This window comes from Clostridium sp. MB05 (assembly GCF_046581255.1).
GTDB lineage: Bacteria > Bacillota > Clostridia > Clostridiales > Clostridiaceae > Clostridium.
Genome location: NZ_CP174370.1, coordinates 202,501 through 317,843, shown reverse-complemented (window position 1 = coordinate 317,843; position 115,343 = coordinate 202,501). Strand labels below are relative to the sequence as shown.

The following is a 115,343-nucleotide window of genomic DNA, read 5'->3' as shown; positions in this document are numbered from 1 at the left end:
GATTTCACAAAATGTGAATAAGAGTAGCATTAAAGTTGAAAAGTCGCGAATAAAGGCTAAATTAACTGTTTTTACTGATAAGTTCAAATATATATTATAAATTCGATTAAAGAGTTAATGTTTCTAATGAAAGAAGCATTAACTCTTTTTTTAATTAAACAAGTGATTTTCTCTTGTAAAATCACTTGTTTTTTCAATCTTATGAAAACTTTCTAAAGGAGGTAATATTTAATGGGAATAGTAAAGGAGTTGGTGGAAAAGGAATGTATGAGTAGAAAGAGTGAAAGTTACAGAGGTATCTACAAAGATATGGTTGAGGTTTTAGGGCATGATATAACTTTAAAAGTATATGAAAATTATAAGGGTCAGCAGATAACATTTCCAATGAGATTGTACTCAGATAAATATATAATTGAATATTTAAAAAAACACTATGATGGAAAGAACCTAAAGCAAATATCAAGAAAGTTAGGATACACTTGTAATTGGCTACAAAAGGTAATAAATAAAAATGGAATTAAACAAAGCTTGAAAGTAAAAGAAGTGGAGGAATAGGGATATGGGGAATTTTATATGGATAGTTATTCTTATACTAGGGACCATAGTATCCATAGGAGTATACTCAAAATTAGATATACCATATATGGGATGTAGTGGAATGATTGCTATATGGGCGGGTTCTGTATTTGTAGTAGGTTCAATAGTAACAATATTAGGTGAGTTGATGGGAGGAGTATTTTCATTAATATGGTTTTTAATAAGACTAGCTTTGATAATAGGAGTAATTGGTTCTATAGGATACTATCTATATAATAAATTTAAAGCTAATAAGGAGTAGATGAAAAATTATGAAGGGAAAGATGTCAATAATAGCATCACTAATGATGGTATTATTGTTGGTTGGATGTGGAAATAGTATTATAAAAAAATCTATTGAACAAGCTAAGGTTGCAATAGAGAATAAAGAATACGCCAAGGCTTTAATATCATTAGAATTAGCTTTAGATGAGGATAAGGATAATAAAGAAGCTAAAAATTTATATTCAATAGTAGAAGGATACCAACAAGCTAAGAAATTAGTTGATGAGAATAAGATAGATGAAGCTAAGAAAATTGTAGACGATATAGATAGTGGTTATAGTAATTATGCTATAAAAGAAGATATAGATAAATTAAAGAGTCAAATTGATAGTCATTTAAAAGAGGTAGAAAATGTCTCATTAGTATTAAGTGAAGCAGAAAGTTTATTTAATAATAAAAAATATGCTGAATGTAAAGTATATTTATATAATAATATTCTAGGATCGAAAGGAGATAGTATTGAGCCTAATAAGTATGCAACAGAAGAACAGAAAGCAAAAGCAGAGGAACTAGCTAAGAGTAGTGAGGAAGCAATAGCAGAAATAGAAGCAAATAGAATTGCAGAAGAAAGTAAAAAACAAGAAGAAGCAAGAAAAGTAGAGGAAGAGAAAAGTAAACAGAATACTAATAACTTTACTAAAGAACAAGCAATATCATATGTAGTTAAAATATATGGTAATGCAGAAGCAGGACATGAATATAGGATATCATCTAATATGAAGAATAATGGTAAAAATTATTATGAAGTATATTATGGTGTGAAAAATAGTCCTAACTCTCCAGGAGCAGATTATTATGGATATTATGTATATGAAGATGGAACTGTTAAGAAGTTTTTAGATAATTTAAATTAAAGATAAATATAGTAAGTCTTAATCTATTTTAGAATAGATTAAGGCTTTATTTTTTTTTATAAGACAGTATAAAGTAAACGAATTAATAGAAAGAATAAAATTTAGTTAATATTTAATGAAAATTAATTGTAGCTTTTAAAAAAAGCTTAACCATCTTAAAAAAGTTGAATCATAAAATGAAACGAGGGTTATAATATAACTAGAGTTGTATAGAATAACCATAAATTGAAGTCTATTAAAATTGATTTATGGAGTTGATATATATGAGTGAAGAATTAATAAAGACATTAATAAATGAGTATAGGGAAATTGAAAAAGAATTATATGTAGGTATTGATTTATTATAAAATTTTTTGTAGTAAATAGTTTATAGGGATAGTAGTTAGTTTTGTGTGAAAACAAAACTAACTACTGCCCTCTTTTTTATTAAACCTTTTAATATTCTAAATTTTTTGACTGTGTCTGATAAGGAATTATTTCCTTTCAATATATACTTTATTACTTCAAATTTAATTTTTATTGAGAATTTAGTCATAAAAAATATATATCCAAATGTTAATTCTTTATTTCAATAGATAACGGCAAACTTCTTTCTTGATATTTTCTAATCAATAATGAAAAAAATACTACAATATAATTGGAAAATCCACAAAAACAAATATGATTTAAAGGTTAAAATTATTTAAATTTGTAGGATATTATTAAAAAATCTTATATACTAGCATTATTTAGAGTTAAACAAAAAATAACACATACATAGTATTACATTTTTTGCTTAGTTTATATGATAATATTATGTAGACAAGCTTGTTTGATAAAATAAAAAAATATTTAAAGGGAGATGAGTTTTTATGAAAAAAAAGTTAATTGCAGTTGTATGTTTAGTATGTCTTTCAATACCAGTAGTTGCAAGTGCAGGTACAACAGGAGACTCTAAAAAAATAGATGATTATCACCAAATTACGGGTCAATTAAGCACTGCTTCAGGAAGTGCATCCGCAGGAACTGCTTTTGAAGGAATAAGGGGTCACAATCCTTGTAATGATGGTCTATATGTATATGCAGAAGCTGTTGATAAAAACGGTAACAAACTTACTGGTAAAGAAAATTATAACTGGAATGCAGGTATAAATCTAACCACTGCAGATACATCTGTATATCATAATAGTGCATCTTATTTCAATAGTAGACACACAACAGCTACTAATAGTTCTAGTCTGTATTTGCGATTATCAAGAGATTAAATTAATAAATAAAATAATAGGAAGGATTCTTCCTATTATTTTGAAAGGTGAAAAATGAATAATAAAAGATTAGTTTTTTATAAGGAAACTTTTAATTTATCAGTAATTTTAGGATTTACTATTTCTTTAATTTCGTTTTTATTTGCATTAACTATATTTAAGAGTAATTTTGACTTTTATAATGACTCAAAGCTATATTCTCATGCCAAGACTAGCATAAACATAAATTTAAAGTCTGAGATAGATAGCAATGTCTTTTATAATAAATTAAACAACGCTGATGTTAAGTATTTAACCCAAGATGCAATTTATGATAGAAGTATAAAGAATATAAATTATGTAAAGGGTATTCATGATACATCGACATCTAATATTTTTCCTTTACATTCAGGTAGATTTTTAAGTGAAGAAGAAATTAACTCTGAATCAAAAGTAGTTGTTGTAGGAAAAAACCTACTAAACTTCACGTATAAAGTTGATAACAAAACTTTTATAGACATATTTGATGAAGCATATGAGGTTAAAGGGATTGTAGGTAGAGAGACCGCTAGTAAATATTCTATATATATATTAATGCCCCCTAAAGTTTACAGCAAATTATTTAACAACGAACCATCAAATAATTACACAATAGATGTAGATAAAGAAAATGTCCAAGATGTTGTTAATACAATTAATAATAGTTTTTCAGATGAAATATTGAATGTAGATGTCAATTCTGGAGAGCAAAATGAATCACCTATAGTTAATGCATTTGAATTTGAAAAAGCCATACTAACTAATTTAATTGTAGCTATAATTTTTTCAATATTGTGTAGTGTTACTTTTACTTTACTTTGGTTTGAAAAAATAAACAAAAATATATCAATAAGAAAAGCACTTGGAGCTAATAAAAAGGATATATTTTTATTTATTTTTAAAAATCTAATTAAGATGTTTATTATTTCTGTAATATTATCATTAATAGCATTTTATGGATTGGTGGATATTTTTAAACATCTAACTATTTTCGATATGATTATAAATATAGAAAGTTGCTTATATTCTATTATAACTTTATTTGTATTTATAATTATACTAAGTCTTGTATCTCTTAGAAAGTTTTCAAAAATTGAAATAACAAATTTACTAAGGAGTTAAAAGAATGAAAAATAGATATAAAGTTATAAAAATAAAACCGATAGAAATGCTATTAGTAACATTACTCGAAATTTGTACTGTATTTTTAATATTTTCAACTATAGCTCAATTTAACTTTAAAAATAATATAGTAGAAAATTATGAAAAAAACTATCCACTTGAAGATGGAATTTATACAAATTTAGCTAGAATAGTTGATTCAGAGAAATTAGATATTAAAGAAGTGGAAGATTTAAAGTTAGAAAGAAATTTATATAAATTTTTGACTACTGACAATGATATAATAGATAAAATATATTTTAATAGTATGAAATACTACCAAAAGAATATTTTAGATATAGAAAAGCCTAAGGAAAAAGATTTAAAAACAAAAATTAAGGATGATATTTTGTATGAATTTTCTATTAATAAAGCATATTATGATGATTATATAAAAGATTATATAGTCGGAGATGGTTTTCAAGATGAAGATTTTATTAATAAAGGCAAAAAAGTTCCTATAATAATGGGCAACTCTTTTAGGAAAACTTATGAAGTAGGTCAAATTATTAAAAGCGAAGCATTAGAAAAAGACTTTGAAGTAGTAGGTTTCTTGAAGAAAGATAGATTTATTTTTGCTAGCAATGGGACACCAGCAACTGGAGTAGAGAATTTAAATACTGCAATACTATCTCCATATAATGAAGAAGCATTAGAAATGGCAATTAAAATGAATTTATCAATGCAGAAAGAAGAAGATAGAAGTAATGAAGATAGTTTACTAATTTATGATTTAACTAGCGTAATACCAACTATGACTTTGAAAATAAATTCTAATTATTCCTTGACTGAAGCCATAGAAAAATTAAACAATCAACTTTTAGATAAGGGTCTAGAGGTTGAATTATTAACTATAAAAAGTGATATAGATAACTTATTAGATAGCTTTAATAATGAAATTTATTTTAATATGTTAATGCTTTCAGTTTTAGGAGTACTTTCTATAATGATACTTATTACAATAATTAATTATAAAATTATTGAATTTAAATATAACATAGGGATATTATATTCCATAGGTGCCACAACAAATGATGTATTCAAAATATTTTCTTATAAATTACTACAGAGTTCTGTTCTTGCACTTTTAATGGGAAGTATAACATATATATCAGTAAAAAAGAATGTATATAAATTCTTTGTAAATAATATAAATGTTCAAGATATACTAATAGGTTCTTTAATTTATATTAGTATTATAGCTTTTTCATTTATAGTTTCTATATTTAAAATGAAAAAAGTTACACCTGTAGAGTTACTAAGGGAGGGAAGAGAATGATTCAACTAAGAAATATTACGAAAACTTATGGTAGTAAAGATTCTAGTATCAATGCATTGAATAATATTAATTTACTGATAAATGAAGGTGATTTCATTAGTATAATGGGACCATCAGGGTGTGGCAAAAGCACTCTATTAAATATATTAGGATGCCTTGATACCCAAACTTCTGGTGACTATATGTTTAAAGGTAATAATATAAAAGATAAAACAGAAAAGCAAATAGCATTTATGAGAAATAGAGAATTTTCTTTTATATTTCAGAATTTTTCCTTGATAAAGGATTTGAATGTAATTGAAAATATTTTACTGCCTTTAGAATTTAGCGGAAGAAGAAAAGTTGATTTTAAGAAAGTCAATGAATATATAGATGACTTAGGTATATCAGATTTAAAAAAACGAAAAATTTTCACACTATCCGGTGGGCAACAACAAAGAGTTGCCATTGCAAGAGCTTTAGTACAAGAATCTAATCTTATATTAGCTGATGAGCCTACTGGTGCATTAGATCAATCAAATAGTCTTGTAATTATTAATATATTAAAGATGCTAAATAGAAAGTACAATAAAACTATAATTTTAGTTACTCATGATAAGGATATAGCTAATTATGCAAATAAAATAATTGATATGAAAGATGGTAAAATATTAATTTAATCATAAATAGTGTATTTAAAAGATCCACCAACTAAGTTGGTGGATTTTTATTAGATTATTTTATGATATGTTTTAAATAGTAATGATTTTAATGGCATATATTCAGATATGTATGAACAGTTAGGTGAGGAAATTGTGAGAGAAATATATAAACATTATAGAGGGCAACAAGTTACTTTTCCAATGAGAATATATTCAAAAGAATATATTATTAGATATATTTTAGAGAATTATGATGGGAATAATTTAAAAGAAGTTGCTAGAGAATTAGGTTATTCAGAAAGGTGGGTGAAGAGATTAATTGATAATAACCTTAAAAAATAATAAATTTACAAAGGGGGAAATGAAATAATGAACATTTTTGATGTGGGAGGATTAACAACTTTTATAGCAGTAATAATTACTTTAATAATAGGTACAGTAATATTTATAGCTCTACACAAGATTTTTGATATTATACATTTTGGACTTGGAGCTATTATAACTATGTGGGTTGTATGTTGTATAGTAGGAGCTTTCATAGTTAATTTTTTAGGTGGATTGGTAGGCGGATTTTTTACAGTGATATGTGTTCTAATTAAGTTGATAGCAGGACTTGCAATATTAGGTGCTGGTGGGATGTTTATTTATAATAAACTAAGTGGTAAACCAAAAGATGAATCGAGAGTAATTAGTAAATATGAATATAAAAGGTAGAGAGATTAAATTCAATAAAAAGATTTTGATAGTAGTAGGAACAATAGCAGTAATTGCTATTGGATTTATAGGAAAAAGTAATAATGAAGAAAAGAGAATTATAGAAAATAGTGTAAAAGCAATAGAAGATGGTGACTATGAGTATGCAAGAACGGCTTTAGCTAGTGTCGTTGATGGGAGCAATAGTAAAAAGATAGACAAGCTATGGAATATAGTAACTTGTTATCAAAATGCTAGTCAACAATTATATACATATAACAATATAGATAAAGCAAAAGAATATCTTGATAAGATGAATAATGAATATAAGAAATATGATAAGCTAAAATCTGATGTTGATAAAGTTAATGAAGAAATTAAATCAAGGGAAGACTATATAAAAGAATTTGATATAGTTTTAAAAGAAGCAGAGCAGTTAGCATTATCAGGTAAAGATAGAGATACATTGAACAAAGCAAGGGATATGATTAATGTAGATAAATTGAAATATTATTCAGAGTTACCATATAGGTAACAAGAGAAAATTGAAGAAATAAAACGTATAATTAATGATGGCTTTGATGTTATAGTTAAAGAAGAAAAATCTAAGGAGGATTCCTTAAGAGAAGAGAATAATAAGAAGGCAGATAAATTTGAGGAACAACAAGGAAATGAATCAAGATATTTTGTACCACATTTAAATAAATCATTAACTATGGATGAAATGTTTGATGAATACAATAAAACATTAATGCCGTTTGACTATATTGGAGATACTGGGATGACATATATGTTCAATCCAGGAAGCACAAAGGCAACTGAACCAAGTAATTAAAATAATAAAGTCTTAGCTTACTAAATATAAAGGTAAGTTAAGGCTTTATATCTTTAGATGCAATTTTATTATAGAATAATGGAGGATTATTATAAAGGTTTTAGAAAATAATTTTAATTAGCTTGGACATAGTATGAATCAGTTGATAAAATCAGAAAATAGAGTTAAAATTAATTAAAAATTTAACAAAAATTATTGAGAAATCTAATAGATAGATTAAGGTTTATTTATGTGTAGAAGGTGAGAGAACATAGTGAAGAAATATACATTAAAAGAATTGGTTACAGAAGTAACTGGTTTTAAAGAAGATGATTATAATTGGGACTCAGAATATGATTTTGTACGTAGAGTACAAGCTCTATTAAAAATATTATTTGGAGCTGAACCTATCACAGATATAAATAAAGATAAGTATTTTAGGGTATATAAATTAATTTATAATAATCAAGATATAAAACCAATAGTTAGTAAACATTGCAACATGGTAAAAAAAGTAAAGGTTAAAGAAGATAAAATAGATATACCATATTTAAAAAAAGATTTGACTAATGAAGAGTTTATTATAATTTTAAAAGTATTATTAGAATTCTATAAGGATGAAGAAATGAGTTATCTCATAAATGGAATGATAAATGAAATGATATCAGAGAGATATAATGAAATTTTAAATGAATTTGGATTAGAGGTTGAAAGAATAAAAATGTCCATACAAGGATATCCATATGAAGAAAAAGTAGAAAAAATGAATGAGATAAAAGAGTATTTAAAAAATCAAAGATTGGAAATTGATAAAAATATAAATGACAATCTTATTTTACCTTATTAATAAGGGGGGGGTAATTATATCATAATGACTTAGAAAAGTAAATGGTAACTTTTCTAGCATTATGATTTTTTTTTTGCCATATATAATATTGAATTAGCATAGTAACATAAATACATAGCCAGTAAATAATAAAGCTAAATTTTATAAGGAGTGAATGAGAAAGAAGTAAAAATACGCAAGGATAAGCAAACGATTACAAAACATTACCTTACTTAATTTAATTATAAGTAAGGAGGCGATTGCATGACTGAACAAGAACAATGGCAAGAAATTTTTAATATGGGATTTATCATTAATGAAAAGACAGGTAAAGTACTTGGGTTGAATGCGAATATTTTTGCATTCTATATATCTGAAAGGTTCAAATTCATTTATAACAAAAATGATTTTTACAATTATAAAGAAGACTTAGGAAAGTGGACTAAAGTTGAAGATATGAAAATGAAATCTAACCTAAGAAATATTCTTCTTGTGCATTGTGATTATATTTGGACAAGAAAGCTAGAGGATGAATACATTGAAGCACTAAAAAGAACTGTATTCTATGAAGGTGAGCTAAATAGTAATCATAGATACATCAATATGGTAAATGGCATGTACGATTTAGAAAAACATACTCTAGTGAAGCATAAGCCTGAATTCTATAGTACTATTCAAATCCCAATTGTGTATGACTCTAATGCAAAATGTCCTAATTTCGAAAAGTTCCTAGATGAATCTTTCTTAGGAGATGATGAATCAAAGATTCTAGCTCAAGAATGGGCTGGTTACTCAATGACAGCAGAAACAAAAGCACAGAAATTTTTACTATTATATGGTACTGGTGCTAATGGGAAGGGTGTTTATACTGATTTATTAAGTGAATGTATAGGGGAGGAGAATATATCAAATGTTTCTCTTACGGAACTTAACAAACCATTCATGAGAGTATGTTTACATAATAAACTTGCTAATATATGTTCTGAAAATGAAAGTAATGGAGCAAGTATAAATACTCAATACTTAAAAATGCTAACTGGTGAAGATAGAGTTAATGCTGAAGAAAAGTACAAGCCATCTTTCACATTTAAATCTACAGCAAAAATTATTCTCTCTACTAATAACCTTCCACACACAAAAGATGCAAGTAATGGTTATAGAAGAAGAATTAGTATTCTTCATTTCAGAAATACTGTTGATGAAAGTAAAAGAGATAGGAATTTGAAAGATAAATTAAAAAAAGAATTATCAGGAATTTTTAATTTTGCTATGGAAGGGTTGAAGAGATTAAGAGAAAATAATTTTCAATTCTCTGACTGTAGCGTTTCAAATGAAGTACTTAAAGAGTATGAAAAAGACATTAATCCTATGATATCTTTCTTTGAAGATTGTATTAGAAAAGATGATGAATCAAGCAGAGTTGATAAGAAGATAATCTATAATACTTTCAAGGTATGGGCAGAAGCTCATGGGATGAAGGGATATGCAGACATAAGTAGTAGAAGATTCTGGGCAAAGTTCGAAGAACAATGCAAGGCTTTAGGATATGAAGGTAAAGCTGGTAGGAGTAATACATTTAGATATTATACTGGAGTAAAAGTTGTTGGAGAATATAGGGTAAATGTAGATAATCCAGTTTTTACTGGTACATATGTATTAAAAGCTCCATTGGGTCGATAGGGGTTGCAATTAGGTCTAGATGAAGTTGAATAAAACCCAATAAAATCAATAGGTTGGTCATATGGTCATGTTGCTTTTCTAAAAAATAGATAGAAATAAAAAATAGATAAAAGTAAATAAAAAAATATATGTGCAAAAAAGCTACAATACGACCAAGAGCAATAAAATCAATAGTTTCAGGATAACTAAATCAATCCAAAATAGAACCACAATAAGACCAAAACAAAAAGTAAGGTAATGAATAAAGTAATCAAATAATAAATAAAAAGGAGAATGATAGAAATGGCAGTAGTAAGAAGAGGACCAGTACCATCAACTAAAGATAATAAGGAAGCTAAAACTAAACCAAAAGAAATAGAAAGAAAGCTTAGAAAAACAGCAATGCAAGTAATGAAAGAGGCGAGAGAAAAGATGGAACAAGAAAGACTAGAAAAAGAAAAATATAATCAAGAAGTGGAAGAAGAGCTAATGGAAGAAACGGAAGAAGAAAAATGTGAACCAGTAGCTCAAGAGGTTGAAATGGTGGAAGTAGGTGAGAGATTCAGTGAAATCAACATGGAAGATTTCAAAGCATCAGAAAGTGTAGTTATAAATAAAAAGATTACAGGAAAGGGTTGCTTAACAGTTATCAATTCTACCTGTGGAAGAAGAGTTGTAATTGCAAAAGATGTAATGAACAAGCTAAAACATCCTACTCAAATAGCAATGTCATTTTCAAATGATAGCATAGCCATAGGTGAGAAATTACCAAATAACAATAATCTTTTAACAGTAAAAGATTATAGGGGTAAGACAATTATATATTCAGCTTCACTAGTAAATGAGATCACAAATAACTACAACTTAGATTTTTCAGATAAGACCTCAATAACATTTTCAGAGGTTAAATATATAGAAAAGAACGGTTATCCAATAGCTCTTATAAGAGTTGCTTAAGGTGGTGATTACATGAAAGATAAAACCAATGTTGAGGAAATAATGAATCTGATATCTCAAGTAATAATAGAATACATATCCAAACAAAAAGTAAGTAAATAAAATAATCATTTTAGATTAGTATCAAGTTAATAAAATAAAGAATAAAAAGGGAGAGATTACAATGGCAACAGTAACTAAGAATAATAAATACAAGGAATTAGAACCAGGATTTTTGAAGGGAAAATTTTCGAATTTCAAATCAAGAGTTAAGAAGGTCACTCAGAGAGGTGATGTTTTTAATTGTGGAGATATTTTCATTGAATTATCTGATGGAACAATAATTAAGCAGTATATATTATTAACACCTTGGAAGAACTTCATGTTTTATAAATTGCTTAAAGCAACTAAGAAGAAATTTAATATAAATAATGAATGTAAGAACTTTTCATATATGGATATTTTAAATAAGGAATTAGTAATAGAAGTAGAATATGATTTTGATGGATTTAGTACATACTTAAATATAGTAAATATATATGGGATAGAGGAAGGAAGAAAAATAATAGAACATATAAAGCAATCAGAGAATGAAGCGTTAGATGAGGAAATAGAAGATGAAGATAGCATTGTTTCAAATAAGGAAGTTACATCAAGTACATTTGATATAGATTTTGGTGATATAGAAAATGATGAGATTAACTTCTAAGTAATAAAATACAGTACACTTGGTATTGTCAGATATCAGATGTAATGATAAAAATTTTAGATATATATTATAAATCTGATTAATTAAGAGTAATTATGCAAAAATGGAGGAAGAAGATATGTATAGTAATTATATAACAATGGATAGTTCAATACAGGAGTTAATAAAAGGAATCAACAGGGTTCCAAAAGTTGGGATATACTGTAGGGTAAGTACGTCAGAGCAGGCAGAAACTGGATATAGCATTGATGAGCAAGAAAGATTGCTCATCGATTGGTGTAACAAGAATAGATTAGAAGTTTTTAATTGTTATTCTGATAGAGGAATAAGTGGTAAAAGCATTAAGAATAGACCAGAATTAAAAGCATTATTAAAAGATGTAGAAGATAAGAAGGTAGATGTTGTAATTTCATGGAAGTTAAACCGTATCAGTAGAAAGCTTGAAGATATCCTTAAAATAATGAATTTACTAGAGAAAAATAATGTTACATTTAAGTCTTATTCAGAACCATTTCAGACTACTACACATGTAGGAAGAATGCAAATGCAGATGATGGCAATGATTGGGGAATTTGAGAGAGGGACAATCTCTCAAAATGTAAAGATTTCCATGTGTGCTAAGGCTAGAGCTGGAGAATGGTGTGGTAATCGTGTGTTAGGTTATGACTTAGTACCAATGGAAGGTACAGAAAATAATAAGAGAAGAAAGTCGAGACTAGAAATAAATAAGGAGGAAGCTGAAATAGTAAAGTTAATTTTTAATGAGTATGCTAGTGGTAAAGGATATAAATCAATTACTAATAAATTAAATAAGTTAGGATGTAAGACCAAGAAAGGCAATAATTTTTCAGTAGCTTCAATTAAAGATATTTTAATGAATCCAGTATATATAGGGAAAGTAAGGTACAATGTTAGACAAAATTGGAGTGAAAAGCATAGAAGGGCAATCAATCCACAACCAATAATATCAGATGGAATTCATAAGGCTATAATTGAGAAAGATACTTGGGATAAGGTTCAAGTAATGCTACAATCTAAAGATGGTAAGCCTTCAAGAATATATGATGGCTTTTATCCGTTAACAGGAATCCTAAGATGCCCAAAGTGTGGAGCTGGCATGGTGATTTCAAGAACTACTAATAAACTAGCAGATGGAACTAAGAAGAGAATAGTTTATTATTGTTGTGGAGCTTGGAAAAATCAAGGTACAAGTGTCTGCAATTCAAATTTAATAAGAGTTGAAAAGGCTAATGAGTATGTTTTTAATAAACTTTCAAGTGTATTATCTAATGATGATATGATTAGAGCAATAACTAATAATATTAATAAGGAAAGAGTAAAAAGAGTAGACCCAAATAAGAGTGAGTTAGAAAGAATAGATAGGGAGTTAAAAAACATAGATAGGAAAAAGAGAAAGATTTTTGATGCATATGAAGATGATATAATAACAAGAGAAGAATTTCTAACTAGAAAGGATGAGTTAAATCAAAGGGCTCAACTGTTGCAGAAATCAAAAGAGCCTTTATTAGTTATATTGGCAGATGATGCGAGTGAAGAAATATCTTATGAGTTTATTAAAAGTGTACTAGATAATTTCAGTAAGTTGTTAAATAGTAAAGAGTCAAGAGAGCAAAAGAAGAAATTGTTACATATGATAATATCAGAAATAACAATTAATGAGTTAAGAGAGATTGATTCAATAAAACTTAAAATAAATGATAGTCTAGTTGATTATCTAAGTAATGAAGAAGGAGTATCCATCAAGGGTACTCCTTCTTCTTTTATGTTAAGAAATATTGGAATAAAGACATTGAATTTAGATATTGCTATATAGAATATATTTAAATCTAATATAAAAGATAGTAAAAAGTGAAGATTAAATATAAAATATGGAAAATTTGAGGTGAATATTATAAAATAGTGATGAAAATAAAATAAATAACAATGGAGGATAATTATGAGAAGAAAATTAATACCAATGATTATTATGATAATAGCATTTACTTTAGGGCTTGTTGGATGTGGGAATAGTATTGTAAAGAATTCTATTGAACAAGCTAAGACTGAAATAGAAAGTAAAGAGTATGATAAAGCTTTAGCTTCATTACAACTAGCCCTTGATGAAGATAAAGATCATGAAGAAGCTAATAAATTATATTCAATAGTTGATGAATATCAAAAAGCTAAAAAGTTAGTTGATGAGAATAAGATTTATGAATCGAAAAAAGTATTAGATGAAATAGATACTGAATATGTGAATTATGGAATTAAAGAGGATATTGATTCATTAAAACAACAAATTGAAGATAAGATTAAAGAGATTGAATTAATTAATAGTAATTTAGCTAAACTATTAAATTTAGTTGATGAAAAAAATTATGATGAAGCGAATGCTTTATTTGAAGAGATAAATAAAAGTTCATTAAATGAAGAACAAAAAAGCAAAGCAAATGAATTAAAGGCGAGAATTGACTCTGAATTAGCTGAAGTTGAAGCTAAGAAAAGAGCAGAGGAAGAAAGAGTAAAATTAGAAGAGAGTCAAAAGTCAATTACAGAAGAGAAAGCAATAGAACTAGTTAGGAGTTATTTAATTAACAAGGGCTCATATGTTCCGGGAAGATTTATGATAGAGTCAGACACTGATACTGAGTATAATATACGAGTTTATGATGATATGGGAAACCATACTGCTACATCAGGATGGTATATAGTTAATAAAAGTACAGGAAATGTTAAGTCGATGTTTTAAATTGATAAAAAGTATATATTAGAAATTATATAAATTAATAAATTTTATTTAATATTAATACTTAAAGCTAATGGAGAGGATTAAAGTTTAGAAGCAGAGAAAGCTCCATTATTAGTAACACTTTTCGGATGGCGTTAATGAGGAATTACCATATGAATTTATTAAAAGTATCTTAGAGAACTTTAGTAAGATTTTGACTGAACGCTCAACTAGAGAGCAACAGAAGAAGTTATTACATATGATAATTTCTGAAATAAATATTAATTAACTAAGAAAGATTGATTCAATTAAGATTAAATTAGATGATAATTTAATAAATTATTTAAGTAATGAAGAAGGAGTATCTATGAAGGGTACTCCTTCTTCTTCTTGTGTTAAGAAATGTTGGGATAAAGACACTGAATTTAGACATTGCTATATAGAAGTTGTAATTATTACGGAAAAAAATATAAAAATGGAAAAATAATCAAAGGTAATATAAAATAATAGATAGGTGGTAAAGGAAGGTGATAAAAAGATGAAAAAGAAGAAAAATAAGAAAAGTAATAAGGATAAAAATGTAAACGCCAGAAAAGATAAAGCATTTGATTTAGACCCTATAAGTTCATTATTTTTAGTAATAAAAAAGAATAAACTAAAATTAATAGGGATGTCTATGAGTATATTTTTAGCTGTTTTCTTTGCGATTAGAATTATTACATTAAATTTATGGGGAGTAAAATCTGAGTTCATATTTACGATGATTCCTAACAGTTTTTTAGAGTGTTTTTCTGAAATGATAGCTTTAATATGTGTAACTATATTTACTATTTGTTTAGAATTTATTGCAAGAAAAAAAATAAGGAAAAATATAAAAATAATTAGTTATTTAATTTATATAATTATATGGTCTATTATTATGAACTTATTATTAATTAATAATTTATTTATCTTTTTTATGTTAATACTTTGGTTACTTACATATTCTTTATTATATTTAATATTAATTCGACCTTTTTATTTAATCAAAGATAGAAAGTTAGCACAAGGTGCTTTAAATTACCAGAATAAAAAATATAAAGTGACTGTAATAGTTATTGAATATTTAGGAGCTATACTACATTTTGGTGTTGTAATTGCGGTTGTAGGAAATATTTACAGCATGATTCCTTCAAATCACCTTATTGATAAGACTGGCGAATATATAGTTATTTCAAGTATTCAAGATAAGGCATTAATTAGCAAGTTTTCAATTGAAACTACTAAAAGTGGGACAAGTTATATTATGCTAGATAAAGAAACAATGCAAATATCAAGCCTTAGCAAAATTGAGTGTATATCTCAAAATAGAAAGCTTACAATATTTAAGGAATAGACAAAGTATATAATAAAAACCTCACTTACTACTGATACGGAGAGCCATATCATAAGTAAATGAAAAAATTAGCCTTAACCACTGAAACTAATTGGTTAAGGCTGTTTTTACAAGTTGAAACAATATATCATAAGTGAAAATATAATGTCAGTAAATGTTGTAGAATATAATGCCGGAATAGAATCATTAAATTCTTCAATTTAACTTATAGATTTAGCACATAGTTTGACTAATATAAAAAGCTTTCACAAAAATATGGGAGAATAATTTCTCTAAGAAAAAGTGCTAATCTTGCAAGGATGGAGCACTTTTTTTGTTTACTTTTAACCCTTATATCAATACCAATAAATTTTTCATTCTATATAATTTAATACAATATCTGTATAAAAACATACCACTCACAAAGAATAACTAACCACTTACTGTTGTTATATTTACAAGGGGAAAAACAGTTAATATAATAGAAAATGTGGGGAGTGGAAATATGAAAATACGAATTGAAGTAGATAATAAAATTAAAGAAAATGAAGTTATTATTAGATGCAGTGAACTAAGTGAAGATGTTAAAAATATTCAAATTATGCTTGACGATATGTTGTCATACAAAAAACAGATAACTTTTTACAGAGATGATACTGAGTATTACCTTTCCTTGGAAGAAGTCTTGTTTTTTGAAACTGAGGAAAATGGAATTTGTGCACATACCATTGAGAATATATATAATGTGAAGTATAAGCTTTATGAGCTTGAAGAATTTTTACCAGGGTACTTTATGAGAGTTTCAAAATCAACAATTCTAAATACAAATCATATTTACTCCATAACACGTAGCATATCATCATCAAGTAAGGTTGAATTTCAAAATACTCATAAACAGGTGTATGTTTCAAGATATTATTATAAACCATTAAAAATTAAATTATTAGAAAAGAGGAAATGAGATGAAAAAAGAGAGAATTTTTTGGGGACTCGCACTTATATTAGTAGGGGTTTTCTTGATTATAAGTAAGCTTGGATACTTTCCTGATGTAAATGTATTTAGTTTATTGTTAACAGTTTTTTTAGTAGTAGTTATTGTGAAAAGTTTTATTCGTATTAACTTTGCAGGTATTTTGTTCCCTATTGCATTTCTTTGTATAATATATGATAAACAGTTAGGGATTACAAATATTACACCTTGGACTGTATTGATTGCAGCACTACTTGGTAGTATTGGTCTTTCTATGATTTTTCATAAGCCTACTAAATGGATTAACACAAAATATAATTGTGAAGATTATAAATTTGAGAAGATTGATGTAGAAGACGAAAGTCATGTTAGATTTAAAAATTCATTTGGTGCTACTGTAAAATATATAAATACAGATAATTTTGAGCAAGCAGATTTTAATTGTTCTTTTGGAGGTATGAAATTGTATTTTGATAATGCAATTATGCGTAAGGGTAATGCTATAGTTAGAATTAATGCTTCTTTTTCAGGAATAGAATTATATGTACCAAAAGCTTGGAATATTGATGATAGAACTAATGTGTTTTTAGGAGGTATTAGTAAAAAAAATAAAAATGATAAAATAACAACCAATACTTTAACATTAGTTGGTGATATTAATTTTTCAGGAGTAGAAATAATTTATATATAATTAAAAATAAAGAAAAGAGAAAAATATCACTAGCAAGTGATATGGAGAATAGTATCATAAATAAATTAGAAAAGTAGCCTTAACCATTGATATTATTTGGTTAAGGCTATTTCTTATTATGAGGAACAAGGATTAATAAATTCTAAAAAGAATAGCGATGAATATAGGGGATAGAATTTATAATTAATTATGCAAATCATAGAATAAACTTAATAACAACATATCCTTTTAATTTATTGGAAGTTTAATTTTTAATTATTAACATAACTTTCTTCTTAATACTTAAATTAGAAATTTTAATATAATTCTATCCAATTAAAATACTAAATGTTGACAAGGAACCTGTTGTAAACGTATAATATTAATATAGAAGATTATAAACCGGTTTACTAAACTTAATTTCTTTAAATATTATAAGATAAGGTAGGTATTTTATGAAAAAGAGTAAAGAGTCAACAAAAAGATTAATTGCATTAGCTTTAGCAGGAATTGTAATTATTACTACAGCTTTAGGTACAACGGTAAATGCAGTAACGAATCCAATTAATACAAATAGTATAGTTTTTAATGCAAATGAAAATACGGACAAGTTAATAGAATCTCTTAGATTAAAATGGAAAGAAGATTTAACTGGAGGTGCATCAATTGATGTAAATAATCCAACTATAGCAAAGAAAATAGAAGGATATGTAAACCAAGCTAAAAAATATTCAGAATCTATGAATTTAGACGAAACTAAAGATTATCTATGGGCAGACTTACAAGATTATAAAGCTAACCCTGCAAGAATAACATCAATGTTTAATAACATTGTATCTATGACTATGGCTTATAGCTTACCTAATAATACTTACTACAAAAATGAAGACTTAAAAAACAAAATAATTTATGCATTAGAGTGGATAAATAAGAATGCTTATAATGAGAGTATAGAGCAATATGGTAACTGGTGGGATTGGATGATTGGAATACCAGCTAGATTAAACAATGTTGTTATATTAATGTATGATGACTTAACTCAAGAACAATTAACAAAATATATGAATGCAATACAAAAATTCTTACCAAGTATTGAGCCAGGAAGTAAATATCATACAGGAGCTAATTTAGCAGATGTATGTGTAAATAAACTACTTCAAGGTGTTAACTTAAAGGATGCAGATAAAATAAAAGAAGCATCAGAAGATATAGGGGATGTCTTTAAGTATGTAACTAGTGGAGATGGTTTCTATCCAGATGGATCTTATGTTCAACATGGAATAGTTGCTTATACTGGATCATACGGAAATGTGCTTATAGATAAAATTTCTAATATAATGTTCTTATTAGAAGGAACTCCATGGGAGCTTAGTTCAGATTACAAAAATAATGCATACAATTGGATATTTGAAAGCTTTGATCCTGTAATATATAAAGGATATGTTATGGATATGGTTAGAGGAAGATCTATATCTAGATTCGATGGAACCGGATACATGCAAGCGGCGGGTATAATAGAGGGAATGCTTAAAATATCTCTGATTTCAGATGAAGCTACAGCTAGTAAAATACAAGCGTTAGTAAAGCAATGGTCTACAGAAGCAAGTAGTGTACTAGACTTTGGAACAAAGTTTAAATCAATAAATGTAACAAACAAGTTCTATGCAATTATGAAAGACCCAACTATTGCTACAGCGGAGCAAGGAGATGCACATTATGCCTTAAATATGATGGATAAAACTATTCATCAAAGACAAGATTATGGACTAGCTATTGCAAGAAGCTCAAATAGAATAAGTAAATATGAATTCATGAATAAAGAAAACTTAAAGCCTTGGTTCCAAGGAGATGGTATGCTTTATCTTCATAATAGTGATTTAACTCAATTCTCAGATGATTTCTGGCCAACAATAGATCCATATAGAATGCCAGGAACAACTATAGATAAGAGATTAAGAAGCGATAAAGATATTCTTCCAGGAGTAGATCCAGGTTCTCCACTACAAGATGAAGTTTACTATGAATTAGGAAACAGCAACTGGTCTGGTGGAACTAAGCTAGGGGTATATGGTGCTGCAGGAATGCAAATAGACAACAAGTATGACTCTTTAAAGGCAAATAAATCATGGTTTATGTTTGATAATGAAATTATTGCTTTAGGTTCAGGCATCACTAATCCAGAAGATTTTAACACAGAAACAATAATTGAAAATAGAAAGATAAGAAAAGATGGTTCAAATAAATTTATTGTTGATGGAGCTGAAAAGGTACAAGCTTTAGGAGATAAAGATAGTGCTAATGAAGCTAAGTGGGCTTATTTAGAAGGAAATGTAGAGGGATCAAATATAGGATACTATTTTCCAAATGGAGCTAACATTAATCTATTAAGAGAAAATAGAGAAGGAAACTGGTTTGATATAAATGCTTCTAAACCAGCAGGAAATAAAATTATTACAAACAACTATTTAACTATGTATATAGATCATGGAAAAAATATAAAGGATCAATCATATAGCTATGTATTATTACCAAATAAATCTTCACAACAAGTAGCAGAATATGCTAATAATCCAAATATTGAAATTGTAAGAAATGATGAAATAGCTCATGGAGTTAAACACATAACCTTAAATATTGAGGGAGCTAACTTCTGGGTAGATGGAAAAAATACATCAGGAAGTATAACATCATCAGGAAAAGCATCAGTTATGATAAAGGAAAATGCTGATAATACATTAACAATATCTGTTTCTGATCCTACTTTCCAAGGAAAAAATATGTCAATAGAAGTTGCGAAATCAGCAACTAAATTAGTAAAAGCAGATAATCAAATTTCAAATGTGAACTTAAAAGATGGAAAGATAGCCTTTGATGTAAATACTGAAAATTCTATGGGAGCAAGCTTTGAATTAGTAGTTGAGTTAGGCAATGTAGAAGTTAAAAATGAAGCTCCAGTAATTAATGGAGAAGATGTAAAACTATATGTTGGTGATAAGTGGGATAAAGATATTCATAGATTAGTTGCATCAGATAAAGAAGATGGAGATTTAACTAACAATATAAATATAAAATCTAGCAATATTAAATTAGATTCTAATTCTGTTGTTGCTGAAAAGGGAGAATACAGTGTAATATTTGAAGTTTCTGATAGTAAGGGTGTTAAAACAGAGAAAGAGTTTAAGGTAGTAGTAGAAGAGAAAGCAACAGCTTCTAATGATAAAAATTCTAATGACAAAGAATCTATCAGTAAAGATAAGTTACCTAATACAGGAGCTGTAGTAGGAGGCACTGCTTTAGCTGGAATAGGTGGAGCATTAAGCTTATTAGGATTAAAAATGTTTAGAAGAAAGAAAAATTAATTATTAGTTTTATAGAAAAGTACAAACTAAGTATTTTATACTATACTTAGTTTGCTTTTTTATTTAATAATATATTGTTTTTATATATTGACATTAACGCAACGTAATCCTTTATTATAAAATTGTCAGGAGGTAATGCTATGGAATATACAATTAAAAAGCTAGCTGAATTGGCAGGAACAAGTTTAAGAACACTTAGATATTATGATGAAATAGGGTTATTAAAGCCTTGTAGAATTAACTCTTCTGGATATCGTATTTATGGAGAAAAAGAAGTAGATTTATTACAACAAATATTACTTTATAGATCAATGGATATGAAATTAGAAGATATACAAAATATAATATCTAAGCCTAATTTTGATATCTGCCAATCTTTAATTGAGCATCATCAAAGACTTATTTCTAGGAGAAATCAACTTGATCAATTGATTTTAACTGTTGAAAAAACATTGGAGCATAATAAAGGAGAGAGGGAAATGTCAAATAAAGAGAAGTTTGAAGGATTTAAAAAAGAAAAAATATCAGAAAATGAAGCTAAATACGGAAAAGAGATTAGAGAAAAGTATGGTAATGAAACAGTTGAAAAATCTAATAAAAAGTTTATGAGTATGAGTGAAGATGACTTTAATAAAATGCAAAATACTGAAAATGAAATGTTTGAAGCTTTAGCAGAAGTTATAAGAACAGGGGATTTAGAATCAGAAAGAGCAAAAAGTGTTTATGAAAAGCATAAAGCTTGGTTAAGTTTCTCGTGGCCAAGTTACTCAGCAGAAGCTCATATAGGATTAGCAGAAATGTATGTTGCAGATGAAAGATTTGCTAAGTATTACAATGATAGATTAGGACTAGAAACAGCTACAACACTAAGAGATATTGTTGTTAAATATGCAAAATAAAATATAAATTTATGTTAGTATATATAAAGAACTTAAAGCCGTAACTCTAGTAAGAGATATGGCTTTAAGTTCTTTATAGTTATTTTTAAACATAACGGTATCTTTTCAAGCCTAATATGTTTAGCGTTGTAAAAATAACTGAAAATATTAATAAAATGAATAAGTCAAATTGTATTTGACCAAAGGTATTACCCATAATTATAACCTTTTTTAATGCATCGCTTGCATAGTATAGAGGCATTAATTTAGCGATACCTTGAATCCAATTAGCCATTGATTCTAATGGAATAATACCTGAAAATAATATTTGAGGTAATACTATAATTGGAATGAACTGTATCATCTGAAATTCTGAATTTGCAAATGTTGAAAGAAATATTCCTAAGGATAAGGCAACGAAGGCCAACATAATGTTAGTTAATAATAAAAGGGATATGCTTCCGACTATTTCGATTTTTAATACATAAATTGAAAATAAAACTACTATAAAGGTTTGAATAACAGCAAATATTCCATATCCAATTAGATAACCAAATACTAAATGACTTCTTTTAATTGGTGTAGCTAATAACTTGTTTAATGTTCCGCTAGTCCTCTCTTTTAGTAATGATATTCCTGAAATCAAAAATACAAAGAAAAAAACAAAGAAGCCAATGAGTATTGGTGTTATACTATCAAATATATTAGTATCCTCATTCCCATATATATAATCACGTTCTATTTCATTTGGAATAGTACTAAGTGACTCATTTGGGATCATGTTATTGTTTATATTTTGATTAATAAATTGACTTTGAAAATTAATAATTTCTTGTTGCTTTTTAGTAATATCAAGGAGATTTTTAAGTTGAATTTTAGTGATAGATGATTGAATAATAGCACCTATTTGTTTAGTTTTATTTGGATCGCTATTTTCGTAAGTAATATATAGCTTATCATTATTTATAGAAATAAATGCATTTAACTTATTTTCTTTTATTTTATTAGATATATCATTATTATCACTAAATTCATATATATCTATATCACTTTCTTTAAGATTATCTATGATGTTAGTATTTATATTATAAGCACCAATTTTTATGTTGGATGCACTAGTTGTATTAAATAGTAATTTCATTAAAGTTAAAATTATTAAAGGCGCTATCATCATTAAGGCTAAGGTACGTTTATCATGAACCATTTGCAAAAGAATCCTTTTAACTAAGGCTATTATTCTCATAAATTTCACCTCCTGATAGCAGAAATACTTCTTCAATTGTTGAAACCTTAAATTCTTCTTTTAAGCTTAAGGGAGAACCACTTGCAATTATCTTTCCATCTCTAATTAATTTAAGATGATCGCATTTTTCGGCTTCATCCATTACATGGGTAGTAACAATTATTGATTTTCCTTCATTTTTTAGATTAACGAGCTCTTTCCATATACTTATACGTAGTACAGGATCTATACCTACAGTGGGTTCATCTAAAATTAATAAATTGGGGTTTTGAATCAAAGCTAGTGCTAGAGAAAGACGTCTCTTCATGCCTCCAGAATAATTTTTAACTTTTTTATTAAGTTCATTTTCTAAGCCAACTAATTTTGATAAGTAGGTTATCCTATCAATTATTTCATTTTTACTAAGAGAAAATAAATTAGCAAAGAAAATAAGGTTATCCCTTGCAGATAAATCTTCATATAATGCATCGCTTTGAGCCATGTATCCTATGGTTTGTAGAATTTTTCTATTAGGCATTTCAGTGTTAAAAACAGTTACAGTGCCTTTATCAGGCTTTTCCATTCCTATAATAGTTTTTACTAATGTAGTTTTTCCAGAGCCAGATGGACCAATAAAACCGATTATTTGTCCTTTTTCTATATTTAAGCTAATATCAGTTAAAACTTTATGTTTTCCAAAGGACTTTGATATATTTTTTAATTCAAGAATGGGCATTCTATTACACCTCTTTATCTTTTATAAGTTACTAATATAATTATATCACCTTATATTAAACTTTAAGAGGGGATATATTTTCTTTAATTAATTTCATAAAAGTATCTGGAGTAACAATTTTTACTTTAGGATTATCATTTAATTTATTAACTACATATTCAACGTTGTCCATAGTTTTACTCCATACATGAACATAAACAAAAGTATATGAATTTGGATTTGTAATATCTGTATAACCTGATTCAACTCTAGAATTAATATTTTTAATTAAATCTTCTTCATTTTCTAGGCCATTCCAGAGTAAATCACGACAAGATACTATAGGTTTATTATTGGACCAAATTATTTCACCATCATATTCATTGTTCTTTTTATAGTTAAGGTAGAATAGACCATCTATATTGGAGTGATCAGTATATCTATCCCATAAATCTTTTTTATAAAAACCATCATCATCAAGGATTAGAACATAGTTTTGATCTACTTTTTTCATATATTCATTCAGTCTTTTTGTGTAATTATCTAGTTTATTTATAGGAAATTTACTAGGATATATATAACCATTTCCAGAGGGGGAAACTAAATAGTTATCAGCATATTGAGAAGAACTAGCACTTTTATAGTAGTAATTAAAAACTGTAGGAGCTAAATAGTATAGAGATGGGCTTATAGACCAACCTAAATTAAAGGTTCCTCTATAAGGAGAACCATACCAATTTTTTGAACTATAGTTACTTCCTAATAGCCATTGCTGATTATCACCATCAGACATAATAAAGGTTACATAATGAAGATTATCATCATTAGTAAATTCATTATTAGAATTTTGGGTTTGTACAATAGTTGGATATGAACTTAATACAGATAAATTATAAGACCAATCAGCAGCAATCATATCTACTCCACACCTAGAAGCTATACTTACATTAGTATGCTCATCAGGTCCCCAACCTAAACAACGAGAAGTATCATCCATGGAATTAAAAATTTTTTCTCTTAGAGAGGTATCATTTATATCATCTTCATAAAAGATTAGTGACTTTGACATGATGGCATAATCTCTTAAAGCCATGGTTTTTTCAGGTGATAATTCTATAACAGTAGAATGATTTAATCCTGAATTCCAAAGGTTATTATATGCCCAATATTTATCTGTATTTCTACAGTCTTCAATTAAATTAGTTATTCCATAACTTTTAACCTTAGATTCTAAAGATTCATCAATAACTATTGAATCTTTTAATGAAGCAAGAGAGCAAGCGTTATTTATAGATGACAAATTAGAGTTACTATATAATATATATCCATTTATATAAGATTTGAATTTACTTAATAATACCCAAGGATCTTTTACAGTTTTATATTTAACATTGTAATTACTATTTAAATCTTGGAGCCAGACTTTATAGTCTGGCTCCATTGAAGTAAGAATATAAATTTGTTGATCTGATTTATTTGAAACAATTCCTTGAAGAGCAGAAATCATAGTCTGCTCTTCTTTACTCATGTAATTTTCTGATATTACATATAGACACTTAGGAATTATAGAGTTTTTGATATATAAATCATTAGAAGTGGAGATATCATTTTTAAAACTTTGAGAAGAGGTTTCATAGCCTCCACTTTTATATTTATTATAAAAATCATTTAAAAATCTAAAGTGCTCTCCATTATAAAAGTCTTGTGCAGATTTCTCACTCATGTTTGATAAAAGCACTTGACGTGTAATAATATCATTTAAGCTTACTTCATTATAGTTTTTCATAATGTCATACATTATCATAAATGTAGTAGTTCTGCCTATACCAGCTTTGCAATGAAAATGAAGCCAGCTATTAGCAGGCTGATTCTTAACAATATCTATAAAGTAATCTACCATGTCATCTGTAGGTAACTGACCATCTGTTACAGGAATACGAATATAGGATAAGCCATTATTTTTAGCAAGAGTCTCTTCATTTTCAACTACTTTAGGGATTATTGATTTATTAGTATTATATAAAGTTATAGGTTCATTAAGTGGTATAGAATCTAATTTTTTGTTTTCATCAAGGATAACTTCGTCTTTACTTAAACCGGCATTTGCATTATTTTTTGAATTCTTCCAACTAACTGGTATACCATTTATAAAACCATGAGATTCTTGCCTTAAATCAATATCTATTATAGAAAAACCATTAGGTATAGATTCTTTTATTAAAGAAAGTCCAGTTTCAGAAAATTGATTGCTACCTGAAATATTTAGCTTATCTAGACCCTGCAAATTTACCTTTTGATTTTTACTAAGGGTTATTTTATCAGTAGTTTTACGAAAATGAGATGATAACTTGTTAACTTTACCAGAATCTTGTACAAGATTTACATCTGAAATAGCCTTTGGGCAAGATACTATGAGAATACAGGAGAAAAAAATAGTTAAAAATATAAGAGAATAAAATTTAGCTGGTTTTTTCATAATTTATACCTCACAGAGAATTATTTAAATTTCTCGGGAAATTGTTTGATTATACCATTGGAAATAACATCAGCAAACTTAATCATATGCTCTTGTCCTTTATCATATGCTTCTATGTCAGCTTTCCAATCTTTATTTAATCTAGCAACAGCTTGAGCTGTAACAAATTCTAGGTGTTTGTGTAACATATCCTTTAGCATTTTATTAGAGTACTTAGGATTAGCAGAACTTAAAAAATCAGCCATTTTATCAGCATTTTCATACCACAATTTATTATATTTTTCTAGGTCTTCTTTATTTCCACTTTTAGCTGCATCAACAACTTGACCTGCAAGTGATATATGTTCTCTTAATAACTTAGCAAGGTTATTCCCAGCTTCTTCTCCATAATAAGGTTTAATTGAGTTTCCAATGTCATCTTGATTTTTTAGAAGTCTTTGTAATACAGCATCCTTATCTTCAAGAGAAGCTATATCACTTACAATAAAGTTTCTCGTCCATAAAACATGTTCAATCCAAAGCTGTCTTTCTTTCATAATTAAATCACAGGCAGATTTATTAGCAGCATCTCCTTTGCAACAATTATCACCAATAGCTTGAACCTTAATAGGCATTAAAACTAAAGTAAATAAAAATAATGTTAATAAAGAATTTTTTAAAATTTTATTCATTAGTATATACTCCTTTTACAATTAGAATTTCATTTTATTTTGTTCAAATAGATAGATATATATACTAAAAATTAAACATTTATGCTTTATTTTGCTTATGGTAATTTATGCATTATAAAGATATAAATATTGATTAAGTAAAGCAATAATATAAGCAATTGAAGTTGAGGTTAATTATGTAATTTGATAAGATTATAGTATAAAGCTTAAAGGAGAGAAGAGTATTATGAGATTAATTATAAATGCTGATGATTTTGGGTTAAGTAGAGGAGTAAATTATGGTATAATTGATGCCCACAAAAATGGAGTAATTAAAAGTACTTCTATTATGGCTGGAATGCCAGGTTTTGACCATGCAGTTGAGCTTTTAAAAGACTGTCCGGAACTTGGGTGTGGAGTACATTTAACATTATCTGCATATAAGCCAGTTTTAAAAACACATAAAACTATTGTAGATGAGAATGGGTATTTTTACAAAAGAATATATAATAAAAAAGTAGAGGATTTCGATCTTAATGAGATATATAATGAGTTTTGTGCGCAAATTGAAAAAGTTAAAGCATGTGGTATTAAAATAACTCATTTAGATTCACATCATCATATACATATGTCAGAAATTTTAAAGCCTGTAATAGAAAAAATATTAGAAAAGTATAATTTCCCTATAAGAGGTGGATTAAGATATGATTTAAATTACAATAAAATAGTACCTTACGAAGGTATATTTTATGATAATACAGTTTCTGTTGATGCCTTTAAAAGTTTAAAAGATAAGGTAGGGGAATATGAAATCTTAGAAACAATGAGTCATCCAGCTTATATTGATAGCTTTATAATGGAGACAAGTTCCTATAATTTAAAACGCGTAGAGGAGTTAAAAATACTTACATCTAAAGAACTTAAAAATTTTTTTGAGGAAAATAAAATAGAAATCTGTAATTATAGAGATATATTTTAAGAATAAAATAATTAATAATAAAGCCGTATCATTTATTTTGATGCGGTTTTTTGTATTAAAAAATAGATTATATTTTTATATAAAGTAGATACTATATTTAAATTAAAGAATAGAATAATATAGGATATAAAAATATGAAAAAAATTTTATAAAAAACAGTTGAATAAAAATTATTTTCATGATAGTATGTAAATGTATTCAGGTAAAAATTTTTTTATCAAAGAGAAGTTGTAAAAATTATTTTCAAATTAAGGGGGTACTAAAATGTTTAAACAACTACAAAAAATTGGTAAATCCTTTATGTTACCAATTGCTATATTACCAGCAGCTGGGTTACTGCTTGGTATAGGAGGAGCTCTATCAAATCCTAATACTGTACAAGCTTATCCATTTTTAAATATTTCTTGGTTACAAGGAATTTTTTCAATTATGTCATCTGCAGGAGAAGTAGTATTTGCAAATTTAGCACTTATTATGTGTATAGGACTTTCTGTAGGACTTGCTAAAAAAGATAAGGGTACTGCAGGTTTGGCTGGTGCAGTATCATTCTTAGTTATGAATGCTTCAATAAAAGGCATGATAACTGCATTTAATCCAGCAGTTAAGTCAATAGATACTGGTGTTGTTGGAGCTATAGTAATTGGATTAACGGTATCATATCTTCATAATAAATATGGAAATATTCAATTACCAGCTGTTTTAGGATTCTTTGGTGGATCAAGATTTGTTCCAATAGTTTCTTCATTCTCAGCAATTTTTATTGGAGCTATATTCTTTTTAATATGGCCAACATTCCAAGGATGGTTAGTGTCAGCAGGTAATGCAATAGCTGGACTAGGAGCAATAGGAACTTTCTTATATGGATTCTTATTAAGATTAACTGGAGCAGTGGGATTACATCATATGATTTATCCATTATTCTGGTACACAGAGCTAGGTGGAGTTGCAACTGTCGCTGGTCAAACTGTTACAGGAGCTCAAAATATATTCTTTGCAGAATTAGCTGATCCAAATCATGTTGGATTATTTACAGAGGGTACAAGATTCTTTGCAGGACGTTTTGCTACAATGATGTTTGGATTACCAGCAGCATGTTTAGCTATGTATCATTGTGTACCTAAAGAAAAGAGAAAATTAGTTGGTGGATTATTCTTAGGAGCAGCAATAACATCATTTATTACTGGTATTACTGAGCCAATTGAATTTATGTTCTTATTTGTTGCACCTTGGTTATATGTAGTTCATGCTGTATTTGATGGATTATCATTCTTTATAGCAGATATATTAAATATATCAATAGGTAATACTTTTTCAGGCGGATTAATAGACTTTACTTTATTTGGTGTACTTCAAGGAAATGCTAAAACAAATTGGATATTAGTATTAGCAGTAGGAGCAATTTGGGCAGCTTTATATTACTTTACATTTAGATTCTTAATAACTAAATTTAATGTTATGACTCCTGGTAGAGAACCGGAAGGTGAAGAAGTTAAAGTTGTTACAAAAGATAGCATGAATGAAACTGCAGTTCAAGTTTTAGAAGCCTTAGGTGGAAAAGATAATCTAGATGATGTAGATGCATGCATAACAAGATTAAGAGTTGCTGTTAAAGATGTAAGCAAAGTTGATAAGGTTAAAATTAAAGCTTTAGGTGCTACAGCTGTATTAGAAGTTAAAGGCGGCGTGCAAGCCATATTTGGAGCAAAAGCTGATCCATTAAAACAAAAAATAAATGAAATTATAGGGAGAGAGTAATAAGGGTGAAAATAATAAACAGAGGATTAATCGTATCATGTCAAGCACTAGAAAATGAACCACTACACAGCTCTTATATAATGAGTAGAATGGCTGTAGCAGCTAAAGAAGGTGGAGCTATAGGAATAAGAGCTAATAGTGTTGATGATATTATTGCAATAAAAAAAGAAGTTGATTTACCTATAATAGGAATAGTAAAAATAGACTATCCAAATATGAAGTCATATATAACCCCAACTATGAAGGAAGTAGATGAACTTGTTGAAGCAGGAGCAGATATAATAGCTTTAGATGCCACAATAGATCAAGATGAGGAATTTTTAAAGAGTATATTTAAAAAATATCCTACACAAAAGTTTATGGCAGATATATCTACAATAGAAGAGGGGTTAAGAGCTGATAAATTAGGGTTCCATTATGTTGGAACAACTTTAATAGGATATACAGAGCATTCTAAGGGAATGAATAATTTTGAGGTTTTGGAAGCTTTAATAAAGAATTGCAAAGCAGAAGTAATTGCTGAAGGAAACTTTGATACTCCAGAAAAGGCTAGAATGGCTTTAGAAAAAGGAGCGTATGCTGTTGTTGTTGGAAGTGCAATAACTAGGCCTCAATTGATAACTAAAAAATTTAATGATGAGGTTCTAAAAGTATTATAACACTTTTAAGAGGTAGGGATTTAAATCCCTACCTCTTTTATTTCAATGAGTTTAATGCTATTCTATTATATGTAAATTAATAGTTATATTAAATTTATAGAGCATATATGGAGGATATTAAGTGGATATTTTATGTGAAATACAAAGAAAATATAATGACTTTTCTGATAAAGAGAAATCTATAGCAGATTATATTATGCAATATGGAGATGAAATAAAAAATATAAATATTACTGATTTAGCAAAGGAAATAGGTACATCAGGAGCCACAATAACAAGATTTGCTAAAAAAATTGGTTGCGATAGCTTTGTAGATATGAAAATAAAACTCGGATCAAATAAAGTAGAAGTTCATGTAAATGATGAAGATGGTATATTTTCATATGCTTATCAATATTATAATGAAGTTATAGAAAGAACTAAAATGTTAATTGATAAAGAGGCTATATTCAAAATTGTTAATGAAATAAAAAAAGCAAGAAATATATACATATATGGTGTTGGAAGCTCTGGATTAACTGGAGAAGAAATGATGCAAAGGCTATTAAGAATGGGGTTTAATGTTCATTGCATTTCAGATTCCCATATGATGATAATTAATAGTTCAATTGTATCAGAGCATGATTTAGTTATAGGGATTTCTATATCAGGAGAAACTGAAGAAGTTATACACGCATTAAAAATATCAAGGGAAAATGGAGCTAAAATAGTTTCAATAACAAGTTTTGAAGGAAGCTCTATAAGCAAATATTCAGATATAAAGTTTATAGTATATAATCCTAATTTTGTTGATAGAAGAAGGTTTATAAATACTCAATTTTCAGCAATGTATCTTCTTGATTTAATATCTATGGTTTTATTAAATGATGCTAATTTAAGTAATAAAATGCAAACAACTATTAATGCTATTATTAATAATAATTAATAGATATCATTATAATAATATGTTAAGAATATTTTCTTGTAGAAATAGAATTAGTACATAATTTACTGTAAAAGTTTCATATGTATATTTAAGATAATAAACTTGATATTGATGGGCTTTTAATAGATATTACACATAAATAAGTATGGTATATGATATAATTATAGATGTATTCTAATAAATTATGAAATGAGGAATATATCTATGATTGAAGCTTCTCAGCTAGACTTTTCTAATATAAGTAAGGAACTTTTAGAGATTACTTTCGATGGGGTTGTCATGGTTGACAAGAAAGGTATTATAATTTATATAAGCAAAAGATATTGTGAGTTTTTATCTATAGATTTAAAAAACGCGTTAGGTAAACATGTTTCAGATGTAATAGAGAACACAAGGATGCATATAGTAGTTAACAATGGGAAAGCGGAACTGGCTAAGCTTCAAAGGATAAAAGAAAATTACATGGTAGCAAATAGAATTCCTATTATCGAGAGTGGAGAGGTAATTGGAGCAATAGGAACTGTTATGTTTAAAAATATAGAGGATATTAATACTCTTCATAAAAAATTGAACAGTATGAAAAGAGAGCTAGATAAATATAAAGGAAGATTAAGGCAAGAAAATAGTACAAAATACTCTTTCGATGACATAAAGGGAAAAAGCAAATCCATAGAGATGTGTAAGGTATTTGCCAATAAAGCAGCATGCGCAGATTCAAGTGTATTATTAATAGGGGAAAGTGGTACTGGGAAGGAACTTTTTGCACATGCAATTCATAGAAGTTCTAATAGATGTCATGCTCCTTTTGTAAAGGTTAACTGTGCAGCTATTCCAAGTGAGTTATTAGAATCAGAGCTTTTTGGATATGAGGGAGGAGCTTTTACCGGAGCAAAAAGAGAAGGGAAAATGGGGAAGTTTGAGTTGGCAAATGGAGGTACTATATTTTTAGATGAAATTGGGGATATGCCTCTTTATATGCAAGCAAAACTTCTTAGAGTAATTCAAGAGAAAGAAGTTGAACGTATAGGAGCAAATAAATTTATAAAATTAGATTTAAGAATAGTTGCTGCTACAAATAAAGAGTTAGAGTCAATGGTCAAAAACAGAAGCTTCAGAGGTGATTTATACTATCGATTAAATGTTATGAAGATAGAGATACCTCCTTTAAGAGATAGGAATGGAGATGTAGAACTTCTTTCAAAATATTTTATTGATAAGTTATCTAAGCAATGTGGGAAGAATGTAAGAGGAGTTTCAACAAGCGCAATAATGTCATTGAATCAATATGAATGGCATGGAAATATAAGAGAACTTAGAAATGTAATCGAAAGGGCTATAAACCTAGTAGATTATGGAGAAATAATAGAAAAACAACATTTACCAAATGAAATAGAAGAGTGCTCTTATAAAGAAGAAATTAAGCCTCTTTTAAAAACAATAGAAGAAGCAGAAGTATATGCCTTAAAAGATGCTTTAATTTTTAGTAAAGGAAATAAATCTAAAGCGGCAAAACTACTAGGAATAAGTAGAGTTACTTTATATGAAAAACTTGAAAAATATAGTATTTTAATAAAATAATAATTTAGATAAGGTATGTATATATATAACAAAAAGTGTAGATAAATTCTACACTTTTTATTATATAAAAACTTAATGTAAGGTTTTATATACAATATTAATAAAGTTATAGGTAAACTTGTAAAGATAGGCTTACAAAAAAATATAGAAACTGTTGATGCTGTAAGTAAATGTTTACAAAATTGGATAAATCTTTTTGTGTGAGGTTATTTATAATAAAATATCATTTAAAAAATAATAGCTTTATAGTAAATCTGCAAGTATGTATTATTAAAACATTGTGTTGTCATGAAGGTATATTTTTAAATTAACTTATGGCACAATAATTGCTTTTTAGTTATTAAGAAAGAGCTAAAGGGGGATTTAGAATGTGTAAAGTTATAAATGTAGAACAGTTGGGGGGATTGATCCCTAATAATGCAACCATGGCTATTGGAGGATTCATAGGTAGTGGTCATCCAGAAGAAATTAGTTCTTATATAGAAAAATATTACTTAGAGAAGGGAGAACCAAGAAATCTTACTTTAGTTTATGCAGCAGGACAAGGAGATTCTAAGAATAAGGGGTTAAATCATTTCGGACACGAAGGATTAGTGAAAAGGGTAATAGGAGGTCATTGGGGACTAGCACCGAAGCTTCAAAAGCTTGCTATTGACAATAAGATTGAGGCATATAACCTTCCTCAAGGGGTAGTAAGCCATCTATACAGAGACATTGCTGCAGGAAAGCCAGGAACAATAACAACTGTGGGGTTAAAGACTTTTGTAGACCCTAGAGTTGATGGTGGAAAATTAAATGAGTTAACTAAGGAGGATATAGTATCTTTAATAAATATAGAGGGAAAGGAGTATTTGTTTTACAAAGCTTTTCCTATAAATATTAGTATCCTTAGAGGAACATATTCAGACGAAGATGGAAATATTTCTTTAGAAAAGGAAGCTGTGGTTTTAGATTCATTAGCTATGGCACAAGCTACAAAAAACTCTGGTGGAAAGGTAATAGTTCAAGTAAAAAAGGTTGTAAAGAAGGGATCGATACATCCGCATAAAGTTAAAATACCAGGAATATTAGTAGATTATATTATAGTAACAGAAAATCCAGAAAACCATATGCAAACTTTTGGAGAGGTATATAACGAGAGCTATACTGGAGAAGCTAGAATTCCTTTAGAAAAAATATCAAGTATGGAGTTAGATGAAAGAAAGATAATAGCTAGAAGAGCTGCTATGGAGCTTATACCAAATGCTGTAACTAATTTAGGAATAGGAATGCCAGAAGGGGTTTCAGTAGTGGCAAATGAAGAAGGCATGGGAGATATGATGAAGCTTACTGTTGAATCAGGACCTATAGGGGGAGTTCCAGTAGGAGGACTTAGCTTTGGAGCATCTATAAATCCAGAATGCATAGTAGAGCAAAGTGCTCAGTTTGATTTTTATGATGGTGGAGGATTAGATATAGCATTTTTAGGACTTGCTCAATGTGATGAGAAAGGAAATATAAATGTTAGTAAATTCGGACCTAAAATTGCTGGGTGTGGTGGATTTATAAATATAACTCAAAATGCTAAGAAGGTGGTTTATTGTGGAACCTTTACTGCGGGAGGATTGAAGTTAGCTGTAGAGGATGGAAGACTAAATATATTAAGGGAAGGGAAAAATAAGAAATTTATAAAAAATGTTGAGCAAATAACATTTAGTGGAGAATATGCTTTAGAAAAAAATCAGCCAGTACTATATATAACAGAAAGAGCTGTGTTTGAGTTAAGAAAAGAGGGAGTAGTTATTACAGAAATAGCACCAGGTGTTGACTTGAAAAGAGATATTTTATCTCTTATGGATTTTTCGCCTATAGTAGCTAAAGAAATAAAGATTATGGATGAGAGAATTTTTAAAGAAGAAAATATGGGAATTAGAATTTAAAAGGGGGAAAGTTATATGTTAGGGGTTATAGGTATTATATTATCATTAGCACTTCTTATGTATCTTGCTTATAAAGGAGTAAGCGTAATTATATTAACACCAATACTTGCACTTCTTGCTGTACTTTTAAGTGGAAGCTTTGGTTTATTACCTGTTTATACAGAAACTTATATGATGAGTTTAGCTAATTATGTTAAGCAGTATTTTCCTATATTCTTACTTGGAGCCATATTTGGTAAGGTTATGGACAACACTGGTGCTGCCAACTCAATATCTAATTCTGTAGCAAAATGGCTTGGAAAGGAGAAGGCGATTTTAGCTGTAGTGGTATCTTGTGCAATACTTACTTATGGTGGAGTATCACTATTTGTAGTAGCCTTTGCTGTTTATCCAATCGCAGTTTCTTTATATAGAGCAGCTGGTATTCCAAAGAGATTAATACCTGGGTCAATAGCACTTGGGTCATTTACTTTTACAATGACAGCACTTCCAGGTACCCCTCAAATACAAAATGCTATACCAATGCCGTTCTTTGGCACTAATACCTGGGCAGCTCCTATAATGGGAATAGTGGCATCTCTTGTAATGTTTGGTTGTGGAAGTTTATGGCTTATGTATAGAGCTAGAAAAGGAATGCAAAGTGGAGAAGGCTTCGGTAGTACTAAAGAAAAGGATGTTAAAATGCAAACTGAGAACTTACCTTCATTTGGAGTCTCTATATTACCAATAATATTAGTACTAGTTTTAAACTTTGTTCTCTCAAATTATGTTTTTGTAGAAGGAAGATTCGATTGGGCATGGCTAGAAGGCTTTAATACTACAATTGCTAAATCAGGCGGATCTTGGTCTTTAATAGTAGCGTTACTTATAGCTATTATTACGACATTGATTTTAAACTATAAACGAATAAATGATAAGCTTAAGATAGTGAACGAGGGTGCAGCAGGTTCACTACCAGCTATATTAAATACTGCTACTGCTGTTGGGTATGGAAATGTAATTTCTTCTCTTGCAGGCTTTGCAATAATAAAGAATGGACTTCTTGGAATATCATCTAATCCATTAATCACTGAAGGGATATCTGTATCAGTTTTAGCTGGTATTACAGGATCAGCCTCTGGAGGAATGAGTATTGCTTTAGGAGCTTTAGGGGATACTTTAACTAATATGGCAATGACATATGGTATAAGTCCTGAAGCACTTCATAGAGTTGCTACCGTAGCTTGCGGGGGACTAGATACTTTACCACATAATGGCGCAGTAATAACACTACTTACAGTTTGTGGACTTACACATAAAGATTCTTATCTAGATATATTTATGGTGTCAGTTGCTATACCAACCTTGGCATTAATAGTAAGTATAATATTAGGAACTATAGGTATAGTATAAAAGCACAAATTCTTAATTTTATGGAGCCATAGCGAATATTATAAAAGTATATAAAAGTATATAAAAGGTTGCCTTAATAAGGGCAGCCTTTTTATAATAATTTATATTAATATAGTAATTTTTTTTAATTAAAATTATAAGGCACAGTATTAGCTAAGTTGTAAATTGATTAGTCTTACCCATAATATATGCAAGCTTTATTATAGCTTTTTCTTCATCAGACATTTTTCTATTATACATTTTTTCAAATTGTTCAATTAATGCTTTATTATCAACTTGACTGTTAGAAGTAATATTTCTTCTCTCGGAGGTGAAATTACAAATTTTAGGTGGTGTGCTATATTTATAAATACTTTTATAGACCTCTAAAGTATAGTAAGCATCATAATAGGCATCATGAAAATTATCTTCAAATTTTATATTTAGAAGTTCCACAGAAGTTTTCAATCCTATCTTTGATCCCTTTGGAATTTTAAAATAACTTGAGGAGTACATTTGCACATCAATATATCTTTTAGGTATTGACGATATAGGTAAATTATGAAATTTTGCATTTCTAATAAGTTCTTTTATATCAGTTTTTCCCCACACACAAAGTATTATTTCACTATCACTAATAAATTCTATAAAGTCATGATATACCTTAGGAAATGTCTCGCACAAAGCTAGTCTATCAGTAGTTATGTTAGTTAGGCTTTCTACGTAAGGGTGAACTGTATTGTGTACTGTAGGTTTTATCAACCTATTAAAATTATCTATTATATCAAAGTTTTCATCAAATTTTAGTGCTCCAATTTGAATTATTTCAAATGGTAGTTTTAATATATCTTTATTATTAGAACTATTTAAAGATTTTTGATTAAATTCTAAATCATATACTATATAGTTAATTATTTTCACCCACTTTTTTATAATATATAAAATTAGTATAACCTATTTATTTAATATGTATATAAAATAAAAGGACTTTAATAATACTTTAGTATATTTTTATATAAAATAAATAAAATTTAATGAAAATTTAGTATAAAATTAGCAAAATTTAGAATGAAAGTATAAGTGTATATAATAGTGTGTAATTTCTTATAATAAAAAATTTAGAAAATAATAATATAATATACAAAATTATGAAAAAATACATATAAATATAGTTTAATTCAGAAAAAGTGATAAAATTTGAAATTTTATTTCAAAAACATAGACTTGTTAACGATATCAATGTATTATATAAGTGTATAATAGATGTATTAATTTAGAAATTCTTACAAAATTATTGAAAATAAATGTGAAATAGGGTGATAAAAATGCTAAAAAGCTTATTAAGTTTAGGACTATATTTAATTTTATCTATAGGAATTGTAATCGTTCCAGTTAAATTAACACATTACTTTTGTAAAGTAAAAAAAATAAAAATAAATCGTTGGGTAATAGGGTGCGTAGGACCATTAATACTAATAATACCTAAACTACTATTTGCACAAATGCCTGATTTCATTTGGAAGATATTAATATTTATTTTTATTACTTCTGTAATTATGTTTTTTGAATTATCAAGGATGATGATAGAAAATAAAGAGATGAAGGGCTTAATAGATTACTCTAAATATATAAAACCTAATAAACGTAAAGTTAAATAGTAAAGTATGTAGACAAGGCGGTAAAAATGTTAAAGCATGAATTAGTTTATGAAGTTATAAAAGATGAATGTAGAAAACAATATGTTTTAGGAGAAATAAAAGGAATTGATGCTAAAACTGTAGCTACACAATTAAATATGCATAGATCAAATGTTGTGAAGCATTTTAAGAAGCTTATGGATATGAAGTTAATATATAAAAGAGAAGGAAGACCAGTATTATATTATGTAGACTTAAGCACTATAGAATACGAAGTTAGTAGTTTAAAAGATAAGGAAAGTATATACAATAATATAGATAAATTTCTTGAAATTAAAGCTGAAAACTTAATAACTAAGGGATTTGATGGAGAAGAAATACAAAATAAAGTAACAAATGAATTAAAAACCTATATAAAAAATTATTTTAAGGTAATAGAAAGTAGAAATAGAATGAGAAAAATAGTAGACGAGTTAGTCAACGTTGAATATGTTATTGGAGTTGATGGAGGAGGAAGTAAAACAGAAGCAATAGCGTATGATCTTAGAGGAAATAAGATTGCAGAAGGAATAGCTGGTTTTGGAAACATTGTAGTTAATAAGGAAGAAGGACTTAAAAATATTGAAATATCGATACTTAAATGCTTAAAAAATTTAGATGAAAGCAAGTGTATTCATATTTATGCTGGTCTTGCAGGGGCTGATACTGGGAATAATAAGGAAGTAATAAAATCTTATATTGAAGAAAGATTTCCTATAAGTGTTACAGTTGTCAGTGATGCTGATCTTGCAATAAATGCTATGTTAAAGGGTAAAGATGGGATTTTAACTATATCGGGAACAGGATCAATAAGTTATGCAAAAAGAGGAAATGAAAACTTAAGAGTTGGAGGATGGGGAAATATACTTGGTGATGAAGGCAGTGGATATTTTATTGCAGTAGAAGCCTTAAAGAAAATAGTAAATGATAAGGATGATGGAAAAGAATTCAGTTATTTATCAAAAAAAATTTTAGAAGATATTAATGTAAAAGACATACCAAGCTTAGTAAAATTTGTTTACTCATCTAATAAAGGTGATATAGCAGCCTTAGTGCCAAACATAGTTAAAGCAGCTAAATTAGGAGATGAAGATGGGATTGATATTCTAAAAAAGGCAGGATTTCATTTAGCTAGAAATACATATAAAGCGTATAAACTTCTTAACTTAGATAAAAAAGTTGATATAGCAATAAAGGGAAGTATTATTACAAAAATAGATTTTGTTAAAGAAAGCTTTATAAATGAACTTAATAATTTAATAAAGGGTTATAACTTAGTTGATGAGGATGTTTCTTCGGCTAAAGGGGCATATTATATGTACCTTAAAAGGCAATAAACAATGTTAAATAGCCCATTATATTATGAGGGTTAAGTAAATATATATTATTTAAATTTTATAAAGCTAGATTAGGAGTGATTTAAAATGATTAGACAAAAACTTATTGTAACAGGAAATATAGCTGATGGAGGAATAAGGTATTTTGCACAAATGAGTGCTTCTTCATTAAAGCTTACTGGACTATCTAAAAGGGGAGAAGCTGGAGCAATTCATATAGAAGTACAAGGAAGAGAAGATAGCGTAGAAAAATTTATAGAAAAACTTAAAGTAGGAAATGGATTCTTTAAAGTTGAAAATATAGAAAGAGAAACACTAGATGTAATTTCAGATGAAAAAACGTTTTTAATTAGGTAAGTAATAAAAGTTTAATTATAAACTTAAATATAAATTTTAAGAAGAAAGGAGATAAATTAACATTCTAATGGTTTTGTTAATTTGAAAATTTTCATACCATTAGGATCTGTAAGATTATTAAACATATTTAAACTAAATGAAAATTATTATTTTAGGGGGAAAGCTATTTTATGGAAAAACTTATGAAGTTTATGGAAGAAAAAATGATGCCGCCAATGGCAAGGATGTCTGAGCAAAAGCACTTAAGAGCAATTAGAGATGGAATTATATCAACACTTTCTTTAATACTTGTTGGATGTTTCTTTTTATTAATTATCAATATACCAATACCAGCATGGAAAGAATTTATAGCACCACATGCTGGAAATATAGTTTTACCATTTAGAATTACAATGGGATTAATGTCTTTATATGCAAGTTATGGAATGGGATATGCACTTGCAAAATCCTATAAATTAGATGGTATATCAGGTGGAGTTCTTTCAATGGCAGCTTTATTAAGCTTAAATATTCCACTAAATGTTACAGATAAAGCTACAGACACTGCTTTGGGTTGGGTTCTTAAAATGGAATACCTAGGTGGAGCAGGAATGTTCACTGCAATTTTAAGTATGATTGTGGCAGTAGAAATATTAAGATTCTGTAAGACTAAAAATGTTACAATTAAAATGCCAGATCAAGTTCCACCATCTGTTGCAAGAAGCTTTGAAGCTTTAATTCCAGCAGCCATAGTAATAACTTCACTATGGTTTGTAAGAGTAATGCTTGGATTTGATATAAATGTTTTATTAGCTAAATTATTTAGTCCATTAGTAAATGTTGCAGGTAACAGTTATTTAGGAGTATTACTACCAACATTATTTATATGTTTATTATGGGCATCAGGAGTTCACGGAGTATCAGTTATAGGATCACTTTTAAGACCAATATGGTTAGTTTTACTTGATGAAAATATGGCTGCAGCAGCAGCAGGAAATGTTGCACAAAACATAGGTACAGAAGGATTCTTTGATTTATTTGTATGGATAGGTGGATCAGGTGGTACATTAGCACTTTGTATATTATTCATTTTCTCTAAGTCAGCTTATTTAAAGCAAGTTGGTAAGTTCTCAATTATACCGGGAATATTTAATATAAATGAGCCAATTATGTTTGGTGCTCCAATAGTTCTTAACCCAATATTAGCAATACCATTTGTAGTAGGACCAGTTATAAACTGTACAATAACTTATATAGCTATGAGTTTAAATCTTGTAAGTAAAGTTTCAGTAATGGCACCATGGGTATTACCGTCACCAATTAAAGCTGCTATGGCTACAAATGACTGGAGAGCAGCCGTTCTTGTTATAATTAACTTTACTATATCATTAGTTATATTCTATCCATTCTTTAAAATGTATGAAAAGAACTTATTAAAAGAAGAAGCAGAACAATTAGCAGAATCACAAGCACATTCAATGTAATTTATTAAAAATTTATATAAAAATTAAAAACTATAGGGTGACTCTAAGAGTCGCCCTTGATTTTTAGTATCATATCTAAATTTAAAAGGAGTGATTTTATATGAAACATAAAATTTTTAATGGAATAGATAATTTAGAAGAAATTAAAAATATTGTAGGAAATAATAAGGTTGGACTTATAACATCTCCTAGTGGAATAAATAAAAACTTTCAATATACAATAGATGTATTTAATGAAAATTTTAATTTAGTATCTCTATTTTCTCCAGAGCATGGAATAAGAGGAAACCTTCAAGCAGGAGAAGAGGTAAGTAGTTATGTAGATGAAAAAACAGGAGTAAAAGTCTATAGCCTTTATGGTGATAATAAAAAACCTTCAAAAGAGATGTTAGAAAATATAGATGTACTAGTATTTGATATAGGTGATGTTGGATCAAGATTCTATACTTATATATACACAATGGCTTATTGTTTAGAAGCCTGCAAGGAGAATAATAAAAAGTTTGTAGTATTAGATAGAGTAAATATATTAGGAGGAGAAAAAGTTGAGGGTAATATATTAGAAGAAAGTTTTAAGACATTTGTTGGTATGTATCCAATTCCTATAAGATATGGTTTAACTATAGGCGAACTTGCATATTATTTCAATAATGAGCTTAACATAGGTTGTGATTTAGAGGTTATTAAAATAGAAGGATGGGAAAGATGGATGCTTCATAGTGATACAGATTTACCATGGATAAGTCCTTCTCCTAATATGCCAAGCCTTTCTACAGCAATATTATATAATGGAACTTGTCTTTTAGAGGGTACTAATATATCTGAAGGGAGAGGAACGACGAAGCCTTTTGAAATAGTTGGTGCACCATGGATAGATGGTTATGAATTAGCAAAGAGGATGGAAGAAAAAAATATTAATGGTGTTAAATTTAGGCCATTATACTATACACCTACCTTTTCAAAGCATGAAGGTAAGATGTGTGGGGGAGTTCAAATACATTTAACAGACATAAGAGAAGTAAATGCAGTAGAGGTTGGAGTGCATCTACTTGAAACTATAATAAAAATGGATAAAGGAAATCTTGAGTTTATATATACTGAAGGATATGGAATGTTTTTAGATGCTCTTTCAGGTACTAAAGATTTAAGAGAAAAGCTAGGAAAAGAATTAAATGCTAATTATTTATTAAAGAAGTGGGAAGAAGAAGCTGAAGGTTTTAAAAATAAAGCATCTAAATACTATTTGTACAATTAAAAATTTAAATTAATATATTATTAATAAGAGGCTGTAGATAATTTATTATATGTTATCTACAGCCTACATTTTATTTTTGCATGATATAATATACATAAGTTTATACTAAAGGTTAGAGTTGTAGTATAGGGGGATATAGATATGGATAAAAATGTTGAATGGTATATTGAAAAACGAGTTGAAAGAACTATAAAAAATTTAAATAGCCACAATATGGAAGGGTATTATGTTAAAAGTAGAGAAGAGCTAATTAAAAAGTTAGAAGAGCTTATAGAAGAAGGATCTATTATTGGAGTTGGAGATTCTATGACTCTTTCTGAAACTGGTGTAATAGACTTTATAAGAAGTGGAAAATTTAACTTTTTAGACAAATATGAAGAGAACATAAATAGAGATGAAAAAAGAGAGATATATATTAAGAATTTTTCAACAGATACTTTTCTTTGTAGTACAAATGCATTAACTGAGAGTGGAGAATTATATAACATAGATGGGAACGGAAGCAGAGTCGCTCCAATGATATATGGACCAGAGCAGGTTATTATTATAGCTGGAACAAATAAAATTGTTAAAGATATAGAAGAAGCCGAGAGGCGAGTGAGGAATTATTCAGCTCCTATTGATGCAAAAAGATTAAATAAAGATACACCATGTACAAAACTTGGAAGCTGTGTTGATTGTAAAAGCCCAAATAGGATTTGTAATGACTTTGTAGTAATTAGAGGTCAATTTATTAAAGGAAGAATTAAAGTATTAATTTTAAATGAGAATTTAGGATATTAAAATTATATTAGTATATCAAAAATGCTTAAGTAAAATATTATAAATTATAAGTAAGCATTAAAGGATTAAAAATGTACACAAAGGGAGATTTTCATATTCACTCAACAAAATCAGATGGGGAGTTAAAACCAGGTGAAATAGTTTTATTAGCTAAAGAAAGAAATTTAGACATAATTTCTTTAACAGATCATAATACTATAAGTGGTAATAAAGAGGCTATCAAAGTAGGAAAAATTCATGGAGTTAAAGTTATACCAGGAATAGAGCTTTCAACAAGGTTCAAGGGGAAGAGGGTTCATATATTAGGATATTTTACTGATGATAAATATGAAGGTGATGAATTTAAGATGATTTTAAATAATATATGTATTGGTAAATTTAAGGCTTGTCAAATTTATTTTAAAGGAAAATTGAGTTTTAAATCTCAAGGCGGTAAAATATTAACTTCAGCAGGAATAGAGTTTTTGCGTAATTATAACGCTAAAGTAGTTTTAGCTCATCCAACGTTACTTAGTAGGGATATATTTGAAGATATAATCAACTTAAATTTTGATGGAATAGAAGCAAAATACTATAGAAATAAGGATGAAGATACAGATTACTTTATAAATGTAGCCAAGGAAAAAGGCATAATATATACAGCTGGATCCGATTTTCATTCTTTAAAAAAGGTAGATTTAAAACATGGAACCTTAGGTCAAATATACTTAGAAAAAGAGGAAATAGATGATTTTATAAGTATATTAGGTTTAAATGGTTTATAAAGTGTAAAGAATAGCTTCATAATAAAAAACTCCCTATATAATGGGAGTTTTTTATTATTATATATCAATTACATTTCTAGGTTTGGTTGCATATTATATTGTATCTTAAAATCAATTATTCAAACTTTAGAGGAGAGGATGATATGCAATCAATAAACACTGGAAAATACAAAGGAATAGATATATCAAGTTGGCAAGGAGAAGTTGACTTTAGAAAGATTAGTGAAAGTGGAGTTCAAATTGTATATATAAAAGCGACGGAAGGTAATTATTATGTAAATCCAAGGTTAAGGGAATATTATTTAGGTTCAAAGAACAATAATATGTTGATAGGATTCTACCATTTCTTTAGAGCAAGAGTAGATGCAAAAGCACAAGCCCATTATTTTGCAAGTTATGTAAATGGAAAAGATTCAAACTGTAGGTTGGCTTTAGATATTGAATTAACAGATTGGTATGAAGCAGAGGAGTTATCTAATATGTGTATAACTTTCTTAGAAGAAGTAAAAAGACTTACAGGAAAGGAGGTTGTAGTATACACATATACAAACTTTGCAAAAACAAGTCTTACAAAGGACTTATCAAAGTATCCACTATGGGTAGCTGATTATGATGTGACTACACCTGAAGACAATCCTATATGGAATAGCTGGATAGGATTTCAATATTTAGAAGCTGGAAATGTTTCAGGAATAAGTGGATATTGTCCTTTAGATGTATTTACAGAGGAAATATTGTTAGATAAAATATAAGATTAATAAATTTAGTTTTACTTGATTAAAAAGAGTTTAAATATAAAGTACATTGGTTTCAATAGATGAACAAGCAGCTTCAATGAATCAACTTGCAGAGCTATCGAATAATTTAGATAAATTAATAGCTAAATTTAAAGTATAATTAATAAAAGGGATCATCTTTAACTATAAAAAGTAAAGATGTCCCTTTTTATGTTATTTATATAAATATATAAAGCATCTATTGAAGATTTTGAATATAGTAATATATCATAGCCTAAATTAGGAAAATAAAAATAATTATTAAAGTAATATATAAATTTTATAGATCTTTAATTAACAACTAAAAGCTTTATAAAAGTAAAAGTTAAGATATTGTTAATTAATATAGTAATAAATTTAAAGATTGTTAATTGGGATAGGGATAAGTTATAGTGTATAATTAAATTATGAAAAAATATTTTTTAAGGAGGTAATATGATTGAATTAATGATTATATGTGGATTAATATTATTAATTTGCATAACATCTAGTAAAATTTTATACAAGTTTGGAGTTCCTATGCTTTTAATTTTTATAGTATTAGGAATGTTATTTGGTTCTGATGGCATTGTAGGAATATATTTTGACAATTATGATTTAACCAGTAAAATATGTTCATTAGGATTAGTATTTATAATGTTCTATGGTGGTTTTGGAACAAATTGGAAGACTGCTAGAAAGTCAGCTGTTCCATCTATATTAATGTCTACCTTAGGGGTTATAATTACAGCTGGATTAACGGGATTATTTTGTTACTTTGTACTAGGTACTAGTTTGTTAGAGGGGCTACTTATTGGGTCTGTAGTAGGATCAACTGATGCTGCATCTGTGTTTTCAATATTACGTTCCCAAAAACTTAACTTAAAAGGCTCTTTAGCACCATTATTAGAAATAGAAAGTGGTAGTAATGATCCTATTGCGTATATGTTAACACTTATAGTTTTAACTCTTATGTCTAATTCAGGTGTAGAATCAATAGTTCCAATGATAATAAAACAAATATTGTTTGGAATATTAGTAGGAAGTGTATTAGCAAAAGCAACTGTTTATATAATAAGGCGTGCTAATTTTGAAGTAGAAGGATTTTATACTATATTTATAACAGCTATTGCTATATTGTCATATGCAGTTACTGAATGGCTTGGTGGAAATGGGTATCTAAGCGTATATATGGCAGGTATAATAATAGGTAATAGTAAAATACCACATAAGAAGAGTTTATTCCATTTCTTTGATGGAGTATCATGGATAATGCAAATAGGTTTATTCTTTATGTTAGGCTTATTATCATTCCCATCTGAATTACCAAGTGTAATTGGTATATCTATAGCAATATCGATATTTATGATAGTAATAGCAAGACCTCTTGCTACATTTATTATATTAAGCAAATTTGATTATTCTGTAAAAGAAAAAATATTTATTTCATGGGTAGGATTAAGAGGGGCAGCCTCAATAGTTTTTGCAATATACGCAGTAACCTATGGAGTAAATATACAAAATGATATATTTCATATAATGTTCTTTATAGCTTTATTCTCTGTTGCAATTCAAGGAACATTAATACCAAAGGTTGCTCAAAAGCTAGATTTAGTAGATGATAGTACTCCTGTTTTAAGAACCTTTAATGACTATAAAGAAGATAAAAGCACAAAACTTATGGAAGTTAATATATTAGAAGATAGTAAATGGGCTGATAAGAGTATTATGGACTCAGATATTCCTGAAGATATATTAATAGTAATGATAAAACGTAATGATGAAGTTATAGTACCTAAGGGATCTACAATTGTAAAAAGCGGAGATGTATTAGTGTTAAGTGCTAATAGCTTTGATAATTTAGTTTATTAATTTAGTGTATACTTGTAATATAATATTATATATTGAAAATTGGAGATAATGCTTATGGGTAGAAAAGAAAAAGTAATAAAAGAAAATATAATAGATGAAACATATATAGATAAAAGAAAAATAGGATATTATTCAACTCCAAATTTTATAAGTAATTATATTGCAAGACGAGTATTAGGAATAAATAGTAGTGGTAAAAGTGTACTTGATCCTTGTTGTGGAAGAGAGGAAATGCTTAAACCATTTAAGAGTTTTAATATAGATACTTATGGTATAGATATTATTAATTATAAACAAGAATATAACTGTAAATTTAAAAATACAGATTTTATAAAATATTATTATAAGAATATTGATGAAAATAAAAAAATTAAAGAGTTAAATCATGATTACTATGTATTAAATCCACCGTATAATTGTCATGAAGTAGAATATATAAGGGAAAATAAAAAGGAGCTAAAAAGATATTTTGGGGATGTAGGAACTCATAATATGTATGGGATATTTATATCAGCAATAATAGATTTAGCAAAGGATGGAGCGGCGATAGGAATAATAACTCATGATTCCTTCTTAACATCTAAAAGCTATGAGGGACTTAGGAAAAAAATCTTAAAGACCTGTTCTATACATGAAATAACAATGTGTCCAACAGACTTGTTTTCTGAGCAAGGTGCGGATGTTAGAACAAGCATAGTTATATTACAAAAGGGGCTAGATTTCCAAGGAAATATAATTATAAATAATAGATGTACAAATAAAAATGAATTAATAAAAACATTAAACTCTAATAAAAATAAATATAAAGTAAATTCTTTAAAAAACATTATATTGAACAATAAATATGATAATAGTGAATTCTTAATAGAATGTCCTGAAGATATTAAGATATTATTTAATAATGATAGATTAAAAGATAAGTTTAATTGTATAACTGGAATTTCAACTGGAAATGATAAGCTATATTTATCAACGGAAAAAGTAGAACCATATACAGTTCCATTTTATAAAAATCCAGGAAAAGATAAATTCTATACAGATAAGGTCATATATATTAATAAGGATTTTATTAATATTTCAAGAGGAATTTCTAACTTTATAGTAAGGAACAAGGAGTTTTTATATAAATCAGGAATAATTTGTTCATCTATGGGGGTTCAATTTACTGCTTGCAAGCTACCTAAAGAAAGTACCTTTGGTGTAAACACATGCATTATATGTACTGATGAAGACAGCTTTTGGCTTTTAGCTTATTTAAATTCTACTTTAGTAACTTATATTGTAAGAGGAATTTTAAATAGAAGTAACATGATAACTTCTGGATATGTCTCTAGAATACCCTTAATTAATTTTAATGATAATATAAAAAGTGATTTATGTAATTTAGGAAAGTTAGCATATGAAAAGTCTAAAAATAAAAAAGATATTAAAGATATATTAATTGATATTGATAATATTATTAATAAAGAAGCTAATTTATGCAGTGAAACAATTTCATATATAAACGATTTTAAAATTAACTTAGTTAAAAGAACCTAAAAAACAGTCTTTATGACTGTTTTTTAGGTTAAGTTACTCGTCTAATGGATCAAATTCATCTTTTGAAGCCCCGCAAACTGGGCAAACCCAATCATCTGGTAGATCTCCGAACGCTGTATCAGGATCTATTCCATTTTCGGGATCTCCATATTCTGGATCATAGATATAGGTACAAGGTACGCAAATATATTGCTGCATTAATATAAACCTCCTAAAATTCCTTTATATTTTAAAATGTATTGGGTATAGTATTAAAATATGATATAAATTATTATAAATAATAAAATATAGTATGATAATATTAGAGTAGAGGTGATAGCATGGGAAGAAAAAATAGTAAAAATAATGACTTACTAAGTAGTGTAAGAAAAGATACATCTCCTAAAATATATTCTTTATTAGTAGATTTAGTTAATGATAATAGAGAGGATTTAGCAGAAGTAGTATTGAAGATAGATTATCTATTAGAATATACAAGTACATGTATAAATCATAAAGATTTTGAAGAAGCTAAAGAAACTATAAAAAGGGTAGAAGATAGAATAAAGATATTAGAAACTGAAGAGAAAGATATTGAATATTTAAAGTATCTTTATGAAGGAATAAAAAAGAAGTGTAAATAATAAAAAACATAATATAAAAGGCTATTTAATGCTTACCTTAAGCTTAAAATAGCCTTGTTTAATTTAATTATTTTCTTTTTCTATTAGCGACTTCGATGTTTACTTTTCTCTTATTAAGCTTAACACCGATACATTTATCAAGAACTTTATCTTTAATATCAGGAGATATATTAACAAATGAGAAGTTTTCTAATATGTCTATATCACCTATAGAAGAAGCCTTTACTCTAGCAGTATCCTTAATAAAGTTAACTAGAGTCTTAGGATTTATACCATCTCTTCTTCCAATAGATAAGAATAAGCGTATATCCTCTGACTTAGGAGCTTCTAAAGCATTAGATGTATAAGTTTCAAGTAACTCATCATTAAATTTATTCTTTATTAAAGCTGCAATAATCTCTACAGAATCATACTTTTCAGTTAATTCTTTTGCTACTGGAATAAACTTTGAGTAATCTGAGTCATTTATAGTATTAGTAACATCCTCTAATATAGATGTAGATTTACTATTAAATATATCACTAACTGTTGGGATATTTTTTCTAACAATATCACTTTTAGTTACTGATTTTATTTGCTTTAGCATTGAGAATTCCTTAGGAGAAACTAATGAGTAAGCAGTACCTTCTCTATTTGCTCTTCCAGTTCTACCTATTCTATGAACATAGCTTTCAACGTCTTGCGGTAAGTCATAGTTTATAACGTGTGTTATACCTTCAACATCTATTCCTCTTGCAGCTACATCAGTTGCAACTAAATAATTTAAAGAACCTTCTTTAAACTTCTTTAAAGTTCTTAATCTATGTGCTTGAGACATATCTCCGTGCATACCCTCAACAACATATCCTCTTGATTGCATACCTTCAACTAATTCATCTACACCCTTCTTAGTTCTACAGAAGATAATAGCAGATGATGGAGTATCAAAATCTAAAACTCTACAAAGTGCTTCAAATCTTGTTTTATGAGATACTTCAAAAAAGTTTTGACTTATCTTAGATACAGTCATGGAAGTCTTCTTTATAGATATATGCTTAGCATCTGGTTTCATATATCTCTTAGCTAATTTTCTTATTGGATCAGGCATAGTTGCTGAGAATAATAAAGTTTGTCTTTCAGATGGTAATTGTTTTATTATATCTTCTAAGTCATCTATGAATCCCATATTTAACATTTCATCAGCTTCATCTAAAACTAGGAATTTAATCTTATCTAATTTTATAGTTCCTCTTTTTATATGATCTAAAACTCTACCTGGAGTACCAACCACTATATTTACATTTCTCTTTAATGCTCTTATTTGGTTTGTTATTGGATCTCCACCATAAACAGGTAATATTGTTAAATCATCATATTTTGATAATCTTTTTAGCTCATCATTAACTTGGATAGCTAATTCTCTTGTTGGGGCTAGTATTATAGCACTAAGACCACTTTTACTAGAAATATGATTAATAATTCCACATCCAAAAGCAGCAGTTTTACCAGTACCAGTTTGAGCTTGACCGATAAGGTCATATCCTTGTATAGCTACAGGTATTGCTTCAGCTTGTATTTGTGATGGTTTTTCAAAACCTAAATCATTAATAGATTTCAAAAGGGTATCCTTAAGCCCTAAGTTACTAAATTTTATTTCGTTCATTCAAAATCCTCTTTCTTTTAGTATTTAAAATAATTTATAATTAAATATAATATATATTTTTTTCATTTTTATATAAGTTGTTTTAATATTAGCTTTACTTATATCGTATCAAATTATAATATGATTTAATTAAATATTTATTATAACTTATATATTATTTTTTCTTAACTAGCTTAGTATACACTAAAATTGAAAAATATGCTCGTATTATTTACTAGTAAAATAAGTTATTTTGTAATAAATATTAAAAAAACAACAAGTAAAGGTTTACCAGGAGGAACCATATGGAAAATAAAGAAGGAAATTTGTATTTTTGTAAAATAAATATCATCATTGGATCAATATATATAGTAAAAAGTGATGAAGGATTAAGGAAAATAGAATTAATAGAAGAAGAGTGGATTAAATTTAAAGAAAATAATATTAATTTAATTGAAGATGAATATAAATGTAAGGATGTAGTAGATCAAATAAATGAATATTTAGATGGAAAGAGAGAAAAATTTGATTTAAAGCTAGATATAAAAGGAACAGAGTTTAGAAAGCTAGTATGGAAGGAACTTAATAATATACCTTATGGAGAGTTAAAAAGTTATAGTTATATAGCTAATAAAATAGGAAAGGATAAAGCTGTAAGATCAATTGGTCAGGCTAATAGATCTAATCCTGTTCCTATAATAATTCCATGCCATAGAGTTGTGGGGAAAAGTGGAAAATTACTAGGTTATGCTGGAAATCATACAGATATACAAAGAAAATTAATAGATTTTGAAAAAAATACTCTAAAAAATAATAAAAAGTAATTTTTTGTTGTTGTAAATTTCATACAAATAATATTTTACAAAAAAAGGAAGGGTAATTTTATCTCCCTTTTTTTATTAGTAAATTTTTATTTTAATATTGTAAATTATTTATAAGTAATTTAGTATATATTTAAATAGTATTTTAAAAGTATTTTAATTATAATTATTAATAGTAATTAATTAGTATTTAAATAGTATCTTATTATTAATTAAATAGTAGTTTTTTTAGTAATATAAAAGTAAAATAATATTTTTGAAATAAATTAAAAAGTATTTAATTAGTAAAGTTATTATAGAGGGGTTATGGATAATCAACTTATTCAAGATTTTAATAAGTTATATTTTAGTAAGAAACAAATCTCAAGAAGAGTTTTTGATAAAGAAGAATTGGAAGAAATTTGGGAAAGCATTGAGTTAGAAAGAAAGAAATCATCTGATGAAAAAAAACTTAATTTTAAAGATTATACTGAATATTGGTACAATAATACTGATGATATAGTAAGTGATAGTATATTTATAAATGAGGCAAACAGCTTAGAGATATTTGATTATTTATCATTAAATACAAGGGATAATATAAAGAAATCAGCAGAGGAACTAGAAATATTAGAGTTATTTAGACTAGAAAATGTAGAATTACCAGAAGATATTAAAATAAAAATACTTTCAATTATTAATGAGAATGAAAATATAGATAGCAATTTTTTGTGTAGTTTATATAATGTAATTGAAAATAAAAGCACACTAAATAATGAAAAAAATCTAGAAGAGTATTTTAATTATATGTGTAGAGACATGAATGATTTATATAATTTTGAAAATTTATTAAAATTCATAAATAATGAAGAGGAAAAAAGTAAGATTATAAAATCAGCTACCATATACTTTTATATATTAGTGAATAAGCCATTTTTATCTTATAATAATTTAATTGCAGAAATAGTTTCATACAAGTATTTGTTAAGCAGTGGATATGAAATTTTTAAGTATTGTACTTTATCAAATTTAATAAAGGATAAATTAAAAAAATATAATAGTGCAATAGAGAATAGCATATCTTCAAATGGAGATATAACATATTTTATAAGATTTTATCTAGGTATATTAAGAAATGCCGTTGAAGAATTAAATAGCAATTTAAGCTATAAATTTGGTAAAAAAATAATAAAAGAACTAATTGAAAAAAATAATGTAAAACTTGAAGATAGACAAGTTAAATTTATTAATAGTGCTTTAATATCTAGAACTAATGTAGTAACCATTGATAACTACAAAAAGAAACTAAATTTATCCTATGAAACGTCTAGAAGTGACTTAAATTATTTAGTAACATTAGGAGTTTTTAAAATAGCAAAAATGGGAAAGAGATATGAGTATTATATGAATGACATATCTACAATAATAGATAATTTTGAAGAATAAGGTTGACAAATTTGAATAATTGTTAGAAAATAACTAAGGAAAAAAAGTTAGTATTAATGAGCAGATGGGCGGCGAGACTACCCATGTGCTCTTTTTTTATGCATTTTATTAAACAAAAGAGGGGGAAACAATATGAAGAATCTACTAAAGGATAAAGCTTTTATGAAAACAATGCTTACATTAGCTTTACCAATAACACTTCAAAACTTTATAACATCATCATTAAATCTTGTTGATAATTTAATGGTTGGTAGGCTAGGAGAAGAAGCTATTGCTGCTGTAGGCTTAGCTAATCAATATTTCTTTATTTTTATGTTATGTATTTCTGGTATAAATGCAGGTGCTAGTGTATTTATGTCTCAATATTGGGGAAAAAAAGATGTATCTAATATCAAAAAGGTACTTGGATTAGATATTACTATTGGATTAATAGCATCATTAATATTTGGGGGAGCTGCATTTGTTTTAGCAGAACCAATAATGAGTATTTTATCAAGAGATCCTCAAGTTATAGAATTAGGTGGGCAATATTTAAGAATTATTGCAATAAGCTTTATATTTACTGGTTTTACTCAAGCATTTTCTTCAGCATTAAGAAGTTCAGAACAGCCAAAGGTGCCTATGTATGCAAGCTTAATAGGAGTATTATGTAATGCATTTTTAAACTGGGTATTTATTTTTGGTAACTTAGGTGTAAAGCCAATGGGGGTAGCTGGAGCTGCTTTAGCAACAACAATAGCACGTACTATAGAAATGATTTATATAATTACAATGATATATGTCAAAAATAATGTTATAGCTTCAAAAGTTAAAGAGCTAGTATCATTCGATATGAACTTTATAAAAATCTATTTTAATACATCTACAGCTGTTATAGCAAATGAATTATTATGGTCATTAGGAATGACTGCATATTCAGTTGCTTATGCACAAATAGGCACAAGTGCTGTTGCTACTATGCAAATTGCAACAACTTTAAATAATATGTTTATGGTATTATGTATAGGATTAGCTTCTGCAGCTGCTATTATGGTTGGCAATAAAATAGGTTCAAATGAAGAAGATGTCGCAGTTGATTATTCACATAAAATAGGAAAAGTGGCACCGATACTTGGATTAGTAATAGGAGTATTAGTTTGGATTTTAGCACCACAAATAGTTAGGCCTTTTAACGTAGAAGCAGAAACCTTTAAGAATACTGTAACAGTATTAAGAATAATGGCATTAATAAGCCCTATAAGATCTTACAATGTAGTTATGATTGTAGGTATATTTAGAGGTGGTGGAGATACTCTTTATTCAACATTAGTACAATTAGGAACAGTTTGGTTTTATGCAGTGCCAATGGCATTTTTATCAGCTACAATATTTAGTTTACCAATAACCATTGTGTATTTATTAATATGTACAGAAGAGTTTATTAAAATATTTTTTGAAAGAAGCAGATTAAAATCAGGAAAATGGATCAAAAATGTAATAGAAGAATATGAGATAACAGCATAATGCAATAAATAATAAAAGGAGAAGAATTTTAAATAAAATATATTTTAAAAGTTTTTAGACCTTAAATTTAAAATTATGCATATTAAATTTCTCTCTCTATATATAAACAAAAAAGACCTGAAGACTTATATAAAATTTCAGGTCTTTTTTATTAGTTATTTTAAAAATACTTCTAGTGTTAATAAAGACTAATTTGGTAACTTACTTTTGATTATTTCATAAACTTTTTTAGGTAAAGCATCTTGTTCTTCTTTAGTTAAATTAGCTGTTTCTATAGCAGGATGAATATATAAATCAACATTAGCTGGCTTTATAATCCACTTACGGCTATTTGATTCCATTATCTTATAAGAGCCGCTCATTGTAACAGGAACTATTGGTACCTTAGATTTTGTTGCTAACTTAAAGCTACCAGCTTTAAAATCTCCCATTTTGTCACCTTTACTTCTTGTACCTTCTGGGAATATAACTAAGGAATGTCCATCTTTTAGAACTTTAACACCCTGTATTATAGCCTCAGCAGCTTTTCTTATATTACTTCTATCCATAAAAATACAATGCATATACTCCATCCATGTACTAACCCCAGGAATTTTTTTTACTTCTATTTTTGATACAAATCCTTTTAGACCAGGAATTTTACTAATGTATATTGGAATATCAAAATTACCTTGGTGATTTCCTATAAATAAAGCATTTTTATCTTTGGGAAGGTTTTCTAACCCATGAACTGTAACCTTAACTCCTGCAACTTTTAGAAGACCATTAGCCCAGGAAGTAGTGGATTTATAAATAACTCTTTCCTTTTCTTTTTCTAGTCCCTTCTTATCAAGACTTTTTGTTTTTATCATACGAGGCATACTGATTAATAAAGCAATAAAAAAGTATATATACCAAACAATAGATCTAAGCATGAAAATCAAATCCTTTCAATAATTTAATAAAATTACATAAATAAAGTATACAACAAAGTGAGACTATATAAAAGTATATAAATTTCTTTAATAAACAGACAAGCCTTATATGCAAGTAACTATATAAAGAATATGCACATATAGTAAACAATAAAGCGTATTTTTGAGGTGAAAATTTTGGAAAGGTTAGTTCCATGGAAAGTTATTATAGACTTTAAAGATGGTGTGTCTCAATTGGGGCCAGTAACTCCGAGAAATTATATAGTTACTTATTCTAATAATACTGAAGAGATAATGGTATCTATAGGTGGTGGTTATGACCAAATAAAAGTGAGTGTGAATGATGATGAAATGCATGGAGAATGGCATGAAAAGAACGGAAAAAATATTCTGTATCTTTATGTAAATGTAGATGGAGAAGAGAATGATATAGATAAAATAAAAAAGAAAGATAAAATATATAGAAGAAGACTTCCGTTGATAATTAATTCAATAATACTGAGTGATAGGCAATTAATAGAAAAATACCCTCATTTAGATAACTCAGATGTATTTATAAAGTTTAATTCAAAGTATGAAGACTTCTATAAAGTAGAGAATTGGGGAAAATTAAAGGATTATAAATATATTCAAGAAACTTATGATAATTCCTATCATTATAACTTAGTAGAGAAATTTCAATTAGTAGAAGGTGAAACTAGAAAAAAGAAAAATAAAGCCAATAATGAGGAAGAAGTTATATTAAACCTTTTAAATCCATATATACAAACACAACTATGCGTATTATATGGAACAGGAATAATTTACTGTGTAGATAAAAGTGAAATTATTAACATTAATAAAATAAAATCAATAGATGGTTGTGATAAAATATATGAAGTATCTGCAGCTATTAATATAAAATTAAACTCAAAAGTTAAAAAGCTTAAAGTAGATTTAATTGTAAAATCTAATGGGGTAATTATAAAAAGTATCAAGGAATAAATTAAACATATGGAGATAACATATGGTTAGGATAATATTGACATGTGCATAATGTTATTATACAATTTACTTGTAATTGTGTCTCCATAGTTCAATGGATAGAACAGTCCCCTCCTAAGGGACAGATACAGGTTCGATCCCTGTTGGGGATACCATAAAAAGCCGTAAGCCTAGTTATATAAAGGGTTTACGGCTTTTATTTTATGCCAGTGATGCCTAAAAGGTGCCTTTTGTATTTTGGTTCATCTTGTGGTGTCATCAAATTACAAATTATTTTTAAATATATTTAGATGATAAAGTGAATTTTGAAAGAATATATGGTAATAACTCTTATGATAAATTTTATGATGTGTTTGGAATGCTTAGAAATGAGAAAATGCTAGAGAATATAAAGAATCAATATGAAGTAGCTAAAGAGCGAAAACGTAGTTATTATGAAAACTTTAAAAGTAACTACAATAATTATAATTTATATGGTGGTTATCAGAGTCATAAACATAGTAACCACAATGAGGGAGATAAAAGTAAATATAAGAAACTATATAAAACTTTAGCAAAGGGATATCACTCAAATATAGTAAAAGATGATGGAGAAATGATGAAAATAGGTAATCAGCTAAACAGGGATTGGGGTATATAGTAGTTACCTAATAAATTTATTTAGTAACTACACTTAAATCGTTGATATAACTAGCTTTTAAAGATGCTTTATGCTAAAACAAGCATAAGCATAATAATTAAATAGAATTAGCACCTCACTATTTTAGTGGAAGGTTTCATATAATAGACTATGGGAATTATATCAGTTTAGACTGAGGAATATCCTGTGGTCTTTTTATTTTTATTTCGCAATTCTAATAAATGAGTGGACTACATAAGTAATCCACTCTATAGGAGGGAAAAGGTATGAGTATTTATGCTATGTCAGATTTGCATGGTTGCTATAATAAGTTTATAAATATGATTAACTTAATAGATTTTAATGAAACTGATGAACTTTATATTCTTGGAGATATATTTGATAGAGGACCTAATCCATTAGGAATATTAGACTATGTATTAGGCCATAAAAATATAACGTTAATAAAAGGCAATCATGAAAAAATGCTTGAAGAGTACTTTGAGAGTGGAAACCCTATATTATGGTTTTACAATGGTGGGCAATCAACTCATATACAGATAATGGAGAAGGACTATATATATCAAGAAACTTTATATAAATATATTAAAGAGTTACCTATAATTAAGGTTGTTGATAAGTTCATATTAGTTCATGCTGGATTACATTTTGATAAAAACTGTGATGATCTAGAGTTAGAGGAATTTTTAAAACAAGAAGAAGATATATGTTTATGGGATAGAAGTAATATAGGCAATGAGAAGAAATATAGAGATTATACAGTGGTCTGTGGACATACACCAGTACAAACAATTAACAATGATGATGATGATGATGTGAAAATCAAAATAGTAGATAAAACAATATATATTGATTGTGGGTGTGTATTTGAAGAGGCAAATGGAAAACTAGCCTGTTTAAGATTAGATGATATGAAAGAGTTTTATATTTAAGGATGGAGTGAATGGATAAAGAAGTATGCTAATATTTAGCATTGGCCAATATATTTCATAGAAACCTATGAGAATGTAGATTGTTGTGGTGTGAGACCATATGACTCCAAAAAAATGCTTTTGAAATGGGGATACATTTAAAAGATCAGTATTAGGAAAAATGATTTGCACAAGAAGCATTTTAGGCTTATGGGTAATAATCATTAGAGAACCTAATGATATTAGATAACCTATATTTGTAGTTATCATATAAATTAATAAAGTAACTACACAGAAATATCAGTAAAATTGACTTTCTCATTTTAAAAGGAAAAGTCTATAGTATTAATTTTATATTGTATAGTTATAATTGAAACAATGAATGTAATTATAGTAGGGTATATGGCAAAGATACAAATTAGATATGAGAATGAAATAGAAGGGTTAAAGATAATTAAAGCATTAAAAGGAATTAATATTAAAAAGATAAGTAAGCCATTAAAGACACGTAAGTTTTATAGGTTTTACTTAGATATAGAGTATGTACTAAGAAATGTATTAAAGTAACTACAAGGAAGTGATATAGAGGCAGCAAGTGTAGTATTTCACATGTTTAAGGTAAGTGGAGTAACTTTTAATTTTCAAATAATGGATGAAACCGCTAAAAATAACAAAATTGGCGTAGCATAACGCCACGCCAAATTACACATAAATATTTTCTTAATTCAGAGTAGGTAATCTCTTCTTTTTTTAAAATTTCTAGTTTTTCCATAGTATGAAGATCACTTTATAATTGATTTTTTTGTTTTTAAAGGACCTCACGAAACGTTAGCCCTTTGTAAACCCTTGATTTTACTAGGTTTATCAAGAAATTCAGTAGATAAAAAATATCTATATAATATTTAAATATGCAGAAAACTATAACTTTTAAAAATTTTTAACAAATAAAATTGTTAAACTTACATATGCCCACTTTCTTATTTTATAAGCTTATCATTTCTGTAAGAAAGAGGAGAAACACCTTGTTTTTCCTTAAACTTTTTAGAAAAATGGCTAGAATCACAATAACCTAGCAATTGAGATATTTCTAAAATATTTTTAGAAGTAGTCTTAAGTAGTATTTTAGCTCTATTAATCTTTAGATCGTGAATATAGTCAACAATAGAAATCCCCATAGTTTTACTAAATAAGGAACTAAGATAAGATGGTGAATTATTAAGTTCGCCTGCCATTTCATTTAATGAGAAATAATTTTCAACATGCATATGAAGATAATGTAAAATACGATTAACAGCAAAGTTAGAAGTAATCTCCATATTATTAATGATTTGTACTGTATATTTTTCAAACATTTTTATTTCAAGTTCTTGAAGTTCAACAAGTGAATTGCATTTAATAATATTTAAATAAAAGAAATTGTAAACATCATGTAAAGCAATTTTTATAATCTTATCTTTAATAATCTCTTTAGATAAAAAAGCATTCCAGATTATTAAGTCATATTTCTTTTCATCAATATCCTTTTCGATAGAAATTTCATAAATATGTTTTTTCTTAAGATGATCTAATATTTGAGTAAAGTCATTCGTTTTTATAAAGGTTTGAAAATCAGTATAAAAAAATTGATCATCTCCTATAAACTTATCAGTATCTAAATGATTATTCATTAGTATTCCCCTTAATAATTTTATATAAAAATTATACAATAAATCGAAAAAATATAAAAGAAATAAAATAATATGATGCTATAATTCAAATTAAAGAAGTAGCTTAATACGTTATGCAAACGATTTAAAATAAAATAAGTTAATAGCTAGGAGGAAATAAGTAATGATAAAAAGTATAACAAGGGAAGCAATACATCATATCCCTAAAAGCAACTATTCTTATGGGTACGATAAAGATACACTACATATAAGAATTAAAACTAAAAAGGGTGAAGTTAAAAAAGCTTATCTTAGAATTGGAGATCCTTATATTTGGGATGAAGGCGGCTGTGATGGCGGAAATATGAATGCAGGGGGAAGCAGATGGACTGGTGGAGTCAGTATTGAAATGAGAAAAGAAGTAGAAACTGAATACTTTGATCATTGGATAGCAGAACATAAGCCAGAGAAAAAACGTTCAAGATATGCATTTATATTAGAGGGAGAAGATGAAAAAATATTATTTACAGAAAAAAGAATTCATCTTTTAGATGGAAGCTCAGATGAAAGTAAGTTATGTAGAATAGGAGATTTTTATTGTTTTCCATATCTAAACAACATGGATGTAGCAAAGGTTCCAGAATGGGCAAAAAGTACAATTTGGTATCAAATATTCCCGGACAGATTTTGTAATGGAGATAAATCCATAGATCCTGAAAATGTAGAACCATGGGGAACAGAGCCAACAGGTAAAAACTTCATGGGGGGAGATTTGCAGGGAGTAATAGATAAGCTAGATTATCTATATGACTTAGGAATAACAGGACTATATTTCTGTCCAATATTTAAGGCTACAACTAATCACAGATATGACACAATAGATTACTTAGAAGTCGATCCAACCTTAGGAGATAAGAAAACTTTTAAAAAGTTAGTTGATGAGGCTCATAAAAGGGGCATGAAAATAATGTTAGATGCAGTATTTAATCATCTAGGATACTTTTCTCCACAATGGCAAGATGTTGTTGCTAATAATGAAAATTCTAAGTACAAAGATTGGTTTTATATAAATAAGTTTCCGGCTGTAGATAAACCATTAAGGGAATTAGATGGAAGAGATTTAAATTATGAAACTTTTGGACGTACAGCTATGATGCCTAAGATAAATACAGAAAATCCTGAAGTTATTGAGTATTTATTAAAGGTAGCTGAATACTGGAGTGGAGAAATGAATATAGATGCATGGAGACTGGATGTATGTAATGAGGTCGATCATGTTTTCTGGAGAAAGTTTAGAGAAAAAGTCCTAAGTGTAAATCCAGATACTTATATTCTAGGAGAAGTATGGCATGATGGATTACCGTGGTTAATGGGAGATCAATTTGATTCAGTAATGAATTATCCATTATCAGAAGCAATAAAAGAATATTTTTGTACAAATGAAATAAACGCAGAGCAGTTTAAATATTTAGTAAATCAAATAAGTGTAAGTTATCCAAATCAAATAAATGAAGTTACTTTTAATTTATTAGATAGCCATGACACGCCAAGAATACTAACAGTAGCAAATGGAAGCAAAGATAAAGTGAAGTTATCATTGTTATTTATGTTCACTCAAGTTGGGTCACCATGTATATATTATGGAACTGAGTACAGCATGGAAGGTAATCAGGGAATGGGGCAAGAATTTCATAGAAGGTGTATGGTATGGGATGAAGAAAAGCAAGATAAAGAAATGTTTGAATTTACTAAAAAGCTAATTAAGCTTAAAAAGGAGCATTTAGAATTTAAATCAATCGAAAATGAATGGGTGCTAACAGAAAAAGAAAATCCAGTGCTAATATATAAAAGAGGAGATATAACAGTAATAATAAATAATTCAGAAGAAGAAGCAGAAATAGAGCTATTAGAAGAATTAAAAAATAAAAATAAAATAGATATATTTAACGGAAAAGAAATAAATTTTCAAGATAAATTAAGGTTAAAAGCTTATGAATTTGTTGTAATTAAATAAAAAAACAAAAAATACTGAAAATTTATTAGAAAAATGTTGAATATTAAAAAAAATAGTGCTACTATAAAATAAATCGGTTTCATAAATCGAACAGAATATTGGAAACAATTCCAAAGAGCTTTGGAAACAATTCCAATCAGTTTTAAAATAAATTAAAGTGGAAAATATTGATAAATTAGGGCTAGACTATTCAATAAATTCTACAATGAAGATTTTGTAGATATAAATAAAGAATGTAATTTAAGCATAGGTTGTAATATGAAATTAGATATAGAAAGACCTTAGCAGATATGTTTATTACAAACTTTATTGAAAATCTACAAATCAATTTTATTTTTGGAAACGCTTCCAAAAATAAGGACAAACTAATACAAATAACAAATTTTTAACTGATATAAAGATTAATCTTTATATAAATAATTTTATGGAGGGACAATAATGTTTAAGAAAAAATTTATAGCATTAGTTATGGCTACTTTAGTGGCAGGATCAGCATTAACAGGTTGCGGAAGCTCAGGAAAGACTTCAAAGGGTGAAACATTAACAATTTGGAGTAAGGTTACTGATAAGGAAAGAGAAGTAATACAAACTCATGCTAATAATTGGGGAAAAGAAAATGGATATGAAGTACAGGTGTTAAATGATGATGGTGGAGCTCAAGATTTCTTGCAAGTAGCTAACTCAAGTAAGGCACCTGATATGTATATAGGTGTAGGTCATGATAACTTATCAACATACCAAGTTGCAGGGGTTGTAGATGAAGTTCCAAGTTCTTTTGATAGAACAGGTTATGTAAATGAATCAGTTTGGAATGCTACAGCAATAGGTGGAAAGAATTATGCAGTTCCATTTGCACAAGAAACTGTTGCGTTATTATATAACAAAGATAAGGTGAAAGAAGTACCAAAAACAATGGAAGAATTAATTGAAGTGGCAAAAGCACACGGACCAAATGGATTCCAAATTGATTTAGGAAACTTCTACATTACTGGAGGTATTATTCAAACAACTGGAGGATATATATTTGGAGGAGAAGAAGGTAACTTAAATGGAAAAGATATTGGATTAGCAAGTCCAGGTTCAATAGCAGGTTTCCAATTCCTTCAAGACTTAGTTCAAAAACATAAATTAATGCCAGTTGATGTTACAGGAGATATTGCATCTGCAAACTTTAAGTCTGGAGAATCAATATTCTATATATCAGGATCATGGGATATAGCTCAAATGGTTGATGCAGGAATTAACTTAGGTGTTGCAGAAGTTCCATCAATAGGTGGAAAGCCATATAAATCATTCTTAGGTGTACAAACAGGTTTTGTAACAGCTAAATCAAGTAAAAAAGAAGCTGCTTGGAAATTAATGGAGTACTTAAGCAAAAACATGGCAGAAGATTACTTTAAAGCAGGTAAGAGAATACCAGTTAGACAAAGTGTTATTGATTCAGGTTTAACAGCAGAAGATCCATACTTCCAAGGATTCTTAGATCAATCAAAGAACGCAGTTCCAATGCCAAACATTATTGAAATGCAAGCTGTATGGGGTTCAACAGGAAGTATATCAAGAGTTATTAAGGGTGAAGATCCATCAGTAGTGGCACCTGATATCGTTGATGGAATTAAAAAAGGAATACAAACTCAACAATAAAATAAATTGATAAAAGGGATGAATAACATCCCTTTTATTCCTAAGGAGAGAATTGAGATGAAGCAGAAAAAGAAAATTACAGCGAAAGAAAACTTAAGAGCTTTAAAATTTCTATCACCATCAATGATTAGTATGTTTATACTATCAATTTTGCCAATAGGATATACAATTTATATTGCATTCACAAATTATAATTTAAAAACAATGAATGGCGATTGGGGATTTGTAGGCTTAAAGAATTTTAAAGATGTTTTAACAGGACCACTTAAGGAAGTGTTTTTACCAGTATTTGCATGGACATTTATTTGTGCAACATTAATTACCTTAGGATGTTTTGCCGTTGGATTAATATTTGCATTGGTACTTTCAAATAAAAATATGAAAGAAGCTTCATTATATAAAGCTTTCTTAGTAGTTCCTTGGGCTTTACCAGGAGCTATAGTTATAGTATCATTCAGTGGATTATTAAATAGCCAATATGGTGCTGTAAATCAAATATTAATGCAATTACACATTATAAATGAACCAATAATGTGGCTAACACAAGTTGGGCCAGCGAGATTGGCTGTAGTATTAATTAGTATATGGCTTGGATTCCCATATATGATGAATGTTTGTATAGGAGCTTTATCAGCTATACCAGAAACATATTACGAAGCAGCGGACATAGATGGAGCAAATGGATTCCAAAAGTTCTTTAAAATAACATTACCAAGCTTAGCTACAACAGCATTTCCGTTATTAATTGGATCATGGTCATTCAACTTTGGTGGATTCTCAGCAGCATTCCTACTATTATCTGGTGGACCAGTAAGACCGGATACACCTTTTGCAGGTTATACAGATATGTTAGGATCAGCAGCTTATAAAATGACAACACAATTTGGAAGATTTGACTTAGGTGCGGCATTATCAATAATAATGTTCTTTATTGTAGGAACAATAGCATTCATACAAATGAGGGCATCAGGCCAGTTTAAAGAGGTGGATTAGTATGTTGAATATAAAGAAAGAGAAAAAATATAAGCACAAGAAGAAAATGAATAAACGAGAAAAAACTACATTGTGGTTAGGTAGAATATTTATTTGGATAAGTATAGCAATTGTTTTATTCCCAGTAGCTGCAATAGTTACTGCATCATTATCAACAGGATCAAGTTTTATACAAAAAGAGCTAATACCTTCAGAAATAACTTTTGATAATTATATAAAAGTATTAACTCAAACAAATTTCTTAACTTGGATGTTTAATACAGGTAAAGTTGCATTATGTGTAGCATTAGTACAAGTACTATTAACTTTACCAGCTGCATATGCATTCTCAAGGTTAAGATTTTCAGGAAAAAAATATGGGTTAATGGCATTACTTATACTTCAAATGTTCCCAGCATCAATGGCATTACCAGCAATTCTAGGTGTAGCATATGAGTTACCATGGGGAATGGACAATCACGCATTCTTAATAATAGTAATGTGTGGAGCAAGTGCATATAACATATGGTTAATGAAGGGATTTATTCAAGGATTACCAAAGGAGTTAGATGAGTCAGCATATGTTGATGGAGCAACTCATGGACAAGTATTTAAAAAAATAATATTACCTTTAACTAAACCAATGCTAGTAGTTATTTTCTTCTTTTCATTTATAGGTACCTTTGGAGAGTTCGTATTATCAGCAGCATTATTGAAGGATCCATCAATGAAACTTTTAGTAATGGGACTAAAATCATTCATGGATAAAGGGGTTTCAACAAACTGGACACTTTATGCAGCAGCATCAGTTATGGCTACAATACCTTTAGCAATATTATTTGTATCAATACAAAAATTTGTTGCAACAGGATTAGTTGCAGGAGCTGTTAAGGAATAAAAATAGCTAATATGTACAAAACTATAAAATTATGACTGATAGTATTAAAAAATGTCAGTAATACGTATATAATGGTGATATACAATTATAGTTAAGTAGTAAGGAGAAAAGATAATATGAATATAAGTGATATTGCACGTTTAGCTGGAGTAGGGGTAGGTACTGTATCTAGAGTATTAAATAACCACCCTGATGTAAAAGATAGTACTAGGGAAAAGGTATTAGAAATAATAAAAACAAGTAATTATATACCCAATAATAGTGCTAGAAACCTAAAAAAAAGCAATACAAATAGTATAGGAGTATTAGTAAGAGGGGTGTTCAATCCTTTTTTCTCTGAAATGATTGATGTTATAAGTAAACATGTTACTAAAAATGGATATACAATGACTCTTCAACATAATGATTATAGTGATAGAGGAGAGTTATTTAATATAATTAGTTTTATTAAGGAAAGAAAGTTACAAGGATTAATATATTTAGGATGTAACTTAACAGAATTAGATGAAACAACATTTGAGGGAATAAATATTCCTGTAGTATTAGCATCTGTAAATACAGTGTATGATGATAGAATTAGTAATTTTTCATCAATAGGTATTGAAAATAGTAAGGCAGCATTTAATGCAACTAAACATTTAATAAGTTTAGGTCATTCTAACATCGGTATAGTACTTGGTGTTAGTGATGATATAGGAATTGGAAAAGAAAGATTTGTAGGATATGTAGAGGCATTATCAGAGGCTAATATTAAAATAGATAAAAATAAAGTTGTTTATGGAAACTATAGTTCTAGAGATGCATATAATTCAACAATAGAATTATTAGAAAAGAATAGTGATATTACAGCGATATTTGCAATATCAGATGTTATGGCAGTTGGTTGTGCTAAGGCTATTTATGATAAAGGCTTAAAATTAGGAGAAGACATATCATTAATAGGCTTTGACGGAATGGATATAACAGAATTTAATACTCCTGCAATAACTACTATAGTACAACCAAGAACCCAAATGGCGGAAACGAGCGTAGAGCTATTAGTAGAACTTATTGAAAAGAGAACGGATAATAGACATATAGTTCTAGATACTGAATTAGTAGAAAGGGACTCATGTAAGAATTTTAAGAAATAAGCTATAGGTATTTATGTTAGCACATTGATGATCCAAATAATGCATAATATAAAGAGCATTATATGGATCTCTAACTTCAATGTGATCAGCAAAGGCATTTAGAATTATTTATATGATTACTAAGTATCTTGTTTATTGAAATAGATTATAAAAATTTTTCTATAAATAATGAATCGTTTCCAGTTTTTAAAAACTAGCAAAATATTTATTAAATATTAATATAAAAGAAATTAAAGCAGTAAAAATATCAAATAATGAATAAGTTAAAAACAACAAAATATATTTTGATGTTTAAGGGGAGACAACTATGGAAAGAAGTAGTGGAATATTAATGCACATATCTTCTTTACCAGGGGAATTTGGAATCGGTTCCTTGGGAAAAGAAGCATATGAGTTTGTAGATTTTTTAAAAAGTTCAGGTCAAAAGAACTGGCAAATATTACCGATTGGGCAAACTAGTTACGGAGATTCACCATATCAATGTTTTTCAGCATTTGCTGGAAATCCTCACTTTATAGACTTAGATTTATTAAGAGAAGATGGATTATTAGATTTAAGTGACTATGAAAATGTAAACTTTGGAGATAATCCAAGTAAGGTAGATTACAATAGAATTTATAAAGCTAGACAACCAATTTTAAGAACATCATATGAAAACTTTAAAAAGAATAAACCAGAAGGTTTTGAAGAATTTAAGGAAGAAAATAAGTTTTGGCTAGAAGATTACAGTCTTTATATGGCAGTAAAAGAGCATTTTAATCTTGTATCATGGCAACAATGGGATAACGATATAAGAGTTAGAGAACCACAAGCAATTAATAAATATAAAGAAATGTTACCAGATGAGATAGAATACTGGAATTATATACAATTTAAATTTTTTGAGCAATGGAACAAGTTAAAAAAATATGCAAATGATAATAGCGTAAAAATAATAGGGGATATGCCTATATATGTAGCTGAAGATGGAAGTGATATATGGTCAAATCCAAAACTATTTAAAATAGATGAAAATATGACTCCGGTATCAGTTGCAGGATGCCCACCAGATGCTTTTTCAGTAACTGGTCAGTTATGGGGAAATCCAATATATGATTGGGACGCTATGGAGAAAGATGGTTATAATTGGTGGATACTAAGAGTAAGAGAAAGCTTCAAGTTATTTGATGTAGTAAGAATAGACCACTTTAGAGGATTTGAATCATATTGGGAAATACCATATGGTGATCCAACTGCTGAGTTTGGTAAGTGGGTAAAGGGTCCAGGAAACAAATTATTTGATGCTATAAAAGCTGAATTAGGAGATCTAGATATTATAGCAGAAGATTTAGGTTTTATGACTCAAGAAGTAATAGATATGAAAAATGCAACTGGATATCCAGGAATGAAAATTCTTCAATTTGCATTTGGTGGTGGAGATAGCGAATACCATCCACATAACTATACTGAAAACTGCGTAGTATATACAGGAACACATGACAATGACACAATTAGAGGCTGGATAGATTCAGATTTTAATGAAGAACCTTTAGAGCATGCTAAAAAATATTTAAGATTAACAGAAGAAGAAGGTTATAACTGGGGATTCATAAGAGGTATATGGTCTTCTGTAAGTTATTTATCAATAGCACAAATGCAAGACTTCTTAGATTTAGGAAGTGAAACAAGAACAAATATACCATCAACACTAGGTGGAAATTGGGAGTGGAGAGCTACAAGCGATCAAATTACAGAAGGTCTATCAGAGAAAATTCTAGAATTAACAAAGCTTTATGGAAGAGCATAGATAAAAAACTAAAACTATATAATTAATTAAATAAAGAAAATTATCAATATTGCTTATTATATAAAACCTTGTAGAAATATAAAGTAATCATATTAAAGGAGTAAAACTATGAGATACGGTAAAAATGATTTTTCTAATTATAAAAGGGGTATTGAAAAAGAATGGTTAATAGCAAATGGTAGAAGTGGATTTGCAGGAACAACAATAATAGGTGCTAATTCAAGAAAATATCATTCTTTATTAAATGCATGTTTAAAATCTCCTGATGAGAGATACAATATATTACCAAAGTTAGAGGAAACAATAGTTGTTAAAGGAGATACATATCCACTTACAACAACTAGATTTGAAAGTCATATAGTAGAAGGATATAAAAATCTTCAAAGTTTTAAGTACGATGGGATTCCAAGCTATAAATACTTTGTAAAAGGTGCATTTATAGAAAAAAGGGTAACTATGGAATATGGCAAAAACACTACCGTTGTCGAATACATAGTTAGAGCCTCTGATAATGATGTAACTTTAAATTATAATCCATATCTATCTTTCAAAAACCCTGGTCAAGCTGGAAAAAAAGAAAGCTTAAAATTTGATAGAGAAGTTACTAATAATGGATTTAAGTTAGTTCCTCAAATAAAAAAAGATGTTGAAATAAACATATTTGCTACGGAAGGAACAGTTTCAAGTAAAGAAGAAAGAATAACAGAAAATGTACATTATGATGTTGATGAAAGAACGGGAGATGTTTATTTAGAAGCTTTCTATGTACCAGGAACAATTAGCGTAACTATTCCAAAGAATACTATAAGAAAATTTTATATAATAGCTACAATAGAAAAGGAATTAAATATATGTCCAGAAGAAGTATTTAGAAGCTCAAGAGCTAGAATAGAAGAGTTACAAGCTCCATTTAAAAATGATAATAGAATAATAGCTAAATACTTACCTATTTCAGCAGATCATTTTATAGTTGATAGAGACTCAACAAATTGTAAAACTGTGTTAGCAGGTTATCCTTGGTTTTTAGACTGGGGAAGAGATACTATGATTGCATTACCAGGATTAGTTTTAGCAACGGGTAGACTTAAGGAAGCCAAAGAAATACTAAGAAGTTTCACTAAATATGAAAAAAATGGATTAATACCGAATATGTTCCCAGATAATGGAGCAGAACCATTATATAATACTGTTGATGCATCATTATGGTATATACATTGCATATATATGTATCTTTTATATAGCAATGATGAAAAATCATTTGAATTCGTAAAAGAAGAATTATATAGTACAGCTAAAAATATAATAGAAGCATATAAGAATGGAACAGATTTTTCTATTAAAATGCAAGACAACCATCTTATAAGTGCAGGGTCAGGGCTAGACCAAGTAACTTGGATGGATGTTAGAGTTAATGGAATAGTTGTAACACCAAGACATGGCTGTCCTGTAGAAATTAATGCTTTATGGTACAATGCATTAAAGATAATGAGTATTTTAGGGAATAAGCTTGGAGATCTAAACTTTAATGAATATGAAGAGCTATCAGAAAAAGTTAAAGAGTCTTTCGCTAAGGAATTCTGGTATGAAGAAGGTCAATATCTTTATGATACAGTAAATGGTAAAGAAAAAGATCCTTCATTAAGACCTAATCAAGTATGGGCAATTTCACTTCCATTTACAATGTTAGATATAGAAAAAGAAAAAAGCGTAATAAATAAGATTCTTGAAGAACTATATACTCCATACGGATTAAGAAGTTTAAATCAAGATCATAAAGATTATAATCCAATATATATTGGAGAGTTATTAGACAGGGATATGGCATATCATCAAGGAACAACATGGTCATTCCCATTAGGCGCATTTATGTCAGCATATTGTAAAGTTAATAATTATTCAGAGGATTCTGTAGAATTTGTAGATGAGTTATTAAAGGATATGGAAAATCATATAAATGATGATTGTATAGGTGGAATAGCTGAAATACTAGATGGAGATTCACCACACACGCCAAGAGGATGTTATTCACAGGCTTGGGGAGTAGGAGAAATGCTAAGAGTTTATTATGAGTGCATTTTAGGAAAACAAAAAGAATTAGACAAGGCTCATAATAACTTATTTAAATAATTAATAAAGGCTATCTCAAAATTTGGTGATAGCCTTTTTATAAAAAGGAGGGTATTTATATGAATAGTATAGAGTTAAATAAACTAGAATATAATGGGGATTTAGGAGCTAAATATAGTGCACAATCAACAAAGTTTACATTATGGGCACCTATAGCAAATGAAGTATCTGTTTACTTATATGAAGATGAAAAAAATATACCAATGGTAAAAGGTGATAAGGGACAGTGGGAAGTAGTTATAGATGGAGACTTAAAAAATAAATTTTATAACTACAAAGTAAAAATAAATGATGCAGTAAATACGGTAGTAGATCCATATGCATATGCTGTAGGGGTTAATGGAGAAAAGTCAATGGTAGTAGATTTAGAGTCTACAAATCCAAAGGGCTGGGAAAATGATATTAAACCAGAGTTTAAAAATGCAACAGATGCAATAATTTATGAAATGCATGTTAGAGATTTTACAATTGATGAAGATTCGGAAGTAGAAAAAGAATTTAGAGGAAAATTTAAAGGAATATCACAAAAAAATCCTATAAGCCACTTAAAGGAACTAGGGGTTACACATGTTCAGTTAATGCCAATTTCAGATTACAAATCTGTTGATGAATCAAAGTTAGACGAACCACAATATAATTGGGGATATGATCCACAAAACTACAATGTTCCAGAGGGGTCATATTCAACAAATCCTAATGATGGGAACGTTAGAATAAAGGAATTTAAAGAATTAGTTAAATCATTGCATGAAGAAGGTATTAGAGTAGTAATGGATGTTGTTTATAATCATACTTATGATACAGAAACATCATTATTTAATTTAGCAGTACCAAATTACTATTATAGAACAGATGAAGAAGGAAATTTTACAAATGGTTCAGGATGCGGAAATGAAGTTGCATCAGAAAAGCCTATGATTAGAAGATATATCAAGGATTCTGTAGTAAACTGGGCTAAAGAGTATCATATAGATGGCTTTAGATTTGATTTAATGGGGTTACATGATATAGAAACGATAATTCAAATTAGAGAAGAGTTAGATAAGCTAGATAAGTCAATCTTAGTATATGGAGAAGGATGGGCAGGTGGAGCAACACCATTAAAAGAGGAAGAGGCAGCTTTAAAATTAAATGCGCCTAAATTTGGCAAAAAGCAAATAGGTTGCTTTAGTGATGATATTAGAGATGGAGTAAAAGGTGATGTATTTATAGCTAAAAGTACTGGTTTTGTAAATGGTGGAGAAAACTTTGAAGAAACTATAAAGTTTGGTATAGTAGCATCTACAAAGCATAGTCAAGTGGATTATAGTAAGGTAATTTACTCAAATAAGCCTTGGGCTAATGAACCATATCAAACAATAACATATGCTTCAGCGCATGATAACTATACTTTATGGGATAAGCTTCAATTAACAGTAGATGATAATAGTTTAAGTAAAAAAGAAAAGTTAATAAAAATGAATAAATTAGTAGCATCAATAATATTAACATCTCAAGGAATTAGCCTTATACATGCAGGTGAAGAAATTTTAAGAACTAAGGTTAATGAAGACGGATCACTAGTAGAAAATAGTTATAAATCTCCAGATTCAGTAAATAAATTTGATTGGAATAGAAAAGATAAATATAAAGATGTATTTAATTACTATTCAGGTTTGATAAAATTAAGAAAAGCGTATAAAGAATTTAGATTAGAAAGCAATGAAGATATAGAAAGAGAAATAAGATTCTTAGAAAACAATGAATCAAAAGTAGTATCATTTACTATTAGTAATAAAATAGTAGTAATACACAATGCTAATGAAAAAGATATTACAGCTACAATACCAGAAGGAAATTGGAGTGTACTAGCTAATGAATATAAAGCTGGAGTAGAAGAGTTATCATGTATTAGTGGTAATGAAGTTAAAGTGCCAGCATTAGCATCTTATGTGTTAGTACGAAAATAAAAATAGCTATAGTTAGAGTAGTATTAAATCTCCACAAGACTAATAAAATTAGGTTTTGTGGGGATTAATTTTTTTACTAGTATATAATCCTAATATAAACAAAATATATTTGATTATATTTTTAATAAGAAGTGAATACTTATTAAGTGATTAAAAATAGTTTATAAATTTTTAAAATTTAGCTTAACTATCAGCTTTTTACATATGATATAATATAAAAATAAGAAAATTTATTTAATTTAGGAGTGTGAATTAATTTGGAGAGTTATACGTGGCAGATAATATTATTAGTAATATTATTAGTAATGTCAGGATTTTTCTCTATGTCAGAAACAGCCTTAATGGCACTAAGTAAAATTAGAATAAGACATATGGTAGAAGAGGGAGTTAAGGGAGCAAAGCTAATTGAAAAATTAACTGAAGATCCAAGTAGGTTATTAGGGGCAATATTAATAGGAAATAACATTGCTAATATAGGAGCATCTGCGTTAGCAACTTCAATAGCTTTAAAGGCTTTTGGGGAAAGAGGAGTAGGAATAGTTACTATTATAATGACTATATTAGTTCTTATATTTGGGGAAATAACTCCAAAATCTATAGCAAAGCAAAATTCAGAAAAAGTTGCTTTAAGGGTTAGTAACCCTATAAATATTATAGTTAGATTATTTAAGCCACTCGTATCAATTTTTACTTTAATATCAAGTTTATTTATAAGACTTTTGGGGGGAGATCCAAAGGCAACAGAACCGTTTATAACTGAGGAAGAGTTAAAAACCATGGTAGGTGTTAGTGAAGAAGAGGGTGTACTTGAAGATGTAGAAAAAGAAATGATCTTTAATGTTTTCGAATTTGCTGATGCCCAAGTAAAAGATGTTATGGTTCAAAGAGTTGATGTAATAGCAGTAGATGTAAATGCTGCTTATGATGAAGTTATAAATATTATTAAAACGGAGCAATTTTCTAGAATACCGGTTTATAATCAAAATATAGATGATGTAATAGGAATATTAAATGTTAAGGACTTAATAATTGCTTCACAAAGTAAGGAAAATTTTAATGTTTCAGATTACATGAGAGAGCCTTACTATACATTTGAGTTTAAGAAAATTACAGAATTATTTAGTGAAATGAAAAATACAAGAAACCATATGGCTGTTGTATTAGATGAGTATGGTGGAAATGTTGGTATAGTCACTATAGAAGATTTAATAGAAGAAATCGTTGGAGAAATCGAGGACGAGTATGATGATGAGGAAGACAGCGATATAATAGTAGTAAAAGAAGATGAGTATATCGTGGATGGTAGCGCAAGGTTAGACCACATTGGTGATTTAATAGGAGTTACTATGGAATCAGAAGAGTTTGATTCTGTTGGAGGCTTAGTAATTGGTGAATTAGGGAGATTTCCTGAACAGTCTGAAGAAGTTAGACTTAATAATATTAGATTTGTAGTTGAAGAAGTAGACAAAAATAGAATTAAGAAGGTTAGAATATACACTTAATTTTAATAATAAGATGGAGAACTATATGAAGATTAAGTTCTCCATTTTTGTTAAAATGGAGAAATATTAAGGGGAGTATTTTATGGACTATATGGCTTTAGCAATAGAAGAAGCTCAAAAGGCATATGACAAGGGAGAGATTCCAGTTGGAGTAGTCATAGTTAAAGACGGAAAAATAATAGCTAAAAAGCATAATTTAAAAGAAAGTTTAAACTTACCAACTGCTCATGCTGAGATATTAGCAATAGAAGAAGCTTGCAAAAAAATTAATAACTGGAGGTTATCTGGCTGTGAAATGTATGTAACATTAGAGCCTTGTCCTATGTGTGCTTCAGCAATTGCTCAAAGTAGAATACCTAAGTTGTTTATAGGAACCTTTAATAAGGATATGGGGGCTTGTGGCTCTGCAATAAATTTAATTGATTATAATGTTTTTAATTGGCATGTAGACGTAAATTGGTGTTATAATCAAAAATGTAGTGATTTATTGACTTCATTTTTTTTGAAAACTAGAAGTATAAAAAATGAATAGCTTCACAATTATTACATATTTAATTGGTATAATTATTTATAAAGATTTATAATTAAAGAAAATATTTTAAATAGGAGGAGATAAGATGGATTCGGTGGCATTTCAATTATTTGGTATAGATATAGCATGGTATGGTGTAATAATTTCTTCTGGTGTAGTAGCAGCTATGATATTAATATATTTTTTATCTAAGAGAGAAAATTTAGATTATGATATTATAATAGATGCATTTTTAGTAACCTTTCCAATATCAATAATAGGAGCGAGGTTATACTACGTAGCTTTTGAATATCAAAATTACCATTCATTTATGGATGTAATCAACATAAGAAATGGTGGAATGGCGATTCATGGAGGGGTAATAGCTGCTTTATTATCAGGTTACATATTTGCAAGATATAGAAAGATAAATTTCTTAAGATATGTAGATGTTATAATGCCAGGAGTTATATTAGCACAGGCAATAGGTAGATGGGGCAACTTTATGAATCAAGAAGCTCATGGAGGACCCGTATCTAAGGAGTTTATAAGTAAGTTCCCAGAGTTTATTCAAAAAGGAATGTACATTAATGGAGTATATTATCACCCTACGTTTTTATATGAGTCAATATGGAATGTTTTAGTTTGTGCAATTTTAGTTTATATACTTTATAAAAAGAAAGAGAAACAAGATGGTATAGTACTTGCTGGATATATGATTTTATATTCAATAGGAAGATTTTTTATAGAAGGATTAAGAACAGATAGCTTAATGTTTTTGGGATTAAGAATAGCTCAAATAGTAAGCTTGTTAGGTGTAATATTAGGAATAATTTTAATTATTTGGATTAAGAAGAAAAAAAGCTCTAATTACGTAATATAAATACAGATAAGTTTTACATATTGCAATATGTATTACTATATGATAATATATAGCAGTAGTTAAAATTTAATAGCTATATATTACATGGAGAGATGTCCGAGTGGTCGAAGGAGCACGCCTGGAAAGCGTGTATAGGGGCAACTCTATCAGGGGTTCAAATCCCCTTCTCTCCGCCATAGCCGTGCTAGATGGGGAGTTAGCGGTGCCCTGTAACCCGCAATCCGCTATAGCGGGATTGAATTCCTAGCCTAGGCTTTAGTCTGTAGGGTCTGCCTATGTAAGTGGTGTTGATGGTCAGGTCCCATACGACGTAAGTGCATGAACCTCGTCAGGTCCGGAAGGAAGCAGCGATAAGTGATTACTGCGTGTGATATGGATAAATCTTACCAGAGCTAACTGCATAGTAACGCCTATAGATTACTGTCAAAGCTAGGTGCACGGTTTTAATTTTACACCTTTCTAGCGAAAAGAAGGGTTTTTTTAATGCTTAGAATACAAATCAAATGAATACTTAATTTTTATAAATTAAAGTATTCGATTAATTAAAGGTTACTCTTCAATAGGATTAACATACAATAGGACAAAGAAAGCGAGGGAATTCCTTATGGAATGCCCTCGTTTTCTTTATTTTCTAATCATGTTAACAAAATCATATTTAATATTATTAGTTTCATTTACATATACTTCTGATTGAAATTCTATAAACCATTCAGATGAATCTATAGGTGAGAATTTAGTATCACCATTGAAATCTTTATGTAATCTAGTTAAATATAACTTTTTTGCATGAGGTAGAAGTGATTTATATATTTCTCCACCACCAATTACAAAAACTTCTTCAGAAGAATTTTTATATTTAGATATAATATCTTCTATATCCTTTACTACTTCAACCATAGGTGAATCTACTTTAAAATTTTTATCTCTAGTAATGATTATATGATGTCTATTAGGTAAAATCTTCGGTAAAGATTCAAATGTTTTTCTACCCATTATTATTGTGTTGCCAGATGTAATTTCTTTAAATCTTTTAAGGTCTTCGGAGATATGCCACAAAAGTTTATTATCTCCACCTATGACATCATTATTCGCTTTAGCAACTATAATTGATAGCATTAAACAGACACCTCCATTTTTATTGGATCATGGTGTTTATAATCAACAAGCTTTATATCATCTGCAGTAAAATCATAGAAGTTGTTAATTTCTGGATTTATCCAAAGCTTTGGCGCTGAATAATCATCATTAGCTCTAGTAAGTTGAAGTTTCATTCCTTCAATTTGATTTTCATAAATATGTGCATTATTTATAACATGAGTAAATAGTCCAGGTTTAAGCCCAGTTACTTGAGCTATTAGGTGAACTAAAACAGCATATTGACTGGTGTTAAATGGAACTCCTAGTGGTATGTCTCCACTACGCTGTATAAGCATACAATTAAGGTATCCATCCGTTACATCCCATAATGTTTGATAGCAGCAAGGTTGCAATGTCATTTCTGGTAAATCTTCTATATTCCACATAGACATAATCATTCTTCTGTCTTGAGGATTATTCTTTAGTGATTCAATAAGCTTATCTACTTGATTAAATTTAGCTATCTGATATCCATAGGCTTTTCCTATAGTATTATTTTCGTCTACCCATTCATCCCAAATATGAACATTTTGTTCTTGAAGTTTTGTAACATCGTTTGACTGATCCCTATATATCCACAGCATTTCCTTTACAGCAGTTTTAAATGCTACTTTTTTTGTTGTTAGTATGGGGAATTCATTTTGCAAATTAAATTGCATTATTTGATGAGGTAATTTGTATGTAGGCATTCCAGTTCTATTATTATCGTAATACCCATTTTCTAAAATATCTTCAACGATGGCTAAGTATTTTTTGTCGTATAAACTCATTTTAAGCCCTCCTTTTTATAATACATAACTAATTTTACTATAAAAGCTATTTATTATATACAGGAAATTAAATTTAGATTCATTAGTAAATAGAAAATAGATATAAAATACATTAATATGTAGGAGATACAATTTCCTTGGAAATATCATTTAAGCTAATTGTGGTATTATGAGAATAATTATAACTTCGGTAGAATTTATAATTATTAAAAGAAAACAATAAAGAATAATCAAGTATAGGTGTACTAAATTTAATTTATAGTACACCTTGTTTTAAAGATAATAAAAAGTAAAATATTACTTATATTTAAAATAGTGTTTATATAGGCTATAATATAAATATAATAAAAGAAACTAAGATTAAGGGAAGGTAAGCCATGGGATATACAGCTTTATATAGAGAATGGAGACCTAAGACATTTTATGATGTGGTTGGTCAGGAACATATAACAACAACGTTAAAAAACCAAATATTAAATGATAGAATTGCTCATGCCTATCTTTTTTGTGGAACTAGAGGAACAGGTAAAACATCAACAGCTAAAGTTTTTTCTAAGGCACTAAATTGTTTAAATCTACATGATGGAGAACCATGTAATGAATGTGAAATGTGTAGAAAAATAAATGATGGTTTAGCAATAGATGTAACTGAACTAGATGCAGCTTCTAATAATGGAGTTGATAAAATTAGAGATATTATAGATGATGTAAAATATCCTCCACAAGAAGCGAGATTCAAGGTTTATATAATGGATGAGGTTCATATGCTATCTACGGGTGCAGTTAATGCCTTTTTAAAAACCTTAGAAGAACCTCCAGCTAATGTAATATTTATATTAGCAACTACAGATCCTCAAAAACTTCCAATTACTATTCTTTCTAGGTGTCAAAGGTTTGATTTTAAAAGAATAAATAACAATGAAATAACAAAAAGACTTAGAAAAATAGTAGATGATCAAAATGCTCTTGCAGATGATAAAAGTCTAAATTTAATATCTAAAGTATCAGATGGGGCTATGAGAGATGCTTTAAGTATATTAGATCAAGCTATATCAATGGGAAATGGCTCAGTTAATTATGATGTGCTTATAAATATGCTTGGGCTTGTAACAAATGACCATTTATTTAATTTAACTAATGCAGTAATTCAAAGAAATATAGAAAAATCAATTAATATAATAGACGAAGTAGTTTATGCTGGAAAAGATATTTATTTATTTATAAAGGATTTAATAGCACATTATAGAAATATCTTAATGGCAAAGGTAACTAATAACCCAGAAGAAGTATTAGATATGTCTGAAGAAAACATATCTTTAGTTAAAGAGCAGTCTAGTAAGGTTAGAGCTGAAGAAGTGATGAGATATATTAGAATACTTCAAGAAGCAGAAGGAAATGCAAAGATAAGTAAGCAAGCAAGGCTTTATTTAGAATTAGCTATAATCAAAATGTGCAAAATAGAATATGATACATCTAATGAAGTTATATTAACAAGATTAAATAAACTTGAAGAAGGTTTGAAAAATGGAAGTCTTAAAGTTGTAAGTGTAGCAACAGAGAATGTTAGTAAAACTGTAGATAACAAACCTAAAATTCAAAAACAAGCTAAGATTGAACCACAGTTAGGTAATGACTCTAAGGTTTCTTTGAATGAAAATTCTAAAGTTACTTTAAATGATATTCAAAGGGCTTGGAAGGATATATTAGAAAGATTTAAAGCTAAAAGAGCAATGATAGTATATGCTTCAATACTAACTGGAAAGCCAGTAGAATGTAAAAATGGTGTATTAACTATTGAGTACGAAGATCAATTCAAATTTAATAAAGATAGATTAGAAAAGTCAGAGTATAGGTCAGTTATACACGAAGTGTTAGCTGAAATTTTTAGAGAAGACATAAAAGTTGTTTTTGAAGTTGAGGAAAATTCAAAAGATGAAAAATCAACAGAAGACATGCTTTTGGAATCTTTGGGATCTGATATGGTGGATATTTTAGATGAATAAAACTAATAACAAGAGATACACATAAATATAATAAAAATTAATAATAATAAGAATGAAAATTAATATAAATAAGTATCTTAATGTAGTAAAATAAAGCAAAATGCTATATAATAAAGAATAGATTTTTATAAAAGGAGGATATGTTTTTATGGCAAAAGGAGGATTTCCAGGCGGATTTGGTGGAGGAAATATGAACAACCTAATGAAGCAGGCTCAAAAACTTCAAAAAGAAATGGAACAAATGCAAAAGGATCTTGAAACTAAGGAGTTTGAAGCTTCAGTAGGTGGAGGCGCTGTAGTTGTAAAGACTAATGGTAAAAAAGAAGTAGTTTCAATTAACATAAAGCCAGAAGTAGTGGACGCAGATGATGTTGAAATGCTAGAAGATTTAGTTCTTAGTGCTGTAAATGAGGCTCTAAGAAAGGCAGAAGAAGAAACTTCAAGCAAGATGGGTAAATTAACTGGCGGAATGAACATACCAGGATTATTTTAATAGTGATGAGTAGTCTTATATAGTTTAATAAGACATAAAAGGCGAATTTATTTCGCCTTTTTATATATTCAAATTACAGATAACTAAATAATATTTAGAGTCTTTCATATATATGTTCTAATTAATATTCTACATTATTTATATTTGAATTTATAATATTTTTATACTAATAAATTATAGAAAGGATGATTTTATGGATTTTTATCCAGTTGCTATAGAAAAACTTATTGAAGAATTTGCCAAGCTACCTAGTGTAGGACAAAAGACAGCTCAAAGATTAGCATTGCATGTTTTAAATCTTCCAGAAGATGAGGTAAGAGAATTTGCAGATGCTTTAGTTAAAGCAAGAGGAACAGTAAAATATTGTTCAATATGTGGTAACTTTACAGATAAAGATCCTTGTGCAATATGCTCTAATCCTAGTAGAGATAAAGATATAATTTGTGTTGTAGAGCAACCAAAAGATATAATGACTATGGAAAAGGTTAAAGAGTATAATGGAGCTTATCATGTATTACATGGCAATTTGTCTCCTATGCAAGGAAGAGGACCACAAGATATAAAAATAAGAGAATTAGTTGCAAGAATGAGCGCTGATGTTAAAGAAGTAATAATAGCTACTAACCCTAATATTGAAGGTGAAGCAACAGCGATGTACATATCAAGAATACTAAAGCCATTAGATATAAAGGTAACGAGAATTGCATCAGGAATACCAGTAGGAGGAGATTTAGAGTATGCTGATGAAGTAACACTTTCAAAAGCATTAGAAGGTAGAAAAGAGATATAATTTAAGGGTGAATATATGAGTAATTTATTAAAATTTTTATTTAGCAGAATGGTTATAGTTGGTGTTTTGATTTTACTTCAACTAGGGATTCTCACCTTTACTGTATGGAAGATTACAGAATCATTTGTTTATGTGTATGTCTTACTTTCTGTAATAAGTATATTAGCAGTAGTTTATATTGTTAGTACAAAAGATAATCCATCTTATAAATTAGCATGGACAATACCTGTTTTATTAGTGCCTGTATTTGGTGGATTATTTTATTTACTATTTGGGTTAAAGAAAACAACTAAGAAATTTAGAGGTAAAATATTAGATATACATAATGAAACTTCTCATTTATTACTTCAAGATAAAGATATACTAGATGAAATAGAAAGAGAAGATAAAGGTGTTGCGAATCAAGTAAGGTATTTAAATAAATATGCAGCAAGTCCAATATATAAAAATACTACTACACAATACTTATCCCCAGGTGAAAAATTTTTTGAAAAGCTTAAAGAGGAATTAAAGAAGGCAAAGCATTATATATTTATGGAATATTTTATAATTCAAGAAGGTATAATGTGGGATAGTATTTTAGAAATATTAGAAGATAAGGTTAAAGAAGGTGTAGATGTAAGACTTATATATGATGATATGGGTTGTTTACAGACTCTTCCCTATAAATATGATGAAAAGCTAAGACAAAAGGGTATTAAGTGTGTAGTATTTAATCCTTTTGTTCCATTTTTATCAGTAGTAATGAATAATAGAGATCATAGAAAAATCACAATAATAGATGGACATACTGCATTTACAGGTGGTATAAATTTAGCAGATGAGTATATAAATGAGATAGTTAGATTTGGACATTGGAAAGACGCCTCTCTTATGGTAAAAGGAGAAGCAGTTTGGAACTTAACTATGATGTTTCTTCAATCTTGGCAGTTTAATTATGGACAAAGAGATGACTATGAAAAATATAAGCCTTATGTAAATTATGATGGGATATTTGAAAGTGATGGATATGTTCAACCCTATGGGGATAGTCCATTAGACGATGAGACAGTAGGTGAAAATGTATATTTAAATATTATAAATAAGGCTAAAGACTATGTGTATATAAACACCCCATATTTAATAGTAGATAATGAACTAGTAACAGCATTAACATTATCAGCTAAAAGTGGAGTTGAAATCATAATAGTAACTCCGCATATAGAGGATAAATGGTATGCTCATATGGTTACAAGAGCATACTATTCACAACTTATAGAAGCAGGAGTTAAAATATATGAATACACTCCAGGATTCATACACTCTAAAACATTTGTATCAGATGATGAAATTGGAGTTGTAGGAACTATAAATATGGATTATAGAAGCCTTTATTTGCATTTTGAATGTGGAGTTTTACTTTATAAAACAAAATCACTAATGGAAATAAAAAAAGATTTTATTGAAACCTTAGATATTTGTAAATTAATTACTATAGAAGATTGTCATAGAGTAAAATGGGCTAATAGGTTTATAACAGCTATTTTAAGAGTATTTGCGCCACTTATGTAAAAAAAATTAAAACTTCCGAATATTTATGTTAAAAAATGGATATAAATTTAATATGAAGTATTTGGGAGGAATTAAAAAGTGGATAAGAGGACAATTTTAGACCTGTTAATGCAAAATGCAGAGAAGAATAAAATTAAATATAGTGAGGATGACTTAGATCTATTAAGAGCTATTAACGAAAGTGTAACAGAAATGGAGGTAGCTAGATCTTTATTTAACTCTGTAAGCGATCCCCAATTAATTGAATTAGCTATCCATGCAGAAGATGTAGCAAAAGCTAGATATAATTATTTAATAGCTATGGCTAAAAAAAGAGATTTAAGAAAAATAAACTAATAATATTACTAACTAGTGAATTATATAAAATGGAGGAAATTATATGGATTTAAATATTATATTATATGGATTAATAGGACTAGTCTTATTATACCTAGTTATAAAATTCCTAAAATGGCCATTAAAGATTTTATTAAATGGAATAATAGGTATAGTATTATTATACTTAGCTAATATTTTAGGATCTTATTTAGGTTTTTACATAGGAATAAATGCTGTAACAGCATTAATTGCAGGGTTTCTAGGAGTTCCAGGAGTTATATTTTTAGTTTTATTTCAACTATTTTTATAAAACAAAAGAGATTCAAGTATAATACATTAAAAAAGAGCTGATTAGCTGAATGCTGATTTCTGTATTTTACAGAAGTCAGTTTTTTTCATATCATAATCTGTAAATAAAATTTTATCAAATAATTAACTCTAGTTATTTATTTAATTATATAAAAAATACCTATAGACTTAAGCACTTTTTATAAGTGTGCGGTCTATAGGTATCAGTTTAATAAATGAAATATTTTTTATATCAATTACATAGAATGATTTTTATATATAAATTAATTTTAAGATTTAGATATATATTAAAAGTTTAACTTTCTTTTGTTGTTGTCAGATACTTAATAGTTTGAATAATCACCATTAAAGATATAAAACTAAAGACAGCAATCAGTATATTTTTTGAAATAATGCCTGAGGCTATTACTACAAAACCATCTAGAAATAATAGTATTATTGGAACTTTAAAAATTTTAATAAAATGTTGTATAAGTAACGCTATTAAATCTGTTCCACCAGTTGCACAGTCATGGTTTAGGGCTATTCCAATTGCAACACCTACAAGCAATCCGCCAACAATGGCAGCTACTATTAATTCTAAAATGTTATTAATATTACTTAATACTTTTGTAATATGCAAAGTTGGAACTATATGCATACAAATAGGAGTTACCAAAGTTATGTATAATGTTTTAATACCAAAACTCTTTCCAAGAAAAATTACTGCAAGTATTAAAAGTGGAACAGAAATACCCAAGGTCATATATTCTATAGGGATTCCAGTAATTTTAGAGAATATAATTGATAGTCCTGTTATTCCACCTGGTGCTAAACCTGTTGATTTAAAAACTAGGTTTACAGCCATGGCAGTTAAAAAAGCTGAAAGAGTGATCCATAAATAATCTTTTATTAGTGATTTGTTTTTCATTTGTCCTCCATATTTAAAAAAACTCCCAAGAGAGAGTTTTTTTATTCTAATCCAAATTTTGCTGCTGCTTTATCTATAGCTTCCCTACATTTTTTATAACCATTAACAATTCCATCTGGATCTTTGAATATAGCAGAAGATAAAACTATAACATCAGGATTACATTCTATTAATTTCTCCATGTTATCAGCTCTAAGACCACCATCTATAGCTAATTCACAATTTGGATTCTTTTCATCTATCATTTTTCTTGCTCTTTTAACTAAATCAATAGCACTCTTTCTCCATCCCCAGTTATCTTTTCCATCTGTCTCATCTACTCCGTGAGTAACTATATGAAGACGATCAATATCATAAATTGATTCTTCTACAAAACATAATGGTGTATAACATCCAAGTGTTAAACCAACTTTTATTTTTCTTTCACGACACCAGTTCATTATATAAGCAAGTTGTGCTCCTATAAAATGCTCAGCAGGTATAATAAGCATATTTGCACCTGCGTCGTATATTTGTTCAATGAACATTTTGTCCATATTTACTGTATATATGTGACATTCTATTGGGCATTCAGTTTCAGGACGAATACCTGCAATAACTTGATGACCGCCCATTAATTTCATATTTTGAAGATCATGCATATCTGCTGCATCTGAATGAATATAATCAACACCAGCATCACTAACTTCTTTAACTATATCAGCTATTCTTCCATAATTTACATGAGCTAATCCAGCTGCAATTTTAATATGTTTCATTATATGTACCTCCTTGAAGTTCTTATTTTCTACACCTTAATTTTAAGATAACGAAAAAATATAATCAATAGCTAAGCTAACTGATAGATATCCATATTAATAGGGTAATTTATAAACATTAAACAATAGTCTAATTTTTACCACAAATAAAAGGAGGAATACTAGAATATATGGTTATTGTAATAATAAATCCTTTACAGTATGATAAATAAATAATAATAGGTTATATAAGATATACGAATAAGACTAATAAGGAGATGTAAGCTAATGTTTAATTTTCTAAAAAAGAAAAAGGAAGAAAAGGCTTTAATTGCTTGTACAGATGGAGTTTTAATTGAATTAGAAAAGGTTAGTGATCCTGTTTTCTCTGAGAAAGTAATGGGTGATGGCTTTGCTATTAAATCAAAAGGAAGTGTATTTTATAGTCCTGCTGATGGAGTAATTTCAATGCTTTTCCCTAGCAAGCATGCTTATGCATTAACTTTAGAGGATGGGATGGAGATCTTAGTTCATATTGGAATTAATACAGTAACAGAAGAAGGCAAAGGTTTTAAATGTAATTTAAATGTAGGAGATAAGGTAAAATCGGGAGATGAAATAGTATCTATAGATCGTTCTTATTTAGAAGATAAAGGATATGATTTAACAACAATGATTATTTTTACTAATAAAGAAACTTATGAATATTTTTCCTGTGAATTTGGTAGAGATGTTAAGGGTGGAAAAGATATTAGTGCATATTATAAAGCTTAGAAGAGGCTGTATAAAAAGAGAAAATAGTGTTTAAAAATTTTAAATGAGCTTATGACTCAATAAGTAATTACTAGAATCAGAATAGCTACTAGTCCAAGAATTTTGGGTAACTTTCTAAATTTAGAAAGACCAACAATTCTAAGGGATAGTAGCTATTCTTTCACCAATAATTTTGGTGTACTCTTATGTGATTATTAGATATATGGTGGTTAAACCATAAAGTCATATTAATCTAATTCATTTTTCAACAGCACCTTCTATATTATTTAAAGGATCATTTTTCTTTTTGTAGTATGATTTAATAATATCTTTTATTCGAGCAATATCATAGTCGAATAATAGATTATTTATTATCAAAATAGGTATATTTTTATTTAAATTAAAGTCTATTGTAGATATAATTAATTCAACTTCGTTTAAATTAGCTTCATGTATGGATAAGAATGTCTCTTGAGAAACAATTTGAATTTCTGGTATTTGAATAGTTAATTTTCTTACTAAAAGATTACTAGCACCAATTCCACCATGACATACAACAATTGTTTTTAGTGGCTTTTTCATGTATTCTAAAGAATTGGCTAAATGTAACGCTAAGTATCCAATTTCATCATCACTAAGCTGACAATTATAACGTTGTTCAATTATACATGATGTTTTTTTCATTATATTAAAAGTATTTTTGTATAATGTTTTAATTTCAGTCATTAAAGGATTTTCAATTTTTATACCATGACGAAATCTTGTTATAGCTGAGTAAAAATGAGTGTAAAGAGAAGTTTTAAATGTTTCATCTTCATCAAAAGGAAGATGAAATTCATCTTTGAGAGAGCCTAGTATTTCGTTTGTAAGAGTTTTTGCTTCTTTCTCATTTTCTGGGTTTAAAGTACGATTGTTTTGTAGAGAAATAAAGTAAACCTGTAAATAACGAAGATCCATTTCACTAAATGTAACATTATACTTACGAGATAATAAATCAGTTAGCTCCTTTGTTTCGTTATAGAAAGGTTCATATTTAAGCTCGCTTATAAATTCTTCTGACAAATTTACATTATGATGATCTTGTGCACGAATAAAAGCTACAAAAAGGTGAAGCAAAACCATAACTAGGGATTGAAATAAAAGAGAGTTGATATACTTGTTTCCTGAACTTAGTATTAAGTTAATGAACTCTTTATATTCATCATCTATGTAGTCTATACCCGAAAAAACAAAGGATCCATCACATTGATAAGCAGCATTTTTTATAATATTTATAAAAGTTTCATAGCCATTATCATTTAACATTAATTCAATTAATAAATTACGAAGATTTCTTTCTTTACCAGTAATGCTAATTCCATTATTATTTTTCCTGTTTAATTTAATTTTATGATTATCTAAAATAGGAGATAAAGATAGAAGATCTTTATGAATTGTAGCTCTACTTACATAAAGATCATTAGCTAGTTCATACACTCTACAATTTTCTGTACTCGTTATCAAACGCATTGCTAAATATAGCTTTCTTGCTTCTGGCGAGAAGTCAACAAGTTTTTTGTTTTTTGATTCAACTAGGTTAAGAATATGGAGTTTTGAGACACGTTCACCTTCAATAGTAACGCCGACTCCTGTTTTCTTAATTAGTTTTAAATCGTTTTCTTTTAACCATTCTTCTACTAACTTAAGATCGTTGCGTATAGTTTTATTTGATACATCAAGTTCTTTTGAAATAGTATCGATAGTAATATAATTGTCTGATTGTAGTAATAAATTAACTATATTAAGGACTCTGTTATTCGACAAAATAATCACCTCCATAAATCAAACTATAGAGTTTGGTATAAATTTTGTCAAGATAGATAAATTTAAACTTTATTATAAAAGGAGATTTTTATATGATTAAATATACACAAAAAATACAAGAACATAAACAAGATATGTTAAATGATATTGCTTCATTAGTTGAAGTTCCTTCAATTAGAGATTTATCTACTAAAGGTTTAGGCTCACCTTTCGGTGAAAATATTAGAAGTGCTTTTGATCGTTTTCTAAAAGTTGCAAATAAGCTTGGATTTACCTGTGAAGATGATGAAGGATATGCTGTCCATGCTGAAATTGGTGAAGGAGAAGAATATGTAGGAGTTCTAGGTCACATTGATGTTGTAGATATTCAAAATATAGGAGAATGGGAAACTGAACCTTTTTCTATGACAATAAAAAATAACAAAATTTTCGGTAGAGGTGTTAATGATGATAAAGGACCTTTAATTGCCGTATTATATGCAGCAAAAATTTTAAATGATATGAATGTTAAATGGAAAAGAAGGGTTAGAATAATAGCAGGAGGAGCAGAAGAAACTACCTGGGAATGTATGGAACACTATTTTAAAAATCATGAGCAACCGATTTTAGGGTTTTCTCCTGATGGGAACTTTCCAATAGTAAATGGAGAAAAAGGTATATTGAATATAAATATTTCCTTTAATTGTGAAGATGCGGGAGAAGGAATATGTAAGATAGAAAGTAGAAATAAAGTAAACTATGTCTGTGATGATCTTAGAGTAGTATTTAAAACGAAAGATATAGATAATATAATTTCATACTCAAAAAATGCAACTGAAATTTTATTAGGTTCTGATGAAGTTACCTTAATATACAAAGGAAAAACTTCTTTATCGAGGAATCCTCAACGGGGTAAAAATGCTATGTTTTTATTTATAAGGGACTTCTATGATTTTGATTTCAAGGAAAAGGGAATCATAAATATGATCAACTTTATAAAGGACTATTTATTAGATGATTTTTATGGAGAAAAGATTGGATTATATAGAGAAGATAAGGAAATGGGAAAGAGTTCAATATGTCCAATGACTATAAAGTGGGAAAATGGAAAGGGGGAAGTATCTTTAGATTATCGTTATCCTAAGAATATAGAATCTTCAGAAATAAAAAATAGATTTTATGAATTATCTAAGGAATACAAATTTGATGTAGAAATTGAAAGAGAGAAAAAGCTATTATATGTCTCTAATGATAGTGAACTTATAATTGCTTTAAAAGAAGCATATAAAAGAGTTATGAATGAAGAAGCAAACACTATTACCAAAGGGGGAGCATCTTACGCTAGAGTTTTAAAAAATGGTGTTGCTTTTGGAGCAACATTTGAGGGGGAGGAACCAAATCCACATATGCCTAATGAAAATATGAGTATTGATTCATTAATGAAGGCTACAGAAATATACTGCGAAGCCTTATATAGATTAGCTTGCAAATAGCATATGATAACGATGTCAAAAAGTTGCCATAATATTAGTGAATTATACCTATATGGTGGCTTATAGAATATAAAAAAGTCCTATGATAGAATGAAGTTGTAAAAAATAGAATGTTAAGAGGGGAGCTAAATAATATGAAAAATATTCAAGCAAAATTACAAACTTTTGCAGGGGCAATGATGGTACCAATAATTCTTTTAGTACTTGTTGGTTTCTTTGTTGGTATAGGTAGTGCCTTTACAAATTATATTTTGTCAGAAGGAACAATACTATATAAACTATTTAGTATGATAACTAATCTTGGTTTTATGTTTATGAATAACCTTCAATTATGGTTTGCAGTAGGTATAGCTTTTACACTTGCCAAAAAAGAAAAAGGTTGGGCAGCGTTTGCTGGACTAATATTATTCTTTTGTTTTATATCAAGTATCCAACGTTTTGCATCTTTAAATGGATGGAATGCAGAAACAACGTCAGTGGAAGCTTTAATGGCAAATGGCTATAGCGAACAAGCTGCTTTAAATTTTAACTCATTATGGTCTCAATCTTTAGGGTTCTTTACTTACAACATGGGGATATTCTCTGGTATAGTAACAGGTATTGTAGCAGCTTTATTACACAATAAATTTGTAGATAAACAACTTCCAGCTATGTTTGCTTTTTTTGCTGGAACAAAATTTGTAATTATTATGGCTGCATTTGCATCAATTCCATTAGCTATTATTTTCTATTATATATGGCCTTACATTGCAAGTGCGCTACAAGGAATAACAGGATTTATATCATCTAGTGGATTGTTTGGAACATTTGTATTTGGAACATTAGATAAGATGTTACTTCCATTTGGAATACATCACTTAATAGCATTTCCAATTGAATACTCTAAAGTTGGTGGAACAATGACAATTGATGGTGTGCTATATGAAGGAGTTAGAAATATAATAAACGGACAAGCAGCAAGTGCAACAGCAACAGGTTATATTACTCGTAACTTTACAAATGGGCGTTTATTATTCCAATTAGCAGGATTACCAGCAGCAGCATTAGCTATGTATCATACAGCCGTTCCAGAAAAAAGAAAGAAAGTTGCAGCTGTTCTTGTGCCAGCAGTATTTACTCTTGCATTAGTTGGTATTTCAGAGCCAATTGAATATACATTCTTATTTATAGCTCCATTACTTTACTTCCTAGTATATGCTCCTTTATGTGGATTATGTTACGTATTAGCAGAAATAACAAATGTATCAATTAATGGTACTGCATTATTCTTCATGATTCCGAACATATTCCAACCACAGAAAGTGCATGCTATGTCACTAATATGGTTATTACCATTAGTATTCGCAGTATATTACTTTGTATTTAAGTTTGCTATTGTAAAATTCAACTTAAAGACACCAGGTAGAGATACTGATTCAGAAGTAAAATTAATGAGTAAAAAAGAATACAACAATATTAAAAAAGGTGAAGAAGAAACTGAAAGTACAGTTTCAGAAGAAACTTTAGAAGTACGTATTATTGAAGCTCTTGGGGGAGCAGGTAATATTGAAACAGTAACTTGTTGTGCAACTAGATTACGTGTAACAGTAAAAGATGATTCTCTAATAATTACAGATCAAGATTGGAAAAATAATCTTGAAGCACTAGGAGTTGTACATGGTAAAAATTCCATACAAGTAATTTATGGAGTTCGAGTAGGTAACATTACTACTGCTGTTAAAGATATATTACAAATGGATTAATAAGTTATGAAAAAGAATAATGAAATTAGGAGAAGGTCTAATAGGTTAAAAGAGGTTAAGGATTTTAGATTAATAGTGTATGCCAAAAGTATGTCTGTAGTTATTACAATAATTTTTTTGATATATATAGGTTTGCAAATTAGTAACTATAAAGGTGACGTCTATAGACTTTTCATAGAAGCACCAACTAATGTAATTGGTTTCATAGCTAGTGTAGCAAACTTATACATATGGTTTGAATTAAATAATATGATTCAAGATATAAAATTATCAAAAAATATAGAGACTATTCGTTTAAAACTTATGATAATGATTGTTGGAGAAGTTATTTTGCTTAACTTTGTAACAGTAGGATTGTTGATCTTATCATTAATAAAATATTTTAAATGGAAAAATGTAAAGATAACAGACTTAATTAAAGATATAAAAAGAGAAGGTCAAAAATCTTCTATAATGCTTTTAAGCTTAACACTATTAATCTGTATATTGCTAACTTATACTGTTATGACAGCAATTAGATAATTCTTAACGATTTAAATAAATTACAACATAATTAGACTGTTAACCTAAAAGTTAACAGTCTAGTTTTTTAAAAGGCATAGTAAATTATAAATTACCATATAAGAAACCATAATTCCAAATGAATACAATTTTACCATAAAATAATCCATATTAATGGGGGTGTAAATATGAATGATACAAATATGAAGAATAAAAGAAATCCTATTATTGGAATAACAATTGGAGATCCTGCAGGAATAGGACCAGAAATATGTGTTGAAGCCTTGATGGAAGAAGAAGTATATAAAAAATGTAGACCAGTGCTTATAGGATGTAGTGGAACTATTAAAAAGGCTATGGATATAAAAAAATGTAATTTTAAATTAAATATAATATCAAATCCTAGCGAAGGAAAGTTTGAAATAGGAACTATAGATTTAATAGAAACTGGGGAATATGATTTTCAAAGCATAGAGTATGGAGAAGTTCAGGCTTTAGCTGGACAAATGGCTTATGATGCGATAGCAAAGGGAACTTTATTAGCTAAGAATAAGGAAATAGATATATTAGACACAGCTCCAATAAATAAAGAAGCTATAAAGCTTATAGGAATTAAAGAAGCAGGACATACAGAAATAATTAAAGAACTTACAGAATCCAAATACGCATTGACTATGTTTAATTGTCACAAACTAAGAGTTTTCTTTTTGAGTAGACATTTATCCTTAAGAAATGCTTGTGATTATATAACTAAAGAAAGGGTTTTAGAAAATATAAAGCTAATTAATGAAGAGATCACAGCTATAGGAATAGAAAATCCTAAAATTGCAGTAGCAGCTCTTAACCCTCATGGTTCTGATAATGGACTATTTGGAAATGAAGAAAAAGAAGCTTTAATTCCAGCTATATTAGAAGCAAAAGAATTAGGGATAAATGCAATAGGACCTGTTCCAGCAGATTCTATTTTTCACTTAGGAAAGAGTGGAATATATGATGCTATATTATCTCTTTATCACGATCAAGGACATATAGCTTGTAAAACTTTTGATTTTGATAAGACTATATCCTTAACATTAGGATTACCATTTTTAAGAGCATCAGTAGATCATGGTACTGCTTTTGATATAGCTGGTAAAAATCTAGCCCAAGCTATAAGTATGGTGGAATCAGTTATAGTTTCATGTGATTATTGGAATTTAATGAACAAGTAATATAGAAGGAGGAATTAATTTGAAAAAGAATTGTTTAGTTGCTCAATCGGGAGGTCCAACAACTGTTATAAACTCATCTCTTTATGGAGTAATAAGTGAATTTTTATCAAAGAAACAATCAGGAAAGGTTTATGGAGGATTATATGGAATAGAAGGAATAATAGAAGATAAAATAATTGATTTATCTAACCATAGTGAAGAATCCCTTAAAGAACTTAGAAACATGCCTTCATCAGCTTTAGGTTCCTGCAGATATAAACTTCCTAGCTTTGAAGCTAATAATAGTGATTATGAAAAATTAATAAATATACTTAATAAATATGAAGTAGGATATTTCTTCTATATAGGGGGAAATGATTCTATGGATGCAGTAAGTAAGATTAATAATTATGTTAAGAACATGGGATTAGATATAAAGGTTATTGGAGTTCCTAAAACAATAGATAATGATCTTATAAAAACAGATCATACTCCTGGATTTGCAAGTGCTGCAAAATATATTTGTAATATAGCTTTAGAATTATGGTTTGATATAAATTGTTACAATAAAGAATCTATAATGATAGTTGAAGTAATGGGAAGAGATACAGGATGGATTGCAGGTTCTAGTGGAATATTAAAAGAAGTAGTACCAGGTATAAATCAGCTTATTTACTTACCAGAAACAGCTTTTGAAGAAGAAAAATTTATAGAAGACGTAAAAGGAGCGTTAAATAAAAATAATAAACTTTTAATAGTAACTTCAGAAGGTCTTAGAGGAAGTAATGGGGATTATATTAATGTAGATAGTAATTGTTATGAAGTAGATTCCTTTGGACATAAGCAACTTGGAGGAATAGGAAAGTATCTACAAAGTGTTGTTAAAGAATATATAACTAAGAATGTAAAGCTACAAGAAGCCGGTGTAGTACAAAGATGTGCAATGCATTGTTCAGCTAAAGTAGATCTAGATGAAGCGGAAATGGTTGGAAGATACGGTGTTACAAGTGCTTTAGAAGGTAAGAGCGGATTTATGGTATCAATAGAAAGGCAAAAGGATACTAAAGGATATTATAAATCTTTACCTGGTCTTGTAGATGTTGATGAAGTTTGTAATAAAGTTAAGCATGTTCCTTTAGATTGGATTGACAGTGAAAACAGTAATGTTACTGAGCAAATGAGAGATTATATAAGACCTCTTATTTGGGGAAATGAAGAAGTATTATCAGAAGATGGATTACTAAAATATAAAAATGCATATAGATTTAGAGTAGAAAATTAAAAAGTAATAAATAAAAAGATAAGTATTCTTAATGGAATACTTATCTTTTTGTTTATATTAATTAAATATAAAATAAAGAACTATGGAAAACAAATCAAATAAGTTTTCCATAGTTTTTAAATATATAAATTTATATTAAATATTTTTAAGGGATTGCCAATCTTCTTTAAATGTTGCACTACCTGATTCAGTTAGAGGGTGATAAAGGGATTTCGTATATAAGTTATAAGGAATAGCCGCAAAATCTATACCAATTGTAGATAGTCTTTCTAATTGATATAAATTTTTAATAGAAGCAGCTACTACTTTTGTTTTATAATCTTTTTCTTTAACAATAGATTGAATAGATTCAATTATTGAAAGCCCATCGTTTCCATTATCATCATTTCTTCCAATGAAGACAAATAAGTAATCAGCACCAGCATTAATAGCTGCTACAGCTTGAGCAACATTAAAAATTAAAGTCATTGCACTTTTGATACCTTTTTCTTTAAGGTATTTACAAAGTTTCAATCCTTCTTCTGAAAAGTTTATCTTAATTACAATACTATTATCTATTTCTTGAATTTTATTAACTTCTTCAACCATATCTTCAAAAGTATCACCCATAACTTCACCACTTAAGAAGTCAAGATTTTTTGAAGAGTATTCCTTTAAGAAGCCATAAAAGTTTGTATTGTTTTTTAAATACATAGAAGAATTTGCAGTAACTCCATTAATTCCAAGGGATAAAGATTCTTTAATTTCTTCGTCATTAGCAGTATCTATGATGTAAATCAATTAAATAACCTCCCTTACCTTCTTAACTATGTTAGAAGCACAAATTCCATATTTATTTAATAACTCATCAGGAGTTCCACTTTCACCAAAGGTATCTTCAATACCTATCATGTATTGTTTTGCTCCATTATAAGGAGCAAGAACTTCGGAAACAGCACTGCCTAAACCACCTATAACATTATGCTCTTCACAAGTTATTATTATATCGTGAGTTTTTGAAAGCTCTACTATTAAATTCTTATCAATTGGCTTAATAGTATGTATATTTACAACTGTTGGATCTATATCAGTTAATTCTTTTGCTGCTTTAAGAGCTTCTTGTACCATAAGACCAGTAGCTACAATTGCTACTTTTTTACCCTTATGTAAAACGACTCCCTTACCAATTTTAAATTTATAATTTTCATCATTTACACTTTCAACAGTACATCTTCCTAAACGGACATAACAAGGTGCATTTATATTAGCTATTGATTTTATTACAGCTTTAGTTTCAATCTCATCACAAGGTTGAAAAACATACATTCCAGGAATTCCTCTCATTAAAGATAAATCTTCAATAGATTGATGGGATGCACCATCTTCACCAACGCTAATCCCAGCATGAGTAGCACAAAGTTTAACATTTAGATGAGGATATCCTATACTATTTCTAATTTGCTCGTAAGCTCTTCCAGCTAAAAACATTGCAAAAGAAGATACATAAGGAACTTTTCCACTAGAAGCTAGTCCAGCAGCTACACCTATCATATTCCCTTCAGCTATACCCATATTAAAGTGTCTACTTGGACACGCTGTTTTTGCTTCACAGGTTTTTGTTGATTTTGTTAAATCTGCATCTAAGACAAATACATTTTCATTTTCTATAATTAATTCAGATAATGCCTTACCGTAGGCTTCTCTTGTTGCTAACTTACTCATCTAATCACCTAACTCTCTTAATGCATTTTCGCATTGTTCTTTATTTGGAGCAGTTCCATGCCATCCAGCATTATTTTCCATGAAGGATACTCCCTTTCCTTTTACAGTATGGGCTAGAATCATAGTTGGTTTTCCTTTTGTATTTCTAGCTTCTTCAAAAGCTTTTTCAATTTCATTAAAATCATGGCCATTTATAGTTACTACATTCCAGCCGAAAGCCTTAAACTTTGTATCTATAGGAGTGGGATTCATTACCTTTTTTATATCTCCATCAATTTGTAGTCCATTAAAATCTACGATGGCACAAAGATTATCTAATTCATAGTGAGCAGCAGCCATAGCAGCTTCCCATACTTGACCTTCTTCACATTCTCCGTCTCCAAGTAATGCATAAACACGATGACCATTATTATCTACTTTATTGGCAAGAGCCATACCAACAGCTGCTGATATACCTTGACCTAAAGAGCCAGTAGACATATCTACACCATTTACATAATTCATATTTGGATGACCTTGAAGATGTGAGTTTATTTTACGGAATGTTAAAAGGTCTTCTTCATTTAAAAATCCTTTTTCACATAAAGTTGAATAAAGTAATGGAGAAGCATGTCCTTTAGACAATACAAATCTATCCCTATCTATACCTTTAATGTTTTCTTTAGATATATTCATTTCTTCAAAGTAAAGTACCGTTAATATATCTGCAGAAGAAAGGGATCCGCCTGGATGACCAGAGTTTGCATTTGCAATCATTTTTACTATATTTTTACGTATATTTGTGGCATGGTTTTGTAATTCTTTTATATCCATAATATACACCTCACTTTCGACTATATTATAGCCCCCTCAAAATGGCATTGTACACAGGTTAGAGCGTATGATTGTTACCACAATAATATGTGAAAATATAACGTTTATTTATAATAGAAAAATAATAAATAAAATTTGAAATTATAAGCAGATGTTTAGAAATTGCCCTATGAATATGGATTTGAATTTATACTTTGGTAAGTAGAGGATTATGCAGTTTATTATTATACTTAAAATATAAATATCAAAGGGAGGATTTATTATGTTTAATTATTATCAACCAACCAAAGTACATTTTGGTCCAAGTAGATTAAATGAATTAGGAGAAATTTGTAAGAAGTATGGTAATAGATGCCTTTTAGTTACAACAGCTGATGCTCCATTACAAAGTCTATATAATAGAACAAAAAATATTCTAGAAAGTGCTAATATTGAAGTTTTTCACTTCGATAAAGTAGAACCAAATCCAACAGTAGAAATAGTACAAAAAGGATTTGATATGTTAAAAAAGAATCCAGCAGATTTTGTACTAGCAGTTGGAGGGGGTAGCAGTATTGATACAGCGAAAGCTATTGCCTTTACAAATGGATTAGAAAAAATAGATTGGGATAATATATTTAATAAATTTAGTTCACCATTTGAAGATTATCCTTCTTACAGTGAAACAATATTACCTTTAATTAGTGTTCCAACAACATCAGGAACAGGTTCACAAGTAACACAAGCAGCAGTAATAACAAAAGGTGATGAGAAAATAACATTCTTCCATCAAGACTTATTTTCAAAAGAATGTATTATAGATTCAGAATTAACTGTAACTCTTCCACCAAGAATCACTGCTTCAACAGGCTTTGATGCATTTACTCATGCCTTTGAAAGCTTTATAAATAAGAGAGCTTCTTTATTGAGTTCAATGGATTCACTAAAAGCAATGGAGCTAATTATTGAAAACTTACCTAAAGTAATGAAAGAACCAAGTAACATAAAATACCGTGAAAAAATGTCTATGGCAGATACTTTAGCAGGAAGAGCTTTAGCAAACTCAGGTGCAGCAGTACCTCATCCATTATCAGAAATAATAGGAGGAATTGCACATGTTTCTCATGGTGAAGCATTAGCAGTAGTTTTCCCTCCATACATAAAGAAATCTTTTGAAGAAAATAAAGAAAAGTTCAATAGAGTAGCTCAATTATTTAATCCAAGTATAGAATTAGATAATAATGATAATGTACTTTATGATTATATATGTGAATTATTAGAAACTATTGGAATTAGAAAGAAACTATCTGATTTAGACGTAAAAGAAGAAGAGTTTGAAAAAATATTAAAATCACCAGTACTTGATCACTTACCATTTGGTTCAAGAGAATATTTAGAAGGAATACTAAAGGAAACATTCTAATGAAAGCCTTTTGCATTGATCTTGATGGAACCTTATTAAGAAGCGATAAAACAGTAAGTGATATTAATAAAGAATCTATTAGAAAAGCAATTAATAAAGGAAATAAAGTTTTTATAGTTACAGGAAGACCTTATTGTTTTGCTAAATATTTAGCTAGAGAAATTCATAATGATGTAAAAGTTATATCCTTTAATGGAGGTTGTTACGATAAGGGCGAAGATATAATTATAAATTCAATAAGCAATGAAGTGTTTATAGAAGCCATTAATATATTAAGAAACTCTAATTGTAAGAGCTTTTTTAAAGGAAAGAACTTATTTTACACAACAGAAGATTATGATGATAGATTTTTATATGACAAAATTAATGATAAAGTTTCTGATGACTTAAAAGTAAAATCCTACACTAATTTATCGTGGGATGAAATAGAAAGTAATGCTAAAGATATTATTAAGATCCTAACATATTCTTATGATAAAAAAGAAATTGATAACCTTAGATTAGACCTACAAAATATAAAAGGTTTAACTATTAGCAGTTATATGGATATAAGCTTAGACATAACTGGTAAAAACACTGATAAAGGAATAGCCGTTAATGAAATTATGAGTTATTATAGAATAAATAAATCAGATATAGTAGCTATAGGAGATTCAGAAAATGATATTCCTATGTTAAAAGAAGCTGGATATAGTGTAGCTATGGGAAATGCGGAAGAAAAAATAAAAGTAATTTGTAATATGGTAACTCTATCAAATGATGAAGATGGAGTTTCATATGCCATAGAAAATATAATAAATTAAAAAGAGTTGAAAGATCTAATTACAAATATAGAAGAGGATATTTCTTATTTTTTCAAATCAAAAGAAAGTTAGAATAAGATTATATATTAAGTTTAAATAGAAGATAGATCAATCCTGTATATAATTTATGAATACATTAAACAAAAGAGATTCAAGTATAACTTGAATCTCTTTTATTTAATTAGAGGGGGAACTTTTATGTTCCCCAAATTTTTATAGATGGGAGTTAGAAGTTTTTCAATTTACCAATGAGTGAAAAGCCTCTTATGTGATTAATATATGGAAATAATAAAAATAAGTTACTAAAATTAAGTATGTTTTATCTAATAATTTAACATTTAATGTTTTTAAGCAAAAAGTTACTTTATATGATAAAATATTATTAAAATTATATTCTATTTTAAAAGGGGATGTTATAGTGCCAGATGGAAATGGAGTAAATTGTAAATATTGTCCAGAGTATAAAAAGAACTGTAATGGTAATGATAAAACATGCTTATGTTATAAGTGTCCAAGACATTTAGGACAATGTATGTGCGTAAAATATTGTAGAGAAACAGAATCTATACTAACTTTTGAAGAGCATTATGAAAGGCGTGATTAAATGAAGGAAAAAGGTAAAAAGTTTATAAATGAATTTAAAGATTTTGCTATGAAGGGAAATGTTCTAGACTTAGCAGTTGGGGTTGTTATAGGGGGAGCTTTTAATAAAATAGTTTCATCATTAGTAAATGATATAATAATGCCACTAATTGGTGTATTAACAGGGGGAGTAAATTTTAAGGATCTTTCATATACAGTGAAGGGTGCAGAATTAACATATGGAATGTTTATTCAAAACATAGTTGATTTTATAATTATAGCTTTATCTATATTTGTATTTATAAAAGTAGTATCTAAATTAAATAGAAAGAAAGAAGAAGAAGTAGAAGCTAAAAAAGAAGAAGAGAAAAAATTAACAATGGATCAAGAGTTATTAGTAGAAATAAGAAGATCTTTTGAAGTCTCAAAATAACATATCTAACTAATAAATTAGCACATATTTTACAATTAAATTTACATAGAATATAAATAAAATTAGTAGGTTATAGTCTTAATGAATATTATAGAAAGACTATAACCTTATTTTATTAACAATATTTAAATTAAAGGATATGATATTAATAAAATAAGATTACTTTATAAATATTAATAAAATAGTTGTTAATCATGTAAAAAAGTAGTAGAATTAACAATAATTAAATAAGCAATAAAATAAAAGAATAGATTTGGGGGCGAGGCATAATGCACAAAAAGCTATTTATTCCAGGGCCGGTTGAAGTAAAGTCAGATGTATTAGAGCAAATGGCAAGGCCTATGATTGGGCATAGAAGTAAAGAAGCTTCAGAGCTTCAAAGAAGAATAAGTGACAATTTAAGAAAAGTATTTTTTACAGAAAGTGAAATTTTACTTTCAACTACATCAGGTAGTGGACTTATGGAAGGAGCCATAAGATGCTGTACGGCAAAGAGGGCAGCTGTATTTTCCGTTGGGGCTTTCGGAAAGAGATGGCATGAGATGGCAACTTCTAATAATGTTCCTGCAGACTTATTTGAAGTAGATATGGGAAAAGCTATTACAGCTGAAATGGTTGATGAAGTATTAGCAACAGGAAAGTATGATTTAGTAGCAGTAACTCATAATGAAACATCTACAGGAGTAATGAATCCAGTAGAAAAAATAGGTGAAGTAGTAAAAAAATATAAGGATATTGTATTTATAGTAGATACAGTAAGTTCTGCAGCTGGAAGTAAAATAGAAGTTGATAAATGGGGCATAGACATTTGCATAACATCAACTCAAAAAGCAATAGGGTTGCCACCAGGAATGGCAATATGTACTTTTTCAAATAAAGCTAAGGAAAGAGCTGAAAAAGTGCCTAACAGGGGATTTTACTTAGATTTATTAGCTCTTTATAAGTATATTCAAAAAAAGGATTACCAATATCCATCAACTCCTTCTATATCACATATGTATGCTCTTGATTATCAACTAGACTATATATTAAACAAAGAAGGTCTAGAAAATAGATTTATAAGGCATATAGAAATGGCTAAAGTAGTTAGAGCATGGGCTAAAAAGTATTTTGATATTTTTCCTGATGAAAATTATTTATCAAACACTTTAACTACTGTTAAAAATAATAGAGGAATAGATGTATCGGCTTTAAATAAAGAATTAGGAAAAAGAGGTTTCCAAATATCTAATGGATATGGAAGTTTAAAAGATAAAACTTTTAGGGTAGCTCATATGGCAGATTGTCAGATGGATGATATAAATGAATTACTTAAGAATATAAATGAAATTTTAGGGCTAGAATAATAAATTTAAGTAGAGCACAATTTTAAGCAATAAGCAATAAGCAATAAGCAATAAGTTAGGGATAATATCTAATAAGAGTTTGGAGTAGAATCTAAGCTCTTATTATCATAGATAATATTATTTTAAAATATTTATTTATGAATAGCTTTCTAGGGGGTATAAAAATGTATAAAATATTAGTAAGTGACGGTTTGCAAGAAAATACAATTAATAAGTTAATAGAGGCAGGTTTTGAAGTTATAGATCAGCATTATGATAAAGAAATCCTTGGAGAAAAACTTAAGGATTTTGATGCTTTAATTATAAGATCAGCTACGAAAATAACTAAGGATATTTTAGAAAAGGCTTCAGGTGGAAATCTAAAATTAATAATTAGAGCTGGAGTTGGAATAGATAATATAGATATATATGCAGCACATGAACAGGGAGTTGCCGTTAAGAATACTCCAAATGCTAGTTCAGATTCAGTTGCAGAGTTAGCACTAGCCCATATGTTCGCAGTTGCAAGATTCGTTGGTACATCAAATTACACTATGAGAAATGGTGAATGGAACAAGAAAAAATACGAAGGTATTGAACTTTCAGGAAAAACCTTAGGAATAGTAGGAATGGGGAGAATAGGTAAATCATTGGCTAATAAAGCTACATCACTAGGAATGAAGGTTATTTATAATGATGCTTTTGGAAAACAAGAAGATGTAACTTATGAATTTTTAGAGTTAAATGATTTATTAAAGAGATCAGACTTTATTTCACTACATGTTCCATATGATAAAGAAAGTGGAACATTAATTGGAAAAGAAGAATTGAATATACTGAAGGATGGAGCTTATATAATAAATTGTGCAAGAGGGAAAGTTGTTGATGAAGAAGCACTTTTAGAAGCTTTAAATTCTCGAAAAATAGCAGGGGCAGGAATAGATGTATTTGAAGTAGAACCAAATACAAATGAAGACTTAGTCAATCATCCAAGAGTAAGCTGTACTCCACATATAGGAGCTTCAACAATTGAAGCACAAGATAGAATTGGAGAAGAAGTAATATCAATAATAAAGGAGTTTTTTACTCTATAGAAAATCAGCTAAGCAAGCTGGCCTTGGCGACTTTTTTACTAAAGAAAGAAAATAGGAGGAGTTATTAATGGCGGTTATTAGACCTTTTAAGGCAATAAGACCTGTGAAGAAATTAGCAGATAAAATAGCAGCACTTCCTTATGATGTAATGGATAGTGATGAAGCTAGAGAAATGGTTAAGAGTAATTCTTATTCGTTTTTACATGTAGATAAGGCTGAAGTAGATTTACCACAAGATATAGACATTTATGATGATAAAGTTTATGAAAAAGCTAAAAGTAATTTAGATAAAATGATAGAAGATGGTTTATATATTGAGGATGAAAAGCCATATTTATATATATACAGACAAATAATGAATGAAAGAAGTCAAGTTGGTCTTGTAGGCTGTGCTTCAATAGATGATTATACTAAAAATATAATAAAAAAGCATGAGCTAACAAGAGAAGACAAGGAGATAGATAGAATTAATCATGTTTATAAATGTGAAGCTCATACAGGTCCTATATTTTTAACTTATAGAGAAAATAAGGAGATTTCAAGTATAATAAATGAATGGATGAAGAAAGATCCTGTATATGACTTTATTTCAGAAGATAAAGTAGGTCATACTGTGTGGGTTATAGATGATGAAAATACAGTAACTCAAATAAATGAATTATTTAAATCTGTAGAATGCTTATATATTGCAGATGGACATCATAGATCGGCATCAGCAGTAAAAGTTGGGCATATAAAGAGAGAAGAAAATGAAAACTATACAGGAGAAGAGGAGTTTAACTATTTCTTATCAATTTCTTATCCTGATAGCGAGCTAGAGGTATTAGATTATAATAGAACTGTTAAGGATTTAAATGGGATTTCAAAAGAAGAATTTTTAAATAAAGTAAGTGAGAAATTTACAGTTACTAAAAGTGACGAAAGAGTTAGACCAAAAGAAAAGCATACTTTTGGAATGTACTTGGAAAAACAATGGTACTTACTAGAAGCTAAAGAAGGTATATTTAATCCTCAGGATCCTGTGGATCAGTTGGATGTATCAATACTACAAAATAATCTTTTATGGCCAATACTAGGAATAGATGATCCAAGAAAATCCAAGAGAATAGAGTTTATAGGTGGAGTTAGAGGATTAAAAGAACTTGAAAGAAGAGCAAATACAGATATGAAAGTAAGTTTTTCTATGTATCCTACAACTACAGAAGATATTATGGATATAGCCGATGGTGGGAAAATAATGCCTCCTAAATCAACTTGGTTTGAACCTAAGCCAAGAAGTGGACTATTTATTCATAAATTTTAAATTGTTGTCAAAACAAAAAAATGGCTACTAAGTCAGTATCTTAAATTAGGATACTGGCTTTTATTTTTTTGATATCCAATTATAACCTTATACAAGATAGATTTATTTAGTCCAGTGTGCTTAGAAAAGTCAAAACTAGATTAAATACAATGGATAATTTTACATAATATGTTTGTTGGTGGAATTTTGTATGATACAATTATTATATATATATTTCCAGAATAAGTAATTTAGTGTATGTTAATTGATTTAATATAGTTTTACAATCTTACTATTGAGGTATATTTATTTTATATTTTCATTACCTTCAGTTTGTACGTGGACATATGCAAGTTTGTTGAGAGATGGATGTGTACTTTTTTATTTTATATATTTAAGGAGGAAACTATAATGAATGTAAAAACAAACAACATGGTAAAGGCAAGTTTATTTATTGCATTGGGATTAATTTTCCCTTATATTTTTCATCTAACGGGGATGGCGGGTCCTATATTCTTACCAATGCATATTCCAGTTTTATTATGCGGACTTATGCTTGGTCCCAAATATGGATTAATTATAGGTTTTATAACACCTCTCTTAAATTCTGTAATTACAGGAATGCCACCTATATATCCAACTGGTATTTCCATGGCATTTGAACTTGCAACATATGGATTTGTGGGTGGATTTTTGTATAAGAAAAAGAATATCAATATGTTTATATCATTAATATTGGCAATGATATTGGGAAGGTTTGTGTCTGGAATTGCTATGTTTACAATGCTTACAGTAGGTGGAAAAAGTTTTGTATTGAAAATGTTCTTAACGTCAGCATTTATAACGTCTATACCAGGAATAGTAATTCAGTTGATACTAGCACCAATTGTAGTAAAGATTTCAGAAAATACGAAAGGGATGAAGACTATAAATGGATAGCAAAGAGTTTTTTAATAAAGTTGCGTTTGAATGGGATAATATGTGCAAACATGATGATATTAAGTTAAGGGAAATAATAGAACTATCTTCTATTAGAAATAATGCAAAAATACTTGATGTTGGTACAGGAACAGGCATATTAGTAAGTTACTTGCTTGAAAAGTCTCCATTGAAAATAACAGCTATTGATATTTCAGAAAATATGATTATGGTTGCTAAAGAGAAGTATAAGGATGATGGAGTTGAATTTATTGTAAAAGATGTTATGGATTTTAATGATAAAGGGTTTGATTATATATTCATTTATTCCGCTTATCCTCATTTTAATGATAAGGAAGCATTATTTAAGCATCTTCTAAATAGGTTAAATAATGGTGGCAAAATAATCATTGCTCATTCGGAAAGTAAGGAAAAAATTAATCAGATTCATTCGAAAAAGGATATTGTAAAAGATGATGTTCTTGAACCAGCTGAAGTAACAACTAAAATTATGTCTAAATACTTCACAATTGATAAGGTAATTGATAATGAAGAAATGTATTATATTTCAGCTTTCAAAGAAAGATGTTAGGGGGTATCCTTAACGACTTTTATTTATATAAGGGTGAAATGAACACATTTAAATTAGACTCATATAATGTCATTATATAAATTGTTTTTAGGAGGATTAGTAGTGTTTGTAGCACCATTTCAAAATAATCAAATGATTCAAAATCCGCAGTTACAAGAAGCCCTTAACGATATAAGAAAAGCAGTTGAGGGAGAAAGGGAAGATGAGTTATTTTATGATTACCTTATTAGTGTAGCACCTACTAGAGAAGAAAAGGAAATAATAGCTTCAATTAGAGATGATGAAAGAAGACATAATCAGATGTTTAGAAGAATTTATAAGGACTTTACAGGAATGGATGTAGTCTCAATGGATGAAGGGAAAACTTTTGAAAAGCCTGAGTCTTATTTAGATGGTATTAAAAAAGCTTTATTTGGAGAATTAGCAGCTGTAGAAAGGTATAGAAATATTAGAAGAGCTCTTCCGATGGGACCTTACAGAGATATGTTATTTGATATAATCACAGATGAGTTAAGACATGCTTCAAAATATAATTATCTATTTACACTGAATAGTACTATGAACAATTCTGAGATGAATAAAGCTTCAATGAAGAGATCATCAATGAGTAGATGTGAAAGGGAAGAAGATAAGTCTAAATTTACTCCAGATGATTGGATTAGATATATAACACCATTGGTTAAGCTTGCTCTAGAAGAATCTAAAGCAGGAATTAACTCTGAGTATTTATATCAAAAATTTATTTTAGCAGGTGTACTTGTGGGGTTAGGAATGAGCCCTGAAGATGCCATTGGTCAAATTGATAAATGGGAAGCTGGAGGAGGTTCTGAATTACTAGCAAAGAGTAAGATGAGTAGATATTTCAATTAAGGTTACTTTAATAAATGAATTTAATTTATTATAAATATAATTATACATTAACTAAATTAGTATTTATTAATTTGAACTTGTATCTCTAGTTACAGAATATATATATTAACTCATTTATAATCATAAATAAGATTAATAATTGTATAGAAGTGAGAGGGATTACAATGACAAATATAGATAATTTAGAAAGACAGCATATAGAAATAAATAATTTATTTAATAAAATTAATAAGAATTTAAGTTTAAGCAGTGTAACTGATGATTTAAATGGTTTAGTATTGGATATAAATACTCTTGCAGGAAAGTTAAATATCCATATGAGAACAGAAGATAAATTTTTATATCCACAATTAATAAATAGTAGCGATGATAAATTAAAGAAAATTGCTATTGAATATAGTGAGGAAATGGGAAGTATTCATGTGATTTTTAACGAATTTAAAAATCAGTTTAATACTAAAAATAAGATATTAAATGATAAAGATAAATTTTTAGTGGAAAGCAAAAGAGTATTAACTCTATTAAAAAATAGAATAGACAATGAAGATAAACACTTATATCCAAAGATCAAAAATTTATAAAATTATTATAGTATATTATTAGGAATTCCAATCCATGAAATTAAATATTGATTGGAATTCTTTTCCTTTAGCGATACAAAGCATAGATAAATCGATGATTTTAATATCTGTAAGATTATTCATTTAAAATTATTGCTTTTTGCAACAGAAAAACTTGAATACTATGTATTTATTATGTAATCTTATATATATGTGAATAATTACATTTTCATAAATAAGATTTAAAGAGATATATAGTATAAGGAGTATATTATGACAGATTCATTAATTAATTGGTTTACTAGCACATTAAGTTTTATGCCAAAGGAGTTTGTAGTGTTTATAATATCCATGGTACCTATTTTAGAGTTAAGGGGGGGCTTAATTGCGGCTTCTTTATTAGGAATTGGAGTATTTAAAGCTATATTTTTATGTATTTTAGGAAATATAGTTCCTATCCCATTCATTTTATTTTTCATTACACCAATATTTAACTGGATGAAAAAGACTAGGTTATTTAGACCTATGGTTGAAAAGCTAGAGAAAAAATCAATGGCTAAAAGTGAGCAAATCCAAAAATATGAGTTTTGGGGACTTGCATTATTTGTTGGAATACCTTTACCAGGAACAGGTGCATGGACAGGTGCGCTTATAGCATCGTTACTTGGAATTAAAACGAAGAAGGCATCCTTAGCAATCTTTGTAGGATTAATAATAGCAACAATAATAATGACTTTTATATCCTATGGAATTCCATGGTTTATTCAAGCAATGGCTTAAAAGGTATTGATGAATAAGACTCATTGGGGAGTCTTCCTTTAGTTTTTAAGAGTTGAAATGTAATATTGCGTTGACTTGAAGAGTAGCGAAGTGATAAAAAGTAAATAATATTTATATTAACCTATAAAGGTTACAACGACATAATTTACATAATTCCGAGGTATGGAGAATTATTACCTTTAGTATTAAAAAAACATATATTATCTTATGGTGACTTGGAGCAAATAAGATAATATATGTTTTTATTTTATAGTTTTTCTAACATACTTTTTAAAATTATAGTTGAATTTCTTACTGCAATAGGAATGAATTTTTCATAATCCATGTGAGCACCGTTATTAGCATTATCTGAAATAGATCTAATAACAACACAAGGAATATTATTTAAATAGCAAACATGAGCAATACTTGCTCCTTCCATTTCACAAGCCATTGCACTAAATTCCTTTTCAAACCATTGAATTTTTTCAACACTTGATATAAATTGGTCTCCAGAAACTATTCTTCCAGAGAAAGTATTAATTTCTTTAATTTCCTCACAAGCAGCTAAAGCAGCTTTAACTAACTTTTCATCACATTTAAAATCAAAAGTATCTAATCTTGGAATTTGCCCATGAGGGTCACCAAATACAGTTGTATCCATATCGTGTTGAACTAAATCAGTACCAACAACAACATCTCCAGGATAAATATTCTTTCCGATTCCTCCTGCAACACCAACATTTATTATAGAGGATACTTTATATTCAGATATTAATATTTGAGTACAAATAGCAGCATTTACTTTACCAATTCCACAAACAACTGCAATTATATTTTTATCTCCTAGAGTCCCTTTATAAAAAGTCATATTAGCTTTTTTTGTTTCTTCTTGAATAGACATATCTTTTAGAAGAAGTTCTAATTCTTCAGCCATGGCACTTATAATTCCTAAAACCATAATAAACCTCCTTAAAATTTAAGCTACTAAGCTTAAGGATTAATAATATGTAAAATTAATCTTTTAATATCTTACCATATAATATAATGTATTTAAATGATAGATAGTTATTTTGTAACCTTTAGTTAAAAATACATGTTATTTAGCAATATTTTTATATATAATTTTAAAAATATTGCTAAATGATATTAATTTTTAATTAGATGGAAAATAATATTATTGTATATAAATAAATAATAGTCTAAAATAAGTTATAAATTAAATAAAATAAAGTATTTTGTGTTAATATACACAAGATAAAAAAGGAGAGAAGTGAATGTTACAACATCCCTTATCTAGAACAGAGTTACTTATAGGAAATGATAGACTAGAAAAATTAAAAAATGCAAAAGTAATGGTATTTGGTGTTGGTGGAGTAGGTAGCTTTGCTGTTGAAGCGTTAACAAGAGCAGGTGTAGGAAACATAATATTAGTTGATGATGATACAGTTTGTTTAACTAATTTAAATAGACAGATACATGCTACATATGGAACTATAAGTAAGGTGAAAGTTGATGTTATGAAAGAAAGAATACTTTCTATAAATAGAAAATGTAATGTTACTACACATCAATTATTCGTAACTCCAGAAAATATAGAGGAATTAGTTCCAGATGATGTTGATTATGTAATAGATGCAATAGATACAGTTTCAGCTAAAATAGCTTTAGCTAAGTATTGCTATGAAAAAGATATAAATATAATTGCGTCAATGGGAACAGGAAACAAACTTGATCCAACACAATTCAAGGTTGCAGATATATATGATACTAAGGTATGTCCTTTAGCTAAGGTTATGAGATATGAACTTAGAAAAAAAGGAGTAAAAGAGCTTAAAGTTGTATATTCTGAAGAAAAACCAAGAAAACCAAAGGATGAAGATGTGGTTACTTGTAAGACTGGTTGCGTATGTACAGGTGGAACTAAAAAGTGCGCAATAAAAAGACAAATACCAGGAAGCATATCCTTTGTTCCTCCAGTTGCAGGTATGATCATCGGAGGAGAAGTTATAAAGTCCTTAATAGGTGAAAATAATTAATATTAAAATAGGAGTATGATTCATTATATTTTATTGGGGAATCGTACTCCTTATTTTTTTAAATAGTTTCTATTCTTGAGTTTTCTAATCTATAACCTTTTGGAGACATTCCAGTTACTTTTTTAAACATTTGACTGAAGTAAGATGAATTTCCAAATCCAACTATAGAAGAAATATCTCTAATTGAGTAGCTAGTGGTAACTAATAGATTTTTAGCTTCTTGAATACGTTTATTTATAGCATAGTTAATTGGTGAAACACCTATTTGTTTAGTAAAGGTATGAACTAAGTGGAATTTATTCATATAAGATAAATCAGATAAAAAATCTAATGTTATATTTTGAGAAAAGTGAGCATCTATATAATTTTTTATTTTTATACATTCTAAGTTTAATTTTTCTTGAGATTCTTCAATGAATAGTAGTGGAGTTGATCTTCGTACGATTTGAGTTATGAATAGTGTTAAAATACTTTTACATACAAGTTCATAATTAAATTCTTTATGTTCTATTTCATTAATTAATTGATCAAAGTAATTAAGTAGTAAATCTTTATCTTTAGAGAGGTTTATTATTTTATAAGGGTTCATCTGCTGTTCATTATTTCTTAAACTATAGGACTCAGGAAAATTTAATAATAAGTTGTCCACTCCTAAAACCACATATTCTAGTGGTTCATCAGATAAAGATGATTTTTCAGTATGTAGACAGTTAGAGTTAATTACAATTAAGTCCCACTTATTAACATTAACTATAGTATCATTTAAAAGAAATGCACCTTTTCCATTGGTTATAAAAAAAATCTCTGTAAATGGATGAAAGTGGGCTGTGCTGTGCCAATCGTTTTCAAATTTAGATTTACTTATATAAAGCAATTCATAATTAGGATCATAGTTTTTTTTATTTATTAGGTATCTTGTATTACCCATAGTACACCTCAAATCTATTTAATTAGTATATTTATTATATCATAATATATAGTTTAGTAATATTGCTATAATAGCAATATTACTAAAAAGAATAGCAACAATATTATTGTGTAAGAGATTTCAAAAGAATAAAATAAATATATAGAACCAAATGGGAATATAAGGAGAAAATTATCCTATATATTTTAGTTCAAAAGAAGTTAACAGAAGGTATGATTGTAAGTGGTATAAAGGAGTAATGGAGGAGGATGAAGATGAGTAAGGGAAGAGTTACAATTCCAACGGATGATAATTTTATAAAAGAGACTATGGAAATAGCAGAAAAGTGGGGAGCAGATGCAATACGTGACTGTGATGGTTTTAAGCTTCCAAAAGAAATAAAAGGTTTAGCAGAAAAAATATATTCTACTTATTTTGTAGCTCGTGGAGATAATGAATGGGCAGAACAAAATATAGAAGAATTACAACAAACATATTTAATGACTAAGCATCATTTAGCAACAAGTGAAACATTAATTATAAAAATAATGGATGGATATTTTAAAGAGCAAGTAAAGCCAGATTCATATCATGATGTTAAGGAGTTCTGGGAAGTTATAGATAGAACTACAGATGAGGTTATAGGATTAGATAAGTGGGAGTATAATGAGGAAGCTGATGAAGTAACAATAAAAGATACTAAGATATGGCATGAGTATACAGTTTCATTTTTAGCTTACTGTATATGGGATCCTACTCAAATGTACAACCATATAACAAATAATTGGGGAGACAAGCCTCATGAAATGCCATTTGATGCAAGGAAACCAAAAACTAATAAGCATATTTTTGAAATTATGCACAAGTGGTTAGATGAACATCCAGAAACTGATGTGGTTAGATTCACAACATTTTTCTATCACTTTACATTAGTATTTAATGATAGAGCAAAGGAAAAGTTTGTTGATTGGTTTGGATACAGTTCAAGTGTAAGTGCAGAAGCCTTAAGAGAGTTTGAAAAAGTTAAAGGATACAAGCTTAGAGCGGAAGATATAATCGATGAAGGATATTATAACAGTACATTTAGAGTACCAAGTAAGCAATATTTAGATTATATAGATTTTCAACAGCAATTTGTATCTAAAAATGTTAAAAAGCTTGTGGACATAACTCATGAGCATGGAAGAGAGTCTATGATGTTCCTTGGAGATAACTGGATAGGAACAGAACCATATGGTAAATATTTTGAGAGCATAGGGTTAGATGGGGTTGTGGGATCTGTTGGTAGTGGTGCAACTCTTAGAATGATTTCTGATATTCCGGGTGTAAAATATACAGAAGGACGTTTTCTACCATATTTTTTCCCAGATACATTTTATGAAGGAAATGATCCAACTATAGAAGCAAGAGAAAATTGGTTAACAGCTAGACGTGCAATAATGAGAAAGCCAGTGGATAGAATTGGGTATGGTGGATACTTATCCTTAGCTTATAAATTCCCTAAATTTGTAGATTACATAGAAAGTGTATGTAATGAATTTAGAGGGATATATGAAACTATAAATGGAAATAAACCTTATTGTGGACTAAAAGTTGCTGTATTAAATTGTTGGGGTAAGATTCGTACATGGCAAACACATATGGTAGCACATGCATTATGGTATAAACAAATATATTCATATTTAGGTGTTATAGAGGCTTTAAGTGGTATGAGCGTTGATGTAAGGTTTATAAGCTTTGATGACATAAAAGATAATGGAATTCCAGAAGAAATAGATGTAATTATAAATGCGGGTGATGCAGGCACTGCTTTCAGTGGTGGAGAAAAATGGCTTGATGAAAGTATAATTACTAAAATAAGAGAATGGATTTATAATGGTGGTGGATTTATAGGAATAGGAGAACCTTCAGCAGTATTAAATGGAGGACATTACTTCCAATTAGCAGACGCTTTAGGAGTAGATAAAGAGTTAGGTTTTTCATTAAGTACAGACAAAGATTTTAAAGAAGAATTAGATAATCACTTTATAACAGAAGATATATTTGAAGAGATAGATTTTGGTGAAGGTCAAAAGAATGTATATTCAACAAAGGAATCTACAGAAATAATTAAATATATAAATGGAGACCTATTAATGTCCGCAAATAACTATGGAAAAGGACGTACTGTGTATATTGCAGGATTACCATATTCAGTTCAAAATACACGTATTTTAACTAGGGCATGTTTCTATGCAGCTAATAAAGAAAATGAAATGAAGAAATGGTATTCTGATAATCCTTATTGTGAAGTATCTGCTTATTTAGAATCAAATAGATATGCAGTTATAAATAATTCTAATGAAAAACAAATATCTAAAGTTTACGATGGAGAAGGAAAAGCTACTAATATGGAGCTAAAACCTACAGAGATTAGATGGATTGATATAAAATAGAAAAAGGATTAAATTTATACTGTTAAAAATTGAATTTATGTGAGAGCTAATATGATTAAATAAATATGAATAAGGGGCTGTCGCACTAAAAGATACAAACACAATATATTGATATTGTAGTTAAATTTCTTCGTGCGACAGCCCATACTTTTTTATAGTTTTATATGACAATATCCATTAGGGTTTTTCTTTAGATATTTTTGATGATATTCCTCTGCCCTATAATAGTTAATTAAAGGTTCTACCTGAGTAACTATTTTCTTATCATATTTTTTTTGCTGATCATCTCTACTTTTTAATATTATAGGTAAATCAATTTCATCGAAATAGTATATTCCGGTTCTGTATTGGCTTCCAACATCAGGACCTTGTCTATTTAATACTGTAGGATCTATTATTGACCAATACTCATCTAATATATTTTTCAATGATGTTTCATTTTCATCATATTTAACTAAACAAACTTCTGCAAAGTAAGTATTTTTATGACATACATCCTCATAACTTGGATTTTCAGTTCTTCCATTCGCATACCCAACTTCTGTTTCAATAATCCCATTTAATCTAGATAAAAATTCCTCAACTCCCCAGAAGCAACCTCCAGCTAAAACTATCTTTTTCATTTAATCAACTCCTTTATACTAAAGTGTTCAAATTATTTAAATATATTATACATCTATAAATGAAATAGTACATATTTATTTAAAAGATATATAGACATCCATTTTCTCTTCTGTGATTTGATCTATCAATTTTTCTAATGATACTTTAGTATTAGAAATTACTTTATTATATATGTCATTGGTTTTCATAGTAGTTTCAAAATTTTTATAAACTTCATTTTGCATAGCCTCAAATTCCTCTGAAGTTAATTTGATTTCACCAAATCTCAGCAACCCATTAGAAGCGTCTTCATAAACAGTTTTATCTTTATCTATATTAATACTAAATATTTCAGGTTTAGATAGACTGACAGTAATCTTATTTTTTTCATTTTCTATGTTAATGTCATCATTTGTAATTTGTGATAAGTCTATAGAATATGAGCATTTAGCAAAAATTTTTATCCTTTTAAACTTTTGAAATATTTCAAAGTCTCCCCAGCTTTTGTCTATGGTTATTACTTGAGAAAGCTCTACTTCAAGTGGAATTATTTTATTTACATTTCTTATTTCTCTAATTAAGCTTTCTTCAGAACTTATTTTTAAATTATTAATATTTCGATATTTTATTTTATTTGAGTGAGATTTATATACCCAAAATAGCTTGCAAACTAATAGAATTAGTATTAGCACAAGTAAAAATTTAAAATAATTTCTTATTCTTTTTTTATTTTTACTTCTTTTAAATAACTTTAAAATGATCATATAAACTCCTAAGATAATTAATTACAATTAATTATATGATGGTTACATTTTAATAATGAATATACCGTATTAACTTCAGTTATTTGATAAATTAGTCGAATATAATGTGTTGTGTATCAGGCTATTTTATCGGTATAATATAATTAAGTGTAGACATATATGTAGCTTAGGAGAATTTGTTATGAGTGAAAACAGAGGAATAAGTATAGATTTAGTAAAAGGAACATTTAGTGATTATATTATAAAAGATAAGAATAATATATTTATAGGAAGGTTTACTATAGTCGAATTAGATAAGGATAATAAAAAATGTACTGTTAAACTTAAATTTTATAGAGAAAAAAAATATGATTTACTAAAAGAAACGGTACAAAGTATATTAAGAGCTGTATTTAAGGATACTAATATTTATAAAACTAATATACTTGTAGATGAGAATATCGAATACAAGGTATTTTTAGACTTAGGATTTACTTTAGAAGGGATATTTACGGAAAATCTTTTTTCTAATGGTGTATTTTTAGATGAGTTAAGTTTTGGAATTAATAGAAATGAATATAATAATCAAAACAGAAATTTTATGGTTGAACTAAAAGGTACAAATATAACTGTAAAAAACTTTACTCCAGATTGTGCTGAAGACTTATTAAATTATTATCTAGGAAATAAGGAACATTTAAGCAATTATGAACCTAGTAGAGATAATATTTTTTATACTTATGAAGTTCAAAAGGGTATATTATTAGAAAGCTACAAAAATTTAATGAGTGGTACTGGGGTAGACCTAGGAATATATAAGGATGATAAACTAATAGGGAAAATTAAACTATCAAATATAGTTTATGGAGTTTTCAAAAGTGGAATAATAGGTTATTCTATTGATAAAGATTTTCAAGGAAAAGGATATATGAAAGAAGCTGTTAAGTTAGTTTTAGATTATGCCAAAGATGAATTAGAACTACATAGAATAGAAGCATCCGTTCTAACTGATAATGAAAAATCTAAATCTGTTCTTGTTGGTTGTGGATTTGAAGAAGTAGGTTTAAATAAAAAGTATTTATTTATAAATGGAGCTTGGAGAGATCATATAACCTTTTTTAAGATATTAGAAAAAAGTTAATTATTATTTTTAATAAAGGAAGGGGAATAATGAAGGAGATTATATTAAATAATAATGCCACTGTAGTAAAATCTTTCAATAATAATATATTGCTTGTAAGAGAAAAGGGAAAAGAGAAAATATTATTTCAAAAAGGAATAGGTTTTAGTAAGAAGACAGGAGATATTATTCAAAAAGGAACTACAGTTGAAAAAGTATTTATAATTGAAGATGAGGATAATCAAAGAAACTTCGATGAGATATTAACTAGAGTAGATACAAAGTTAATAGCATTAGTTGAAGAAATGATTGCTGAAATAACAGATGAATTAGGCGAAGAACTTAATGAAAACATTCATATAGGATTAATAGATCATTTATTTTATGCGATAAAGAGATTAGAAGATAATGAAGAAATACAAAATCCTTTTTTAGTAGAAATAGAAACTCTATATAGTAGAGAATTTGAAATGGCTAGTGAATTAGCTAACAGAATAAGTGGGGAATTGAAGATAGATATACCTGAAGGAGAAAAAGGGTTTATAGCACTTCATATCCATTCAGCAAGGAATAATGGTAAATTGTCTAACACTATAAAATACAGCTTTTTAAGCAATTCTATAGTTCAGCATGTTGAAGATAGATTAAATATAAAAATTAATAAAAGATCATTAGATTATGCTAGATTTCTTACACATATAAGGTTCGCTATAGAGAGAATTATAACTAATTCACCTATAAAAAATGATTTAATAGATGCAATAAGAGAAAAATATCCTTTATCATATAAGATTGCAGAAGAGACTAGAAAAATAATTTGTAGAGTATTAGATATTTCAAGTGTGTCAGAAGATGAAGTTGCATATTTAGCTATGCATATAGAAAGATTTAGGGTTTCCATAATAAAATAAAAATCAGCCATTTTGAATTATGGCTGATTTTTATTTTATTGCTATTATATACTATACTTCAAAATTTACAACTACAGTTTTACCAGCAACAACATCTCCACTTTCAACTGGAGTTATTGATTTAGTAGCATCAACATTAGTTATTAATACTGGTGTTGCAAGAGATAACCCTTTGCTTAAGATTAAATCCCTGTTTATTTTTATTAGCGGTGTACCAGCTTTAACCTTTTTACCTTGTTCAACTAGTTGTTCGAAGCCTTCTCCATCAAGAGAAACAGTTTCTAATCCTATATGAACAAGTAATTCTAAGCCGTTTTCTAGTGTCATAGCAAAAGCATGCTTAGTTTTGAATACAAGAGTTAATTCTCCATCTGCTGGAGCAACAATAGTATCTCCTTCAGCCATTATAGCCATTCCATCACCAGCTAATTTTTCAGCAAAAACTGGATCTGGAACTTCTGATAGAGGAATAGCTTTACCAGAAACAGGAGCAACAAGTGCTTTAGAATTAACTAGAACTTCTTCATTATTAGGTTCTGATTTAAATAAATTCTTAATAAAATTAAACATAGTACTTCCTGAATATTCAGGAACCCACATCCTTTCTACTACATATTTTGACGAGCATATTAATTAATATTTATAGTATTTATTAATATTAATAAATACATTAATATTAAAAACAAAAGGCATAAGTCCTAGAAGATAAGGTGGACTCATGCCTGATTAAACAGTAACACGTCTAGTATGATTATATATATAGTTATTAAGTGTTGTCAATAAACTAAATTTAAAAAAGATAATGAAATCGTTAGCAAAATTAAGTATATTCAATATAATTAATGAAACCTTAAGAAAGTGATTCATAAATACGAAAAAACAATTAAAAAATCTATTGAAAACAATAACATAAAATGATACAATAAGTGTGTAAATAAAATATGTACAAATTTAGGCGTGTTATCAATTAGTTGAGCATGAGCCGAAAAGGATTTATATATCTATATATCCTTTTCGGCTTTTTTTATTTTTACAAGGGAATTATATTTTACAGCTACTTAGATTTGTATATAAAATTTTAAGGAGGATTTATTATTATGATGAAGTATCTTCAAAGACTAGGAAAATCTTTAATGCTTCCAGTAGCAGCATTACCCGTTGCAAGTATATTAATGGGTATTGGTTATTGGATTGACCCTACAGGCTGGGGAGCAAACAGTGTAATATCTGCATTTTTAATAAAGGCAGGTGGAGCACTAATTGATAATATGGCTATTCTTTTTGCAATTGGGGTATCAGTTGGGATGTCAGATGATAATGATGGTACAGCAGGGTTAGCAGGTTTAGTTTCATGGCTTATGATTACAACTTTATTAAGTCCAGGAGCAGTTGCAATGTTTAAAGGAATAGATGTTAAAGATGTAGCACCTGCATTTGGAAAAATTCAAACTCAATTCATTGGTATAGTTGCAGGTTTAA

General features: G+C 28.3%; 108 protein-coding genes, 2 tRNA genes and 1 other RNA gene (1 of these 111 running past the window's edge). 89 read left to right on the top strand and 22 right to left on the bottom strand.

The features are described 5' to 3' along the window. Window positions 1-231 precede the first annotated feature (231 nt). The 21 genes from ACH36K_RS01510 (at window position 232) to ACH36K_RS01410 (ending at window position 21,675) form a co-directional block, all read left to right on the top strand. Window positions 232-555 carry a Mor transcription activator family protein gene (locus tag ACH36K_RS01510; RefSeq protein WP_411169275.1) on the top strand — a complete coding sequence of 108 codons (324 nt, stop codon included), beginning with the start codon at window positions 232-234 and terminating at the stop codon, window positions 553-555. Window positions 556-559: 4 nt separating this feature from the next. Further along, window positions 560-838 (top strand): hypothetical protein, encoded by a 279-nt coding sequence (locus tag ACH36K_RS01505; RefSeq protein WP_411169274.1) that lies wholly within the window; start codon window positions 560-562, stop codon window positions 836-838. A 10-nt stretch (window positions 839-848) separates the two neighbouring features. Further along, window positions 849-1,715, top strand: a complete 867-nt coding sequence (locus tag ACH36K_RS01500) for a hypothetical protein (protein ID WP_411169273.1) — start codon at window positions 849-851, stop codon at window positions 1,713-1,715. A gap of 851 nt (window positions 1,716-2,566) precedes the next feature. Beyond that, window positions 2,567-2,959, top strand: coding sequence for a hypothetical protein (locus ACH36K_RS01495; RefSeq protein ID WP_411169272.1), 393 nt, complete (start codon window positions 2,567-2,569; stop codon window positions 2,957-2,959). A gap of 54 nt (window positions 2,960-3,013) precedes the next feature. Beyond that, window positions 3,014-4,099 (top strand): ABC transporter permease, encoded by a 1,086-nt coding sequence (locus ACH36K_RS01490; RefSeq protein ID WP_411169271.1) that lies wholly within the window; start codon window positions 3,014-3,016, stop codon window positions 4,097-4,099. Between the two features lie 4 nt (window positions 4,100-4,103). Next, entirely contained in the window at window positions 4,104-5,417 is a 1,314-nt protein-coding gene (locus ACH36K_RS01485; protein ID WP_411169270.1) for an FtsX-like permease family protein, read from the top strand. Then, the gene (locus ACH36K_RS01480) at window positions 5,414-6,076 is read left to right on the top strand and encodes an ABC transporter ATP-binding protein (protein ID WP_411169269.1); all 663 of its coding nucleotides are present in this window, start codon (window positions 5,414-5,416) and stop codon (window positions 6,074-6,076) included. Before ACH36K_RS01485 ends, ACH36K_RS01480 begins: the two co-directional genes overlap by 4 nt. 108 nt (window positions 6,077-6,184) lie before the next feature. Beyond that, window positions 6,185-6,400: a Mor transcription activator family protein gene (locus ACH36K_RS01475; protein WP_411169268.1), complete on the top strand. Its 216-nt coding sequence runs from the start codon at window positions 6,185-6,187 to the stop codon at window positions 6,398-6,400. A gap of 27 nt (window positions 6,401-6,427) precedes the next feature. Further along, window positions 6,428-6,772: a hypothetical protein gene (locus ACH36K_RS01470; protein WP_411169267.1), complete on the top strand. Its 345-nt coding sequence runs from the start codon at window positions 6,428-6,430 to the stop codon at window positions 6,770-6,772. Then, on the top strand, window positions 6,756-7,286 hold the full coding sequence (locus ACH36K_RS01465) for a hypothetical protein (RefSeq protein WP_411169266.1): 531 nt from the start codon (window positions 6,756-6,758) through the stop codon (window positions 7,284-7,286). Before ACH36K_RS01470 ends, ACH36K_RS01465 begins: the two co-directional genes overlap by 17 nt. 553 nt (window positions 7,287-7,839) lie before the next feature. Beyond that, entirely contained in the window at window positions 7,840-8,412 is a 573-nt protein-coding gene (locus ACH36K_RS01460; RefSeq protein WP_411169265.1) for a hypothetical protein, read from the top strand. 243 nt (window positions 8,413-8,655) lie between these two features. Continuing rightward, entirely contained in the window at window positions 8,656-10,071 is a 1,416-nt protein-coding gene (locus ACH36K_RS01455) for a phage/plasmid primase, P4 family (protein WP_411169264.1), read from the top strand. Window positions 10,072-10,353: 282 nt separating this feature from the next. Then, on the top strand, window positions 10,354-11,007 hold the full coding sequence (locus ACH36K_RS01450; protein ID WP_411169263.1) for a hypothetical protein: 654 nt from the start codon (window positions 10,354-10,356) through the stop codon (window positions 11,005-11,007). A 163-nt stretch (window positions 11,008-11,170) separates the two neighbouring features. Further along, window positions 11,171-11,695: a hypothetical protein gene (locus ACH36K_RS01445; RefSeq protein ID WP_411169262.1), complete on the top strand. Its 525-nt coding sequence runs from the start codon at window positions 11,171-11,173 to the stop codon at window positions 11,693-11,695. Window positions 11,696-11,834: 139 nt separating this feature from the next. Further along, window positions 11,835-13,529, top strand: coding sequence for a recombinase family protein (locus tag ACH36K_RS01440; RefSeq protein WP_411170640.1), 1,695 nt, complete (start codon window positions 11,835-11,837; stop codon window positions 13,527-13,529). Between the two features lie 123 nt (window positions 13,530-13,652). Beyond that, entirely contained in the window at window positions 13,653-14,444 is a 792-nt protein-coding gene (locus ACH36K_RS01435; RefSeq protein WP_411169261.1) for a hypothetical protein, read from the top strand. Between the two features lie 517 nt (window positions 14,445-14,961). Further along, complete coding sequence (locus ACH36K_RS01430; RefSeq protein ID WP_411169260.1) at window positions 14,962-15,798, top strand: hypothetical protein; 837 nt, start codon at window positions 14,962-14,964, stop codon at window positions 15,796-15,798. Between the two features lie 484 nt (window positions 15,799-16,282). After that, complete coding sequence (locus tag ACH36K_RS01425; protein WP_411169259.1) at window positions 16,283-16,738, top strand: LytTR family DNA-binding domain-containing protein; 456 nt, start codon at window positions 16,283-16,285, stop codon at window positions 16,736-16,738. Window position 16,739: 1 nt separating this feature from the next. Further along, window positions 16,740-17,438, top strand: a complete 699-nt coding sequence (locus ACH36K_RS01420; protein ID WP_411169258.1) for a LiaF transmembrane domain-containing protein — start codon at window positions 16,740-16,742, stop codon at window positions 17,436-17,438. Between the two features lie 434 nt (window positions 17,439-17,872). Then, window positions 17,873-20,776: a polysaccharide lyase 8 family protein gene (locus ACH36K_RS01415; RefSeq protein WP_411169257.1), complete on the top strand. Its 2,904-nt coding sequence runs from the start codon at window positions 17,873-17,875 to the stop codon at window positions 20,774-20,776. A 140-nt stretch (window positions 20,777-20,916) separates the two neighbouring features. Continuing rightward, a complete protein-coding gene (locus tag ACH36K_RS01410) occupies window positions 20,917-21,675 on the top strand; it encodes a MerR family transcriptional regulator (RefSeq protein ID WP_411169256.1) in 759 nt (252 codons plus the stop codon). 85 nt (window positions 21,676-21,760) lie between these two features. Here the strand turns inward: ACH36K_RS01410 and ACH36K_RS01405 are convergent, their stop codons facing one another. The 4 genes from ACH36K_RS01405 to ACH36K_RS01390 are packed head-to-tail and all read right to left on the bottom strand — an operon-like array spanning window position 21,761 to window position 26,738. Beyond that, window positions 21,761-22,897, bottom strand: a complete 1,137-nt coding sequence (locus ACH36K_RS01405; RefSeq protein ID WP_411169255.1) for an ABC transporter permease — start codon at window positions 22,895-22,897, stop codon at window positions 21,761-21,763. Beyond that, window positions 22,875-23,612 carry an ABC transporter ATP-binding protein gene (locus tag ACH36K_RS01400; RefSeq protein ID WP_411169254.1) on the bottom strand — a complete coding sequence of 246 codons (738 nt, stop codon included), beginning with the start codon at window positions 23,610-23,612 and terminating at the stop codon, window positions 22,875-22,877. Before ACH36K_RS01400 ends, ACH36K_RS01405 begins: the two co-directional genes overlap by 23 nt. A 55-nt stretch (window positions 23,613-23,667) precedes the next feature. Continuing rightward, window positions 23,668-26,067 (bottom strand): GxGYxYP domain-containing protein, encoded by a 2,400-nt coding sequence (locus ACH36K_RS01395; protein WP_411169253.1) that lies wholly within the window; start codon window positions 26,065-26,067, stop codon window positions 23,668-23,670. 20 nt (window positions 26,068-26,087) lie between these two features. Continuing rightward, the gene (locus ACH36K_RS01390; protein WP_411169252.1) at window positions 26,088-26,738 is read right to left on the bottom strand and encodes a glycosyltransferase; all 651 of its coding nucleotides are present in this window, start codon (window positions 26,736-26,738) and stop codon (window positions 26,088-26,090) included. A gap of 226 nt (window positions 26,739-26,964) precedes the next feature. On the opposite strand from ACH36K_RS01390, the gene chbG reads away from it, so the two are divergent. From chbG to ACH36K_RS01355, 7 genes are all read left to right on the top strand, one after another. Beyond that, the gene (chbG, locus tag ACH36K_RS01385) at window positions 26,965-27,696 is read left to right on the top strand and encodes a chitin disaccharide deacetylase (RefSeq protein ID WP_411169251.1); all 732 of its coding nucleotides are present in this window, start codon (window positions 26,965-26,967) and stop codon (window positions 27,694-27,696) included. Window positions 27,697-27,960: 264 nt separating this feature from the next. Further along, complete coding sequence (locus ACH36K_RS01380; RefSeq protein ID WP_411169250.1) at window positions 27,961-29,451, top strand: PTS transporter subunit EIIC; 1,491 nt, start codon at window positions 27,961-27,963, stop codon at window positions 29,449-29,451. 5 nt (window positions 29,452-29,456) lie between these two features. Further along, a complete protein-coding gene (locus ACH36K_RS01375; protein ID WP_411169249.1) occupies window positions 29,457-30,110 on the top strand; it encodes an N-acetylmannosamine-6-phosphate 2-epimerase in 654 nt (217 codons plus the stop codon). A gap of 121 nt (window positions 30,111-30,231) precedes the next feature. Then, a complete protein-coding gene (locus ACH36K_RS01370; protein ID WP_411169248.1) occupies window positions 30,232-31,035 on the top strand; it encodes a MurR/RpiR family transcriptional regulator in 804 nt (267 codons plus the stop codon). A 204-nt stretch (window positions 31,036-31,239) separates the two neighbouring features. Next, on the top strand, window positions 31,240-32,613 hold the full coding sequence (locus ACH36K_RS01365; RefSeq protein ID WP_411169247.1) for a sigma-54 interaction domain-containing protein: 1,374 nt from the start codon (window positions 31,240-31,242) through the stop codon (window positions 32,611-32,613). 368 nt (window positions 32,614-32,981) lie between these two features. Continuing rightward, window positions 32,982-34,532 carry an acyl CoA:acetate/3-ketoacid CoA transferase gene (locus ACH36K_RS01360; RefSeq protein ID WP_411169246.1) on the top strand — a complete coding sequence of 517 codons (1,551 nt, stop codon included), beginning with the start codon at window positions 32,982-32,984 and terminating at the stop codon, window positions 34,530-34,532. 15 nt (window positions 34,533-34,547) lie between these two features. Beyond that, entirely contained in the window at window positions 34,548-35,924 is a 1,377-nt protein-coding gene (locus ACH36K_RS01355; protein WP_411169245.1) for a GntP family permease, read from the top strand. A gap of 153 nt (window positions 35,925-36,077) precedes the next feature. Here the strand turns inward: ACH36K_RS01355 and ACH36K_RS01350 are convergent, their stop codons facing one another. Next, window positions 36,078-36,824 carry an exonuclease domain-containing protein gene (locus ACH36K_RS01350; protein WP_411169244.1) on the bottom strand — a complete coding sequence of 249 codons (747 nt, stop codon included), beginning with the start codon at window positions 36,822-36,824 and terminating at the stop codon, window positions 36,078-36,080. Between the two features lie 404 nt (window positions 36,825-37,228). Between ACH36K_RS01350 and ACH36K_RS01345 the strand changes: the two genes are divergently transcribed. The 10 genes from ACH36K_RS01345 (at window position 37,229) to ACH36K_RS01300 (ending at window position 47,704) form a co-directional block, all read left to right on the top strand. Next, window positions 37,229-37,561 (top strand): hypothetical protein, encoded by a 333-nt coding sequence (locus tag ACH36K_RS01345; RefSeq protein ID WP_411169243.1) that lies wholly within the window; start codon window positions 37,229-37,231, stop codon window positions 37,559-37,561. Between the two features lie 26 nt (window positions 37,562-37,587). Next, window positions 37,588-38,916 (top strand): BadF/BadG/BcrA/BcrD ATPase family protein, encoded by a 1,329-nt coding sequence (locus ACH36K_RS01340; protein ID WP_411169242.1) that lies wholly within the window; start codon window positions 37,588-37,590, stop codon window positions 38,914-38,916. A gap of 87 nt (window positions 38,917-39,003) precedes the next feature. After that, window positions 39,004-39,273 (top strand): acylphosphatase, encoded by a 270-nt coding sequence (locus tag ACH36K_RS01335; RefSeq protein ID WP_411169241.1) that lies wholly within the window; start codon window positions 39,004-39,006, stop codon window positions 39,271-39,273. A gap of 170 nt (window positions 39,274-39,443) precedes the next feature. Further along, window positions 39,444-40,736: a PTS sugar transporter subunit IIC gene (locus ACH36K_RS01330; protein WP_411169240.1), complete on the top strand. Its 1,293-nt coding sequence runs from the start codon at window positions 39,444-39,446 to the stop codon at window positions 40,734-40,736. A 100-nt stretch (window positions 40,737-40,836) separates the two neighbouring features. Then, on the top strand, window positions 40,837-41,991 hold the full coding sequence (locus tag ACH36K_RS01325; protein ID WP_411169239.1) for an exo-beta-N-acetylmuramidase NamZ domain-containing protein: 1,155 nt from the start codon (window positions 40,837-40,839) through the stop codon (window positions 41,989-41,991). Window positions 41,992-42,132: 141 nt separating this feature from the next. After that, window positions 42,133-42,774 (top strand): lactate utilization protein, encoded by a 642-nt coding sequence (locus tag ACH36K_RS01320; protein ID WP_411169238.1) that lies wholly within the window; start codon window positions 42,133-42,135, stop codon window positions 42,772-42,774. A gap of 71 nt (window positions 42,775-42,845) precedes the next feature. Continuing rightward, entirely contained in the window at window positions 42,846-43,538 is a 693-nt protein-coding gene (locus ACH36K_RS01315; RefSeq protein WP_411169237.1) for a PHP domain-containing protein, read from the top strand. A gap of 143 nt (window positions 43,539-43,681) precedes the next feature. After that, window positions 43,682-44,290, top strand: coding sequence for a GH25 family lysozyme (locus ACH36K_RS01310; protein WP_411169236.1), 609 nt, complete (start codon window positions 43,682-43,684; stop codon window positions 44,288-44,290). A gap of 459 nt (window positions 44,291-44,749) precedes the next feature. After that, entirely contained in the window at window positions 44,750-46,165 is a 1,416-nt protein-coding gene (locus ACH36K_RS01305) for a potassium/proton antiporter (RefSeq protein ID WP_411169235.1), read from the top strand. Window positions 46,166-46,219: 54 nt separating this feature from the next. Then, the gene (locus tag ACH36K_RS01300; RefSeq protein ID WP_411169234.1) at window positions 46,220-47,704 is read left to right on the top strand and encodes an N-6 DNA methylase; all 1,485 of its coding nucleotides are present in this window, start codon (window positions 46,220-46,222) and stop codon (window positions 47,702-47,704) included. A gap of 33 nt (window positions 47,705-47,737) precedes the next feature. Here the strand turns inward: ACH36K_RS01300 and rd are convergent, their stop codons facing one another. Next, complete coding sequence (gene rd / locus ACH36K_RS01295) at window positions 47,738-47,902, bottom strand: rubredoxin (protein ID WP_322546042.1); 165 nt, start codon at window positions 47,900-47,902, stop codon at window positions 47,738-47,740. Window positions 47,903-48,024: 122 nt separating this feature from the next. Between rd and ACH36K_RS01290 the strand changes: the two genes are divergently transcribed. After that, window positions 48,025-48,327, top strand: a complete 303-nt coding sequence (locus ACH36K_RS01290; RefSeq protein WP_411169233.1) for a hypothetical protein — start codon at window positions 48,025-48,027, stop codon at window positions 48,325-48,327. Between the two features lie 67 nt (window positions 48,328-48,394). Here ACH36K_RS01290 and ACH36K_RS01285 read toward each other — a convergent pair whose 3' ends face one another. Then, window positions 48,395-49,969, bottom strand: a complete 1,575-nt coding sequence (locus ACH36K_RS01285) for a DEAD/DEAH box helicase (protein WP_411169232.1) — start codon at window positions 49,967-49,969, stop codon at window positions 48,395-48,397. A 284-nt stretch (window positions 49,970-50,253) separates the two neighbouring features. Between ACH36K_RS01285 and ACH36K_RS01280 the strand changes: the two genes are divergently transcribed. From ACH36K_RS01280 to ACH36K_RS01270, 3 genes are all read left to right on the top strand, one after another. Beyond that, window positions 50,254-50,772, top strand: coding sequence for a methylated-DNA--[protein]-cysteine S-methyltransferase (locus tag ACH36K_RS01280; protein ID WP_411169231.1), 519 nt, complete (start codon window positions 50,254-50,256; stop codon window positions 50,770-50,772). 303 nt (window positions 50,773-51,075) lie between these two features. Further along, complete coding sequence (locus ACH36K_RS01275; protein ID WP_411169230.1) at window positions 51,076-52,194, top strand: Fic family protein; 1,119 nt, start codon at window positions 51,076-51,078, stop codon at window positions 52,192-52,194. Window positions 52,195-52,326: 132 nt separating this feature from the next. Beyond that, window positions 52,327-53,697 carry an MATE family efflux transporter gene (locus ACH36K_RS01270; protein ID WP_411169229.1) on the top strand — a complete coding sequence of 457 codons (1,371 nt, stop codon included), beginning with the start codon at window positions 52,327-52,329 and terminating at the stop codon, window positions 53,695-53,697. A gap of 188 nt (window positions 53,698-53,885) precedes the next feature. Here the strand turns inward: ACH36K_RS01270 and ACH36K_RS01265 are convergent, their stop codons facing one another. Further along, entirely contained in the window at window positions 53,886-54,611 is a 726-nt protein-coding gene (locus ACH36K_RS01265) for a lysophospholipid acyltransferase family protein (protein ID WP_411169228.1), read from the bottom strand. 177 nt (window positions 54,612-54,788) lie between these two features. Between ACH36K_RS01265 and ACH36K_RS01260 the strand changes: the two genes are divergently transcribed. The 5 genes from ACH36K_RS01260 to ACH36K_RS01240 all read left to right on the top strand — a co-directional run bounded on the left by ACH36K_RS01260 (window position 54,789) and on the right by ACH36K_RS01240 (window position 57,713). Then, window positions 54,789-55,595 carry a staygreen family protein gene (locus ACH36K_RS01260; protein ID WP_411169227.1) on the top strand — a complete coding sequence of 269 codons (807 nt, stop codon included), beginning with the start codon at window positions 54,789-54,791 and terminating at the stop codon, window positions 55,593-55,595. An 80-nt stretch (window positions 55,596-55,675) separates the two neighbouring features. Beyond that, a tRNA-Arg gene (locus ACH36K_RS01255) sits at window positions 55,676-55,750 on the top strand. A gap of 143 nt (window positions 55,751-55,893) precedes the next feature. Then, a complete protein-coding gene (locus ACH36K_RS01250; protein ID WP_411169226.1) occupies window positions 55,894-56,235 on the top strand; it encodes a hypothetical protein in 342 nt (113 codons plus the stop codon). Window positions 56,236-56,501: 266 nt separating this feature from the next. Next, on the top strand, window positions 56,502-57,167 hold the full coding sequence (locus tag ACH36K_RS01245) for a metallophosphoesterase family protein (protein ID WP_411169225.1): 666 nt from the start codon (window positions 56,502-56,504) through the stop codon (window positions 57,165-57,167). 381 nt (window positions 57,168-57,548) lie between these two features. Further along, a complete protein-coding gene (locus ACH36K_RS01240) occupies window positions 57,549-57,713 on the top strand; it encodes a hypothetical protein (RefSeq protein WP_411169224.1) in 165 nt (54 codons plus the stop codon). Window positions 57,714-58,123: 410 nt separating this feature from the next. Here the strand turns inward: ACH36K_RS01240 and ACH36K_RS01235 are convergent, their stop codons facing one another. Further along, the gene (locus tag ACH36K_RS01235; protein ID WP_411169223.1) at window positions 58,124-58,813 is read right to left on the bottom strand and encodes a helix-turn-helix transcriptional regulator; all 690 of its coding nucleotides are present in this window, start codon (window positions 58,811-58,813) and stop codon (window positions 58,124-58,126) included. Window positions 58,814-58,976: 163 nt separating this feature from the next. Between ACH36K_RS01235 and ACH36K_RS01230 the strand changes: the two genes are divergently transcribed. From ACH36K_RS01230 to ffs, 13 genes are all read left to right on the top strand, one after another. Beyond that, window positions 58,977-60,806: a glycoside hydrolase family 13 protein gene (locus tag ACH36K_RS01230; RefSeq protein ID WP_411169222.1), complete on the top strand. Its 1,830-nt coding sequence runs from the start codon at window positions 58,977-58,979 to the stop codon at window positions 60,804-60,806. 438 nt (window positions 60,807-61,244) lie between these two features. Continuing rightward, window positions 61,245-62,450 carry an extracellular solute-binding protein gene (locus tag ACH36K_RS01225; protein ID WP_411169221.1) on the top strand — a complete coding sequence of 402 codons (1,206 nt, stop codon included), beginning with the start codon at window positions 61,245-61,247 and terminating at the stop codon, window positions 62,448-62,450. Between the two features lie 57 nt (window positions 62,451-62,507). Then, a complete protein-coding gene (locus ACH36K_RS01220; protein WP_411169220.1) occupies window positions 62,508-63,443 on the top strand; it encodes a carbohydrate ABC transporter permease in 936 nt (311 codons plus the stop codon). Between the two features lies 1 nt (window position 63,444). Then, a complete protein-coding gene (locus ACH36K_RS01215) occupies window positions 63,445-64,320 on the top strand; it encodes a sugar ABC transporter permease (protein ID WP_411169219.1) in 876 nt (291 codons plus the stop codon). A gap of 116 nt (window positions 64,321-64,436) precedes the next feature. After that, a complete protein-coding gene (locus tag ACH36K_RS01210) occupies window positions 64,437-65,453 on the top strand; it encodes a LacI family DNA-binding transcriptional regulator (protein ID WP_411169218.1) in 1,017 nt (338 codons plus the stop codon). Between the two features lie 307 nt (window positions 65,454-65,760). After that, window positions 65,761-67,239 carry a 4-alpha-glucanotransferase gene (gene malQ, locus ACH36K_RS01205; protein ID WP_411169217.1) on the top strand — a complete coding sequence of 493 codons (1,479 nt, stop codon included), beginning with the start codon at window positions 65,761-65,763 and terminating at the stop codon, window positions 67,237-67,239. A gap of 108 nt (window positions 67,240-67,347) precedes the next feature. Continuing rightward, window positions 67,348-69,366, top strand: a complete 2,019-nt coding sequence (locus ACH36K_RS01200; protein ID WP_411169216.1) for an amylo-alpha-1,6-glucosidase — start codon at window positions 67,348-67,350, stop codon at window positions 69,364-69,366. 59 nt (window positions 69,367-69,425) lie between these two features. After that, entirely contained in the window at window positions 69,426-71,315 is a 1,890-nt protein-coding gene (gene pulA / locus ACH36K_RS01195) for a type I pullulanase (RefSeq protein ID WP_411169215.1), read from the top strand. 257 nt (window positions 71,316-71,572) lie between these two features. Next, window positions 71,573-72,817 (top strand): HlyC/CorC family transporter, encoded by a 1,245-nt coding sequence (locus tag ACH36K_RS01190; protein ID WP_411169214.1) that lies wholly within the window; start codon window positions 71,573-71,575, stop codon window positions 72,815-72,817. Between the two features lie 82 nt (window positions 72,818-72,899). Next, window positions 72,900-73,349, top strand: coding sequence for a nucleoside deaminase (locus tag ACH36K_RS01185; protein WP_411169213.1), 450 nt, complete (start codon window positions 72,900-72,902; stop codon window positions 73,347-73,349). An 85-nt stretch (window positions 73,350-73,434) separates the two neighbouring features. Then, entirely contained in the window at window positions 73,435-74,211 is a 777-nt protein-coding gene (lgt, locus tag ACH36K_RS01180) for a prolipoprotein diacylglyceryl transferase (RefSeq protein WP_411169212.1), read from the top strand. 86 nt (window positions 74,212-74,297) lie between these two features. Continuing rightward, window positions 74,298-74,387 (top strand) — tRNA-Ser (locus ACH36K_RS01175). A gap of 3 nt (window positions 74,388-74,390) precedes the next feature. Next, an RNA gene (gene ffs / locus ACH36K_RS01170) (signal recognition particle sRNA large type) lies at window positions 74,391-74,652 on the top strand. A 183-nt stretch (window positions 74,653-74,835) separates the two neighbouring features. On the opposite strand, the gene ACH36K_RS01165 is transcribed toward ffs, so the two are convergent. Next, window positions 74,836-75,327: a dihydrofolate reductase gene (locus tag ACH36K_RS01165; RefSeq protein WP_411169211.1), complete on the bottom strand. Its 492-nt coding sequence runs from the start codon at window positions 75,325-75,327 to the stop codon at window positions 74,836-74,838. Then, window positions 75,327-76,118: a thymidylate synthase gene (locus ACH36K_RS01160; protein WP_411169210.1), complete on the bottom strand. Its 792-nt coding sequence runs from the start codon at window positions 76,116-76,118 to the stop codon at window positions 75,327-75,329. The genes ACH36K_RS01165 and ACH36K_RS01160 overlap by 1 nt, the downstream gene beginning before the upstream one ends. 377 nt (window positions 76,119-76,495) lie before the next feature. Here ACH36K_RS01160 and dnaX point away from each other — a divergent pair, with 377 nt between their 5' ends. The 6 genes from dnaX to ACH36K_RS01130 all read left to right on the top strand — a co-directional run bounded on the left by dnaX (window position 76,496) and on the right by ACH36K_RS01130 (window position 81,583). After that, entirely contained in the window at window positions 76,496-78,121 is a 1,626-nt protein-coding gene (dnaX, locus tag ACH36K_RS01155; RefSeq protein ID WP_411169209.1) for a DNA polymerase III subunit gamma/tau, read from the top strand. A 148-nt stretch (window positions 78,122-78,269) separates the two neighbouring features. Then, window positions 78,270-78,614: a YbaB/EbfC family nucleoid-associated protein gene (locus ACH36K_RS01150; protein WP_411169208.1), complete on the top strand. Its 345-nt coding sequence runs from the start codon at window positions 78,270-78,272 to the stop codon at window positions 78,612-78,614. Between the two features lie 193 nt (window positions 78,615-78,807). Then, a complete protein-coding gene (gene recR / locus ACH36K_RS01145) occupies window positions 78,808-79,404 on the top strand; it encodes a recombination mediator RecR (RefSeq protein ID WP_411169207.1) in 597 nt (198 codons plus the stop codon). Window positions 79,405-79,419: 15 nt separating this feature from the next. Further along, window positions 79,420-80,955 carry a cardiolipin synthase gene (gene cls / locus ACH36K_RS01140; protein WP_411169206.1) on the top strand — a complete coding sequence of 512 codons (1,536 nt, stop codon included), beginning with the start codon at window positions 79,420-79,422 and terminating at the stop codon, window positions 80,953-80,955. Window positions 80,956-81,033: 78 nt separating this feature from the next. Further along, window positions 81,034-81,291, top strand: coding sequence for a DUF2508 family protein (locus tag ACH36K_RS01135; RefSeq protein ID WP_322545924.1), 258 nt, complete (start codon window positions 81,034-81,036; stop codon window positions 81,289-81,291). A gap of 43 nt (window positions 81,292-81,334) precedes the next feature. Beyond that, window positions 81,335-81,583 carry a pro-sigmaK processing inhibitor BofA family protein gene (locus tag ACH36K_RS01130; protein WP_411169205.1) on the top strand — a complete coding sequence of 83 codons (249 nt, stop codon included), beginning with the start codon at window positions 81,335-81,337 and terminating at the stop codon, window positions 81,581-81,583. Window positions 81,584-81,877: 294 nt separating this feature from the next. Here ACH36K_RS01130 and ACH36K_RS01125 read toward each other — a convergent pair whose 3' ends face one another. After that, window positions 81,878-82,492: a YitT family protein gene (locus tag ACH36K_RS01125; protein WP_411169204.1), complete on the bottom strand. Its 615-nt coding sequence runs from the start codon at window positions 82,490-82,492 to the stop codon at window positions 81,878-81,880. Between the two features lie 41 nt (window positions 82,493-82,533). Continuing rightward, window positions 82,534-83,250 (bottom strand): ribulose-phosphate 3-epimerase, encoded by a 717-nt coding sequence (locus tag ACH36K_RS01120; RefSeq protein ID WP_411169203.1) that lies wholly within the window; start codon window positions 83,248-83,250, stop codon window positions 82,534-82,536. 267 nt (window positions 83,251-83,517) lie between these two features. On the opposite strand from ACH36K_RS01120, the gene ACH36K_RS01115 reads away from it, so the two are divergent. Next, on the top strand, window positions 83,518-84,003 hold the full coding sequence (locus ACH36K_RS01115) for a PTS glucose transporter subunit IIA (RefSeq protein ID WP_411169202.1): 486 nt from the start codon (window positions 83,518-83,520) through the stop codon (window positions 84,001-84,003). Window positions 84,004-84,240: 237 nt separating this feature from the next. On the opposite strand, the gene ACH36K_RS01110 is transcribed toward ACH36K_RS01115, so the two are convergent. Then, a complete protein-coding gene (locus tag ACH36K_RS01110; RefSeq protein ID WP_411169201.1) occupies window positions 84,241-85,785 on the bottom strand; it encodes a BglG family transcription antiterminator in 1,545 nt (514 codons plus the stop codon). A 92-nt stretch (window positions 85,786-85,877) separates the two neighbouring features. On the opposite strand from ACH36K_RS01110, the gene ACH36K_RS01105 reads away from it, so the two are divergent. The 5 genes from ACH36K_RS01105 to ACH36K_RS01085 all read left to right on the top strand — a co-directional run bounded on the left by ACH36K_RS01105 (window position 85,878) and on the right by ACH36K_RS01085 (window position 91,972). Then, window positions 85,878-87,257, top strand: coding sequence for a Sapep family Mn(2+)-dependent dipeptidase (locus ACH36K_RS01105; protein WP_411169200.1), 1,380 nt, complete (start codon window positions 85,878-85,880; stop codon window positions 87,255-87,257). Between the two features lie 134 nt (window positions 87,258-87,391). Then, window positions 87,392-88,999, top strand: a complete 1,608-nt coding sequence (locus tag ACH36K_RS01100; protein ID WP_411169199.1) for a PTS transporter subunit EIIC — start codon at window positions 87,392-87,394, stop codon at window positions 88,997-88,999. 6 nt (window positions 89,000-89,005) lie between these two features. Beyond that, the gene (locus ACH36K_RS01095; RefSeq protein ID WP_411169198.1) at window positions 89,006-89,521 is read left to right on the top strand and encodes a hypothetical protein; all 516 of its coding nucleotides are present in this window, start codon (window positions 89,006-89,008) and stop codon (window positions 89,519-89,521) included. Window positions 89,522-89,688: 167 nt separating this feature from the next. Continuing rightward, window positions 89,689-90,711, top strand: a complete 1,023-nt coding sequence (pdxA, locus tag ACH36K_RS01090; RefSeq protein ID WP_411169197.1) for a 4-hydroxythreonine-4-phosphate dehydrogenase PdxA — start codon at window positions 89,689-89,691, stop codon at window positions 90,709-90,711. A gap of 19 nt (window positions 90,712-90,730) precedes the next feature. Beyond that, on the top strand, window positions 90,731-91,972 hold the full coding sequence (locus ACH36K_RS01085; RefSeq protein ID WP_411169196.1) for a 6-phosphofructokinase: 1,242 nt from the start codon (window positions 90,731-90,733) through the stop codon (window positions 91,970-91,972). 135 nt (window positions 91,973-92,107) lie between these two features. Here the strand turns inward: ACH36K_RS01085 and ACH36K_RS01080 are convergent, their stop codons facing one another. The 3 genes from ACH36K_RS01080 to ACH36K_RS01070 are packed head-to-tail and all read right to left on the bottom strand — an operon-like array spanning window position 92,108 to window position 94,486. Then, the gene (locus tag ACH36K_RS01080) at window positions 92,108-92,752 is read right to left on the bottom strand and encodes a transaldolase family protein (RefSeq protein ID WP_411169195.1); all 645 of its coding nucleotides are present in this window, start codon (window positions 92,750-92,752) and stop codon (window positions 92,108-92,110) included. Continuing rightward, window positions 92,753-93,673 (bottom strand): transketolase family protein, encoded by a 921-nt coding sequence (locus ACH36K_RS01075; RefSeq protein WP_411169194.1) that lies wholly within the window; start codon window positions 93,671-93,673, stop codon window positions 92,753-92,755. Further along, window positions 93,674-94,486, bottom strand: a complete 813-nt coding sequence (locus ACH36K_RS01070; protein WP_411169193.1) for a transketolase — start codon at window positions 94,484-94,486, stop codon at window positions 93,674-93,676. Window positions 94,487-94,748: 262 nt separating this feature from the next. Between ACH36K_RS01070 and ACH36K_RS01065 the strand changes: the two genes are divergently transcribed. From ACH36K_RS01065 to ACH36K_RS01010, 12 genes are all read left to right on the top strand, one after another. Further along, the gene (locus tag ACH36K_RS01065; RefSeq protein WP_411169192.1) at window positions 94,749-95,888 is read left to right on the top strand and encodes an iron-containing alcohol dehydrogenase; all 1,140 of its coding nucleotides are present in this window, start codon (window positions 94,749-94,751) and stop codon (window positions 95,886-95,888) included. After that, window positions 95,888-96,691, top strand: coding sequence for a Cof-type HAD-IIB family hydrolase (locus tag ACH36K_RS01060; RefSeq protein ID WP_411169191.1), 804 nt, complete (start codon window positions 95,888-95,890; stop codon window positions 96,689-96,691). The genes ACH36K_RS01065 and ACH36K_RS01060 overlap by 1 nt, the downstream gene beginning before the upstream one ends. Window positions 96,692-97,109: 418 nt before the next feature. Beyond that, window positions 97,110-97,295, top strand: a complete 186-nt coding sequence (locus ACH36K_RS01055) for a hypothetical protein (protein ID WP_411169190.1) — start codon at window positions 97,110-97,112, stop codon at window positions 97,293-97,295. Continuing rightward, window positions 97,296-97,706, top strand: coding sequence for a large-conductance mechanosensitive channel protein MscL (gene mscL / locus ACH36K_RS01050; RefSeq protein ID WP_411169189.1), 411 nt, complete (start codon window positions 97,296-97,298; stop codon window positions 97,704-97,706). It begins immediately after the preceding gene. Between the two features lie 269 nt (window positions 97,707-97,975). Continuing rightward, a complete protein-coding gene (locus ACH36K_RS01045) occupies window positions 97,976-99,052 on the top strand; it encodes a pyridoxal-phosphate-dependent aminotransferase family protein (protein WP_411169188.1) in 1,077 nt (358 codons plus the stop codon). Window positions 99,053-99,216: 164 nt separating this feature from the next. Beyond that, on the top strand, window positions 99,217-100,125 hold the full coding sequence (locus tag ACH36K_RS01040; RefSeq protein WP_411169187.1) for a D-2-hydroxyacid dehydrogenase: 909 nt from the start codon (window positions 99,217-99,219) through the stop codon (window positions 100,123-100,125). A 67-nt stretch (window positions 100,126-100,192) separates the two neighbouring features. Beyond that, on the top strand, window positions 100,193-101,428 hold the full coding sequence (locus tag ACH36K_RS01035; protein WP_411169186.1) for a DUF1015 domain-containing protein: 1,236 nt from the start codon (window positions 100,193-100,195) through the stop codon (window positions 101,426-101,428). Window positions 101,429-101,818: 390 nt separating this feature from the next. Beyond that, complete coding sequence (locus ACH36K_RS01030; protein ID WP_411169185.1) at window positions 101,819-102,346, top strand: ECF transporter S component; 528 nt, start codon at window positions 101,819-101,821, stop codon at window positions 102,344-102,346. Then, on the top strand, window positions 102,339-102,917 hold the full coding sequence (locus ACH36K_RS01025; protein WP_411169184.1) for a class I SAM-dependent methyltransferase: 579 nt from the start codon (window positions 102,339-102,341) through the stop codon (window positions 102,915-102,917). The genes ACH36K_RS01030 and ACH36K_RS01025 overlap by 8 nt, the downstream gene beginning before the upstream one ends. 132 nt (window positions 102,918-103,049) lie before the next feature. Continuing rightward, entirely contained in the window at window positions 103,050-103,787 is a 738-nt protein-coding gene (locus ACH36K_RS01020; RefSeq protein WP_411170639.1) for a ferritin-like domain-containing protein, read from the top strand. Window positions 103,788-103,951: 164 nt separating this feature from the next. Then, window positions 103,952-104,368 carry a hemerythrin domain-containing protein gene (locus tag ACH36K_RS01015; protein WP_411169183.1) on the top strand — a complete coding sequence of 139 codons (417 nt, stop codon included), beginning with the start codon at window positions 103,952-103,954 and terminating at the stop codon, window positions 104,366-104,368. A 252-nt stretch (window positions 104,369-104,620) separates the two neighbouring features. Beyond that, window positions 104,621-105,127: a COG2426 family protein gene (locus ACH36K_RS01010; protein ID WP_411169182.1), complete on the top strand. Its 507-nt coding sequence runs from the start codon at window positions 104,621-104,623 to the stop codon at window positions 105,125-105,127. 247 nt (window positions 105,128-105,374) lie between these two features. Here the strand turns inward: ACH36K_RS01010 and ACH36K_RS01005 are convergent, their stop codons facing one another. Beyond that, on the bottom strand, window positions 105,375-106,067 hold the full coding sequence (locus tag ACH36K_RS01005; RefSeq protein WP_411169181.1) for a 5'-methylthioadenosine/adenosylhomocysteine nucleosidase: 693 nt from the start codon (window positions 106,065-106,067) through the stop codon (window positions 105,375-105,377). Window positions 106,068-106,383: 316 nt separating this feature from the next. On the opposite strand from ACH36K_RS01005, the gene ACH36K_RS01000 reads away from it, so the two are divergent. Then, window positions 106,384-107,145, top strand: a complete 762-nt coding sequence (locus ACH36K_RS01000; protein WP_411169180.1) for a ThiF family adenylyltransferase — start codon at window positions 106,384-106,386, stop codon at window positions 107,143-107,145. 58 nt (window positions 107,146-107,203) lie between these two features. Here the strand turns inward: ACH36K_RS01000 and ACH36K_RS00995 are convergent, their stop codons facing one another. Beyond that, window positions 107,204-108,073, bottom strand: a complete 870-nt coding sequence (locus ACH36K_RS00995) for an AraC family transcriptional regulator (protein ID WP_411169179.1) — start codon at window positions 108,071-108,073, stop codon at window positions 107,204-107,206. Window positions 108,074-108,327: 254 nt separating this feature from the next. On the opposite strand from ACH36K_RS00995, the gene gnpA reads away from it, so the two are divergent. Then, entirely contained in the window at window positions 108,328-110,487 is a 2,160-nt protein-coding gene (gene gnpA, locus ACH36K_RS00990) for a 1,3-beta-galactosyl-N-acetylhexosamine phosphorylase (RefSeq protein ID WP_411169178.1), read from the top strand. A 152-nt stretch (window positions 110,488-110,639) separates the two neighbouring features. Here the strand turns inward: gnpA and msrA are convergent, their stop codons facing one another. Continuing rightward, window positions 110,640-111,110 carry a peptide-methionine (S)-S-oxide reductase MsrA gene (msrA, locus tag ACH36K_RS00985; protein ID WP_411169177.1) on the bottom strand — a complete coding sequence of 157 codons (471 nt, stop codon included), beginning with the start codon at window positions 111,108-111,110 and terminating at the stop codon, window positions 110,640-110,642. A gap of 75 nt (window positions 111,111-111,185) precedes the next feature. Beyond that, window positions 111,186-111,854: a DUF4230 domain-containing protein gene (locus ACH36K_RS00980; RefSeq protein WP_411169176.1), complete on the bottom strand. Its 669-nt coding sequence runs from the start codon at window positions 111,852-111,854 to the stop codon at window positions 111,186-111,188. 181 nt (window positions 111,855-112,035) lie between these two features. Here ACH36K_RS00980 and ACH36K_RS00975 point away from each other — a divergent pair, with 181 nt between their 5' ends. Beyond that, complete coding sequence (locus ACH36K_RS00975) at window positions 112,036-112,974, top strand: GNAT family N-acetyltransferase (protein WP_411169175.1); 939 nt, start codon at window positions 112,036-112,038, stop codon at window positions 112,972-112,974. A gap of 29 nt (window positions 112,975-113,003) precedes the next feature. Then, window positions 113,004-113,864 (top strand): glucose PTS transporter transcription antiterminator GlcT, encoded by an 861-nt coding sequence (gene glcT / locus ACH36K_RS00970; RefSeq protein WP_411169174.1) that lies wholly within the window; start codon window positions 113,004-113,006, stop codon window positions 113,862-113,864. Between the two features lie 51 nt (window positions 113,865-113,915). Here the strand turns inward: glcT and ACH36K_RS00965 are convergent, their stop codons facing one another. After that, the gene (locus ACH36K_RS00965) at window positions 113,916-114,434 is read right to left on the bottom strand and encodes a PTS glucose transporter subunit IIA (RefSeq protein WP_411169173.1); all 519 of its coding nucleotides are present in this window, start codon (window positions 114,432-114,434) and stop codon (window positions 113,916-113,918) included. 527 nt (window positions 114,435-114,961) lie between these two features. Here ACH36K_RS00965 and nagE point away from each other — a divergent pair. Beyond that, window positions 114,962-115,343, top strand: the 5' end (the start) of a protein-coding gene (gene nagE / locus ACH36K_RS00960; RefSeq protein WP_411169172.1) for an N-acetylglucosamine-specific PTS transporter subunit IIBC. It continues 1,064 nt past the right edge of the window; only the first 382 of its 1,446 coding nucleotides appear in the window; its start codon is at window positions 114,962-114,964; its stop codon lies off the right edge, out of view.

Bases quoted from the DNA above. Each gene is read 5' to 3' on its own strand.
- ACH36K_RS01510 (WP_411169275.1), top strand. From the start codon at position 232: ATGGGAATAGTAAAGGAGTTGGTGGAAAAGGAATGTATGAGTAGAAAG.
- ACH36K_RS01505 (WP_411169274.1), top strand. From the start codon at position 560: ATGGGGAATTTTATATGGATAGTTATTCTTATACTAGGGACCATAGTA.
- ACH36K_RS01500 (WP_411169273.1), top strand. From the start codon at position 849: ATGAAGGGAAAGATGTCAATAATAGCATCACTAATGATGGTATTATTG.
- ACH36K_RS01495 (WP_411169272.1), top strand. From the start codon at position 2,567: ATGAAAAAAAAGTTAATTGCAGTTGTATGTTTAGTATGTCTTTCAATA.
- ACH36K_RS01490 (WP_411169271.1), top strand. From the start codon at position 3,014: ATGAATAATAAAAGATTAGTTTTTTATAAGGAAACTTTTAATTTATCA.
- ACH36K_RS01485 (WP_411169270.1), top strand. From the start codon at position 4,104: ATGAAAAATAGATATAAAGTTATAAAAATAAAACCGATAGAAATGCTA.
- ACH36K_RS01480 (WP_411169269.1), top strand. From the start codon at position 5,414: ATGATTCAACTAAGAAATATTACGAAAACTTATGGTAGTAAAGATTCT.
- ACH36K_RS01475 (WP_411169268.1), top strand. From the start codon at position 6,185: ATGTATGAACAGTTAGGTGAGGAAATTGTGAGAGAAATATATAAACAT.
- ACH36K_RS01470 (WP_411169267.1), top strand. From the start codon at position 6,428: ATGAACATTTTTGATGTGGGAGGATTAACAACTTTTATAGCAGTAATA.
- ACH36K_RS01465 (WP_411169266.1), top strand. From the start codon at position 6,756: ATGAATATAAAAGGTAGAGAGATTAAATTCAATAAAAAGATTTTGATA.
- ACH36K_RS01455 (WP_411169264.1), top strand. From the start codon at position 8,656: ATGACTGAACAAGAACAATGGCAAGAAATTTTTAATATGGGATTTATC.
- ACH36K_RS01450 (WP_411169263.1), top strand. From the start codon at position 10,354: ATGGCAGTAGTAAGAAGAGGACCAGTACCATCAACTAAAGATAATAAG.
- ACH36K_RS01445 (WP_411169262.1), top strand. From the start codon at position 11,171: ATGGCAACAGTAACTAAGAATAATAAATACAAGGAATTAGAACCAGGA.
- ACH36K_RS01440 (WP_411170640.1), top strand. From the start codon at position 11,835: ATGGATAGTTCAATACAGGAGTTAATAAAAGGAATCAACAGGGTTCCA.
- ACH36K_RS01435 (WP_411169261.1), top strand. From the start codon at position 13,653: ATGAGAAGAAAATTAATACCAATGATTATTATGATAATAGCATTTACT.
- ACH36K_RS01430 (WP_411169260.1), top strand. From the start codon at position 14,962: ATGAAAAAGAAGAAAAATAAGAAAAGTAATAAGGATAAAAATGTAAAC.
- ACH36K_RS01425 (WP_411169259.1), top strand. From the start codon at position 16,283: ATGAAAATACGAATTGAAGTAGATAATAAAATTAAAGAAAATGAAGTT.
- ACH36K_RS01420 (WP_411169258.1), top strand. From the start codon at position 16,740: ATGAAAAAAGAGAGAATTTTTTGGGGACTCGCACTTATATTAGTAGGG.
- ACH36K_RS01415 (WP_411169257.1), top strand. From the start codon at position 17,873: ATGAAAAAGAGTAAAGAGTCAACAAAAAGATTAATTGCATTAGCTTTA.
- ACH36K_RS01410 (WP_411169256.1), top strand. From the start codon at position 20,917: ATGGAATATACAATTAAAAAGCTAGCTGAATTGGCAGGAACAAGTTTA.
- ACH36K_RS01405 (WP_411169255.1), bottom strand. From the start codon at position 22,897: ATGAGAATAATAGCCTTAGTTAAAAGGATTCTTTTGCAAATGGTTCAT.
- ACH36K_RS01400 (WP_411169254.1), bottom strand. From the start codon at position 23,612: ATGCCCATTCTTGAATTAAAAAATATATCAAAGTCCTTTGGAAAACAT.
- ACH36K_RS01395 (WP_411169253.1), bottom strand. From the start codon at position 26,067: ATGAAAAAACCAGCTAAATTTTATTCTCTTATATTTTTAACTATTTTT.
- ACH36K_RS01390 (WP_411169252.1), bottom strand. From the start codon at position 26,738: ATGAATAAAATTTTAAAAAATTCTTTATTAACATTATTTTTATTTACT.
- chbG (WP_411169251.1), top strand. From the start codon at position 26,965: ATGAGATTAATTATAAATGCTGATGATTTTGGGTTAAGTAGAGGAGTA.
- ACH36K_RS01380 (WP_411169250.1), top strand. From the start codon at position 27,961: ATGTTTAAACAACTACAAAAAATTGGTAAATCCTTTATGTTACCAATT.
- ACH36K_RS01365 (WP_411169247.1), top strand. From the start codon at position 31,240: ATGATTGAAGCTTCTCAGCTAGACTTTTCTAATATAAGTAAGGAACTT.
- ACH36K_RS01360 (WP_411169246.1), top strand. From the start codon at position 32,982: ATGTGTAAAGTTATAAATGTAGAACAGTTGGGGGGATTGATCCCTAAT.
- ACH36K_RS01355 (WP_411169245.1), top strand. From the start codon at position 34,548: ATGTTAGGGGTTATAGGTATTATATTATCATTAGCACTTCTTATGTAT.
- ACH36K_RS01345 (WP_411169243.1), top strand. From the start codon at position 37,229: ATGCTAAAAAGCTTATTAAGTTTAGGACTATATTTAATTTTATCTATA.
- ACH36K_RS01340 (WP_411169242.1), top strand. From the start codon at position 37,588: ATGTTAAAGCATGAATTAGTTTATGAAGTTATAAAAGATGAATGTAGA.
- ACH36K_RS01335 (WP_411169241.1), top strand. From the start codon at position 39,004: ATGATTAGACAAAAACTTATTGTAACAGGAAATATAGCTGATGGAGGA.
- ACH36K_RS01330 (WP_411169240.1), top strand. From the start codon at position 39,444: ATGGAAAAACTTATGAAGTTTATGGAAGAAAAAATGATGCCGCCAATG.
- ACH36K_RS01325 (WP_411169239.1), top strand. From the start codon at position 40,837: ATGAAACATAAAATTTTTAATGGAATAGATAATTTAGAAGAAATTAAA.
- ACH36K_RS01320 (WP_411169238.1), top strand. From the start codon at position 42,133: ATGGATAAAAATGTTGAATGGTATATTGAAAAACGAGTTGAAAGAACT.
- ACH36K_RS01315 (WP_411169237.1), top strand. From the start codon at position 42,846: ATGTACACAAAGGGAGATTTTCATATTCACTCAACAAAATCAGATGGG.
- ACH36K_RS01310 (WP_411169236.1), top strand. From the start codon at position 43,682: ATGCAATCAATAAACACTGGAAAATACAAAGGAATAGATATATCAAGT.
- ACH36K_RS01305 (WP_411169235.1), top strand. From the start codon at position 44,750: ATGATTGAATTAATGATTATATGTGGATTAATATTATTAATTTGCATA.
- ACH36K_RS01300 (WP_411169234.1), top strand. From the start codon at position 46,220: ATGGGTAGAAAAGAAAAAGTAATAAAAGAAAATATAATAGATGAAACA.
- rd (WP_322546042.1), bottom strand. From the start codon at position 47,902: ATGCAGCAATATATTTGCGTACCTTGTACCTATATCTATGATCCAGAA.
- ACH36K_RS01290 (WP_411169233.1), top strand. From the start codon at position 48,025: ATGGGAAGAAAAAATAGTAAAAATAATGACTTACTAAGTAGTGTAAGA.
- ACH36K_RS01285 (WP_411169232.1), bottom strand. From the start codon at position 49,969: ATGAACGAAATAAAATTTAGTAACTTAGGGCTTAAGGATACCCTTTTG.
- ACH36K_RS01280 (WP_411169231.1), top strand. From the start codon at position 50,254: ATGGAAAATAAAGAAGGAAATTTGTATTTTTGTAAAATAAATATCATC.
- ACH36K_RS01275 (WP_411169230.1), top strand. From the start codon at position 51,076: ATGGATAATCAACTTATTCAAGATTTTAATAAGTTATATTTTAGTAAG.
- ACH36K_RS01270 (WP_411169229.1), top strand. From the start codon at position 52,327: ATGAAGAATCTACTAAAGGATAAAGCTTTTATGAAAACAATGCTTACA.
- ACH36K_RS01265 (WP_411169228.1), bottom strand. From the start codon at position 54,611: ATGCTTAGATCTATTGTTTGGTATATATACTTTTTTATTGCTTTATTA.
- ACH36K_RS01245 (WP_411169225.1), top strand. From the start codon at position 56,502: ATGAGTATTTATGCTATGTCAGATTTGCATGGTTGCTATAATAAGTTT.
- ACH36K_RS01240 (WP_411169224.1), top strand. From the start codon at position 57,549: ATGGCAAAGATACAAATTAGATATGAGAATGAAATAGAAGGGTTAAAG.
- ACH36K_RS01235 (WP_411169223.1), bottom strand. From the start codon at position 58,813: ATGAATAATCATTTAGATACTGATAAGTTTATAGGAGATGATCAATTT.
- ACH36K_RS01230 (WP_411169222.1), top strand. From the start codon at position 58,977: ATGATAAAAAGTATAACAAGGGAAGCAATACATCATATCCCTAAAAGC.
- ACH36K_RS01225 (WP_411169221.1), top strand. From the start codon at position 61,245: ATGTTTAAGAAAAAATTTATAGCATTAGTTATGGCTACTTTAGTGGCA.
- ACH36K_RS01220 (WP_411169220.1), top strand. From the start codon at position 62,508: ATGAAGCAGAAAAAGAAAATTACAGCGAAAGAAAACTTAAGAGCTTTA.
- ACH36K_RS01215 (WP_411169219.1), top strand. From the start codon at position 63,445: ATGTTGAATATAAAGAAAGAGAAAAAATATAAGCACAAGAAGAAAATG.
- ACH36K_RS01210 (WP_411169218.1), top strand. From the start codon at position 64,437: ATGAATATAAGTGATATTGCACGTTTAGCTGGAGTAGGGGTAGGTACT.
- malQ (WP_411169217.1), top strand. From the start codon at position 65,761: ATGGAAAGAAGTAGTGGAATATTAATGCACATATCTTCTTTACCAGGG.
- ACH36K_RS01200 (WP_411169216.1), top strand. From the start codon at position 67,348: ATGAGATACGGTAAAAATGATTTTTCTAATTATAAAAGGGGTATTGAA.
- pulA (WP_411169215.1), top strand. From the start codon at position 69,426: ATGAATAGTATAGAGTTAAATAAACTAGAATATAATGGGGATTTAGGA.
- ACH36K_RS01185 (WP_411169213.1), top strand. From the start codon at position 72,900: ATGGACTATATGGCTTTAGCAATAGAAGAAGCTCAAAAGGCATATGAC.
- lgt (WP_411169212.1), top strand. From the start codon at position 73,435: ATGGATTCGGTGGCATTTCAATTATTTGGTATAGATATAGCATGGTAT.
- ACH36K_RS01165 (WP_411169211.1), bottom strand. From the start codon at position 75,327: ATGCTATCAATTATAGTTGCTAAAGCGAATAATGATGTCATAGGTGGA.
- ACH36K_RS01160 (WP_411169210.1), bottom strand. From the start codon at position 76,118: ATGAGTTTATACGACAAAAAATACTTAGCCATCGTTGAAGATATTTTA.
- dnaX (WP_411169209.1), top strand. From the start codon at position 76,496: ATGGGATATACAGCTTTATATAGAGAATGGAGACCTAAGACATTTTAT.
- ACH36K_RS01150 (WP_411169208.1), top strand. From the start codon at position 78,270: ATGGCAAAAGGAGGATTTCCAGGCGGATTTGGTGGAGGAAATATGAAC.
- recR (WP_411169207.1), top strand. From the start codon at position 78,808: ATGGATTTTTATCCAGTTGCTATAGAAAAACTTATTGAAGAATTTGCC.
- cls (WP_411169206.1), top strand. From the start codon at position 79,420: ATGAGTAATTTATTAAAATTTTTATTTAGCAGAATGGTTATAGTTGGT.
- ACH36K_RS01130 (WP_411169205.1), top strand. From the start codon at position 81,335: ATGGATTTAAATATTATATTATATGGATTAATAGGACTAGTCTTATTA.
- ACH36K_RS01125 (WP_411169204.1), bottom strand. From the start codon at position 82,492: ATGAAAAACAAATCACTAATAAAAGATTATTTATGGATCACTCTTTCA.
- ACH36K_RS01120 (WP_411169203.1), bottom strand. From the start codon at position 83,250: ATGAAACATATTAAAATTGCAGCTGGATTAGCTCATGTAAATTATGGA.
- ACH36K_RS01115 (WP_411169202.1), top strand. From the start codon at position 83,518: ATGTTTAATTTTCTAAAAAAGAAAAAGGAAGAAAAGGCTTTAATTGCT.
- ACH36K_RS01105 (WP_411169200.1), top strand. From the start codon at position 85,878: ATGATTAAATATACACAAAAAATACAAGAACATAAACAAGATATGTTA.
- ACH36K_RS01100 (WP_411169199.1), top strand. From the start codon at position 87,392: ATGAAAAATATTCAAGCAAAATTACAAACTTTTGCAGGGGCAATGATG.
- ACH36K_RS01095 (WP_411169198.1), top strand. From the start codon at position 89,006: ATGAAAAAGAATAATGAAATTAGGAGAAGGTCTAATAGGTTAAAAGAG.
- pdxA (WP_411169197.1), top strand. From the start codon at position 89,689: ATGAATGATACAAATATGAAGAATAAAAGAAATCCTATTATTGGAATA.
- ACH36K_RS01075 (WP_411169194.1), bottom strand. From the start codon at position 93,673: ATGAGTAAGTTAGCAACAAGAGAAGCCTACGGTAAGGCATTATCTGAA.
- ACH36K_RS01070 (WP_411169193.1), bottom strand. From the start codon at position 94,486: ATGGATATAAAAGAATTACAAAACCATGCCACAAATATACGTAAAAAT.
- ACH36K_RS01065 (WP_411169192.1), top strand. From the start codon at position 94,749: ATGTTTAATTATTATCAACCAACCAAAGTACATTTTGGTCCAAGTAGA.
- ACH36K_RS01060 (WP_411169191.1), top strand. From the start codon at position 95,888: ATGAAAGCCTTTTGCATTGATCTTGATGGAACCTTATTAAGAAGCGAT.
- mscL (WP_411169189.1), top strand. From the start codon at position 97,296: ATGAAGGAAAAAGGTAAAAAGTTTATAAATGAATTTAAAGATTTTGCT.
- ACH36K_RS01045 (WP_411169188.1), top strand. From the start codon at position 97,976: ATGCACAAAAAGCTATTTATTCCAGGGCCGGTTGAAGTAAAGTCAGAT.
- ACH36K_RS01040 (WP_411169187.1), top strand. From the start codon at position 99,217: ATGTATAAAATATTAGTAAGTGACGGTTTGCAAGAAAATACAATTAAT.
- ACH36K_RS01035 (WP_411169186.1), top strand. From the start codon at position 100,193: ATGGCGGTTATTAGACCTTTTAAGGCAATAAGACCTGTGAAGAAATTA.
- ACH36K_RS01030 (WP_411169185.1), top strand. From the start codon at position 101,819: ATGAATGTAAAAACAAACAACATGGTAAAGGCAAGTTTATTTATTGCA.
- ACH36K_RS01025 (WP_411169184.1), top strand. From the start codon at position 102,339: ATGGATAGCAAAGAGTTTTTTAATAAAGTTGCGTTTGAATGGGATAAT.
- ACH36K_RS01020 (WP_411170639.1), top strand. From the start codon at position 103,050: ATGATTCAAAATCCGCAGTTACAAGAAGCCCTTAACGATATAAGAAAA.
- ACH36K_RS01015 (WP_411169183.1), top strand. From the start codon at position 103,952: ATGACAAATATAGATAATTTAGAAAGACAGCATATAGAAATAAATAAT.
- ACH36K_RS01010 (WP_411169182.1), top strand. From the start codon at position 104,621: ATGACAGATTCATTAATTAATTGGTTTACTAGCACATTAAGTTTTATG.
- ACH36K_RS01005 (WP_411169181.1), bottom strand. From the start codon at position 106,067: ATGGTTTTAGGAATTATAAGTGCCATGGCTGAAGAATTAGAACTTCTT.
- ACH36K_RS01000 (WP_411169180.1), top strand. From the start codon at position 106,384: ATGTTACAACATCCCTTATCTAGAACAGAGTTACTTATAGGAAATGAT.
- ACH36K_RS00995 (WP_411169179.1), bottom strand. From the start codon at position 108,073: ATGGGTAATACAAGATACCTAATAAATAAAAAAAACTATGATCCTAAT.
- gnpA (WP_411169178.1), top strand. From the start codon at position 108,328: ATGAGTAAGGGAAGAGTTACAATTCCAACGGATGATAATTTTATAAAA.
- msrA (WP_411169177.1), bottom strand. From the start codon at position 111,110: ATGAAAAAGATAGTTTTAGCTGGAGGTTGCTTCTGGGGAGTTGAGGAA.
- ACH36K_RS00980 (WP_411169176.1), bottom strand. From the start codon at position 111,854: ATGATCATTTTAAAGTTATTTAAAAGAAGTAAAAATAAAAAAAGAATA.
- ACH36K_RS00975 (WP_411169175.1), top strand. From the start codon at position 112,036: ATGAGTGAAAACAGAGGAATAAGTATAGATTTAGTAAAAGGAACATTT.
- glcT (WP_411169174.1), top strand. From the start codon at position 113,004: ATGAAGGAGATTATATTAAATAATAATGCCACTGTAGTAAAATCTTTC.
- ACH36K_RS00965 (WP_411169173.1), bottom strand. From the start codon at position 114,434: ATGTTTAATTTTATTAAGAATTTATTTAAATCAGAACCTAATAATGAA.